Source organism: Rhodovibrio sodomensis (assembly GCF_016583645.1).
GTDB lineage: Bacteria > Pseudomonadota > Alphaproteobacteria > Kiloniellales > Rhodovibrionaceae > Rhodovibrio > Rhodovibrio sodomensis.
The window spans coordinates 1-107131 of the sequence record NZ_NRRL01000003.1 but is presented as its reverse complement, the minus strand read 5'-3'; the positions used below and the strand labels follow the sequence as shown (position 1 = coordinate 107131).

The following is a 107131-nucleotide window of genomic DNA, read 5'->3' as shown; positions in this document are numbered from 1 at the left end:
CCGCACCCAATCGCACGCGCACCGAGGCGCCCTACGCCTTCACCCCGCACTTCCTGTGGCGCAGCAAGCCCCGGGAGAAGCTCAGCAACGGCATGTACGACGACCGCATGCGCCAATGGGACGAGGCCGCCTGGCGGCGCGCCTGTGGCCGGGTGAGCACGCCGATCCGCCAGATGCGCCAGCGGGACGCGAGCGTCTTCCTGAGCGCGTACCTGGACCGCCCAGTGACCGCGACCGCGATCGCCGAGGGCTGCAACGTCTCGAACGGCTACCCCTACCTGATCTTTTTCTTCGACGAAGACGCTTCCTGAGCGGCCCGATCGGGCCCGACCAACGCCGCCGCGACGCCCTTCGCACCTCCCCACTCTCGCGCCAGACAAGGACACGCCCATGCAGCTCGTCACCGACGAGATCCGCGAGCAACTGCTCGCCAACGGCCGCAACCGCGACCAGGACCACACGCCTGTCGTCAAGTTCTTCAGCCCCGTCGGTGCCGCCACCTGGCTGATCACCGAGATGGACCCCGAGATGCCGGATCTGCTGTTCGGCCTGGCCGACCTCGGGTTCGGCTGCCCGGAACTCGGCGACGTTTCGCTCCGTGAACTGGAGAGTATCACCTTCCTGGGCGGCGCGCTCGGGATCGAGCGGGACCTGCACTGGACGGGCGAGCACCCGATCTCCGTCTATGCCGCGATCTCGGCGAAGCACGGCCGCCTGGTCGACCGACCCGATCCCGAGGAGGTGAAGGCGGTCATGGCGCAACGGCAAGCGGCCGGCTGAGCCAACGCCTTCCGATCCCCGGAGCCGGAAGCCGCCCGTCCTGGGCCTTCCGGCTCCAGCCTTCTGGAAAGAACGCCATGTCCGCGACCGTCACCACGCTCTACGAGCCGTTCACACCGGCCGGCTTCGACCTCGCCACCCTGCAGCTCTACGCCCAGGATATCTCCGAGCGCGCGAACCTGCCCGCCCCGGTCGACGGTTCGCGCCTGCTGCGTGCCCTCGGCGGACAGGAGCAGCGCGTTTTCGCGCCGATGACCGCGCACCCCGATGTCCGTGTCGAGGGGCTGGACAGCTTCACCGTCCGCATCCCGGACCACCACACCGGTCCGCGCGTGACGTTCGGCCGGCTGTATGGCCTCTCTCACTACCTGCTGCATTACGCTTGGCCGCGCGACCCGCGCTTCCGGCCCCAGAGCTGGGAAGACCCGGAGAAGCGGATGACCTGGGAAGCCTGCACCCTGGCGTTCGAGCTGCTGTGCCCGCTGCACCTGCTCCGCCAGGAGATCGCTGCGGCAAGATGGATCGACTATCGCCACCTGACGCGCGTCTTCGACATCTCGGAGGCGCATCTTCGAGGACGGATCGACGCCCTCACCCGCGTCGACGACACCGGCACTCCGTCGCACTGACGCGGCGCGCCCATCGCATCCGGAGGTCCGCAGCCGATGACCCTGACCGCCTGCCTGCCCTCGCACTGCATCGGCGTCGAACGGACCTCCGCCGACCTCCCGGCCCAAGAGCTGCTGTACCGCTACAGCCTCGGGCTCGCGCCGTTTCCGGCCGGCCGCCAGGGCTTCACCTGGTGCTTCTTCGACCCGCCGGCCGGCGCGTTCGTCGGCGACTTCCGGGTGCCACGGCGCCTGCGTAAGACGGTCCGGCGCCAGCCCTACCGCGTCACCGCCAATACCGCCTTCGAGGACACTGTCGCGCACTGCGCCGGCGCCGAGCGGCACGGCGGCTGGATCACCGACGGCATCATCGAGGCTGCTCTGCGCCTGCACAACGCCGGTCACGCGCACTCGATCGAGGTCTGGCAGGGGCGGGACCTGGTCGGCGGCCTCTACGGCGTCGCGGTCGGACAGGTCTTCGTCGGCGAGTCCATGTTCACACTCGCGGACAACGCGGGCGCGATCGCTGCCACGCACCTGCTGTCCCGCCTCTACCACGGCGGCTACAGCCTGCTGGATACGCAGGTCGTCAGCCTGCACATGCAGCGCTTCGGCATGCGCGCGCACGACAAGGCCGACTTCATGCCACGCCGCTGGGCGGCCGTCAGCGCGCCGGCTGGCGATTTCGGGCCGGACGGCGACGACGAACACGGCCCCGTGTCGGCCTTCCTCAACACGATCACGCACCCGTCCTCGGGCGCAGGAGCCTCACATGCGCAAATCTAAACCCACACCACCGCGCGGATGCCTGATCTGCACCAACGGCCTGATCCTGAAAAAGCTCGCGATCGGCTCTTCGCGCAAAATCTTCGACTGGTGTCCGAGCTGCCATCCCGATCGCGTCGGCCAGATGGCTGCGGCGATCCGGCGGGTCGAGGCGCGCCGACAGGCCGAAACGGGCTCTGCGCTCCCAGATCCCCAGACACCGGCCCGGTAAGCGAAACCGAGAGCGCGCGTTCGGTCGTCAAGGTGGTGGATTCGGTGATGCGCGACGGAAGCGCTCCGGACGAGGCCCTCGACCCCGGAGCTTTCCGGCCCGCAGCCAGCAGGAGCAGGCGGTTATGTGCGAGGCGTCCCGGCTACCCACTCCCGACTGGAAGACCCGGTTCGACGCGCTCGCGCGCCGCCACGGCCTTCCGGATCACGATCATGTCCGGCAGTCGCTTGCGATCCACGCCACGCCGGAGACCTGGCTCGAAGCCCTGCGCGACGCCGCCGCGATCCCGCAACCCAGCCCCGATCAGCCCAAGGCATGACCGCGCGGCTGCAGCCGCCCCACCCCGCTTCCACGTCCCCCGATCCGACCCTTTCATCAAGACAAGGGAGGTGCTCATGCACCGCTTCGCCACCCTCATGCTCACCGCCGGCCGGCTCGGCGTGAGCGATCCCTGCCATGCCAGCGAGGGCCTCGACACCGTTCTCGACGCCGAGCCCGGCGCCTGGGATGCGCTGGTCACGATCGAGAAGCGCGGCGGCTGGTGGGGCCAGCGCGTCAGCAGCCTGGTTCTGATCAAGGTCGGCGAGGACACGACGCTGCCGATCGAGCAGTACGTCGACAGCCTGCCGGTCGATGCCGGCCTGATGATGTTCTGCGACGCCGACCGGCTGCCGCAGCTGGGTCCGGATGCCTACGACGAGGTCATCTGCTGCCACGACAACCTTAACCGCGATCGCTTCCAGATCGACGACCGTGGCGTGGTCTCCGACACCGGCCTCGGTGATGGGATCTACAAGCTACGGGTCCGCCGCAACCAGGAAGGCAAGATCGTCGCGGCCAAGGTGAGCTTCCTCGACGACGAGGAGGACTCGGAAGAGGACATGGAGGAGATCGCGGCCTGAGGGCACCGGCGACCTCCAGAAGCTCCTGGGCCGGGGCGCTGGGGACAGCGCCCCGGCTTACATTTGTCCGGGCCGGACGACCCCTCCGGCCGGTCGGCTTTGCCGGCCGGAGACGCCACCGGCGCGCTGAGTTGGACCCCTTTGAGGAGGCGGACGCGATGATCATGAACGTCATTCGGAATGACTCGACGGGCACCGAGATGGAGATCCGGGATCACCTCCACGGCGACGCCCTCGCCTACACCGTCCGCGCCGACGCCCAGACGGACGCGCGTTGCCCGATCGAACTGATCGAGCACGACCAGAAGGGCGAGGTCGACCGTGTGTACCTGTCCCGCAAGGCCGCGCTGGCCGTCGCCGCCGCGCTCGGCCGCGGCATGCAGAGCCCGGTACTGATCGACAACTTCAAGCCCCAGGACCTGCAACTCGAACTGGTCGAGGCGAACACCCTGGTTGCGATCCATGACCTGGGCGACCAGGCGCACGTCGACCTCTACAACGACACCGACGAGCTGCGTGGTGTCGCCACCGCCCTCAAGCTGGCCGCCAGCGCCGTCAATCTCCCGGTGAAAGCAGCGTCCTGATCGGCGCGGACCCTCTTTACCATCGACACCCAGGGCCGCAGCACGCGGCCCTGGGTTTTCTTTTCGCCCCAGCTCGGCCGCGCGGCGCCCTTGGGGCGCACGCCGCGCGGCCAAGCAGCGGCGCACACGCATGCTCGTCATTCAGGCCGAGGAGGCTTCGCCATGCATGTCCTGTTCACCCCGCGATTCCCGCTCGATGTCGTCGCCAAACCGCGGTCCGACATCCCGGAGTATGCCTACTGCGCCTACCAGGCGGCCAAGGGGCGCTACATGCAGCATGTCCCGCTCGCCGCGTATCACAACCAGGCGGACATCGAGGACTGGCACGAGAACATCGCCTGGCTGCTGGCCGCCCACGACGCCGGTCTGGATGTCCATATCCTGGACCGCATCACGCCGCTGCCCGAGCGCGCCCAGGACATCAAGCCGCTCATCAGTCTGTCACGCCCCTTCGATCCGAACCGCCCCTTCGCCCTGTTCGGTCCGCAGCCCCTGCGTGCCCGCCTGACCACCAGCGCGATCGACGGCCAGTCGTGGCCAAGCCCGGCCGGCGCTGCCGCGGCGAACCGCTATGCGAGCAACCCGGCCTTCCAGCGTCACGCCGGTCGGCAGGTCCAGCTCTGCGACGTCGAAGGTACCGGCCTCAACGGGAAGGTCGTCCATTCCGGCCAGCCCAGCGAGATCACCCACGCCCTCGAGAACTGGGCCGCGGCGGGACCGGTCGACGCGCTGATCAAGAACGTCTTCCAGCCAAAGTACGGCCCGCTCTATCCGGTCGAGCTTCCGGCGGGCGCCCACCCGGTCGCCTGCAAACAGGCGGTGTACGACGCGCTCTCCTACGACCTGCTCGACCTCGAGGGGCGCACCCAGGCCCTGCTGCTGCAGGGCCGCATCGAGATGCGCGACGAGTACCGGATCTTCGTGATCGGCGGCCGGGTCGTCACCGGAGCCGGCTGCATCGAACGCCACACCCCCTGGGACCGCATCCCCGGTGAGACCTTCGACCCGCAGATGGAGAACCTGCGCGGGTCCGGTGGGATCCGGGTCGACCGGGCACGAGCCAAGCTGTACCGGCAGTTCGCCGAGCGGATCGTGCCCGAACTGATGGCGGAAGATCCGGAGTTGCGCGACTTCTCACTCGACCTCGCGGTCAACGCCGACGGCGCGCCGCTGATCATCGAGCTGAACCCGGTCGCCACGTCCGGTCTTTATGCCTGCCGGATCGAAAAGCTGGTCGGCGCGATCCGCGACCAGCACGCCTACAACCGGATCGCCGCCGCCTGAGATTGCCGGCCGTGACGGCGCTCCTCGTCCCGCGCCGTCACGGCCGCCCCCGAAATATCAGTTCACCCAAGAGACCCAGGGAGCCGTCGCCATGCCCACCGTCACGATCACCCTTCTCGTCGCCGTCATCCTGGTCGCTTCCGCCATCGCGAATGGCGTGGTACTCGGCTGGTTCTAGCCGGCCGCGCCGGCCACGATACAGGTCTGCAAACCCATGAACAGGACGTCAGGCCGCTACCTCACCAGCAGCCGTTATCCAACCGAGACACGAAACGTCTGGGAAATCGAGTGGAAATCCCGCCACGACGGCTATGCGGCCATCAGCATCGACGCGGAGACGAGTCGCTTTCTCGGCATCCAGCTGTGGGGCAACGGACAGCTCGCCCAGTCGCAGCTCAACCCGGACGCCGCTCAAGAACTGATCGATACCCTGCAGGCCGCGCTGAGACTGTATCGGGGCGAGAAGCAGGAGACTGATCAGATAGACGTCGACTCCCAGGGTAAACCGACAGACCCCAGCTAGCCCTCCCCGATCCCGCACACGCCGGGTTCGAACAGGAAGACTTCACGGCCCCGGTCCGAGGCGAAGCGATAACGCGCCTCGATCGCGACCGCGTCCCGCAAGAGCGACCGCCAGGCCTCATAGGCCTTCTTGTCGCCCTCACACAGCCGGCGGCGCAGCGCCCGTCCCTGCATCTGGGATCAGTCGTCGACCAGCGTCCGGCCAGGACCTGGATCGATCTTGTAGAAGTAGATCAGCCGGTTCTGCCCGGATTCCACGTGCCTGAGCATGCTGATCCGATCCAGCTGCTTGGGTAGGTCGAGGCGCTCGCGCACGCCCTCCGCCGCGACTTCCAGCTTCTCCTGCCGGTCCGGTTCATAGAGATACCGCTCGACGACCTCTCCCGCGGCCTCGCCAAACCCCTGTGCCAGGGCGAAGCCGACGAGACCGACGGCGAGACTCAGCACACCGCCGAGCACCCGCTTCAGTCGCCTCAAGGTGAGCCGTGTCCTCGCGTCCTTATCCGAGCGCCACCCACCGAAGGCGCCTAACACCCCGCGCTCTCCGCAGACCAGCCCGCGTGGCCAGGGCGCCGGCGCGTAGTGACGCCGCACCCCGATATTTGCCGGAGTTCCAGTATGCTCAGCATCCCGCAATGGATCCTGGCCGCCTGTGTGGCGTGCCTCACCTGCCTGTTTTCGATCCCGCTGCTCGCCGAGGGCCGCGACCCCGTCTGCGCCATAGACGACTTCGACTGTCGCGCCTTCACCGACCAGTTGCCCGGGTTCATGACCCCGATCGACCCGACGCCGGGCGGCCCGACCGCGCCCTACCAGATTGGCGACACGGTCCTGCAGCTCGACCCGTTCGGCCTGGAGCGCCAGCGCCGGTGCCTGGCGGCGGCCGTGTTCGGCGAGGCGCGCGGCGAGGTCGAGGCTGGCATGGAAGCAGTCGTCTGGGTGATCAAGAACCGGATCTCCGACCCCGATTACCCGGCCACGCCCTGCGCGGTCATCGGACAGCGCGCCCAGTTCGAGTTCCTCACGCAGGACCCGCGCTTCAGCGGTCTTCGGAAGGCAATCGAGAGCGGCTCCTTGCCGCCGCGCGTCGTGCCGCGCAACCGTATCGAGGCCTCGTCCCTGTTCATCGCCCGGGCCCTGGCCTTTCAGGCGATGGCCGGAAATCTCAGCAAGGATCCCACAGCTGGCGCCACCCACTTTCTCGCGCCGGAGATCATGAACCAGCGCGGCGGGCTGCCGGACTGGGCACAGATCTACCCGACGACCATGGAGATCGGCGCTCATCGTTTCTACCGCCGTCCCTGACCGGATCGCCCTCACCTGGCGCGCATCGCTCGGGGCCGGCAAGCCGGGCATCGATCCTTAGTCTAACGTGGCGTCGCCACGCCCCACTCACCCAGATACCCGTAGTCCAACAGGAGCACTGTCATGTTGCAGGTCGAGGTTCACTTTTCGCATCACCCCAATGATGGGATCTGCGCCTGGTGCGTCGTTCCGGCCGGCACCGGGGATCGCATCACGCCCAACCATGACGAGACCATGAACGACGAGGACCTGATCGAAGCCAGCAAGGCCGCCGGCATGCCGAACTGCGAGGACACCCAGTTCCACGCCATCTTCAATTGGTGCGTGGAGAACCAGGCCCAGATCACCGACGTGATCGACTATGCGTCGTTCTGATCGCCAGACACGCGCTGACAGGGTTGATGGAGCAGGGAAACCGGCTCCGCTGCCTCACGCGACCCCGAACCAGGATACCCAGGGGATAAGCGCGAGCCCAAGGGGCCAAACCGCGACCGTCCCCACGATCCAGACCAGCCAATTGTCCCCGCCGAACAGCAAGCCGATCGGGACCGAGACCGCAAGGACGCCAGCGACCCCGCAACCGAACAAAACGAGCGCCTGAAGGATCGACTGATCCACGGCGTATGCGATCAGAAACGCCCCGGCGAACAGCAGCGCCACAAAACCGGTCAGGTCGACGAACGTCCCGATCGCCTGGTTGGCGCCCTTCATCCCCATGCTTCGCGCCCGTATCCAGCGCTGGTTCTCGAACCGCGCCGCCCCGAAGGCGATGAACATGATCGCCAGCGTCGTCGGTGGCAGGTACTCCATCGCGATTTCCCCGTACGCTCGATTGGACCGGAGAGCTTCCCCCGCGCGCTTCGCGCCATGCTCGTCTATCGGACCCGGGCCACACCGGTCAATGCGAGCCGCCGCCGAACGTTTGCGCGTTCCGACGGAAGCGCTTCAGACGACCCCATCTTCAATTTAGCGAAAATGCCCGGCGGTGCGGGGCGGTTCCTGTAAGGCGATCCATCCCAACGCGGGGGCGCGCGGTCTTTTGACCGCCCCCGCGAGGGATCGGCTCAGAACGAAAAAAGTGAATGAAGGAGGCGGCGATGCTGCTCTCTACCCTGACGCGCGCGAGCGCGCTGGCGCTGCTCTGCGCGCTGGCCATTCCGGCTAGCACCGCGCACGCCGATGCGATCCGCGACCTTCCCCCATCGACGCTCGAGCAGGAACTCCGCTGCATGGCCCTCAACATCTACCATGAGGCACGCGGGGAAGGGTACGCCGGCATGTTCGCTGTGGCCCAGGTCGTCGTGAACCGGATGACCGATGATCGCTGGCCGGATACCGCCTGCGCCGTGATCAAGCAGGGCGGCGAGATCCGTCGCCACCGCTGCCAGTTCTCTTGGTACTGCGACGGCCGCAGCGACAACCCGACCGACGCCGACGCTTGGCGCGACGCCAAAACGATCGCCCGGACGGTCTACAACGGCCTTGCTCCGGACATTACCAAGGGCGCGCTCTGGTATCACGCGAGCCACGTCTCCCCCTCCTGGAGCACCCGCCTGGCGCGCGGTCCCGTCATCGGCGACCACATCTTCTACACCGACCCACGTCCGCAGCTGGCACGCCGCCAGCCGTAACCAGGAGTCCTCGCATGACCCGCATGTCCATCCAGGCGCTCGCCGAGGAGATTCTCACGCCTTCGCACCCGCGACACGACTTCGACTTCTCGCTGGCCGCGAACAAGATCGAGCACGTCGTCGCGGCGACCACGGCGCGGTTCATACTCCGGGGGTTGCCCGCAATCAGGCGCATCATCGACGCCTGGGACCTGCTGCCGATCGAGGCGATGTCCCGCGGGACCTTCGGAGCGAAGGGCGACGATCAGCCGATGGTGGTGGCGCAGAGCGATGATGGCTACCTGCTGTCGATAACGCAGTTCGTTAGCGCCGAGGTCGAGCAGTTCGACGCCTTCATGATCCTGCTCGAGGGTCAAACGCCGATCCCAGGCGGCAAGTTCGGCCTGCACGACATCGCCCGGCTGGGGCTGCGCCAGATCGTGCTGACCGACCCCGATCTGATCGACGATCGCGGTGATCTGGATTACGCCAGCGCGGTCCACGAGATGATGTTTCGGGGCGCGGACGAGCTGTTCAGGCTCTACGACAACCCCGAACTCACCTTCTTGCTCGATCTCTCCGAGACGCCAGACCGGATCGCGGCCTTGCCGCCCTCCCTGCGCGGCACCCAGGATGTGACCAGCTTCGCGGTCAGTCATGCCATCCAGGACCTCCGCCACGCCGAGGTAACGCCGACCCTGCTGCGCCAGCTGGGGCTGTTCCTTGCGTATGCCCCCGATGCTCTCGAGCGCGCCACCTCCACGACCACGCACGCCTGAAGGACCGACCGAGCGATGACCCAGATCACCTGCCGCCTTCTGGTGAACCGATACAGCCTGCGCAACAGCCACTCGGGCAAACCGGCCGTGCTGTCGATCGACGGGATCGCCGAGGACTACGGTCTCTGCCACGGGCCGTTCGGCACACCGAGCGAGATCGTCGTCTTCGGCAAGCAGGCCTACCTGCTGCGCGACGAGATCCAGACCGCCATCGAGGCGACCGGCGTCGAGCCGATCCAGCGCGGCGAACACGAGGACTGGCACGCCGCCGGCATCGTCATCGAGGCGACCGGTACGGCGAAGGAGAAGGATGGTCGGGGCATCACCCCGCACGTCTGGCTGCACGCCAAGACCGCCCGGATCGTCCCGAAGCCGGGGGCCGAGGTGCCGGACGAGCTCACCCAGTTCCGCACCTTCGTCATACGCGCCATCGAGATCGGCAAGCAGCTCTCAGACGGACTTTGCAAGTCCTCCGACGGCGACCTCCAGGTGGGCTATACCTGGCCGCCGGTCTGCCACGAGGATCAGCGCCCGAAAGCCTACGTGAGCCTGTACGCCTACGTCTTCGGCCCGCACCGCCAGTACGCCTGGTACGGGAACTCGATCGACGAGGTCGTTCGGATGGCCCGGAGCCAGATCATCGACTGGCTGACCGAGGACGGCTGCACGAACGCCCGCGCCGCGCTGGTCGACGGCGACCATCCCGTTCTAACCGACCCCGATGAGGAGGCCGAGGTGAGCGAGGCCGGTGCCGCGGCGTGAGCCGTTTGGTTCGGCCCGACACCACTTCCATCCTGCACCCCCACACCTTCGCCGGAGCTTCCGATGTCGCGCATCGTCGCTAGCTACATGTCCGACCAGCACCATGAGCACCGGACCCACTACCTAGAGCCTTCGGCCTATCGGAAGGATGGCGCGCAGCTCGCGATCCTCGCCGGTGACATCGACAAGCCGGAGGAAGCGATCCCCTACTGCGACGAGATCGGCCTGCCGGCCATCTATGTCATGGGCAACCATGAGCACTACGGCCGCGATTACCACCAGAACCGGGAAATGGCCCGCGCGCTCGCCGAGCAGACGGAAAACGTCCACCTGCTCGACCCTGGCGTGGTCCATCTCGAGATCGACGGGCAGCCCGTGCGGGTGATCGGCGCCACCCTCTGGACCGACTACTGCCTGAAGGGCAAAGCTGTACAGGACTTCGCAATGCAGGCCGCGCAGATGAGCATGAACGATCACCGATTGATCCGCTGCGGCGACGACCGGTTCACGCCAGGCGACGCGCACGCCGCCCATCGCGCAGAGCTTGCCTTCATCCGGGACGAACTGGCGAAGCCCTTCGACGGCCCGACAATCGTGGTCACGCACCACGCGCCCTCGATCCGCTGCCAGGACGCGAAGTACGCGACTTCCAGCGTGGCGCCGGCGTTCTGCTCCGATCTCGAGGACTTCGTCGCGGAGTCGGGCGCGGACCTGTGGGTCTGCGGCCACACCCACGGCGACTGCGACTTCATGCTCGGCAACACCCGGGTGGTCTCCAACCAGCACGGCTATCTGAACGAAAAGCGAGTCGCGATGAAGACCGTCGAGATCCCGGTGACGCGATGAAGCTCCCGCCGATCCACACGCCGACGGACCTGATCGCGCCCGACAACTTCAAGCCGCCAAAGCGCTACCAGGACCGCTACCTGCAGGGGATCTTCGAAGCCGGGCTACGCACGCCGCCGGTCAAGGAACGCAAAGGCGTCCATCGCCGGGACACCTCGAGCGGCTGGTATGAGGCGTTCTGGAACGGCTACGACGGTATCGACGTGCCGGCGGCCATGGGCGGCCCCGGCACGGTGCGCCGCGCGATCTTCATGGCCGGCCGCGAGCACCGGCGGCTGGAGCAATCAGGGCGCCTTCCGTCCCTTGCCGATCTCGCGTCCTGAGGCCCTTCGCACAGGAGATGCCCATGCCGTCCCTTTACGCGTCCAAGACGAACGAAGAGGTCCGGCCGACGGAGCCTCCCAGCGCGCATATCGCCGCGGCCGGCCTCGCCGCCTGCCTCGCCAGGGAACTGGCTCCCGCCGACCTTCCCGAAGATGCCGTCCTGGGCGCTCCCGTATCCTGCGATCGCCACGCCGCCTACACGGTCATGGCGGATCCGGACCTGACCGCCCCGCGCAACCGACAGGAACGCCGGCGGCTGCGCAAGACCGGCCAAGCGCGGCGAGCCTGAGCGAGCGAGCGCTGGCTGGTCGGGATCTTCCCGATCGGGAACAAACGTCCGGAACGCGCGCTCATCGCCACCCATTCTTCCCGCTCGGGAACCGTCAGGGAGCGACCGACATGGCACGCGCCAGCCGATATCGCGGTCTGGAGATCGAGCGCACGGGGGGATGGCTTCGCCCGCGTGACCGCACCCACCTATGCGTGGCTGCGGATCGGCCACTTCGTCGACGCGGCCGATCGCTCCGGCCCGGCCATCGACGCCGACACGAACCCGGGCCGAAGGCTGCAGACGATACTCCTGCACCACAGCGAGATCACCGAGGTGCGCAAGCTGACACGCCACCTGCCGCAGGATCGCCGCTTCCGCCGCTAAAGCAGGCTCGTCACCTCATGCGTTAGCGCGGTAATAACACTTCCGAGTATCCTATACGCTGCCACTCACGACCAGCTCCCGATCAGCCAACAAGGACCTCACGTCGACATGGACGCTCATATCCGGATCTTTCAGCTCTTCCTCGCCGCCGCGGGTATTGTCGGCGTGATGTGGATCGCCAAGAACGGCTACACCGACAGCGTAGTAGCTGGTCTCCTTGGTTTCACGGCGCTCGTTTTGATCGTGAGGATTTACCGCGCGATCAAGTCCCGGTTCAGCTGACCCGACCGAGTACGGCTCCCGGACCGCGCGTGACACGACTGCCTCGCCTGACCAAAACGCAGCCTCTCCCCAGTAAGTCACAAGCAGCCCTGCGCCCGCCCGAAGGCGGCGCAGGGCTTTTTCGTGGGCTCCGGGTCGCCCGGGCGGCGCCCTTGCGGGTGCGCGCCGCCCGGCGCACCGGACCCCCGTCTTGGACTCAAGAGGAGCTGGCTCATGACCTACGCACAGCTGGACGCCCAGCACCAGGGCATCGCCCAGGAGCTTTTCGAACAGGCCGAGGGCCTGCTGGAGCAGTTGGTCGCGGGCCAGATCGTCGGCTTCCGCCTGGACGACCACCGGGGCAACCCCAGCGGCACGGCCTGCGGTCACCACCTGACCAGCTTCGGCACCCGGATCCGCTTCCAGGACGGCCTGGGCGCGAGCGGTATCTACCTCGACCCGACGCGCCCGGATCAGGTGACACGCACCCAGATCCAGCTGCAGCTTGAGCGCCGGATCGCGAGCCTGCTGGCGATCCGCCAGGACCACGATCGGGGCGCCAACAGCTGGCCAACCCTGGCAGCCTACACCCTGGCGGATGTCGGGTTCGCCGCCGCCAGCCAGGCGCCACACGCCGGCCTGCCGGCGTGATCTCCCGCTAACGCGGGCGACCGTATTCTCGTCCGCGGCGCGCCACCATCTCCAGCAGGCACGCAAAGTGATCGACAGCCGAGAGCGACAGGTCATGGAGCTGACCCTGGCGCTCCGGGGGATCGAGCAGCTGATCGCGCACCCCGAGCGGATGGCCGCGGATCTGGTCGGCGACCCGGACCGTCAGGCCAAACTGATGCTCCGCATTGGCGAACGCGCCCGCGCCGCCCTGGCGCGAACGACCGAGCCGACCAACCGGATCGCCGCCTGATGCCAACCCGAAAGACGGAGGATCCCATGCACCGGCCCTACAGGCGCGAGTCCAACCGGCTGGTCCTGCTCGCCGGCGCGGCCTTTCTGATCGGCATGCTGCTCGACAGCTTCGCGCTCGCCGCCACGACCGTGGCGCGGGATCTGCAGATGACGAGCTGGGACATGCTGATGGAAATCGGCCCGCTGCCGCTGCTGTCGATGATCGTCGTGACGGCCCTCGTCATCGGCGCCTGCATCCGTGCCCTCATCGATCGTCGCTGGCGAGCGTGCTGGCGAGTGCGCGATGTCGCCGTCTTCGGCGCACTGGTTCTGGTCGCCATGGCCTCGTCGACGGCCCCACTTTGGCTCGGCCTGACCTGACCCGCGAGCCGCACGGCGCCCCCATTTCCACACCTCCCGCACTTCACCACGGAGTACCCGATGACCAAAACCCTCACCGCCCTCACGGCGGCCGCCCTGCTGCTCACCGGCTGCGGCGCGTCCACGAGCGGGAACCTGACGATCGATCCGCAAGATATCCAGTACGTTCAGGATTCCCGCACCGGCCTCTGCTTCGCTTTCGTCGGCTCCGGGAAGAAGCTGGACCCGGACACCAGCGGCGTGGCGATGTCCAACGTCCCGTGCAGCGACAAGGTCATGGCCCTGATCGAGGGCTGACCCCCTACCCGTGCCCAGCCGCCCATTCCCCAACAGGCCGAAGGCGACTTCCGCATGTCCAACCTTCTGATCGGCTATGGCCCACTGTGCCATCACATCGCTGAAAAGCACGGCCAGGCCGTGCTTGGCGGCGCGCCCACGAGCGCTGCCGCCGGCGCGGATCGATGCGCCGCCGCGGACTGGGCGCTCGGCGAAGCCCGCGAGGGCCTCGAGTCCCTGCTCCGTGACCTGCGCCTGTTGTCAGGCGAGCTGACCCACGCCAGCCACCTCGTCGGCAGGCTGATCGAGGTACGCCGGTCGAACCCCCGCTATCGTAGCCTGTGGGCGTCCTTGACCGGCTCCGACGCCTCTGCGCGCGGTACATCCGACCTCCTGGACCAAGCCATGAGCGACTGTGGCGAGGCCTCCCTCATCGCAGTCACAGCGCTCAACAACCTAGCCCTGCTCCACACCCAGACGAAAACGCTGGCATCCCAGCAAACGTCTCTGGAGCGCGCGATCCTGGGGCTGGCAAGCGCCCTCACGTCCGAGACCTCCGATCCCCGGTCCGGCACCACCAAGCTGCAGCAGGCGCTGCGGCAGGCGCTGGATCTCTGGGCGAAGGTCGATCGCTTCCAGCAGCTGGCCGAGGTCGTTCAGGCCGAAACCAGGATCGTGCTGACAACAGTCCAGGACGAGATCCTGCCCGCCTGCGGCGCCAACTCCGCCCACCCGACGGCGCAGCTGGCGCTCGGCCGACACGCCATCCTGCGACCCTGGACCCGCATCGAGGTCGAGCCAATGGCTGACGCCCTGCGCGGGGTCCAGACCAGGCTCCGCGAAGCTCGTGAGCGCCCCGACAAGATCGCATCCTGGGGCAAGGCCATCGGGCCCGCCGTCGACGCGGTTACCGCCGCGGACCACCAGTTTCGCCTCGCTGTTCAAGGCGTCCTGGGGAATGCCGCTATCAGCCTGGACACACCCCTCCGCCCCCGGGTCGAGACCCGCGGACGGCAGGACGCCAGCATGACCGCGGGCCGCCGACATTTGTCGCGCCGGACCCGTCACCACGCACGCGCAAACGCCGGCGATGGCGGTGACACCGCTACACTCGCGACGGCCGCTGTCATTGGTGTGGCCGCGTCAGGCAGCGGCCTGTCTGCCAGCGACGGAGACGGTGGTGGCAGCAGCAGCGGCGGCGGCGACTAGCCCGGAAACGGGCACGACACAGGAGCGCCGAGGGGGCGTCGTGCTTAACGCACGCCCCTCGGCGCTCCTTTTCTCATGCCTGGAGATCAAGATGCAGTTCTTACGCGCGACCCACCACGCTCACGACGGCTCGTACAAGACCTTCAGTCGCGAGGCGGAGGCTATATGGAACGACACGGAGGCCGGCCTGGTCGGGCACATGATGCTCGATGGCTGGATGTCGTTCGACGCCATCGTCCAGGCCGTTCGGGCGTACGAGGCCGACAACCCGACCGACGGGCCCGTCCCGCTGGAGCCGGCCACGATGGAGCGGATGCTGATCGGTCTCGCCAACCTGATCGAATTCGGGATGGCGGCCGTGCGCGAAGACATCGGCTCCGGCATCGAGGTGGTTCACTTCATCCCGACCTCGGCCGACCGGCCTGGCACCGACGTGCACCCGGTCGCCGCCAGCGTTCAGAACGCGATCCTCGCCGCCCACCAGAAGGGCGGGAGCCTGAGTCTCGACAACATCGAGCGGACGCTGAACGCCGGCCGCCCGGATCACGCGCGCGTTGACGCCGTCGAGCTCCTGAACGCGCTCGCCACGCTGCACACCCACGGCTGGCTCATGTTCGCTGAACACGCTTCGGCCACGCCCCAGGCGGCCTGAGACGAAACCTAATCCCGCACGCACACCGGGTCCGGCGCTTTCCAGGCGCGCGCCGGCCCCGGCGCCTGCGCCGACACACGCAAGACCGAGAGATAAGCCATGCCCCATGAAGCCCTGATCGACGGCGAACCGGTTCCGCGCACCATCGAGCCGCGACGCGCCAGCGCCTGGCTGGTTCGCGCCGATGGCGCTCTGTCCGTCACGATCGGCAGCCTCGATCTTTCGGCCGACGTGGTCGCCGACCTCGCTGCGCACCAGACAAATGCCCGCGAGGTCTCAGTCCAGCCGATCAGCGCCGGCATGTTCACGCTGGACAGCGCGCCGGGCCAGTCCGAGTTCATGGTCTTCAACGACATCCGGGTGAACGAGCGCGGCAACTACGTGGCGGTCAGCTCTGACAAGCGCGATGTCTTCGACTCGGGTGCCGACGCGCCGACCCACGCCGGCGGCGCGATCCACAACAGCGGTCGTCCGATCGACGGCCCCGTGAGCGCCTGGCGCATCCAGTGGCCCGATGGCCGCGCCTGGCTGATGATCTATCCCACCGCTGAGATCGACAGCGAGACCGTCCGGTCGTTCCTGATCTCGCAGCACGACCAGCCCTTCGTGCTCGGCCGGATCGACACCGGCACCCTGCAGATCGACCCTGCCAGCCCAGCGCCCGCCGGCTACAAAGTCCTCCTTGCAGAGACCGAAGCCGCCGCCGGCGTGCCGGCCATGAACTGACCGGCACCGCCAGGGTCCTCAATCCACCCACAGCGCGAGAGATCGCATCCGATGACGCCGCTTTCCAAGCTGCTCTCCAACCTGGACGCCAAGCGCGCCCTGGGCTCAGCCAGCTTCTTCCTGATGCTGCTCGTCGCCTCGCACGCCCTCGCTTTTCTCCTCTCCGGCGGCATCGCTTCGATCGACGTCTCGACCGCGCGTGTCCTGGTCGCCCTGCTGATGTTGCTGCTGGTCTAGATCTCCCACGCGGTGGCGGCGCCCGTGATCCCGGACGGCCCGGCGCGCGAGGCTCAACTCGTACTGCGCGACCTGTTCCTCGGAACCTTCATCTTGATGATCGTGGGTCAAGGCCTCCTCGATCTGGTCGCTTGACCGCCCGGCCCTGTCATCAGGACCCTCGAGTCATGACACAGCGCCCTGCCCGCCACGCCAATATCCTGGTCATTCAGCGGATATGCAGGCAGCACCGCGGCGCCTTCGGCTTCGTCCAGCGCCCAGTGCTTGCCGATGCCGTCGACCGTCAGAATCCGGACAACCCAGAAGCAGACCACCGGCATCTCCTGATCGTCGAAACGGACCGCGCGGATGACGTGATCGGTTTCCTGCGTCTCTATCATCACCCCGACGGCGCGACCACGCTACACGAGATCGGCGTCGAGCGCGCCCACGTCGGCCAGGGCATCGGATCCGCGCTGATGCAGCGGGCGATCGCGGAGACCCGGTCGCATGGTCAGCAGGCCCTGCAGCTCTTCGTGCCGATCGAGCGTGAAACCAACGCCTGGTATCCGCGCTTCGGCTTCGTCCATAACGGTACGCGCGCCGGACGCGTCCGCGACCTCAATCGCTACCGGCTCGAGCTCGCCTAGAAGCCGAACTGAAGCTTCGGAAACCGCACCCGCCGGCGTACCGCGGCGAACGGCACCTCTGGCGGCGACAGCCGGTCCCCGATCTTGCCGCCCACGACCAGCGCCCGCCCGGTCATCGGCAAGCGCATGCCGTCGAGCTCGAAGAGATCCAACCGGAAAGGATCGTCCCCGGCCGCCGGATCGTAGAGCAGCCGGACCGGGAGTTCCGGCGGCACGATCTCGCCGACAGAGACACCCTCGATCACCGCCTTGACATTCGCCGCATGGTCGAGCTCGACGACCCCAACCGTCTCATGCTCCGGGTCGATCAGAAACGCCTGCACGGCGACCGCCTCCTCTCCTGTTTCCGCTCGAACGGTCGCCGTATGAAAGGCTCGCGACCGTACTTCGCACGCGATGTTCCGCGGGAGACGCCTATTTAGCGGCCCGCCACCACCCTGTCACCCCATCTTCCGCTAAACAGCCTTGGGTCATCCCGTAACGAGGAGGCGTTCATGGCCACCACGCCCTGCACCCAACAGCGCGGCTGCCTGGTCGCGATCGGAGGCGCCGAAGACAAGACCTCCGGCCTGGAGGTGCTCAGCCGTGTCGTCGACCTCGCCGATCGCCAGGCCCCCGTCGTCAGCGTGATCGCGAGCGCATCTCGGATCCCCGACGCGGTGCTGCCTGACTACGTCGCAGCCTTTACCCGGCTCGGAGCCGCCCAGGTCCACGCGCTCCGGGTCGCCGATCGCGCAGAGGCGATGTCTGCCGAAGCCGTCGCTGCCGTGATGGAAAGCCACATCATCTTCCTGACCGGGGGCGATCAGAGCCGGCTGGTGGCGATCCTCGGCGGGTCTGCCCTGATGCGGGCGATCCTCGCCCGGCACGACGAGGGCGCCGTCATCGCCGGCACCAGCGCCGGCGCGGCCGCCATGTCGACCGCCATGATCACGGGCGGCGGCTCGGCCGATGCGCTCTACCGGGATACCGTCAGCATGAGCAGCGGGCTCGGGCTGGTGCGGGAGCTGGTGATCGACACCCACTTCCTCGAGCGCGGACGGTTCACCCGGCTGATGTCGGTGACGGCCGCCAACCCCGGCATGCGCGGTATCGGCCTTGGCGAAGACGCAGCCCTGATCATGCGCGCCGATGGTCTCCTCGAAGCGATCGGTCCAGGTCATGCCGTCGTCGTCGACGGACGCGCCATCGATCACACCAATGCCGCGGAGGTCGAGTCCGGCGCGCCGATCGCCGTGGCGAACATCGTTCTTCACGCCTTCAGCGCCGGGTACGGCTACGACACCATATCCGGAACCGCACTCACGCCAGAGCGCCTGCGCTCGCGTATGGCCGCCCAGCGAACACCGGCGCTCGCCTGGGCCTAGCTGCCACGGGCGCCGCCAACAGCCGCTTGCCCGCCCCACGACCGCGAGACGCGAATCGAAAGCCGTGCAAGCAGCGCACCCGGGCGCGGTGCGTGTCTGGCGACACCGCGCCCGGGCGCGCCGCCCGGAAAACCCGTGAAAAAGGAGAAGACGCGCATGACCGGACTAGCCCGCCAGCTCGCGAGCGCCAACGGCGTCGCCGCGATCGCCTGCTACGCCGTCCTGGCCGTGGCGCTGATCTTCACGGCCGGGCCGGCCGCCGCGTTCGGCGTGATCCTCGCGATTCTGGTCGCCGACCTCACCTTCTGCACCCTGCGCCGCCCGCGCACCCGCACCATCGCCGACGACTGGGAGTAAGCACCATGCAGAACTTGCTGCTGAGTGCGGCTGCTTTGGCCCTGCTGACCGCCTGCGCCGACGATCGGCGCCCGGTGATCGATCCCCACGACCAGGTGCCCTTCCCAGGCTCCAACCCGGTGTCACATCCGAACTCGGCGGTCAGCGACTGGCCGCTCGCTCAGGGCGATATCGCCAAGCCGGTGGCACGGGTGACCTCCCCAGAGATCGACCCGCGCTGCGAGCTACTCGACGCTGGCAGCCTCAAGCCTGCATACCTCTGCGAGGTTGCTGGTAACACTTACGTCCTACAGTAGACCGGCGGCGCATTAAGCCACGGGAGGCCCAAGATGTCCGAGATGACCCAGCTGATCTTCTGGCTCTTCCCAACTGGCCTGCTCGTGGCGGTGATCGCCGAACTGCCCGACCTGCGCGCCGCCTGGTCCGGCCGGGACACGGGCTACGTCATCTCGACATTCTCGTACTGGCTCGGCCTCCTGTTCTCAATTGGCTTCGTCGTCCTCGCGCTGAAAGGCGACCTCCCGCCGATCAACGGCTGGGCCGCAGGGACCGCTGCCCTGATCATCAGCGCTTTCCTGGCTACCTGGCACCTGCGCCCGGCCGTTCGCGCTCGTCGCTGAACGCACGCACGCCAACCGACACCCACGCGACGCGGATCGACGCTGCATCCAACCTCAAGGAGTACAGCATGGCTGGCAACACCGAGATCCGTGTCACCTTCGCCTACCTCCAGGACAGCATGCCCGAGAACTCGGTCTGCGCGGTCCAGGACGTGTGGTTCTGCGACTACCTGGTCTGGCGGATGCGTGGGTGGGTTAAGCCGATGCCGGCCGCGATGGCGATGGGCGAGTTCGCGCCCGGCTTTCAGCTGACCGCCAAGGGCTGGAAGGCGACCGCTCGCCCAAGACACGCACCCTTCGTGGCGCCTACAGGCTCCTAGTCGGGCCCCACCCCATCCGCTCGGGCACCGATCCGCGACACTGGTCCTGGAGCATCAAAACGGGAGGCCGAAGATGGCCAGCTACCGCCTATTTCATCTCGACGGCGCCGCACTGAAGGAGTCCGACCGCGACGAGGACCTGTTCCAGGCGACCTTCGGCGACGGCAGCGATAGCCAGGTCGTCGAGCTCGCCGAGGCCGGCTTCTACCGGGAAGCTGCCCTGATCGAGGCCGCTGACAACGAGGATCTCGAACACACCCTCCGCCGGATCTGGGTCGCCACGCAGAACATCGAGGCGAGCTGGGCGGATGCGCCGCTTCCCGAGGTCGCCCCGAGCAAGCCACGTCAGCGCTCCACCTCCGTGGGTGACCTCGTGGTCTCTGCGGACGGGCGCCTGCACGTCTGCGCCCGGATCGGCTGGCGCGAGATCGGCGCAGCCCCCGCGGTCCTGCGGCACGCGGCCGCCTGAAGCGTTTCACCGCCTGCCAACCCGACCAAACGGCGGACGACGGCACCCCCCACAGCCGCCACCCAAGACCCAAGGATGGGCTCCATGACCGTGGACCTGCAGACCCAAAACCCCTTCCTCCTATTCATCGGCGTCCTGCTGGCCGTCGCCCTGTTCGCCCTGGTTTTTCACGCCGCGCTCGACGGGCTGCGGGACGTGGCGCGCACCCACAACCTCAAGCGCGCCGCCCGGCGCTCGGCGCGCAAGACGGTCGACTACCTGGCCGAGCCCGCTCATCCAAGCCGCGCGCGCAGCGACTGTCCGAACTGCGATACACCCACCAGCAAGATGATCCAGGGACCGCGCGCGCCCGGAGCCCAGAACCTCTGCTGCGCCGGCTGCGGCGCCGTCTACGAGGCCGATCTCAACACCACCCGTGTCAGCGCGGATCGGTGCATCGGTTATGCGCTGGTCGATGCTGATCGACGCGTCACGCCGCGGCGCACGCCGACCCGCACTCACCCCCGCTGGCACGACGCCCCGGCCGCCGGCTGAGCTCAATAGGACCCGACGCCGCATGTCCGCTGCCTGGCTGATCCTCGGCGACCCGCATGGCGACTTCTCCGGCCTGCGCGACGCGCTGACCGGCGCCCCCGCGCCCGGAGCGGTGATCGTGCTCGGCGACTGCGACCTGACCCGACCGCTAGAGACCGAGCTGGCCGACGCCGGATTGGATTCCGCGCGCTCGCCGGTCTGGTGGATCGCCGGCAACCACGAGGGCGATTCCGAGCACTGGTACGACAACCTGTTCGCCTCGGCGCTCGCCGACCGGAACCTGTCTGGGCGCGTGGTCGAAATCAACGCCCTTCGGGTCGCCGGACTCGGCGGGGTCTTTCGCGGCAAGATCTGGTCCGGCGGCGCCGAACGGCGGCACACCAGCCGGGACGCCTTTGTCCAGCAGGTGCCCAAGAGCCAGCGCTGGCGCGGCGGGCTGCCGCTGCGCCACCACGGCACCCTGTGGCCCGAAGACTACGACGCCCTCTGGGGCCAGGCCGCGGACGTACTGGTGGTCCACGAGGCGCCGTCGTGCTTTCCCACCGGCAAGCCGGCCCTGGACGCACTCGCGGGCGCGATGGGCGTGCGCGCCATCCTGCATGGCCATCATCACGCCCGCTATACGGCCTGCCTGCTCGACGGCACGCGCGTGCACAGCCTGGGCGAGGCCGAGGCACGCTGGCTCGACCCGCAGGGCGAGCTGTTCGCCTGACGCGTTCCTAGATCGCGCCTGATCAGCGCCCACGCGACTCCCCCGACTTTCCACCTGTGCTCGCGCACCGGCGTGATCAGCGCCCCCACTGCAGCTGGGGGACGCCGGTCACGCCGGCGGCTCCCCGTTCATGTCAATGAGCAGAGGGACAGTGCCATGCAGTACCAGGGTGATGGCCGGGAAGACGCGTTCGCTCAGGCCGAGACGCGGTTCGAGCGTTTGATGCGGATGCTCGAAACCAGGATGCCGGAGAAGCTGACCGAGAAATACGTCGCGCAGGTCGTCGAAAACGTCCGGACCGATCTGGCAGCGCTGACGACCGCACTCTGCCCGATGCTGCGCGACAGCCTGCTGCTGCAGGTCGAGTACGCTTGCCGGTCAAACGACGCGACGAGTAACGCAGTCGCGGGCGCGATCCACACCGCGCTGACCACCGGCCTTTCGTGCGACGGCCTGGTTCCGAGCGAGTACGCGGACTGGGAGGTACATGACGATCGCGCCGCCGGTGTCATCGACTCCTACGTGAAAGCCGGTCTGGTGGCCTGACGCACCGGATTTCGATGGGAGCGCGGTCGCCTGGGCGGCGCGCTCCCATCTCCCCGATACACCACGTGCCTTCCGGGGACGCGCGCCGGGGCACGCTCCCTCCAGCAAGGAGATTCGGATGACGACCACTCGATCCCGTCGCAGCTTCCTGAAGACGTCCCTGGGGGGCGCGGTCGCGGTCGCCGGCGGGGCGATCGCCGCCGGCCCGGCCCTCGCGCAGAAGGCGCCCAAGGCCAGCGTCGCCTATCAGGAGACCCCGAAAAACGGCCAGGACTGCGAAGGCTGCATGTTCTACGTCGCCGGCACCGAGGGTGAGCCGGGCGCCTGCCAGATCGTCCAGGGTGAGATCGCGCCCCAAGCCTGGTGCAACCTCTGGGGCGCCAAGTAGTCAGCCCAGTCCTGGACTGACAGGCCCTGAAAGACGAGCGGCGGCAGGCTGCGGCCTGCCGCCGTTTTTCGTGTCTTCAGGTCACCGGCCGCTGCCGGGCGCGCGCGGACGGATGTCCGCGCCCGGCAGCCGCCAGATCCCCCTCGAGGAATGAGGTGCAAGATGACCGCTTCGACCGCGACCGCCCGCAAGACGCTACGCCGCCACTACGGCAACAAGGTCGTACGCGACCTCGCCGGGCGCCCGCTGTGCCTGGTGAGCGCGAAACTGCGCGACGGCGAGGAATTCCTGCTCGACGCCGTCCGTCCCGGCGGGCGCCTGCGCCTCTTCCGCTTCGACAGCACGCCCCCGCGCGAGGTCGGCCCCGACGTGGTCGAGCGCGTCTTCGTCCCAGCGGAATTGCGTCAGACAGTCGCTAGCTTAAATCACCGCTTCTCGCCCACCCTGGACTGAGGTCGCCCATAATACCGCACCAGACCGCACTCGACCTCTTCAGCCTGCCGCCGAAGACCGTCTACGCCTTCGAGGCCGTGGCGCATGCCCGGTCTCAGATTCTCCGGGCGCGCAACACCGATCAGAGCAACCCCGCACGGGCCGTCGAGGAGAGTATCCGCGAAGGCCTGCTGGGCGAGACCATGCTGTCGCCGGACCCAGCCTACTCCGAGCATATCTACCGGCGCGGGCGCGAGCTTGCCGGCCCGCCGCCCCTCCCGACCAAGGGCGAGACCATGATGGTCGACCCGGACGAGAACGGCCTCGAACCGGAGACCGACGAGGATATCCAAGGTAGCGAATAGCGACTTCCGCCGCGCCCATGTCAACCCGATAGCAAGGACGCTCGCATGACCTACGAGTGCAACCGCAAGATCGCTGATTCGATCCTGGAACTCCCGCCGCTCCCCGCGCACATGAGCGACCATGGGGCGCCCACCGTCGTCAGTCGCCGTCTCGCCGAGGTCACCGGGCTCGTCACGCTCAAGCTGATCCTGCGCGCCGTGCCGCGGATCCGGACGATCCTGTTCGGCTGGGGCCGCTTGGTCCAGGAAAGCGCTCTGACCTCGGGCGCGTTACTCTGCGACGACGCCACCAAAGCGCTCGTCGTCGACCGTTCGCCGTCCGGTGCCCTCGTCGGGCTTGGCTTCTTCGACGCGAGCTCGCCGGGACGCGACGGCCTGCTGTTGCTGCTCCGGGCCAAGGGGCGCGTGCGGCCCGATGACCTCCGCGAGGAGCAGCTACGCACGATCGCGCTGCGCCGCATCCCGAGACCAGACCCGTGGATCACCAGCGCTGATCGCGAGGGTGCCCCACTGGCTTTTCCAGCCCGCCGGCTCGCTTCGATCATGAATAAGCCAAAGGACCGGCTGTTCAGCTTCACCGACGCGGACATGCTGTTCCAGGTCGACCTCCACGGCGTCGAGGCCGAGATCGCCGCGCGTCCGTTCCTGACCCCCAGCGACGCGCGCGAATGCGCCCTGTCCAGCGCGGTCCAGGAGTTCGCACAGGTCCAAATCTCCCCGCGCGACCTCGAGGAATTCGCAGATGCTCTCGCGTGGGCGCCGCGACAGACCGACCTCGTGCTCTCGCGCATGCAGGCCGCCTGACCGCCACGGCGACAGGCGTGAAATCCAGAACCAGAGGGCGGCGGCGGACCCGGGTCCGCCGCCGCTTTCGTGTGTGGCTGCCGGGTGTCGCCGGCCGTCTGTTCCGGGGGAACAGCCGGCGACACCCTGCCACCACCCCTCGGGAGATCCCATGTTCATCCTGGATGACGGTATCGAGGCGCCGTTCGACGGTCACTACGACATGCTCGCCACCTACTGGCTGATGGCCCGCGAGCGCGGTGACGAGCATATTTGCCGCGAGATCGACGCCGAGGTCCGCGCGACCTACACCCCACTGGGCTACGAGAGCTTTCTGACGGAGATCCGCGAGCGCCAGGTCGCCGGCGAAGGCGCGGCGCCTGCGCCTCCGTTTCCGCCTGAGAAGGACCCCGCAAATGGACATTCTCCGCTCTGACTGGATCCCGGCGCCGCGCACGATCCCGCGCGATCGCATGATCGCCGCCATCGGCGACGCGCACGGCATGGCCGACCACCTCGCGGCCCTTATCATGGCCGTCCGCGGTACCCTCGAGGACCACGGTGGCCCGGCCGCCCTGGTCCATCTCGGAGACTACATCGACCGCGGCCCGGACCCGCTGCGCTGCCTGGATCTCGCCGCCGCCGGCAGCGGCGTTCCGGACGTTGATGAGGTCGCGCTTCTCGGAAACCACGACAGCTGGCTGCTGGACCTAATCAACGGCAACCTCTACGACCCGGACGCCGGGCACTGGATGGCCAACGGTGGCCTCAAGACGCTCGCCGGCATCGGCGTCTCGCCGGCTATCCTTGCCGACGGTGTTCCGGCCCTCGCGGAGGAGGTGCGCGCAGCCCTCGGCGAGCAGCGCATCGGGTTCCTACAGTCCCTCCAGTTGAGCGAGCGGTTCGGCCCGTACCTCTTCGTTCACGCCGGCATCAATCCGGCGCGGCCGCTATCCCAGCAAACCCGCGACCACCTGCTTTGGATCCGCGAGCCGTTCCTGTCCCAGCCCTCCCTGCATGATCCCGACATCACGGTGGTGCACGGCCACACGCCGAAGACGGCGAGCGTGTCCGATCACCGCATCGGCGTCGACACCGGCTGCTTCAAGACCGGCGTGCTGAGCGCCGTGATCCTGAGCGGCGGCAGCCTGCGCTACATCTGCGCGGTCGGTGAAACCGCCAAGCGCGCCTGGTCGCGAGAGGCCCTGCCGGCCGCGTTCCAGGTCACGGCCTGATCTCCAGGGCCGGCTGCCGATGGCAGTCGGTCCGTTCCCTTCCGCCGCCAGATGGAGGTGTCATGTCTGAGCTCGACAGCCTGCTCGAGGTCATGCGGGAGCCCGGCGGCGGCCGGACGGCTGCAATCCTCGTCGACGAGACACTCGACGGCTTACCCCAGGCGCGCCTCGACGACGATCCGCGCTTCGAGCATCTCCGCCTGTTCCGCCTGCCGCTCACGCCCGCCCGCGAGACGGCGGAGGTGACCAAGTCGGCCGAGCGGCTCAGTCTGCTGAACCGCGGGTGCACGCCCCGACGTGACGGGAACACGCTCGCCCTCCTGGTGCCGCAGGGGTGCGCCCTCGCGCTCCCCGTCGCACTTGCCCGGGACCTTTGGTTCGAAGCGTCGATGAGCGAGTGCAGCCTGCTGCGCGCGACCGGCGATCACCTCCTGGTCGCACATCTCAGCTTCTCTCTGCTGCACCAAGCTGACGCGGCCCGCCAGCTGGCCAGCGACCTCGGCTGCACGGATGGACAGCTCGTGCACCCGGATGCGGCCGCAGCGTCGACCGACGCCGTCACCGGCCCGCGAATCACCGCCCGCGACGCGGCACGCTTCGGGTGGGCGTCCACGCCCTTCAGCGCGCGCTACGACGGCCGAGGCGCCTGGCGCGGCCTCGCCCACCCGATCCTCGCGGGCGACCATTTGTTCCTGCTGCGAGGCGACATCAGCTCGCCGCTCGCCGGCTGGACCCCCACCGACCTCGTCGCCGTCTCCTGATCGCGCCGAACCCAGGGAGTGATCGACCTTGATCAAGACACGAACAACGGGCGGGTGGCCGTGTGCCACCCGCCCGTTGTTCGTGTCTGGCCAAAGGCGCAGCTATTCGCCTGCCTGAGCCGCACCTGCACTGTGGTCGCGATCCGGGATTACCGCCACCGCAGCGATGAAGACCAGGTTCGCGCACCGGATCGCCCAATCAAGGCCAGCCGGCCCGGGCACGGCCCGGCGTGTACGCGCAGGTGCGCGCCTGCGGACTGTCTGTTCTGTCGAACAGCCCGCAGGCGCGACCCCGACGAAAATGAGAGACGGAAGGGACGGATCGATGCGCACGATTTCCGACGAGGACTTCTCCAGCTTCTCCGACCTGTTCAAGGACGTGCATGGCTTCCGGCCGCGCGGGCTGACGCCGACCGACCCGGAAGAGTTCGATCGGCAGTACGTCGACCTGCTCGTCCAGCTGCAGCGCCAGCTGGACGAGCAGGAAGCCGAGGCCCGCGCGGCCGGCTTTGCCAGCCATCGCGTATACCATGACCATCAGATGCAGCAGCTCGAGCTCCTGATGGACATCGACCTCCTCGAGGAGGACGCCCCCTACTGCCGCGTCCCGGAGGATCCGGCCGCGCGTGCCGAGATGCTCGCCCCCAAGGTCGCCCCGACCTCGACCTGCGAGCACGGCCGATGCGCCGAGGAGCGTTGGTACGCCGGCACGCTCTGAGCGCCGGCGGCTCGCCACCCATCCGTCTTCGTTTTCGAGGAGACCCGCGATGCGCAAGCACATCGCCCCGGCCGTGGCGCTCCTCGCCTTGGCCGCGCTCACGCTCGCCAGCCTGCACACCTGGGCCAGCGCGCCCCAGCGCTGGATTTTGGTGGACGCTGGCAACGGGATGATCGGCGAGTACGCCAGCCAGCCCGGCTGCTGGAACGGCGGCGTCCGACATTTCGGCAGCGCGGCTGGGTTCGCGTGCCGTCGCAAATAGCCCACCTGTCAGCCCTGACACCTCCAATCGTAGGACTTTCCTCGCGAGGGGATTGTATTCGGTACCGGTTTTTCGGTAAGTCACCATATCGGGAATATCACACGGACGCGCTTGAACGCGCACACGCCAGGAGAGAAAATGGCCCTCGTTCGCATCCTGTGTGCCCTGGCGCTTGTCGTCGGCATGTTCTATTTCGCCGGCACATACTCCTTCAAGGGGCTCAGCTTTATCCCCATTGCGCTGTTTCTCTATCTCATCGGCATTCAGATCTACCGTGCTGTACGGGGCCCTCAGAGATAAGCAGATGGTTCTGGCGGAAGGACAAGAGACCAGCGCGCCAAGGCGACGCGCGAAACACCACCTTCCGGATGTGAGCGGTGAAAGCCCGCGGGACGCGCGCCATCCCCGGTGGGTCGCCCGATGGGGCGCACGACCCACCGGCGCTGGCTCCGCCAGCCCACTGAGAAGGATCAGGCTGATGCAGCGAGTGATGGTGGTTCCCGATCAGGGCAGGCCGTTCGAGGCGACCGACCTGCGTAGCGCCGCTCTGATCGCGGTTCAGGACTCAGCCGTCCTCCAAACCCGCGTGGTTGTCTATCACGCAGGCCAGCCATGGTGCAGTTGGGTCAACGGCGCCATAGAGTGCCCCGACCTCACCCACCTTGAGGCCGAGCCCGCCCTGGCCTGATCACGCCGGCAGCCGCCGCCCCGAATTCAAGGCGCACATCGCGCACGATCCGACCCTGTGTTCAGGCTTGAACAGGCCGGTCGGCCCGATCGGGGCCTTCGGTTTCCTAACACAGCGCCCTGTGGCCCGGCGTCCGTGCGCCGGTGCCTCAGCTGGCAAGCGCAGGTGGGTGTGGCCAGTCCCGAGAACCCGCGGGAGCGGGAGCGAGGAAGGCCTGCGCGCAGGACGCTGTGGATGCACCTGGACCCTGGCACCCGGGAACACACGGACCCGGAGTTGAGCCGGGAACCGCGGACGGGACTTCCCCGGCCCCGAGATGGCTCCGTTCTGCCGCCTGTCACCGGCGTCACCGGCCAGGCGGGCGGAGCCACGAAAAAGATCCGCGGGCCTCGGTCCTCGTGCATCCCTCTTCGGTACTCAAGCCCCGCCGGACGGTCGCCCGGCGCTCCGACAGCACAGAAGCCAGCCGACCGGGAGGTCGGTACGCACGGAAGGCGGCTGCGCGCCGCGCACCGTGCGGGCCTGTGTCCGATGACGAACAGGCCCGCAGGAGCGCGGGCACCACCCCACGGAATTGGGAAAGGATCCCAGCATGACCGATCAGACCCGCGACAAGCGCTACAACCTCACTGGCGTCATCGCCGGCCTCAAGACCGGCACCACCACCGACGGCAAGCCCTGGGCTCGCTTCAAGCTGCAGCGCAATGGCAAGAAGCAGGTCTCCTGCGCCGCCTTCGAGGACAAGGCCGCCGCGCTCACCGACGCCTTCTCCGAGGGCGCTACCGTGAAGCTTTTCGGCTTCTATCGGTCGGTGACCTTCAATGCGCCGGACACCGGCCGCGACGTCACCTACCGCGAGTTCGCGGTGATGTGGTCGGGCGTTCCGGGCCGCCGCGAGGACGCGGACCAGGCCGAGAACGGCACCGACACGGCCGCGCAGGCGACGCCGGCCGCGGCCGAGCCGGCCCCGGCCGATGCGACCACGGCCAGCGGCGAGACCGACGTCGAGATCAGCGCGATCGAGGAGCGCCGCCAGGAGCTGGACGGCTCCATGACCAAGGCGAAGCTGATGGTCTACGCCGAGGAGAACTTCTCCTACGAGCTGAACAGCAAGCTCAACAAGCCCGAGATGATCGACCTGATCATCAAGCTGGAGACGGGCCAGACGATCGAAGCGGCCTAATCGCGACCGCTCGATCCTGAAGACGCGGGGGCGGCCGCTGCCGCCTCCGCCCTCCTCACACCCACGACGACCGCAGCAGGTCCGGCCGGCCGGCGCCGCAGGAGCGACGCCGGAACGGGGCAGGACGGCCTGCCGACCCCCGCCGGGCTGTCTGTTCTATCGAACAGCCCGCCGGGGGACGGCGGACGACCCACTGAGAGAAGGGAACACGCGCTGATGAGCACCCAGACCACGAACGCCGCGACGACCAGCAACGCCCAGGGCCAGGGCAACGGCAAGTCCGTCTACTACAAGCGCTACAACCTGCAGGGCGTGATCGCCGAGCTGGTTGTCCGCCAGACCGCCGACAACCGCGACGTCGCGAACTTCGTGCTGAAGCGCGAGGGCAAGAAGGACTCCAAGTGCGTCGCCTTCGCCGAGAAGGCCGAGGCCCTGCTGTCCAGCTACAACGAGGGCGACAGCGTCCGCTTGTTTGGCTTCTTCAAGCCGGAGAGCTTCACCCCCGAGGGTGAGAGCAAGCCGGTCACCTTCCAGAAGTACCACGTTCTGTGGTCCGGCGCGCCGAAGACACAGGCCGACGCCGAGCAGGCCGACAAGCAGGACGAGAAGGCCGCGTAAGCCTCTCCGATGCCGATCCCCGGAGCGCGCCAACACGCTCCGGGCACCTCCCCGCCAGAAATTTCCCGATCGAGCCGCAGGAGCGGCCGGACGGCGCAGCAAGAACCGGCCGCGCCTCGTTGGGGCTGTTTGCTGTGTGCACAGCCCCACCGAAGCGGGCCCAACCCAAGAAAAGAGAGAGACAGCATGAGCGACAACCAGAACACCCAGGCCGCCGGCTCCAACAGCAAGTACTACAAGCGCTATAACCTGCAGGGCGTGATCGCCAACCTGGTGGTCAGCCAGACCAACGCCGGCGAGGACTTCGCGCGCTTCACGATCACCCGCGAGGGCAAGAAGCCGACGAAGTGCAAGGCGTTCGGCCCGAAGGCCGAGCAGCTGCTGAGCCAGTTCAACGAGGGCGACACCGTGCGCCTGTTCGGCTTCTACAAGCCGGAGAGCTTCACCCCCGAGGGTGAGAGCAAGGCGATCAACTTCCAGACCTACAACGTCCTGTGGTCCGGCGAGCCGAAGGTCGCCGAGGCCGCCTCGCAGGAAGAGCAGGGCGAGAAGGTCGAGGCCTAACACGGCCCGACGGCCAGGCGGGGACGCTCACGCGTTCCCGCCGCGGCCGGCCGGCGGGACCCCTATCCACCCGCGCGGCCATTCAAATCCGTCCCACATAGTGGCCCCGACAGCCACACCATAGCGGATCCGGACGGTATCCGACGCAGCTGACGGCCGCCAAGGCCACGCCAAGACCTGGCGCGACAATCGTGCCAAGCCCGACCGAAAAACCGGGCGCATCGACCGAATAGGGCGCAGCTCATCGCATGGCCGGCACCACACGCCGCACGCCAGGCGATCGGGCTGCGCCCTTTTTCGATTCCTCCCGTCATCCCGCCGCGGCGCCGCGGCGCGGACCTCCGGATGCCCCGTCTGGACGGGGGACATCCGGATCTCCGCGTCCCCAGCTTCAAAACACAAGGGCAGGAGCAGGCAATGGTTCAGGACCACGACACCCGCACCACCGTGGGCGTCACTCATCCGCTGTTGACGCTGATGGATGGATGGCTGCGCGGCCTCCTTCCCACAGATCAGCAGATCCGTGATGCCGTCCATGACCTATGGGCCAGCGATCGCGCCCGAGCACGAAGCGTGCGTGACGCCTATATTCGGCGCTTCGGTTTCACCGTCCCGCTGCCGCGGGCGGTTCGCAGTATCGCTGATCTCGGGCCGATCGTCGAAGTCGGCGCTGGCACCGGCCACCTCTCCAAGCTGATCTCTCACGAAGGCAGCCTCGCCTTCGCCACCGATGGCGGAGACGGTCGCCAATACAGCCTGAACATCGGCGCCTGGGAGCAGGTCCACCCGATGGACGCCGCATTCGCCGCGGCAAGCCTGCCGGAGCGAACCGTGCTGCTGTCCTGGCCGCATGGCAGCGAGTGGCCAGTGCGCCTTCTGAGCGCAATGTCGTCCGGCCAGACCCTCGTGCATAGCGGCGAGGGAGAGGGCGGCTGCTGCGCCGGGCCACTCTTCTTCAAGACGCTCCACCGAGATTTTGAACCGGTCACCGCCCTGCCCTCACTCAGCTTTCCCGGAATCCACGACAGCTTCAGCGTCTGGCAGAAGCGATAGCCCAGAGAGCCAGCCCCGGCGCGCCCGTCGCGCCGGGGCCACCCAAACTTCTCGACCTGGAAAGGTCCAGCCATGCCGCTCTACCGTATCGAACGCCGTCGCCCCGTGACCGTCTTCGAGACCCACTTCGTCAACGCCGATACGCCCGAACAGGCCCAAGCCTACGTCGACGCAGGCCGTGCCCGCGCTCCGAGCGAGGCCCAGGAAGTCGCGTCCCCCTACGCACCCAGCAAGTGCGACGGCCCGGCCGACGTCGAGGATCTGATGGGACTGGGTCACATCATCCATAACGCCCGGACGGGCGAGACCCAGAGCACCTGACCCACACCTTCTGTCCCTGTCCGGAGCCCATCCAATGCGTGACGCCCTCGGCGACCGGATGAAGAGCTACGAAGCCCGTGAGACCGATCGCCGTTTCCTGCCCGGCGTGCCGGTCGTTTCGCGGATCGACGGGCGCGCCTTCTCGCGCTTCACCAAGCCCATGCAGCGTCCCTACGACCCCGACTTCATGGCGGTGATGCACGAGGTGACGCGCGCGCTCGTCCAGGAAAGCCACGCGCTGATCGGCTACACCCAGAGCGACGAGATCTCGCTCGTCTATCTCGCCGACCAGCCGGACGCGCAGATCTTCTTCGACGCCAAGCCGCAGAAGATGTGCTCGGTGCTCGCCGCCTACGCCACCGCGCAGTTCCTGCCCCGCGCGCTCGCGCGCTGGCCGGAGCGCGCCGCCAGCATGGCGCCGCACTTCGACGCGCGGGTCTTTCAGGTGCCGAGCCGCGAGGAAGCAGCCAACTGCCTGCTGTGGCGTGAACTAGACGCGACCAAGAACGCCATCTCGATGGCGGCCCGCGCCCACTTCTCGCATAAGCGCCTGCACGGCAAGAGCGGCGCGGAGATGCAGGAGATGCTCTGGCAGGAAGCCGGTATCAACTTCAACGACTACGAGCCGGCGTTCAAACGCGGCACCTTCTTCCAGCGGCGCAAACGGCTCCGCCACCTCTCCGAGGAGGAGATGGCGCACATCCCCGAACCGCATCGCCCGACCGGGCCGGTCGAGCGCACCGAGATCGCGCGGCTCGAGATGCCGCGCTTCTCCCAGGTCGCGAACCGCGCCGCCGTCATCTTCGACGGCGCTGAGCCCGAGGTGCGCAGCGCCCCGGACTGATCCGCCAGGCCCCGCATCCTTCACGGATGCGATGCGGGGCCCGGCGCCCCTCGTTAACTGAAGGGACGTAGCTCAGTGGTAGAGCAGCGGTCTCCAAAACCGCGCGCCGGGGGTTCGATTCCCTCCGTCCCTGCCAATCCCGACCCACGAGAGGTCTTTGCCATGCGCACTCTGTCAGTGATCTTGCCCGCGGCCGCACTCGCGCTCGCCCTTCTCGCCGGCGCGTCCAGCGCCTGGAGCGACGAGCGCGATCGCGGTGTCGCCCACCTCGGCAATCAGGGGGATATCTTCCTCGTCTACATGCCCCAGATCGAGACGTGCATGATCATCTACGACGGCTTCAAGGCCGGCGGCGCGACCGAGGTTGACTGCACATACGACTTCCGGGCGCTCGCCAAGACCGTGCGCGTCCCCGAACCTTCGGAGTGATAACCATGCCCGTGCTGCTGCGCATCGCCTTCATCCTGACGGCCGTGATGGTGGCCCTCATTATCGTCGGGGGTGCCGGGCTGCTGCTTGACCTGGCACCTTTTGAACAGATGGTGTGGGTCTTTATGGCCGCGCTCGCGATCGCCACGCTTGATTTCATCGTGATCGTCCTCGGTGTCGCTGCCGCCCTGCCCAGAAGGCCCTGATCCGGGGCACGGAACCGGATCATAAGGCCCGGAACGCCGGACGGACTGTCCTTCGGACGAACAGTCCGCCCGGCGCACCCGGCGCCGACGACGAAAAAGGGAGACGCCGATGTTCGAGTTCGAGAACCTACTGAGCGAGACCGCGAAGCAGCAACTCGTCAACGAAGAATCCGAGATCCGGGTGCTCTTCGCGCTGCCGGATCATCTCCTCGCGGTCGAGCTCCTGCGCATGGCGCGCGTCTGCCGCCAGCGCTACCCCGAGCGCCTCTCGAACCCGCACGAGTGCGTCTACGAGCCCTCGTTCGTCTGGCAGTTCATCCCCGAACTCGCCAAGCGACTCGGCGCCACTGACCTCCAGCCCGACGAGGCGACCCGCTATGCGGACGCCACCGACGCCGAGCTACGCTTCCTCGCCGGCGTCTACCTGCGTAACATCAACGACTACAACCTCGGCACCCGGCACGAGATCGAGACCGCCGAGCCCGACATCGGCGAGCTGCTCGCCCGCGATCCAGGACGCGGCAACCCGGTTGCCTTCGCGATCGACCGGATCTGCCCGCCCGCGCAGCGCGACCGCAGCCGGGATGACTACCTGGTCGACCGCAGCCAGGGCGACGCCGAGACCTGGTACCCCGAAGCGTCCTGAGGCCGTCAAAGCCGCCTGAAGGCGGCAACAAGGGAAAACCGGGCCACAACCCCCGGCCGCCTCTCTCTGCTTTTGCAGAGGCGGCCGGGGCCAAGCGGCCCCACGCTGAAGTGCGCCAGACCGAGCGGGGCGTCACCAAATTCCGCAGCGACCAAACCCTAGCTGAACGGGGCGAGGACGTCGGCTCCCAAATCAAGGAATGTTCAGCGGCGCGACGGTGAGGGCCGCGTAATCCGTCCGCCAGGATCGCCTACAAGCCATCAAAGGCGGCCCCTCTCCCCCGATCCTCTCGCAAAAGGACCATGCACATGACCGCCGAGCAAATCCGTCAGGGCGTCTGGATGATCGTGATTGCTGTCGGGCTCTTCCTGGTCCTGGGATATCTCCTCGGCACGGATTTCGGGGCGGCGCCAAGCCACAAGACGTGGCTCGTCTGGATGATTGCCTTCATGGGCTTCGCCTTTCCAGGCGTCTTCCTGGCTCACGAGCACGAGGAGCTCCAGCGCCGCCAAAACCGACGATAGCGTCGATAGCAGGGGAAGCAACGCGGGGCGCCAGCAGGCGCCCCGCTGTTTTTATCGCTGGAAACCGGCGGAAGCCGCTACCGGTGCCGCCGCTCTCGTCGCGGCCGGTTCTTACGAACCGCGACGAGACCACCGGCTTCCGCTCAGGAGGGAGATCGACATGGATCAGAACGACCGCGTCCGCGTCCGCCAGGCCAACCTCGCGCCGCGTGAGCTGGCCCTCTCGATCTCCGAGCAGGCCGAGACCCAACTGAAGGGCCGCATCCTCGAAAATGCTGCGGAGACCGCCAAGCACCTCGGCTGCGAGCTCGCCGATGTCACCTACATGGTCGTTCCCAACCCGACCTTCGTGGAGGACGGCCGCGTCCTTGGCGGGATGATCGTGGACCTCGAGTTTAGCGTGAACGGCGAAGACGTCGGCGGTGAGTCCGTCGATGGACAGTTCAGCGGCACGCTCGCCGCCGACGGCACGCTCACGCTGACCAGCGTCGTCGCGTACACCCACGGCCTGCACTGACGCCAGCGCGGCACCACCTCTCGACTCTGGCACCAGGGGACACCATGACGAACCGTACACCCCGCTACGGCTACGCTCGCATCCTCGGCCTACTCGAACAGCACGCCGATTACCGCCTGGTCCCGTCCGAGAACAGCGCCGGCATGCTGCTGCTCGACGCCGATGGCCGCATTGTGGCGCAGCCTCGCGACCAGCGCGTAGGCGAATGCCTCGATCGCAGCCCGGATCTGGTGAGCCGTCTCGAGCGGGTGGCGCCCGACCATCACGGCGTCTGGCACGCGGCGCGCCATCGCCGGCACCCTATATCCGCCCTCGCCCAAACCTGACGCCTGGCCGGCCCGGCTGCGCCGAACCCGCGAGTCCAGGCAGCGGGCAAACGTACAAGATCGCCACTGATCGTGTCGCGGTCGGTTCTGACGAACCGCGAAACGATCACCGGCTTGAGCCAAGAGGAGGCACCGATGGCGAAGAAGAAGTCGAAGGCGAAGGCGAAGGCCGTCCTCGAGGTCGAGTCGCCGGTCGTCCGCAACCACGCGGCCTCCAGCCTGGCCGACGCGCGCTTCCGCAAGCAGGTAGTCGCCGACAAGAAGAAGTACCGGCCTGCGAACCGCAAGGCCGACAAGGCGAAGCTGAAGCAGCTCGCCGCGGCGGCCTAGGCGCCTCCACCTGCACCTCCGTCCTGGGAGACCCCGATGGCCACTGTCGCCTCGACCCCGCCCTTCACGCGCTCGGAGATCGCCAACCTGAAGATCACCGCCGCAGTGTTCCTGGCGCCCCGTCTCCGCGCACTCGCGGAGACGACGAAGTCCTACCCGGCCGACACGACCTTCGAGGCCTGGCAGAGCGAGCTGAACCAGATGGCCCGGGCACTCGAGCTCGTTATTTCCCACCCCGAGACGCCCGACGAGGTCGCCGAGCACAACGCCGGCCTCGAGCTCCTCGGCCGCCGCTTCCAGCACCTCTGGTCCTGAGTGGCAACCAGACATGAACGTTATTCGGCTCGGGCTGCTCGCGCTCACGTGGATCGCCGGCACCGCCCAAGTCCTGGTCTTGGCCAGCGGTTCTGGCCCGGTCCTGAAGGCACTAACCCTCCTGACCGTCCTGATGGGCGCATTCCTGGGTCTCTTCGCGGCCTACCGCCGCGTCAGCACGGAATCGCGCGCCTGACACCCTGACCACCATCTGCGCGAGGATCCGCCATGACACAAATGCCCGCCACTGGGCCCGGTTTCGCCATCGAACGCCATGAGGTCGTGTTCAATCGCGCCGACGGCAACATGCTTTGCTACCGTGGCGCACCTGTTGGCCTCCTCCTCGACGCTAGCTGCGGCTTCGTCTCGGACGGTAAGGTCGAGGACCTGCAGAACAAGCGGCTCCTTATGATCGCCGGCGCCCGCCAGCTGGCGCCGAAGAACGCCGATCGGATGGCCCGCGATCTGGTGATTCTCGAAGTCGAGCCGACACAAGAAAGCGTGGACCGCGCCAACAAGGCCCTCCACAACCAGCATGCTGCAAAGGCACTGGCGGAAGCCCTACGCGAAGGGCGCTCGCTCGAAGTCGAGGCCGCGCCCGCCTGCTAGGCTGCTACCGCTCGGCATCATCGACCTACCCCCAAGGTGTTCATCGCTACGGGGACGTTGGATCTCACTTACGCAACGCGGGCCTGCAGGCACCCACTCGGCTTTCCCCGGCCCCAGCAAGGAACCCGAGCGTGTTTCTCCTCTACCAGACCCCCATCACGCGCCTGAAGAAGGCCCGCGACCTCTACGGTCGGCGCGCCTACGAGGCGCTTCGCAGCTGCTTCCTCGCGTCGGTCCATGCCGAACTCGTTGATGGGACGAAGGTGAAGGTTGAGCAGATTTGTCCGGAGGGCCAACTGCTCTACGCCTGCCAGACCGGCGGCGAGATGAAGCCGCTTTCGCCCGATACACTTCAGCGCATTTCCTACTAGCCAGCGATCCGGCCTCGTACATCCTCTTGCCACCGGAGCGGCCCACGCCGCTCCGGTTTTTCTCTTACTTGCGCGCTGCTGAAACCGAATATCCATGGCTTTCGTCGATAACGACTTCGGTCGCCGCCGACACCGCCTCGTGTGAGTGGTCGGGTCGACCACACGAGGCGGCGCCGCCGCCGACCCTTCACCGCCTGGAGGTACTGATGTCGAAGATCACGGTGTGCCAATTGATCCACGCGCTGAGCGGTGTGGCTGACCCCAACGAGGCCGTTACCCGTCTCGATATCGGCCCCCACGGCCGCATCCGACTGAACGGCCGGGACATCATGGCGGCTGACGAAGCGGGCGACCTGGAAGATCCGCTTGGCCGCGACACGCTGGCGGTCGATCTCTCCGATGGGATCGAACTCTGGACCGACGGCGCGTGCTCCGGCAACCCCGGCCCGGGCGGCTGGGCTTACTGCCTGGTCAAGGACGGCCAGAAGGTCGGTGAGGATGCCGGCTACGCACCCGAGACGACGAACAACCGCATGGAGATGCAGGGCGTCATCGCCGGCCTCGATCGCCTGCACGCCGGCGCGACCGTCACCGTGCGCACCGACAGCCAGCTGATCGTCGACACCATTCAGAAGGGGTGGAAGCGCAAGAAGAACTGCGATCTCTGGACGCAGCTCGACGCGGCGATCGCCCGACACGACCAGGTGACCTTCGAACACGTTCGAGGTCACAAGGGCGTGCACTGGAACGAGCACGTCGACCAGCTCGCCGTCGCTCAGTACCAGCAGCGCCAATAAGGAGGCGCCATGCCCTCGCTCGGTATGAAGATCCGTCAGGTCAAGAAGACCGGCTTTGGCTGTCCGACGGAATGGCGCGGGCTCGCGGTCGTAAGCGGCCGCGAGCCGATCCCTTTCAAGGCACGCTACCGTGGCTGGTCCCTGTCGATAGGCATCGACGGGGCCACCCTCCAAGCCGACAGCGAGCGGCTCACCGCGCGCTCGGATGGCATCGCCAGCTGGGATGAAGTCGCGGACGCCGCCATGCAGGCTCTCGAAGACCACCTCCTGGCGCACACCGATTGAACGCCTTCCCCGCCGAGCGGGGCGGATACCTCCGACTCTCCGATCAGTCTATCGACACCACGGCCGACGACCCGTGCTGTCGTCACGGCCCCACCCACGACACCTGTTCCGCAGGGGCGACGGTCTCCAGCCCCCCAGGTGCGGACCGCTCCAAGGAGGCGGCACGCGATGATCACCTACACCTCCGGCGATCTTCTGCAATCCGACGCTCAGGTGCTCGTCAATCCCGTCAACTGCGTCGGCGTCATGGGGAAGGGGTTGGCGAAGGCGTTCGCCGAGCACTTCCCTGGCATCCTGGCCCCCTACAAGCGCGCCTGCGCCGAAGGGCGCCTGCGGCCGGGCCAGGTTCAGTTTCTGACCCTGCCTGACGGCCGCGCGATCGCAAACCTTCCGACCAAGGACCACTGGCGCAACCCCTCGCGTATCGACTGGGTCGCCTCAGGCCTCGCCGCGCTCCGCTCGAAGATGGCTGCGCGCGGCCTGACCACGGTTGCCGTGCCGCCGCTCGGTGCCGGCTTGGGCGGTCTGCCCTGGCCCGACGTTGCTTCCGCGATCGAGGCCGAGTTCTCCGCCGACCCCGCAATCACCGCCCTGGTCTTCCAACCCCGCTGACACCGCCAGGACCCGTCCTGGTACCCGGCTTCCAACCAGTCGATCTGGCGACGCGGTTGCCCGCGGCGGAAAGCGCACAGCCAGTGGGCCGCCTTGCCTTCCTGATCGGAAGGCGGCCCACCGGCTGCTCGATAGACAAGAGGAGATCAGGCGCATGTCGACCCAAATGCAGATCCTTGCCATCGGTCCGCACACCCCGGCGCTCGCTGAGCATTACGAGTACCCCGCCGACCACTACGCACACATCGCGCCCGGCAAGCAGATCGCCACCACGATCGGCGAGGAGATCGTCACCCTGCAATCGGCGACGGAGATCGCCGACCTGCTCGGCGCTGACCTCGGCGACCCGGGCACCTGGATCATCTCGTCCGACGCGGAACTTCCCGATGAGAACCCGACGGTTCTGCCGGACCGCGCCTACAACGCGCTTCGCGCGCCCTACACGTCGATGCGCGACGCCGGGTTCCGCTTCCTCCTGCTCGTCGATCGCTGATCCGGGCCAGCACGCCCCCGACCTCGCCAGCACAAACCGCGTGCGACGACACGCTGCCGCCTCGTTCTTGCGAAGGCGGCAGCGCGCCGCCGACCCGGCTTCAAAAAGGAATGTTCCCGATGAAGAGGTTATTCGCTCTTCTCGCGCTGGTCACGCTGATCGCCTCTCCGGCAAGCGCCGAGGGCCTCGATCGCCTGCTCAGCAAGCAAAACATCGGCACTGTCCTGGGCGCGCTGGGCGGCGGCGCCGCCGGCGCTCAGATCGGCAAGGGCAACGGTAAGCTGGTCGCGACCGGCGCTGGTGCCGTCATCGGCGCCCTGATCGGCAACCAGGTCGGCCTCTCGCTCGATCGCGTCGACGAGATGCACGCCCAGCGTTCGACGCAGCACGCGCTGGAGCGCAACCGCGCGGGTCACGCCACGATGTGGCGGAACCCCGACAGCGGCGCACAGGGCTCCGTGCGCCCGGTGCGTACCTATCAGCGCGCCAGCGGTCAGTACTGCCGCGAGTTCCAGCACACCGTCCAGATCGACGGCAAGGTTGCCCAGGCCTACGGCACGGCCTGCCGTCAGCCGGACGGCCGCTGGCGCATCCAGCAGCAGTAGCAGCCGACGCCTAGGCCGGGGTCCCGCAATGGGTGAACCCCGGAGCCTCTCCAGGACACACGACCACGGAGCTGCCGAATGATCCGGTTCCTTGCCGCCCTTTGCCTAACCCTTGCGGTGATCGCCGCGCCGGCTCTGGCCTCCGAGCGGCACGGCTTCGCACCGCCGCTCGCCCACGCGTTCATCTCCGATATCCAGAAGAAGCTCGCCGAACGCGGGTTCTACAACGGCGAGATCACCGGCGACATGGACTCCGCGACCCGGAAGGCCATCGTCGCCTACCAGCGGGCCGCTGATCTCGCAGTCGATGGTCGCGCTGACCCGGAGCTGTCGAATCACCTCAACTTCGGCCTCGTCATCACCGCGACGACCGTCAGCCCCGACCCGGCCGCGTCCGCTCCGGCCGCCCCCGAGGAAAACGCGGCAAAGCCGGCGCCGCGCCCCGATCCCTTCCTGCGCACCGCGCAGAAGAAGCTCCGCGAGCTGGATCTCTATACCGGCGAGATCGACGGCCTGAACGGCCCGCAAACCCGCGCCGCCATCCGCGCTTTCGGCGCGTTGACCAGCATGGGTCCGCTAACCGACCTGACGCCCGAGGTCTATGAGGCGATCATGGCGTACCAGCAGCCGTCTTCCACGCCGGCCGGCGATCCCTCGGCCAACTCGGAGACTGCGGATGAGACGCCCGCTCCAGAGAGCGCGCCCGCGGGTGACAGTAAAGCCGATGCGCCGGTTCAGCCTGAGGCGCCGGACGCGGCGCCAACATCGGATCGGCTGGAGCCTGGCCAGATCGTCTAACGCCCCGATCGTTTCAGACTACAGCCGGCGCACCCGAGGACGGGTGCGCCGGTTTCTTCGTGCCCAATCGCTTCATCCCAACGCTCTCGATGAGCGGGACGCCGGAGCGCCCCTTTGCCCTACGGAGAGCGAGAGCGACGACCTCGGCGCCGGCGAGCCAGGCCCCGTGCCGGGCCGCCTCATTCTGGCGAAGGCGGCCCGGCACGGGGCGCCGGACTGAGATGAAGGGAAAGGGAAGAAAGATGGACGATCTGCTGTTACTCGCCGCCCTCGACGACACGATGATGAGCAACGTCCCGGACGATCTCCTGGACATCCCGCAGGGCATCCTCGACAGCGCGGCGGAAGAGCATCGCAACGCGCCGCGTAACGCTTTCTTCGGCCTTTTCGAGGCAGTCTGAACCGCTCGGACGAGATGACAGGATCGGGCCCAAACAGGGGTCCGATCCCATCTCCCGAGAACCCCCAATCACACCGAACTCGTGCCCGGAGGTTCTGAGAGATGGAAATCGCTGGATCCATCTTGACCGCACTTCTCGCGCTTGCCGCAGCGGGCTTCGTGCTCGGTCTTGCCTTTCGGCTTCTGCGGTTCGGCATCCGGGGCATCCTTGCCCTGATCAGCGCGATCTTCGGCTTCTTGTTCCGCGGTCTGTGGACAGGGGCCTACGCGCTCACCTCACCGTTCTCCGCTCACCGTCAGCGGACCATGATGAGCGGCCTCGACCTCGGCTTCGACGACGAGGACGACGTCGAAGAGCCACAGCGGGTCTCCGCGGCCGATGATCTCCAAACCGATTTCATTCGACGATAATGCCACCGCACACTGCCGGCGGGGCGCCTTGCCTTCCTGTCGGAAGGCGCCCCGCCGGCAGCGCGCGCCCGCTCCCCCACGGAGGCTTCTGAAAGTAAGGCGCAGCGGTCAGGCCGCCGCGCCGACCAACCGCCTGGAGAGCTCCGCCCACTCCTCCGCGCTCCATGGCTGAGCCCGGAACTCCGCACCCACGACGCCCGCGAACCGCGCGTTGAGATGTTTGGCGATCTGCGCAGGTTCGGTCATTCCATCGACGCTTGCGCCCGGCTCTAGCACGAGATGCAGAACCGGTACCGGAGCGAACCCGCGCTGCTCGGCCCAGGTCGTGAAGATCTGCTGCGATCGGTCGCGCAGACTGACCGCCAGCTGGCCGGCCCGCAGCACGACGCGATCATCGAACGGCGCGTCGCTTTCGTCTCTCTCCGCAGCCCACTCCCCCTTCGGCACGATGCAGAACATCACGCCGACGAGCGTTGGCTGACGCCCGTCCGGCGTCATGGTTCCGCGCGTGTCGCCGATCAGGAGATCCGCGACATCGATCGCGTCATCGATCTCTTCTCCCGGGCGGCCAGCGTTGGTTTGCGTGCTCCGGAACGACTTCACGCCGTCAGCCTGCGGGCGCTCCCGGTACTGGCGCACGATCGGTGAGATCACGCGCCATGCGTCGCGATAGCGGTACTCGATGAACTTGCTGCCATTCGCCGCCTCGCCGCCCATCAGCGCGCTGGTATCAGCCTGCTCGCCGCCGCGCATCAGGGATTGCAGAACGACGTCCGCCCGTCCCCCGAGCCACTTCGCGTGCTCGCTTCCGGCCTTCTTCTCGAGGATCTCGTCGACCGTCTGCTGGCCGACCTCCTCGCGTAGCGTGACGATGGATGTGGCGAGCTTCAGGAGGAACTCCCGGCGCTGCTCTTCGGTCTCGAACTCCCTCGGCGGCGTCTCGCCGAACTGCTGCCAGGCAAAGGCCTTGCTTTGGTAGTCAACGATGCGCTCCAGCTGCGCCCAGAGCGTGGGAAGGATGTTGCTGGGGTTGGTCAGCCCCTGCAGGCCGATGGCTTGCAGCTGGCGATCCAGCCCCCTTCGCGTGTTGCGCCCCTCACCGACGACCGCGTGAAGCCAGTTCGTACCCATGCTGGCTATCGTCTCGTCGACTTCGTCCTCGGAGTAATGCGTGGAGGCAGTTCCCTCATCACCGGCGATGATGTCGTCATCGGTCGCCATTCCCTGGATCACGGCGTCGTCCTCCGGGATCGCCTCCTCGCCAGCCTGTCGCTGGGGCTCGTCGCGGTCCCACATGAATGCGCTGACCGCGGCTTCTTCGTCCTTCGCTTCGTAGGCGGAGACGTCGTCCTCGTCCTCGTCAGCGCGATAGGTCTCGCTTCCCGCACCTCCCTCGAGATCGTTCTCGATGGTTACGGCGTCGGGGGCGTGATCTTCCCAGCCTGCGTCCTCGCTATCTTCGTCCCAGCTATGGCTCGCGTTATCTCGCTCCGCGCCATCCGCTTCGCTGTCATCCGAGTAGGTCTCATGGCGGTCGCCATAGGTCGGCTCTTGCCCTCCCTCCTCGTCCCCGAAGTCACCCATGATATCCGCGCCGTCGGCGCTGTCCTCTTCGCTCCCTTGGGTCATCCAGGGCATTTCATCCTCCTCGCTGCTGGGCGCCTGCGCGGAGGGGGTGAAGCTGTCGCCAGACTCGTAGGTTCCGGCAGTTGCGTATTCTCCGGCTAGGTCGTCCTCGACCTCCTGGAGGCCGGCTTCGAGCTGGAGGTGTGGTGGCAGCGATTCGCTCTCTTTCACGTCGTCTTCGTCGAACGTGCTTTCGGCGTCCTGACCTGCGTTCGTAAGCCAGGGATCCTTCTCGACCTCGGTGCCGTCGTCTCCCGCCAGCGCGGGATCGACCAGTTCGTCGGCGGTGGGTTTTTCCATGGCCTGGGCGGGCTCGATACCGAGCTCTCCGGTTTCTCCAAAACCTTTCCCGGCGGCAATGGCGCGAAGGGTATCGATGGCGTTGACACCGCGGTATCCGAAGCGGTGCATGACCTCTCCGACCATACGCTCGTCGATCTGACGGTTTAGCTTTTCCGCTTCCTGCTTCATGCGCTCTGTGCGCTTGTCCGCAGGCGTCTGAGTCCAGACGGTGTAGAATTCGAGGATGCGGTCCGGCAGGCCAGGGTTATCGGCATCGAAGGACGGCTGCTGGCGGCCTTTCGGCTGCTCGTCGATGGAGCCCTCGAGCAGGATGTCTGTTGGCTTCGCCTCCTTTCGTCGCACGAGGCGCGAGAAGATCCCGCCGCTGCTGCGGCTGGCCTTGCTCTCCCTCTTTTCCTCGTTTTCCCCTGGTTCGACGACCTCAATTTCGTCGTCGTTGTAGCTGCTGGTGAAGGCGTGCTTGATGACGTAGGTCAGCTCTGCGATCCGCCCCTGCCGCTGCCGCGGCGTTGCCGGGGTTTCGTTGTCCTCTTTGGCTGCCTCTCGCAGCCCTTTGATGCGCTCTATGAGCGTCTTGATCCCCGCGACGATGGCCGCGGCGATGGCTCCCAGCTTGCGGCCGATCTGGCCGTTCTTTTTCGTATTTCCGTGCGGCTCCGCGAACTCCGCCTCCTCGCCCTGGAGAAGCTCACGCTTCCGGCTTTTGCCGTTTTTCCGCCAAGTTTTCTTCCTGCTTTTTCCGACCGCATCCGCCGCCGCTTCGGCCATGGCCGACGCACTCTCTTCCGACACTTCCGGCTGGTCCGTTGGTGCCGTTTTCCCGGTGGTCCTTTTATGGGCGCGCTTGGCTTCCCGCGCCGCCTTGCGCTCCTGGGCCTTCTCCGCTTTCCTGGCTCTTTTCTCGGCGCTCCCGCTCCATGCGCTTTGTACCGCTGCGATCAGCTCCTCGGCTCCGCGTTTCACGATGGTGAGAAGGATAAGAAGGGCCGTAATCACGGCTACCGCGGTGGCTGTTGCGAAGGCGGACGCCCCCATGAGGAAGAGTGGCCTGAACCCCAGGGGGTCCTGAGCGATCTCGGGCAGTACGATCCGCCAATCGGCGACCGACCAAGGCGAGAAGGGGAAGCTGTTCTGAAGGAAAACAGTGGCCCCCAGGGAGATCAGGGTCGCGACCATCAGGGTTGCCAGTTTGCGCATCAGTTTGCTCCGCTCTTCCGCCTTGCGTCAGTGTGGTTATTCCGGGGTCGCCGGCTTACTCGATGCCGGCGTTCCCGAGCCCGCTTTCGGGGCTCTCCCGGTGTCCGGTGAAGGCGTGTCCGGGGGTGGTCGTGGTGCTCTTGTTGTCGGGCTTGGCGCCGCCGTCTTCGTCGTCGGTCTCGTCGCTTTCGACGTCGCCGACCTGCTCGTTGACCCAGGCTTGCAGGGTCTCCTCGATCCGCTTGATCATCTCGTTCTTCTCGAACCGAACATCGTCGAGAAGGTCGATGCTGTTGAGCAGTACGCTGTTGGCTGCTTCCTCGCTCGCAGCCGCGATCTTGCGCACCATCGGTGCGATCAGCTGGGCCTCCGCTTCCTGGGCTCGCCGCAGCTCTTCCTCGAGCTTGCGCTGCTTCTCCTTGATGGCGTTCCGCCGCTCTTTGAGTGACCTCGACATGTCTCGTCTCCTTGGCTAGGTTCCCGCAATCCGGCTTCGGATCGCCTCTTCATCGATCAGCTCGTCCTCGGGGAAAGGCTCCTCCCCCTCGATCCCTTCGCTTCGTGCCGTTGGCCCGTAGGTGTTTGCGGGCGCACTCGCGCCCCTCTCCTTCTCCTTGAGCCGCTCGATCAGCGCCTCATCAATGGCCTGAGCTTTCAGCTCCTCGAAGACATCGATTCCTTTCGCCAGCAGGCGGTGGGCTATCGCCGTGGCGTTTCGCCTCAAACGGTCGCTTTCGCACCGCTGTGCAATCTCGATCTCCGCATCGATCAGTTCGTTCATCCGGTCGAAGTCGCGCATGCGCTCCTCGAACCGGTCGCGTAGCAACTTCCGACGTCTTTCGACCTCGGCCCGCTTCGCCTCGAGTTCCTCGAGCCGCCGCATCGGGGCTTTTCGCCCCCAGGGGTATTCATGCTTGAAGCCGGCTTCGCCTCGCATCGTCTCCAAATCTCTCTCTTCGTGCCGCACCGGGCGCACCACGCCCGCGCGACACGCACTGAAGGAGTTATGGCCGGACGGGCCGTCCCACCATCTTTCGGGCAATTTTTACGGTCACCACCGCCTCCTCGCGGGGCGCCGAGACCGTTTTCGCGGTCGGACCTGCTGGTCCTGAGACCGTTGTTTTGGGGAAGAAGGCGCAATAACGGGTTTTGTTAGCAGCAGCGTTGCGCCATTCCCCGCCGACCGCAATATCCCGATCCGACCAGAGTCACCGCGAACCGCGCCAAACACGGCGCTGCCGGAGGATGCCGAGATGCTGCAGGAGCAGCTCGACCGACTGGGCCAGCTTCAGCGTGAAGTCGATCAGGCAGTTCAGAGAACCGCCGAGCGCCGGTCGGCCAGCCGCGGCCTGCGCCAAGCCCTTCTGGCACGCGGGCGTTACGCGCGCCGGCCCACCTACGCCGCCCCCGCGATCCAGAGCAGCCGGCCAACCTCCGATCGCGGCCAAACCTTCCACTTCGCGCACACCTTTATCTCGAAACGCAACTCACAGGCGGTCGGCTACCGCGATCAGACCAGCGCGGCTGCGCACCAGTCCTACATGGAACGCCCGGGTGTGGCTGAGCTGGCGGAGAGCGAGGTCGGCGAACGCCACGTGGTCAGCTTCGGGAACCTTGGCGAGACGAAGAACGAGCGCGCCGAGTTCTGGCGCAAGGTCGAGCAGTCCGAGGGCCGGAAGGCGCGCGTTCAGTGCCGGCTGATCCTGGAACTGCCGCACGAGCTGGACACGGCGGGGCGGGAGCGCATCATCCGCGATTTCTGCCAGGAGTTCGAGGATCGCAGCTTTCCCTATTGGGCGGTTGTCCACGCGCCGTCCAAACACAATGATCGCCGGAACTATCACTGCCATATCGCCTACTTCGACCGGCCCGCCCGGCGGATGGAGGATAACCGCTGGGACTTCGAGATCACTGAGGAAAAGCGCTGGGCCAACCGCAAGGTGGCGACGGTTCGGCCGCACAAGCAGCCGAAGCTGCCCGACGCCTCTGGGCCCAAATGGATCCGGGCCCTGCGGGCGTCCTTCGCCCAGGCGGCGAACCGTGAGTTCGAGCGCGCTGGTGTGACCCGACGCTATGACCCGCGGTCCTATCGCGAGAGCGGGATCAGCAAGCAGCCGACCCGCCACCTCGGCAACAAGATCGCCTATGCCGAGTCCCTCGGGATCGACACCAAGCTGGGCCGCGTGAACGCCGAGCGCGAGATGGACTATCAGCTGTCCGCCGGCACGCTGCGATACGTTGAAGATGCCGCGCGCATGGAGAGGATCCTCGATACGCGCGGCACCGGCGACGCGCCCGAGGATGCGTTCTCGGACGACCTCGTTCAGCTTTGCCAGCGCTACCGGGATCTGTCGGCGCAAGCCGCGAAGTTCGAGAAGCGTCGAGCGGTCCACGCGCTGGCGTCGGACGCGGTCGGACGACGTCTCGACGTCCGCCTCAACTTTCTGAGCGACGAAGCCGATCGGTTGATCACGAACCCGCCGCGCGGCGACGATGCAGCGGCCCTCGACATCGCCTCGGCGCTGTTCGAGGAGAAGCTCCTGGTCATGTCCGCCCACAGTGACGTTGCCCCTTTCCGCGAGCGTTGCACCGAGATCTCGCATACAGCAGCCGACCGCGTGCGGGCTCTCGGCGAAGGCCGGCGCCAGACGCTTCTTCAGATTTCCGGGATCGCCCCCTGGATCGCGACCGAGATCGGACCCGTTCAAGCCGATACCGCTGTGCAGAAGGACGCAGATCCACAGCCGATCGGTATCATCGATCTAGGCGATGATATCCTGGACGACGCGGCCGTCGATCAGGCGATCGCGTCTCGCCGCGGGCAAACCAACGCAGAGGAGCTACCGACCGCGGCACCCGATCTCGGCCACACCGAAGCGCTCGAGGAACTCTTCGCCGAGCTTGAGGACGGGGCGGGTTCCGATCCGGTCACCGAACCGAGGCCGCACGCACCCGACCGCGCCGCCCACCACTCAGGCACGATCCCCGCGGACGACCGCATCGCGGACTCCGGTAATCGCACCGACGAACCCGCCGCTACGCGCGAGGAGTGGATCGAAGACCCGGCGCCCTCGTCCGATCGCCACGCGGACCCCTTTCCAGGGGCCCTGTCGCTCAGGACGCCGGCCTCCACGGAGGAGATCGCCGAGCTCGAGGGTCGCCTCTCCGGGTACACGAACGCTGAGCTGCGTTACGCCGCCTTCGCCACTCGCGATGCCAGCGAACTGCACGAAGACGGCCGCGCGGCCGCTCGCCACGGCGCCGCATTGCGCGTCGTTGTGGACCTCGCCGATCGGCGCGGCCTCGATCTCGAAACCGGCCGTCATGACCCGGCGATCGCTCGCGATCCGGCACTCGCCAGGCAGCACACGGATCAGGCCGGAGACGACGTCGTGGCCCGACTGCGGCAGATGCAGCAACGCCGTCATCGAGCGCGATGAAAAAAATTCTTGATTTCCGAAAATCCGGACCAAAACTCAGGGCTGGATGAGTTGGACACCGGCGTGCCCGGTTTCGCCTCTTTCCTTCCCAACATGCCTGCCCCGGACCGCCAACGGCCCGGGGCTTTTTTTTCGGTCGTCCGCCGAATCAGTACGCTCGATCCCATCTTGGAATCGTGTGCGAGCGCATGGCGACCATACAGCGTTGCGACCCGGGCTTGCCGCCTTATCGTCAGGAGGCGGCGCACACACCCGGCGATCGCGAAAACAAAGATGCGGGGCGCGACCCCGCGCGAGGGAAGGAATGCCGAAGAAGACCGATCCACGCTCCAGGATTCATCTGCCCGCGGACGAGCTGTCCGCGATGGTCGTTGCGCTCGATGATCGTGCGCTGGCCATCGCCATGCGTCTGATCAGCGCGCAGGTCGAGAGCAACGATCGCGGCATTCCCGACGACGATGCCACGCGTCGGCGCATGGGTGTGCGTCGCCAGGATCACTGGGACCGGATCCGGGACCAGCTGATGATGTTCTTCGACGTCACCGCAGGCACCTGGCGGCATCCTGCGATCACGGACCTGTTTCGCCGCGCTGCGCGTCGCAGCCAAAATCATCGTGAGGCCCAGATTGCCTGTCAGGAGGCCGCGACCGGGCAGCCGGAAGGCACGAGCTCAACACCGGTCACACCGCCCCGGAATGATAGCGCCGGCAGCCGTACCCGGGCTCAGCCCGCCCCCGTCGGCGCCGCAACGGCGTCGCCTTCGCCGTCAAAGGACAAGGTGGCGAACCAGCACCAGGCACCCCAGTCCCAGACACCCGCGCCGCGCCCACCAGTACCCCGTGTTCCGCGCCAGGGCCAGGGCGATCTGCTCGCCTCGCTGCCGCATCAGGCAAACCCATCGCCCAGCACACTTCCGGCGACCGGCCCCGCGCGCCCAGCCAGCCCGTCTTCAGCCTACGTCGGCGACGCGCCGTCGCTGGCGAAGCTGGCAATCGACCGGGGGATCGCGCTCCTGATGCGCGCGGGCATGAGCGAGCCACAAGCCCGCAAGAACATGGGCATGCTCTGCAGGGATTACGACACCGGATTCGTCCTGCAGGCGATCGACCAGACCGAGCGCTACAATGCCGCCGATCCGAACGCCTACATCCGCGGCGTGCTGAAGAAATACCCGCGCAAGACAGACGATCCGTCGACCGGGCAAACCCCGCGTAAACCCGGCACGGCGAACACTGCGGCGCAGCCGCCCAAGCCCTTCCGTCCGATCGCCGATCAGAGCTCCCTCGGGATCAGCGACGGGCTCGCGAGCTCGATCAGGCGCCGCAACAAGCAGCTCGGCGCGAGCTTCGACTTTGTCGATCCGGCCGCGAGCACAAGCAAGGAGAACGCAGAATGACCACGCGCGAACGGCAGGTCGTCCAGATGGGCGATCATCGCCAGCGAGCGCCCCGGCTCGTCGACCTCGACCTGGAGGCGCAGGTCATCGGCGCCGTGCTCGCCGATTCGAAGATCTACCGGGAGTGCACCGAGCTCGATCAGAGCCATTTCTCCGACCCGGTTCACGCTGATCTCTGGCAGTCCATGCTCGACATGATCGAGGCAGGCAAGACCGTGACCGCTTCGACGCTCGCCGTCGATCTGGGCCCCGAGCGGCTCGATGCACTCGGCGGGCGAAACGTCCTGAGCTCGATGGCGACGAACGGCGCGGGCTTGGTGCACGAGATCGGCGCGGCCGCCGCACGACTGCGCGAGTACGCGCTGTGGCGCCGGATCGTTGCGCTCTCCCAGGACATCGGTCAGTGGGCACAGAACGGAACGATGCGCGCGGAAGAGGCCCTCTCCGCGATCCTGCGTGAGACCGAGATGGCGATCCTCTCCGGCCAGAACACCAGCCTGACAAAGCGTGACGTCGCGCGCGCCGCGCTCAAGGTGGCGACGGAGCCTCGTCAGCCGATCTCGACCGGCATCGAGCCGCTCGATTTCCTGCTCCATGGTGGCCTGATACCACGACGCATGGTGGGTATTGGCGGCCAGTACGGTCGTGGCAAAACGATCCTGCTTGGCACGATCTCCGACAACATCGCCCACCAGGGCGAGAAGCACCTCGTCATCCTGCTCGAAACTCCCCCTGAGGACGTCGAGATCCGCAACTGCGCCCGTCACCTCGGGATGAACGCCGCACAGCTGTTCGATCAGGACGACCCTGACTATCCGAAGTTCGCGGCGAACGCCGAGCGTTACGCCGACCAGGTCCCCGAGGCCGCGATCTACGAGTACATGCCCGGCGCCAGCATGGACGCCATCCGCCGCATGATCATCAGAGCCTCGCATCGCCACGGCATCAAGGGCTTCATCATCGACTATTGGCAGCTGATCCGGGGCCGGGAGAAGGGACAGAGCGAGGAGGCCCACTTCCGCGAGGCGGCCAACGATCTTGCCGCACTGTGCCGGCAGGAGAACCTGTGGGGAATCGTGGCCGCCCAGACAGACCAGTGGGGCAAACTGATCGTCAGCGAAGGGCTCAAGCACGCGGCCTCGCTCTACCTCCGTCTGGTGCGCGAGGAGAACGGCGACACCGCCTACTTCGAGACCGAGAAATCAAACTACACCCGTTACGCCGACGGCGGAAGCGCCGCGGCCCCGAGCGTGCGTTTCAACTATGCCGGACCGCACTTCGCTACGATGGACGGCGTCGGCCTTTGTGAGACCGCACATGACGCCGGCGGGGACCCCGACCTGAGCCTGGACTGACGGCCGTGGGTAACCAGGGCTGTCTTGATCCCGCAAAGTTCGGTTCTTCGCTAAGCTGACACGCTTGTGGGGGACGCGTGCAGAACTAACTTCGGTGATAAGGCCTACGAATACGGTGGCGGGCGCTCACCCCGACCGTGGCCGCACTCACCACACGGAGTTGTCCGATGCTGACCCTGCGCTCGAGCGTCTCGCTCACCCTCTTCGCCGTCTTCGCCGCCGCGATGGCGGTTCTCCCCACGGATGTCATGGCCCAGGCCGTCTTCGCCCCGCCGACCAGCCAGCTGGAAACCACCTTCATGCAGAAGGTGATGGCGGTCTACCGCACCCTGCGGAACATCATCTACGTCGTCGGCGCGATCGGCCTCATCGTCATGGCCGTGTTCGCCTTCTTCGGCAAGTTTCAGTGGAAGTACTTCTTCGCGCTGGCGGGCGGCATGTTCCTGGTCGCCGTGACGGGCCTGCTGATCGACTTCCTGGGTGGCGACGTCACCAACATCCAGCCGTAAGTCGCACGGACGCAGCCTGACGGATACCCGCCAGGCCCATCGGGGCCGGCCGCACGCCGGCCGGCCCCTTTCCATGAGAGCGGGAGCACATGCGCACCTTCAAGAGCCCGGTCCTCACGGCGATCGCCTATCCGGCCACGCTCGCGTTCGTGCCGGTCCAGCTGGTCGGCATGAACATCTCGATCAACGTCGCGCTGATGATGATCTCGATCGTCGTGCTGAACCTGACCCCGGTGATCTGGCTTGTCTCGGCGATCGTCGGGCACCTCGCACTGATGACGTGGTCCTTCCGCGAGCCGCACCTGGTCAGCCTTGGCCAAGCGTTCGGCCGCACGCCGGGCCGCTCCAAGAACATCGTGCCGTCCAGTGGGGTCAAGTATGTTCCCTGATCTGTCGTTCGCCTCCAACAGCCACATGATCACGACTGCGGCGGGAGCCCTCTTCGCGCTCGGCGCGGTCGGCGCGGCGGCAGCCGTGTTCGTTCCGAAGCTCTCGCGGATCATCGTCCCCCAGGCCAAGGAGACGCGCCTGCCGGACTTCCTGCCGTTCGACAGCATCCAGGCGGACGGTCGCACGGTGGTCTGCAAAGACGGCAGCTTCTGTCGCTTCATCGCGGTCACCGGATTCGACCAGTCGTTCCTGACCCAGGAGGACGCCCGCGTGCTCCTCGAAGCCCGCAAGCGGTGCTTCGACCAGCTGGCCGAGAGCAGTGTGATCATGCGCATCTTCACCATGCGCGACCCCATGCCCGTGGGTAAGGAGGCCGGATTTCCCAACGAGATCGCCGAAAAGATCGCGGAGACCTGGAACGCAAACTTCAAGCGGGCCTTCGCGACGCGCAGCGTCATCGCGCTTCACATCAAGGGGTCCACTAAGCGCGATCGCGAGATGCTTGAGGAGGCTGAGAACGTCATCACCTCGACCCTCTCCAAGTACAACCCGGTCCCGCTCAGCCAGAACCCGGAGACGTCGCCGAGCTCCGACCTCACGATCGGTTCATTCCTCGGGCGGATCGCCTCCCCGGTTTCTCGCCCCCGCCCGGCCGCATTCGGCAGCTACCTCTCGGAAGCCGTCGCAGCGGACGAGGTCGAATTCCTGAAAAGCGGTCGGATCGTTTTCCGCTCTGGCGACCAGGTGAAATACGGCTCCGTGATCGGTATCCGCCGACTCGGGGACGAAACAACTACCGTCCTCTCCGGCCAGCTGAGCGCGCTCACCTGCGAGTCGACCATCCTGCAGACGGTCGAGGTGATCTCCAAGACCAAGGCGATGATGCAGCTCCAGCATCAGAAGCAGATGATGGGGACGACGTCATTCTCCCCGCAGCTTCTCGCCCAGTTCGATGATGCGATTTCACTCGTCGAGGGCATGGACGAGGACAAGGCTTCGCTGTGCGCGTTCTCGGAGACGATCTTCCTCTATGCCGAGACGGAGGCGGAGCTCGCCGAGGCTGAGAAGGCCGTACGCCAGATCTTCACGTCCAACGGCCTGACGTCGGTGATCGAGAAGGGTGTCGCGCAGACCTCCTGGTTCATGCAGTTCCCGAGCTTCGACACCCGCCCGCGCGTCTACAAGCTGATGAGCACCAACTGCGCCCAGCTCGCCACCTTCGACCGCCCACCGTCCGGTCTGCCGAAGAGCGACTGGGGTCCGGGCCCGATCGCGCGTTTCTACACCGGATCAAGCTCCGTCTACGAGCACCAGTTCCACATCTCCACCCAGGACGCCGCGCTCGGCCACGGCGTCGTGATCGCGCCGACGGGTGCGGGTAAGACCGTGCTCCTGGAGTTCCTGAGCATGATGGCCTCGCGCCACAAGCGTCTGAAGCAGTTCATGTTCGACCGCTTCCACGGTCAGTACGTCTACACGACAGCGATGGGCGGTCAGTACCTCTCGTTCAACGGCGAGGCGATGCCGATGGGTGTCGACTGCGGCATGAACCCGCTGATGTGCGAGCCCACGAACGACAACCTTGAGTTTCTCAAGACTTGGCTGGTTGCGATCAGCGGCTGCGACGACCCGGACTCGATGGATCAGATCTCGCTCGCGCTCGATGTCGCATTCAACACCGTACCGGCCGAGGAGCGGTCCCTGGCGACCATCTACGACCTCGCGTTCACGCCGGGAAGCGAGCTGCACACGCAGTTGCGCAAGTGGGTCGATCCCGCGCAGTACGGCCGGATGTTCAACGCGGAGCGGGACGCCATCAACCTCGACGGGTCGTGGCTGACGACGTTCGACATGACCCAGCTGCTCGACGACCCCGTCCTTGGCGGCGCAACCGTGAGCTACATGATGCACCGGATCCGCGAGGCCATGCGCCGCAACAACGCCCCCGGCCTCGTCGTAATCGACGAGACCGAGCCGCTGCTGCGCAACCCCCACTTCAGAACCATCTTCATGGTCATGCAGCAGGAGCTGCGAAAGCTCTCGGGCGTTGTCCTGTCCGTCTTCCAGCGGCCAGAGGCGCTCAACGCGCAGGGTGTCTCGGAGGTCGTCCGCCAACAGTGCGGCACCTTCTACCTGTTCCAGAACCCCAGCGCCACGGCGCACGACTACCGGGAGTTCGAGCTGACGGACCGTGAGCTCGGCTTCGTTCTCGGTAAGACCGAGCCCGCCCGGCGGATGGAGCGCGCGGTCCTGATCAAGCGTCCGATGACGCGCGAGAGCGTGATCGTCGACGTCGACCTGTCGCCCCTTGGGAGGCACCTCAAGGTGTTCTCCTCGACCAACCGTGACGTTGAGCTGGCCTGCCAGTTGCAGCGTCAATTCGATGCCGACTGGGTCAGCCGCTACCTGCACCCGGAGGCGCCCTGAGAACACGCACTAGGGACGAGGACGCCATGAAGACCCGCCTGCTCACCGCTGCCGCCACCGGAGCCCTGCTGCTCGCGAGCCCGCTCGCGCATGCCGGCGTGCCGACCTTCGATGCCACCTCGGCCGCCCGGGCCGCGCAGATCATGGCCAACACCGCCCAGCAGGTGAACCGGCTGACAGGGATCCTGGGTGCCACGGAGGACCTGTCCTCGGCGATCGGCGGTGCCGGCCAGGGTGGCGGCTTCCTGTTGCAGCCGGACTGGCAGTCCTTCTCAGCCGGCGGTGACTTCCTCGCCAACCTGCAGCAGACGCTGCCGGTCAACCTCTGCCAGATCCGCGGCTGCGAGACCGAGGCCGAGGCGAAGATCCCCATCGACAGCATGACCACCGGCGTCGTGTTCGCGAACAAGTCCTTCTACGCCAACCGCCCGGTGTCCGGCGCCGACCGGCGGCAGTTCCAGCAGGCGCGCGAAAACGCCTGGCGGGAAGCGGCCATCTCTGGCTACGCGCTCGCCATCTCCTCGCGCGATCACCTGGCCGGGGCCCCGGGCCGCGCGCAGAACCTCGAAGGCGTCATCAACAACGCCACCACCCTGCGGGAAGACGTGCAGGCAAACTCGGCCGCGCTTCTCGCACTCCACCAGCAGCTCGTGGTGAGTCAGGCCCTCATGGCCTCGATGGTCCAGATCGAGGCGATGAACGTGATCAACGGCGACAGTGCCATGCTGAAAATCGGCGGCGCGCCGATGCCGCCCGCCGCGCGGAGCGACGCCGATTACCTCGCTGGCACCGATACGCGTGTACGCGTAAGCGACACCGAGCGCATGACCACGGGCGGCGCGAGCGCGGCGCCCGAGAGCGGCGCCCTCGGCGCGATCGCGAGTGCTGTGCCGGGCGGGGGATCGAGCAACGTTCAGACCGCTTTGCAGAGCACCAAGTCCTCCGGTTTGCCTTTCCGCGATCTCGCAAACCTCGCAAGCAAGGTCGCCACGCTGAGCGGCGACCGCGAGGTGGCCCGCGCCGCATCTGCGATGAACAGCGCGGTCAACGGCGGCGGCGGTGTCTTCGGTCTGTTCGCGGAGGGCGTCGAACAGATGGCCCGCTCCAAGGGAAACCAGGAGATGGTCCGCCTGGCCTATCTCGCGAAGCGAAGCACACAGGGCCCGACCAGCGTCGAGCGCCTGATCGGCGAGGCGGAACTGATCGCACAGGGTCGCGGCGATTACGAGACCGCTCAGCAGATCAGCACCGTCCGTCAGGCCTTCAGGGCCGGCCAGCTGACCGGCCCCCAGGCCAGCTCTCAGGCCCTGGCAGCCGCCGGGCGCGCGACTGGCTCCCCGGAGGTCGACAAGCTCGTGTCGGTGATGAACCAGAGCGGCATGACCCAGGCCCAGCAGCAGTACGAGATCGGCGCTCAGGTACTGAGCCAGATCAACAGCAAGTCCGGCAACCAGGACGTCGAGCAGGTCCTCGGCGCTGCCCGGTCGGCGGAAATCGACTGGCAGCAGGTCGACACTACCGACGGTCTGCCCTGGCAGGAGGGTACGGGCTCCTCCTCTACCGGTAGCCAGACGGTCGATACCAGCGAGGATCTGCCGTGGAAGTCCGGTGGACAGACCACCCAGAACCAGCCTGCCGATTCCGGCGACACGTCAGACGTCGCGGGCGATGACGCAGGCGCCTGCACCACCGCGGACGGCGAACCCATCGCCTGCATCGACTAGCCCCACGCTCGCACGGAGCACCCACATGCCGATCGGCACGATGATGCGCATCAGCCTCACGGCGGCCGCCCTTGCGGTCGCTGGAGTACTCGCGGTGAGCTTGACGCCGCGCGACGCGCTGGCCTGCCCACCTGGGTGCCCCAGCCCGATCCATCCCTGCTGCTGCCCCTCACCGTGTCCGGTCCAGGACGGTCAGAAGAACGGCATCCTCTCGTCGATCCAGCAGCATTACCAGGAAGTGCTGACGCAGTACGGCATCTCGCTGCCAAGCCTCGATGCGCTGGCAAACCCGATGGCCTGTCTTACCGGATCCGCGCCCAGCCTGGACCTGTCCGCGGCGGCCGGCGAGATGCCGGACTTCGGGTCGATCGGGATGTTCCCGGGCGACAGCGGCTTCACGGAACTGCCCGGATTCGACTTCAGCCAGGTCACCGACGGCATGGCCAATGACCTCGGCGCGCTCGGCGACAGCCTGGGCGTCAATGACATCGATCTCGGTCTTGACGGGCTGGACCTCGGTGTCGGCGCCCGGCCGAACTTTGGCGCGCCGGGCAGCCTGATGCCGGACATCGGCGATCTCGGGAACATCGCCGACCACCTCCCCAGGTCGGACCCCGAGTTCGGCAAGCTGTTCAATCCCGACTTCAGCCAGTTCGGCACGCCGGACTTCGGTCAGTTGACCGAGGGCTTCAATCAAGACCTGTCGGCGCTGGGCAGCGATCTGGGAGACCTCTCGGGCCTTTCAAACCTGCCCGGCCTGGAGGACCTCGGGGTCTCGCCGGCTTTGGGGCAGCTCGGGTCGATCGAGGGCGTGAACGATATCGCAGACCTGAAGCGCCTGGCAAACCTGGCCCAGTTCAAGGATCTTGACGCCCTGCGAAGCCTCGACATCCCGGCCATGGATCTCGCGCGCCTGAGCGAAATCCCCGGCATCGAGGACGCCGGCGACATCGCCGAGCTCCAGCGGCTGGCCGACCAGCTTAACCTCGACGGCATCACCTCGGCTGCCGACCTCGGTCAGTTGATCGATCACCCCGGCTTCGACGACCTCGACGACCTGATGGCCCTTGGCGAGCTTCGAGAGATCCCGGGCCTTGACTCGCTGGAGGACGCGATCGGCTTGGGCAAACTGGGCGACCTCCCGGGTATCCCGGGGCTGGAAGGCCTGCCGGGCATGGACTTCGGTCAGATCATGCAGGGCCTGCCTGACATCGGCGCGCTGGGAGACCTGATGAACTTCCAGAACGACCCGATGGCCGCGGTGTCGGCCGTCGCGAACTGCGCCGCGAATTTCACCCCGGTCAACAGCGGGATGATCGAGGGGGCCGCCATCCTCGGATCGCTTCAGCAGATCCGGAACGCCTTCGCCGGCCCCGGCGCCGAGAACACGATCACCGCCCGCGTGCCGGACGCCGACCTTCAGGTACCGGAGATCATGCTGCCCGCAGAGCAGCGCGGCCATGTCGCCGCCAGCATGAAGGCCGGCACAGAGTCCCTGGCAAGCGCGCGGATGCGCACCCACAGGGAGATGTACATCCCCTCGCGCAGTGTCGCGAAGGATCAGGACGTCCGGGCCAAGCGCAAGGACAACCTGCGCAAGGTGGCAACTGCCGCGTACGCACGCGCCATCGCCAAGAAAGAGCACCTCGGCGACCCGGACACCGCCAGCCTGTCGGATCTCGAGCAGCGCATCATGGATGCCGCGAACGCCGCGGAAGACATGCGCATCAACGCCGAGATCCGCAGCCATGTCGCGGCCGCCTTCGAGGAATACAACGAGCTGCTCGCCACCTATCTCGAGTTGAAGGCGGCGACGCAAATCGCGACCGACCCCGACATCATGCACTCCCCGCCGAGCAACACGATGGCGACCGCCGCGGCCGCGCTGACCGAGGCCGAGCGCGCGGAGATCAACGCAGGCCGCCAGCTCCAGGCCAGGGTCCGCGCCTACGATCGCCTCCTGACCGAAGCGATTCGCGAGCACAACGCCCTTGAGAGTCTGCAGAACGTGCAGGCGCAGCGCCCCGCCCTCCTGACCACCGTCAAGGAGCACGAAGCGCGCAAGGACCACATGCTCTCGCTCGAGCGCGAGATCGTCCAGCACCTCTCCACGCTCTATATCGACCCGCGCGGCGCCTGGGAGATCCTCAAAAGCGACCTGCGCGGGCCCGACACCACCGGCTATGCCGACGGTAATCGCTACGCCGTGGCCTCCGCGTCGGCCGGCAGGGTCATTCCCGAGCTCCTGGCGCAGGCCCCAACGACCCGCTACGGCGCGCGGATTCCGAACAACTGCACCCCGATGCGCAAGGATCCAGGCGCATGCGTTCCGTTCCGGACCGGCTCCTTCCTGGCGGCTCAGGGGCGCTCCAAGGTCAACAGCTACTACGCCGGTTCGTGGGACCGCTACAAGCCGGACGTCCCGAGGCCGACCGGCGAGGATCGCACTGTTCCCCACTACACCAACCTTTACCTGGCGATGCAGTACTGGCTGGAGGCCCATAAGCGGAAAACGTTCTGGGACGACCTGCGACGCGGCGACCCCAAGCTCGCCGGAACGCTGATGACCGGCGACCTCTACGACGAGCTGCGTCAGAACGCGACCTCCTGCTTTATGGGGCCGCTGCCGGCGACCCAGGGCAACCTCAACGCCCGCCCCGACTTGTTCGATGTCGCCCCGGATTGCGAGCACCACACCTGGAGTTCGGGCCCGTTCGAGGGCGCCCAGATCAACCACCTGCAGCTCGGCGGAGCCGATCAGTCGCTGTGGATGATCCGGAACGCCGAACTCGAGCATCAGCTTCGCTTCGGTGGCCGTGAGCGCATCCAGCAGCTGATGGACGAGATGAAGGCGATCGAGGACTCGGGTCTTGCTGGCGATCTCGACGCCGCCGGCCGCGGCGATCTCGCTTCGTGGTTCGAGACGATGGTGTCGAAGCGCGCGGAGATCGCGGCCGACCCGGAGGCGACGAAGCGGATCGCTCGCGTCGAGCGCTGACCGTACTCGACGTCCCTTGGACCGTCGTGGCCCGAGTTTTCGACGGTCCCTGCCCTTTTTCTTCGGTCGGCGAGCATTATTTTCGATTGTAGCGGACTGCCCCTGGGCTGGCCGCCCCCTTGTTCGTGATCGCCGGAGCTGACCATGCCCACCAAGCGCTTCCTAGTGACGAGCCTCGTCGCTCTGTCCGTCACCGCCTTCTCGGCCGGGTGCAGCACGAGCAAGGAACCGATGCCGGTGGGGCCCGGGTCTGAGCCTCATGAGCTCAAGACCAGCCCCTGTGCGTGCAACGAGATCGAGATGAAGATCCCGGCCGGCTTCTCGGGCCGGGCGGTGGGCTGATCATGAGTCGAAGCAAGTCGCCCGGCATCAAGGGCAACGATCTGGCGAACTACGAGATGCCGAACCTGCCCCAGCGCAACATGCTGTGGGTGACCCGCCTCATGGCGCTCCTGCTGACCGCCAGTCTGCTCGCCAACTTCGCGCTGTCGGCCGCCCTCTTCGCGATCACGCCGCTCAAGGAAGTCCGGCCATTTATCGTCGAGTTCCAGCGCGGCTCAGACGTCGTGGCGACCGTGCGTCCGGTCAGCAAGGAAGTCGAGGGCTTCCAGTACCTGACGGAATCCCTGGTCCGCAAGTATGTCACCCAGCGCGAGACCATCCCGCGGACGTACGAGGACGCGCAGGACGCGTTGGAGAAGCTGTGGGGCCCGAACAGCTTCCTGTCGCAGGCGACCGCGCCGAATGCCTGGCGCCGCTTCGCTCAGTCCATGCGTGACATCATCACCGAGGCCCGCCGGCGCGACATCGCTCGTGCCATCGAGATCGACTCGGTGACCGCGCTGACCCCGTATCAGCTGTACCAGGTCGACTTCACGGCCACCGTCTACGGGCCAGACCGAGACGTGCTGCAGCAGCAGTCCTACACGGCAACGCTCTCCATCACCTTCGCCCCACGTCAGAACGTGACGCCCCAGCAGGCCCTCGCCAATCCGGTGGGCTTCATCGTCACGAGCTACAACCGAGTCGAGGACAAGTAAGATGCTGAAGTCCCTCGCTGGCGGCGCGGTCCTCGCTCTGCTCGCCTCCACCGCCCTCGCCCAGACTGTCGCGCCGCCCAACGCCGGCCCCGGTGGCAACGCATACCAGAGCCAGCCCTACTACGACCCGATCTATCAGACCGGATCCCAGCAGACATCCGGTCAGGGGCGGCAAGGCATGGCCCCTCAGCAACAGCCCTACGTGAGCCCACAGCAGGTCGAACGCGCCCGGCGTCAGTCCGAAGGTGACTACAAGCCGATCGACCGCAGCCTGACCGTGCCGCTCGGGCTCACTCAGGACGCCTGGGCCAACCCGATCGACAACATGTCCAACGGTCAGGTCGCCCCGGGCGTCGTGCGCTTCCGCTGGTCGCCCGAGCTGGTTATGCCGGTGCGCCTCAGGGAGTCGATGGTCACCATGGTGACCCTTCCGGAGTGGGAGACGGTAGCCGACGTCATCCTGGGCGAGAACTACTACTTCGAGGCGATGATCGTCCGGGAGAACACGATCGCATTGCGTGCCGCCGCCTCCGGCGTGGACACCTCGGCCACCATCATCGGCGGCAGCGGCAACGCCTACAACCTGTACCTGCGCGCCGAGTCCACGGCGACCAAGCAACTGACCGACGTCTCGGTCTTCATCGACGCCGCGCCGGCGTCGCCCCGGCATGGCTGGTTCCGGTCTCAGGGCGGCCTGAACGGCGCGCTTCCGCGCGCGATGGACGGCGGACAGAACACCCCGACCGATGGTGCGCCCCGCCTGCCCGGTCCGCCGAAGGGCTCAGCCGAGGGTCAGGGCGAGATCGCCGCGCCCGACACGTCCCCGGCACCCGAGGGCACCAAACCGGCGTCCCCGCTCGGCGCCGATATCGCGGGCAGCAAGTTCTACATCCCGAAGCACGAGATGCGGTTCGTGCACAAGATGTTCGAGGTCAGTGACGGCGACCGAGCGATCGCCCCAGAGCTCGTCTACACCAACGGACGCTTCACCTTCCTGCATTACGGCGACAAAGCCGCCACCATCGACCTGCCGGTTGTCTACCGCGTCGTCGACGGGGTCGAGACCCTCGTAAACACACGGATCATCGGCGATCAGAACGAAGTCCTGGTCGTCGAGGCGCTCGGCGACTTCGTCCTGCGATCCGGTCGGCGCATCGTCTGCGTCCTGCGCGTCCAGGACCGCGACCGCCAGAAGCCTCCGCAGATGCAGGACGAGCAGTCGGTGAGGGATGCCGTCGAGCAAGCTGAGGGCAACTGACCGGGTTTTGCCCCCGGCATTAAGGAGGCGATATGCGCAAGCGCGCCCTGTTGGCGGCCGTCACGGCATCGGTACTGATCCTCGCCGGCTGCGACGACCAGCCCTCAGTTCCACAGAAGGACCCCGCGGCGACGGTCACCACCGACCCGGAGGCCCACGAGGACGCCACGCGCGCGCTGCTCGAGGCGATCCGCACGCCGCCGACCGAGGGCGGCGAGCTCGAGGCCGCGCCCGAGACCCTGACCATCAAGATCTTCGAGGGCGGCCAGGGATCGGCCCGGACGCGCGTCAGCAACATCGGCGACGAGACGGTCACGCTGGTGAGTGTCGAGACCCTCTCCAGCACGAATGACATGGTCTACCGCGCCGACAACTGCGCCAACGGCACCGTTCTCGAGCCCGGCCAGTCCTGCCGGTTCTATCTCGGCTACCGCGACAACCGCGGGTCCGACCTCGAGACCGCGCTTGTGATCCTGTCGGACGCGCGCAAAACCCCGCGCCTCAAAATCCCGATCGTGATCGACGTCGAGCCGCGGCCAGAGCCCGCCCCGAAGCCGGAGCCCGAGCCGGAGCCCAAGCCAGCGCCCGCACCGCAACCCGAGCCCCGTCCGGCCCCGCAGCAGCCCCCGGTCGCGCAACAGCCGGCATTCCCGGTTCACCAGCTCGCGACCGCACATGCGGCGCGCAACGGTTCGGGATTCGGCCGGGCCTATGCCCGCGCCGACCGCGCAACGGTCGACTCCGATCCCCGCTACCCCAAGGACGACTTCCCTTGGACGACGAGCACGCTTCCCGTCGACCGCTCCCGCATCCTGACCTCCGACAGGATCATCAAGGCGGTGATCGAGCGCCCCTTCTCCAACATCGCCTGCGACCGGGTCACCGCTCAGGTCGAGACGGATGTCTACTCACCGGACAGCGCCAACATCCTGATCCCGCGTGGTACGCGCTTCATCGGCACGTGCGGCGACTTCAACGACCGGCGCGCGACCGTCACCTGGACCCGCTTCATCACGCCCAACGGGGTGTCGGCCAAGATCCAGTCTAGCAGCGCGGACGAGAGCGGCCGTCACGGCATTCCGGGACACCTCGACCGCCGGGTCATGGACCGCTTCGTCTACCCGCTCGCCTTCAGCGCCCTCAAGGCGGCCACGACCTGGTTCCTGGCGGACGACGACGAGACGACGACGAACGGCGAAACCGGGGAGCGCACCACGACCGAGACCAACGAGAGCAAGGCGGTCGAGCAGTTCCAGAACGATGCCGAGCGGACCGCCGGCGAGTTCATCAAGGACTTCACGAACACCAAGCAGGTGCTCTCGATCCCGCGCGGTACGCGGATCGACATCCTTCTGTCGGAGGACGTCTACTTCAAGTCGCCGCGTGAGGTCGTGCGGCTCGACGATGTCGAGTACGAGATCAAGCGCGACGAGGAACGCCGTGTGGTGACGCCCGCCAATGACCCCAGGGCCTTCCGTGGCGCCCACCCCTACGAGGAGCCGGGCCGCTACATCGAGATCAACGGCAAGCGCTATCGCCTGGTCGAGGAGGGTGATCAGGGCGGCTCCCGGCGCGGCGGCCAGTCCGGATCCGGTGGCGGCCAGGTCGGTGCCGGCGATGTTTACCGCGGCCCACCGGCCGCTGAGCAGCTGATGACACGCTAAGCCATGCTGCAAGCCACCGACGGCGGGAACAGCCTAGCACTCAAGGTTCTGGAGCCCCTCGCTGCGTACTACGCGCATGACGATGTCGAAGAGGTCGTCATGAACCGCCCGGAGGAGATCTGGGTCAAGAAACGGCGGTCGCCGTGGGTCCGGCTGGACGCCCCGGAGCTGACCTACGACTATGTCGCCAAACGGGTCTGCCGCGTGCTCGCCAACATCAACCGCGCCCGGTTCGATCCGCACACCATGCCAGTGGTCTCCTGCGAGCTGCCAGGCCTGCCCTTCCGTTTCCAGGCCGTGGTCGGCAGCTCGGTCAGCTACGAGCTCCAGGATCGACAGGGACTGGCCCTCGCCATCCGGTCCCTGATCGCCGACACGTCGATCTCGATGGACACCTTCGTGCCCCGCGGCGTCGACCTACCGGGTCTGCAGCGCCTGTTCGACGCGATCCCGGCATCGATGGAGCATGTCGAGAAGATCAAGCGCGCGATCGACCGGGGCATGTCGATCCTTGTGAGCGGCGCGACGTCGACCGGCAAGACGACCTTCCTCAATCAGGTGATCCGGATGATCGAGGACGATAGCCGGATCATTACGGTCGAGGACGCCCGCGAGCTCACCGTCCCGCAACCGAATCGCGTTCACTTCAAGGTCGCGCGCAACGCAGGCACCACCAGCTTCGACTACAACGCCTGTCTCGACGCGATCGTGCGCCTCACGCCCGACTACGTGATCTGCGGCGAGGTCTCGGTGAAGAACGCGGCCTCGATCTACTCAGTCTCCGGCAAGGGACACCCCGTCCTCTCGACCGTCCACGCGTCGACGCCGGACGAGGCACTGCGGGCTTTCGTCAACAACATGGCGGCGGCCGGCTCGACCCTTGAGCCGACCTCCACCCTCGAGACCCTGCGCCAGCAGATCGGCTGCATCATCCAGCTCGACCGCCACGGGCCGGAAAAGCGCCGTCAGGTCGTCGACATCACTTTTCCGGCTCTCGCCTACCAGCAGCGCGTCGCTCAGGAGGCCGGATCCGAGCAGGAGGACGCCGGGCAGTGAAGATCAAGTTCGACGAAAGCCTGAAGGACAGCGGCGCCTACACCGAGCACAAGAAGTGGAAGAAATGGAACGACAGGGCGATCCTGATCGCCGTGGTGCTTGTCTTCGTTCTGATGCCACTTCTCTGGCCCGCCGACATGCTCATGGCGATCGAGGGCAGCCGCTTCCCCTTCGATGAGCGTCTTGAGTACGCCAAGGCCTACTTCCGGGATCTCTACGGCATCTTCACAGGCGGACGCTTCTCGCCCAAGGAGTTCGTCAACGCCTACTACATCGCCTGGATCGCCTCCGTCATCCAGGGCCAGAACACCCTGCCGATGAGCTGGGTGATCTACTTCCTCCTGCCCCTCTTCACCTGGTTCACGATCCAGCAGGTCAATCCGCATCGCAAGACGCCGAACATCTTCGGCGACACCCGCTACGCGCGGGACAAGGACATTGAGGCGATGCAGAAGGACAACAAGATCGGCCTCGCCGCCAAAAAAGCGCGCAAGGGCTTTCGCGGTGTCCTGGATCGGCTGTTCGCGAAGAAGGAGAAGGGGCCGGCGCCGCGCCTGTTCGTCGTGGGCAAGTGGAAGGACCGCTTGCTCAAGATGGGCGAAACGCTGTCCGTGCTGATTCTGGCGCCGCCCGGCACCGGTAAGTCGGTGGGCTTCGTCGTGCCGTCCATCGTGACCATGGACAAAACCTGCCTGCTGGTCCACGACCAGAAGCCCGAGCTCCACCTGATGACGTCGAACTACCGGGCGAAGATTGGTCCGGTCTACCAGTTGGCCTGGGCTGCCACAGACGCCCCCGAGGGAAAGTACATCAGCTCCGAGGAGGAGAAGTACATCTCCCCCGACGTTCTCGAGCGAAATGCCAGCGGCGAGATCGTGCGGCATCCGGGAACCGGCGAGGCCAAGACGGTGCCGCTGTTCTACCCGTCCTGGAACCCGCTGTCGCCCAAGTCGATGCCGACCTTCGGCCCACGGCGCGACATGTACATCGACCGTCTCGTCAACGTGCTGGCGCCGGACCCGAAGGGCGGCGACGTCTTCTGGACGCGCAAGGCGCGCGCCGCCCTGATCGGCTTCATCCACTACATCTGCGCCAAGGTCGAGCTCGCAAACGATCCCGAGCTCGACATCGACTGGGACCCGATCCCCGAGAACTGGCACCACATGGAGGCATCATTCCCCATGCTGGTCGACTGGCTCGGGTACAGCCAGTCCGACCTGGGTGATGGGGATTCCGACGATCCCCAGCGCGACATGTTCATGAAGATCGTGCAGGACGCCAAGGCGATCGACCAGTATCTCGACCAGACGCGCGGCATCCGTCCGATGAACCGGGCGATCCTCGAGATCACCTCCCTCGCGCAATCGCCAGACAAGACCCGCGGCTCGATCATCACCACGCTGGACGAGGCCCTCAACCCGTTCCGGAACGAGGCCGTGCGCCAGCGGACCATGTCCTCGGACCTGCCGTTCTCCGAGCTGCGCGGCCGCCCGATCCCAGATGCCGAGGCCCGGGAGCAGAAGAAGGTCGAGGACGCCTGCGCCCGGGGCGACGAGTACAAGCCGCGCTACGCGCCCGAGGAGTTCGAGCCCGTCTCGATCTACATCTGCGTAAACCTCGAGGACGCGAAGGCCCTGTCGGTGATCACCGGCATCTTCGTCGACGCCGCCAACAGCTACCTAGTGGCCAACGGCCCGAGCACGATCGACGACCAGGGAAACCAGCTCGGCCCGTACGACTTCTGCTTCATGCTCGACGAGTGTCCGCAGCTCCCGAAGCTCGAGAACACCGTCATGAACGGTCCCGCGGTCGGCCGGTCCAAAAAGATCTCCTACATCCTGATCGGCCAGGACTACGGCCAGTTCATGCAGAAGTACAGCAAGGAGGAGGTTGAGACCCTAAAGTCGACGACCGCGATCAAGATCATCCTCAGTCAGAACAACGAGAGCACGGCCGAGGCGATCTCGAAGGCGGCAGGCAAGATGACCTTCATGAAACAGGGCTTCAACGACGGCGGTAAAAAGAAGCCGTTCGACATGAAGGGCATCCTGGGCGAGATGTTCGAGACCAAGAAGACCACCAGCTCGGAGAGCTTCGAAAGCACGGAGTTCCTGAAGTCCGCCGACCTGATGAGCCTGCCGCCCAACAAGCACGTCGTGCTCGTTCAGAACTTCATGAACCGGCCGATCATGGCCGACACACCGAAGTTCTTCCTCGACAAGGATCTGGCCTCGCGCGTCTTCAACCTGATGAATTTCACCGGCCCCGCGCCCTGCCCGCCCATGCCCCGGCGCGACAGCGATGCCGCCTTGAAGCGCCACAACGAGATCCGGCAGCGCAAGGCCGGCGGCGCCACCGGCGGCACCGCCGGCGCAACGATGCAGCAGGCCTACGATCCACGGCACGTCATCATCGCCACGCCCAGGGACATCCAGGCCCTGTCCCGCGATCCCTTCGGCAACAAGGGCGACCTGGGTGATCTCTTCGCCGCGGCGGCCGTGGAGATCGAGGAACGGGCACGCTACACCCACTTGCCAAGCGACCCGGGCGAGATCCTGGTCACCAATGACCCCGCCGAGATCGCCCAGCTTGTCGGCTCCTCCAAAATCATCCTGTTCAACCAGACGAACCTGGAGGAGGAGCTCAACGCACCCCTCTCGGCGCGCGGCGCGCAACCGATCGACCCGGCTCAGCTCGTCTCCATCTCCGAGTTTGCCGCCGATCTCGGTGAAAGCGCGGGCGAGGACATCTTCCGCCTCGGCTTCGACGGCGGCGCGAGCCTGGATCCGCCCGATGCGCCCGAGAAGGTCACGCCGGAGTTCACGCTCAGCTGGGTCAGCGAGATCGTCACCTTCCTGCTGGGCTGTCGCGAGCACAAGCGGATGTTCGCCGAGGCCGACTAGCCGTCACCGCGAGGCCGTCGACACAGATCAAGGGCCGCCCCACCTCTCGGGCGGCCCTTTCTGTCCCTAGCCCCAAGGCACCTCAATCATGACCGACGCGCGGCCAGCGACACTCGACGACATGATCGCCGACGAACTGGGTGTCTGGCTGTGGTGCAACAACTGTCATTACCATCGGTCGATGGACCCAAGCCCGCTCGCCGACAAGCTGGGTGGCGACTTTCCCGTCCCTGACGTCGGTCGACGCGCCCGTTGCGGGTCCTGCGGCAGCCGGAACGTGGAGAGCCGGCCCGATTGGACCTCACGCTCGATCGGCGTGGTCACCCGGCACACCCTCGACGAGGACGGCTGAAGGACGCCCCGCAGCAGCGATCCAGGAAGCTGCCGCCCAAAATCGAAAACGCACCCATGTACCATTTGGCACAGGCCGCTTCTCTCAGGGAAGCGAGCAAGCTCTCTCGGACCACATGGACATGGCGATGTTCTCAGCACTTCTACCGCTTCTCCGATCGACCGACGTCACCCTCCACCTGAGCCTGCAGCACGACGGCCAGATCCGCGTTACGGGCTTGCCGAAGCGCACCGACACACGTCTCGACGCGAGCCTCTTCCACCCCTTCACGCTGACCGGCATGGCGCCCGACCTGGATCAGCAGTTCTCCAGCCTGATCGCCGGCTACACGGCCACACGCGACGACCTTGCCCAGCAAATGGCCAAGGTCCAGGCGGAGATGACGCGCAAGGCCGAAGCCAGTAAGGCTAGCAAGACCAAGAGCGCCTCCACCGGTGGTGCGAGCAAAACCCAAGCCTCCACGCAAAAGACCGGCGGAGCGTCTTCGTCGAAGGGCACTGCCAAGCCAGGCAGCACGGCCGCCCAGACCGGCCCAACCGCGACCAAGTCAGCATCCGGTAGCCCTGCGGCCTCGAAACGTTCGAGCGCGTCCAGCACCGCCGGCGGCGCGCGCCAGACGAAGACAGGCAAGACCGACGATTCCACCGGAGCCACCGAGACCAGAGTCGCCAAGGCGACCGGCGGCAAATCGGCCCAGCAGGCCGACACCTCGAAGGCGCCGACCCAAGCGGCCTCGGATCAGCGCACCGCTTCCAGCAGCAACAGCCAGACCGCAGCGCACTATGACGAGGCCTATTTCAAGGGCTTCGGGATCGTCGAACTCAGGACCATCGCAAAGCAGGTGCTCCCCGCAAGCGAGCAGACGAAGCTTCCCAAGAGCAACCGCAAGACCCTCGCCGGCAAGCTGTCGAAGGCGGTCCGCGAGCGCGCGAACCCGGATGGCACGCTGCCCAACGATATCCTGTCGATCCTCACCGCGTGGTCGGTGATGGCCGACGCGACGAGCTAGGGAGACCGGTCAGATGACCAAGCCGACGAACGACCAAGACACCGGCGCCGCACAGCAGCCGCGCATCGAGGAGCTCAAGCGCGTCTTCCACTGGCAGGGATGCGTTCTGCCGGACCCGGATCCGAGCGCCAGCCCTGAGGCGGTGCGCGACATCTTCTCCGGGACCTATCCAGAGCTGGCGACGGCCACGACGAAGGGGCCCGAGTTCAGGGACGGCGAGATGATCTACACCTTCCAGCCAAACGCCGGCGTCAAGGGATGACGGTCGAGAGCTGTCCGGGATCGCAGGCAAGCGCGCAGGAGATCGATCGATGCCGGTTCTGGCTACGACGTCTTCGCAGGACCAAGCAGACCGACTGCTGCTCCCTGGACTCCTCACAGGCCCCGAAGGAACTGCAGGCACAGATGACGAGTCTGGCGAACGCGATCCGGCTGCGCGGCACCACCCGGTCCGCCAGTCTCCCGTCGGAGCTCCTGCCGCCGCTTCCCTGAGCTTACCGGCTCTGCCGCGCGAGATCCCGAACCGCATCGAGCTGTGCGATCGCCAGGATCTCGACTTCACGATCGCGGAGGGGTTGGTGCATGCCGGCTGGCTGAACAGCAACACCCTCGCCATCTCCGAGAGCGTTGAGCAGGCTATCCAGCGCGCACTCGTCGACGGCCTGACCGGCGGCTTCGAGCCCGCGCTCCATGACCTGATCCTGACGATCGACAACGACGTCCAGCCGGACGCCTACGGCTTCGCGCACCCGGAAGCCGGCGACCACCTCAATCTGATCCTCAGCCTTGGCGAAGTTCACTGCCCGCCGATCGGCCGCAAGCTGATGCAGATGTGCCGGGGCGACACCCGCCCCGCGCGCGCGGTCCTGCTTTGCCTCGAGGTGGCTGGCAACAAGGGCGTCCCGCTGTTCACCCCGGAGATCGCCCGCTATCAGCTGGAGATGCTCCACTGGCATGGATGCCAGAGCCAACGCGAGGCCCGTGCCGAGCTTATGAGCATGGGAGAGCATCCATCCGAGTTCGACCTGATCTCGGACCAGGAGGCGTTCGGTTACATGCCGCGCTGGACGACCGACACCTCTCCCGCACTGCGCGGATCCGGCTGGAACCCGTTCCAGGACAGCCTGGAACGCGCCGTCGACGTCATCCTCGGCCCCTGGATCAAGCGGCTGCCGACCGAACTCATCGAACTCTGCAGCAGCACCCTCGAGACTGCCCATAAGCAGAAATGGCCACTGTGGATGGACCCAGACACCAATTTCGCGCTGGTCGACTTCGAGGACTGCGATCAATGCTTCTGCACCGTCGTTCGCTGGTCGCCGGATGACGCCATGCTCCGCCTGTTCGATGACTGGGCCGAGTACACACAGCAGCACGGGAGCGTCGGCAACGTCACGCGGCGCACGGTGCCGGCGGCCGAACCCGGACGCGCGGCAACCGTCCTGAACGACTTCAAGGCCACTTTCGACATCCTCCGTGCCACGGACCAACTCCTCCAGCTCCTCGTCGAGGAGGACCAATGACGATCCAGACCCGAACGGCCATCCGTAACGGATCCGGCTTCGAGCTGACAGAAGCGCTTCTGATCTACAGCGATGGGTGGGCCGCCGTGGCGACGCGGCATCAGATCCGCGCCACCGACAGCACACCCTCCCTGAAACCCGGCGAGCTGATCGGCAGCCGCGCGCTGACCGCGCTCGCGCGCGATCTTGTCTCTGGCGCCACGACCTCATGCGAGTACCTGCCCGAGAACATCCTCGCCAACGGCCTCGACCGAACCGTCTGGTGGATCCCCGCAGGTCGGCGCGAGATGTACTTCGCCAGGCCCGCAATCGACAAGATCGACAAAGCCAACAACGGCCGCAAGGCCGCCCAGCCGGCCCTCGTCCTAGTCGCCAGTGGCCGCCACCTGCGGGTTTTTGCCCTGCGCGACAACAAGCGACCCACCCCGGGCACGCCACTGATGAACGCCCCCTACTTGAACCTCTACGACGACGGCACCGTCTGCCTCGGCAGTTCGCGCGTCCCCGATCGCCATGGCCCGGATCAGATCGAGGCCTGGACCCAAGGCTGGCACGACAGCGCCTTCTCGCACGCGAACCCGATGGGCACTCAGAAACGCCTCAATCACCGCCTGGGCGTGCTCGGCCTGTGGCAGCGCCTGATCGAGCAGCAGACAGAGCACTTCCCCACTGATGCCCTGGTGGACAGCGGCTACACACTCAATGCCGTGATCGCGAGCGGGAGTGCAAAGCGATGATCGACCACATCCCGCTGCCAAGCAGCTTCTACGCTCGCCCGGTGAAGGTCTGCCTCGCCGGCTGCGGTGGGTCGGGCAGCCAGGTCCTCTCCGGGCTCGCCCGCCTGCACACATGCCTACTGGCCGTGGGTCATCCCGGTCTCGAGGTCGTTGCCGTCGACCCGGATCGGGTCAGCCAGGCGAACGTCGGTCGCCAACTGTTCGCACCCGCCGACCTCGGTCAGTTCAAGACGGACGTCCTGATCAATCGGCTCAACCTCTGGTACGGCGTCGGCTGGGAAGCGCGTGTGGAGCGGCTTACGCTCGAAACCGCCACGGCGACGATCCGGCACTGTGATCTCCTGATCGGCTGCGTGGACACCGTGACCGCCCGACTGGAGATCGGCGCCGCCGCCGAACGGGTGAACGCGGCGCTGTGGCTCGACCTCGGCAACGAAACGACCTGGGGTCAGGTCGTTCTCGGCCATCCCGTGCCCGACCGGCCGGAGACACCGCGTCTGCCCACCGTTCTGGAGCTGTTCCCCCACCTGACCGACAGTGCGGGCGCTGAAGATGACGGCCCGTCCTGCAGTCTCGCGGAGAGCCTCACCCGTCAGAGTGCGTTCATCAACCAGATGATGGCGACCGTGGCCCTTGACGCCCTGTGGCGGATCTTCCGCTCGGGGCGCATTGATCGCTTCGCCTGGTTCGTGAACCTCGCCGATGGCCGGATGACGTCCCTGGCGGCGACCGCAGCCGTCCTGGGTCACTACGCCCGCCGCGGCCAAGCCGCATGAGCGAACTCACCTTCCGCGTCGGCATCAGCGACTTCAACGATGGCCCGCTGCTCCGCGCAGCCCGCGAGATGGGCGCGCCCCTGCTCGTGTCCGCGAACCGGCTTGCCCGCAAGTCGAACGCCGACCGCCTATCGAGTGACCAGCGCCGGCGGCTGCGCAACGCCTTCGCGCGAAGCCACCCGAACCTGCGAGGCGCCCGCCTGGATCGGGAGTTCGACCTCTACGCTGGCCGCATGCTGGCCACCTTTCGCGCGTGGCGAGATCTCCCCGCGCCGCTGGCATCCCACGATGTTGCCCTGGACAGCGCGGGCTTCGTAGCACATCGCCTCTACGGAGACTACCTCTGGGGACTTTCGTCCTACCTGCGGATGGCCGAGCGCGGCCGCTTCACCTGGGCAGCCGTCCTGGACTTCGCCTGCGAGCCGGAGATCGCCGGAAGCGAGAACGAGGTTCTGCGCCGAGTCGCGCTAACCGCCCGCGCGTATCACGAGGCCGTCCGTTACACAGAGGACCATGGGCTGCGCGTGCCGCTGCTTCCCGTCCTCCAGGGCTGGCGACCGGAGCACTACGTCCGCTGCTACGACCTGCTCGGCCGCGCACCGGAGTTCGTCGGGCTGGGCAGTATGTGTCGACGCAGCATGCACGGGCCGAACGGCGCCCTGGCGATCATCTCCCGCCTGGACGCGGATCTGAAGCCGCCTGTGCGATTCCATCTCTTCGGGGTCAAGAGTCAGGCCCTGGCGCAGCTGGTCCGCCGCTACCCCGACCGCATCGCGAGCGCGGACAGTGCGGCCTGGGACTTCCGGGCCAGCAGGCAGCTCTACCAGCAGGGCCAACCGAAAACGCAGGCTGCGCGTGCGCAGTTCCTGCGTGACTGGTACCAGCGCAACCGCCGGGTCCTTGCCCAGGCTTTGCGCGAGCCGGCGACCGATGCGCCGTCCAACCATCCGGTCATGGATTGCCAGGCGCCCGCCTCTGAGCGCGCGTGTTCAGCCGACGCGCTCGAGCGCGAGATGTCCAGGGTCGCCCATGAGACGATCGAGCAGGTCGCTGGCGGCGAGATCGACGATCTGTGCCCGCGGCTCGTTTACGAGCGCGCCTGTGAACACATCGCGGAAGCATCGGCGGATCGCAGGTAGTGCCCGGAGCGCCGGGAAAACCGATCGCCAGCGCCCGTGGCTGCTCTACTCGCGCTCGTCGCGCGCAGCGGCCGGGTCCAGCTCATCCTCGCCGACGTCACGATCGCCGTCCGCCTCGTCGCGCCGCTCGACCTCCCGGCGCGCCTGCTCGCGCATCAGCATGTCCACCGTGCGCAGCGTGGTCCGCTCGGCTTCCCATGTGCGGCGCGCCTCAGGCGTCAGGTACTGGAATAGGCCGTTCAGATTCGCCTTCGGGGTCGCGTAGAACATGCGAACCCGCCGATCCCACTTGAGACCCGGGGTCTCACGCACCTTCGGCGCGTCATGCAGGGGCACGTACAGATAGACCCGCTGGTCCTCGCCGCGGCCGCTCGAGAGCGCACGGAACAGCTCGTCGAGGTTCGGTGGTGCCTTCTCGTGCGGCCGGCGCTCCCAGACATCGCCGAGCACGCGCGTCATCAGCTCGATACACCAGCGGTAGCGGGACGCCGTCGTGCGCCAGCGATCGAACGCGACCTCGGGCACATCGACCGGAAGCGGACGCGGCTTGGCCAGCCGCGCGTCACCCGGCACCTGAACCGCGCCCAGGGCGAGCGCCTCCTCGACCTCCGAGGCCGGCACGTACAGGAATTCGCGAACACCCGAGGCCATCGCGTTAACTCAACTCGCCCAGTGCGCCGATGAAGTCGCCGCCGGCCTTTTTCGTCAGGGTCGACGTGGCGATACTCGCCTTCACCGACACCCGGCCGGACTCCTTCGCGACGTTGCCGGTCGCGCGGGCCAGGGCCTTCCAGCGGCCCTCCTTGTCGCCGCGCTGCAGCGCGCCGTCGTAATCGCGGGTCATCCACTTGGGAAGACGCTTGCCGATGTCGCTGTGCAGCGGCTGCATCGTCGGCGCGGCCTCCTTCTCGGTGATCCAGCCTTCCCGCGCCATCTTCTCCACGAGCGCACGGCGACCGAGCTCCAGACGATCATGCTGAACGAACATCGCCTGCTTGTCGGTCTCGCCGCCTTCCTTCCAGCCCTTCCCCTCCCGGATGCGCTTCTGCAGCGCGACGTTGTTCTGGAACAGCCGCGTTACGGTCGGCCGATCGAGTTTGTCCAGTTCCTTGTCCACCGCGCCCGCGCCAAACGGCGCCTTCGGCGTCGATTTGGGGCTCGCCGCCCCGCGGGTCATCGGGAGCGCGAGGATCGCGTCATCCTCGCTCACGCGCCCCATCACCTCCTTGAGATCCCGGCGACGCTCGGCGTAGCCGCGCGCCACAGCCCGGTTGATGCCCTTGCGCTCCCGCTCGATCTCGCGCGCCAGGTCGCCGGACGCGTTCTCGTCCGCTTGGCCCGCCTTCTCCGCCTGTACCTGCTCTCGCTTGTCGCCGGCGCCGACGCCTTCATCGCGCGCTGCCTCGCGCTGATCGGAATCGCCCTGACGCGCCATCTCCTCGCGCCGGCTGTCCATGCGCTGGCGCGACATGAAAGCATCGGCGGTCCATTTCTCCTTGAGGTCGGGATGACGCTTTGAGAGCTCGCCCACCGCGGCGTAGCTCTTGCCGATCTCGAACGCCATCTCCTCGCTGAACCGCGCCATGTGCTTGATGTCGGCACCGCCCTTGCCGGTGACCTCGGCCCAGCTCAGGCGCTTGTTCACCGCGGCGTACAGCGCCACCACGTTGTGCTTGGCATTCTGGTTCTCAGCGAGGAAGCGCTCCTTGAACGCGCCGTAATCCTGCTCGTCCTCGCGCAACTCGCCCATCACCTTTTGGGCCAGAAACCGCTGCCCCTTCTGCCCGGCCATCTGCCCCGCGACGACGAAGCTCTCGGGCGCCTGGCGCATCGCGCGCACATGCGCCTCACGCTGGTCGCGCAGCAGCGCGTACTCGCCGCCGTTTCCGCGCGCCTCGGCCCGCACGGCCGCGTCGAGCCGCAGGTACTCGGCCGCCATCGTCCGCGCCCGTGCCCACTGCGCCGGCGAGACCTGACCAAGCCCCTCCCGCTCCCCCATCAGGGATTCGGCCGCCTTCGGATCGTTGGCGCCGATCCGCATCATCAGGCTCGGGTTCTTGACGATCATCTCGGCGCTGCGCGCGCGCAGAACACCCAGCTGATGCACGATGGCCGGGTCCTCCCCGGCAATCGCGGCGGCACGCATCCGGCCGCGCGCATGAACGTACATCTTCACGGGATCGCGCAGCAGGCCCGAAACCTGCTGGTGGATCTCGCGCGCCTGTTCCGGATCCGTCTGGTCGGTAATCGGCTTTGCCAGCAGGCCGGCGAGGTCGTTGGCGCCGGGCGCGAGCGACGGGTCGCCCTCAGCCGAGCGCACGTCGACATCGAGCTGACGCAGCAGCTCCGGCCGGTCGGTCGCCAGCTTCATCATCTCGTCTGGGCGCTCGCGGATCTGCAGTGCGAGCTCCGTGCGCGCCTCCAGAATCTTCTGTTCGTTCCGGACGTCGCCGCGCATCGCGGCGAGTGCATAGAAGTCGTGCAGGCCAACGTAGCGCTGCGCGGTCACACCGTCGTCGGCCGGCTCCGGACCGCTCTCATCCGCGTGCGTATCCAGCCGTGCGGCGGGCTCCGTCTTCGCCGGCGCCGGCTCGGAGGCGCCCTCGCTCAGCAGCTCGCGCAGTTTGGCTTCCTCGAACCGCGCATCACCCTTCATGACCGCCGCCCCTTGTCTCAGCGCGTCTCATTTCCGCGCGTCTTCGTTGCGCCCCGAGCCTTCGGGTTCTTCGCCAGGAAAGCGCTGGTGTCCCCGGGCGCTGTCGCCGGCGCGTCATCGCCCTGCTCGCTCTGTGCCGACTTCTCAGCCGGGGTCGTCGCCCGTTCGCTCGGCTTGGACTTGCCGGCGGCGGCCTTCACGCCCCCGCGGCCCTGCTGATCGTAGTAACTTCCGGGACGCGCCTTGCCGGTGTCATTCCGGGCATCCACCGGCGCGCCGCCGTGATAGTTCTCTCCAGCCTTGGCGCGCTCATCCAGGACCTCTCGCGCCCGCGCGATCGCGCGGGACAGGGTGCCGATCCGCTTGATCTGCCAGAACTGGAGGCGCTTCCCGTCCGCCTTCAGCTTGCGCTCCTCGGTGAAGATCTCCTCGCGCGCCTCGGTCGTGATCTCGACGAGCTTCTTCAGCCGGGCGGTGCCGATCCGGCCGATCGCCGCATGGGCGCGCTTGTAAAGCTCCGGATCCTTCTCCGGATCGGCCAGGGTCAGCGGTACCATATTGATCCGCTTGTCACTGGTCAGGGTCGCGGCCGCCGACTTGGTCGCAGTCTTCTCCTCGGAGTAGCGCCGGAAGCTCTCCGCCCGGTCGCGCTTGGCCTCCTCGGTGCGGAACGCCTCCAGCTCGGGGTGCGGCTTCTCGATGGTGTAGCGCAGCCCCCAGTGCGGCGAGTTCCGGTCGCGATCGATCAGCAGCTTGACACCCAGCTCCTGGGCCTTGGTGTCCAGAAGCTTGTAGTGGTAGGGACTCTCGGCCTCACGCGCGGTGTAGTAGTAATACCGCTCCGCCTCGGGATCGCCGGCGTTTTCCGGCAGCGGACGTGCGGGCGTGAGGCCATGCGCCTCGACCTCCGCGTTGGCCGCGCGGGCGAGCATCAGTCGGTCCGCCCGGCCCGCCCGCTCGACCGCCTCCTTCGCCTCGACCACGGCCGCCTCCATGCGCCGCTTCGCGGCCTTGGTCGAGAAACGGCGCTGCACCCGGCGTGCGGCATCGCTGTCGGCACCATCGGGAAGGCGCCAATGATCGGTGCCCTCGACCGGGCTCGCTCCACCCGCCCGCGCAATCGTCTCGTCGCGCTCGTCCTCCGGGAGCTTCCGCTGCTCGGGGTGACTTGCCGGAATCACATACAGCGGCTGGTACGTCACCGCCGCCTTGGTGTCCTCGATCTGGATGTCGTCGCTCATACCGGTCTCCCTCGCAACGGGCGCGCAAACTGTGCGCTGACAGGCGCCCGGATCGACCGGCGCCCACACCATCGAATTTGGCGGCCGGAGGCCTCCGCGCAACGCTCCCAGCGACAAAACGGCCGTTTTGACCGCATCGAACCTATATCCGGTATATGTTTTACCGTAACCCGGGATGTCACGTCGGATGCCCACGCTTTACCTGACCGAGAAGCCCGACCAGGGGCGCAAGATCGCCGGCGCGATCGGCGTGGCCAGCAAGGCCGACGGGCACATCGTCTGCAAGGACGGCAGCCTGGTGACCTGGTGCTTCGGTCACCTGCTCGAAACCGCGATGCCCGAGGAGTACGACGAGGCGCTGAAGCCCTGGCGGTGGGAGACTCTGCCCTTCATCCCGGCGCCCTTCCGCTTCCGGCCGAAGAACGGCGGCGCCGCCAAGCAGATCAAGGTGATCGCGAGCCTGCTCAAGAAAGCCACCGACGTCGTCGTCGCGACCGACGCCGACCGGGAGGGAGAGATGATCGCCTGGGAGGTGCTCGTACACCTCAAGTATCAGGGCAACCCGCGACGCCTCTGGATCGCCGATCTGACGCCCGAGGGCATCCGCAAGGGGCTCGCTGCGCTGCGCGACGGCGCGGAGACCAAGCCGCTCTACTTCGCCGCGCTCGCCCGCTGCTGCGCCGACTTCATGGTCGGCATCAACATGACGCGCGGCGTTACGATCAAGTTGCGCGCCCCGGAAAAGGGGGCACGGCCGTTCAGCATCGGGCGGGTCCAGACGCCGACCCTCGCGCTGGTCGTCCGGCTAGAACGCAAGATCCGGAACTTCAAGCCGGAGGCTTACTACGAGCTGCTCGCGCACGTCGACACCGCCACGGGCAAGCAGGTCAAGATGCGCTTCGCGCCGCCGCCCGAGAAGCGGATCATGGACGCGGATCGGATCGAGCGCGGCCGGGCCCAGGCCGAGGGGCAGTCCGGTCCGATCCAGCGACAGACCACGCCGAAAAAGACGGCGCCGCCGGAACTCTACAGCCTCACCAAGCTGCAAGGCGACTGCAACAGCCGCTACGGTTTCTCGGCCGACAAGACCCTGAAGCTGGCCCAGGAGCTCTACGAGAAGGCCGTCCTCACCTATCCACGTACCGACGGAACGGTGCTGTTCGAGGAGCACCAGGAGCGCATCCCACAGATCCTGTCCAACCTGCTCGCCCTGCCGGACCTGAAGCCACTCTCCGGCGAACTCGCCAAGCCGATCGTGCGCAAACGTCACTACGACGACGCCAAGGCCGGCAAGGCGTCCCACCACGCGATCGTACCGACGCTCAAACCCTGCGATCTCGCCGACCTCACCGACGAGCAGGCCAAGGTCTACCTGCTGGTCGCGCGCAGCTACCTCGCGGCCCACATGGCCGATTACGAGTACCTCGCGACCAGCATGATCCTGAAGGCCGGCGGCGTGCCGTTCCGGGTAGGCGGTTCCGTCCCTACGGCCCTGGGCTGGAAGATGGCTTTCAAGGGTGTTCCCGAGGAAACGCAGGAGAGCTCTGAAGAGGACGAGAGCGACCAGGGCGAGTTGCCGGACATCAAGGACGGCGAGATCGGGACGGCGACCAAGGTCGAGACGGTCAAGAAGATGACCAAGGAGCCGACCCGGTTCACCGAAAAAACGCTGCTGGCTGCGATGGAGAACGTGGCCAAGTACGTCGAGGACGAGGCAGCGCGCAAGCGCCTCAAGGAAACGTCCGGGCTGGGCACGGTGGCCACCCGCGCCGCGATCCTGGAAACCCTGAAGCAGCGCAAGTTCATCGAGACCAAGAAGAAGAAACTGGTCCCCACAGATAGTGGCATGGGACTGATCGCGGCCCTTGAGACCGCCTTGCCGAGCTACGCCGACCCTGTGCAGACCGCGCTCTGGGAGGACTACCTGGAGCAGATCGCGGCCGGCAAGGCCTCGACGAAGGACTTCATCGGCCACATCGCCGGTCAGATCAAACGAGACGTCGCTCACCTCAAGGGGGCGAACGACCTGCCCATGTTCTCCGCCTCCGGCCAGCAGGTTGATCGTAAGGCCGCGATGGCCGCGCGCCCGAAGGGCAACGGTAGCGACTGGGCCAAACGTCGCGAGGAGACGATCGCGAAGGGGCGACCGCTCAAGGTCCCTTACGAGAAGCGCGAGGAGGCCAAAAGCCTTGGCGCGATCTGGAACCCGGACAAGAAAGCCTGGATGATCCATCCCGACACCGACCCAGCCCCGTTCGTCGAGCGCGGATGGCTCGGCGCGGACCAGGAAAGCTGAACCGTGGCCTACTACACCGTCGTCGCCACCACCGCGACCCGCACCTTCGCCGCGTGCGCCCTGGTCGACGCGATCTCGGACCAGGACGCGACCCGGCGAGCCCGCGAACTGCGCGAGAGCGGGCAGCTCGACTTTCTCCCGATCGAGGCGAAGCTCGGCATCCGTCGGGCCTCGCGGGTCGAGATCCAGTCGTATCAGAGCTTCATGGCGCTCAAGCCGGGCAAGGCCCCTGCAGCCTACGATACCGGACTGAGTGCCCGCAACGACCGTCTCCGACGGGCTTTTTTCGAAAAGCTCTGGCGCCGCGAGATCACGCCTCAAGCCTGATGAGCGACCGAGCGTGACCTGATACACTCCAAGGAGTCAGCGACCACCTGGAGCCCACTCAGATGGCCGACATCAAGACCCGCGCGAGTACGCGCAACACGCGCCGCCTCGATCCCCGAACCGCTCCGGATCCGGCCTACGACCGGCATATCCTGGACTTCGTAAAGTCGGAAGGACTGGCAGGACGCAGCGTCGACGGCGACCTCGTCGAACTGCCCCCGGAAGAAGGCGCGATCGCGTTTTCGCTGGAGTGGGACGGAGCCACTCTGGACCTGAACGTGAGCTGGGAGCAGATCAACGACATGATCCGCTCGGTCCAGCCGGTGATCGACGCGAACAGGAAAAGCGGCGACGACGGCCGGGCGTTCGCGCGCGAGGCCATCCTGCAGTGCGTCGCCGCCAACCAGCACCTCCGCCCGGAGGGCGCAAGCGCCGTCGTCTCGCTGGCGGCGTGGCTGGCGTTCACCGGACCGCAGGGCCCTCGCCTGCGCCAGCTCGACATCAAGCACTTCGGCTACATCATCTCCGGCCCGGACGGCAACCGGAACTTCCGCCGGATCGCTGGTCGTTAAGGCATCGACTAGCCGCGCCGCACGATCGCACCCGCTCCCGGCAACGTCGCATCATCCTTCGGCGTGACCTGGAACACCACGCGCTCGACCCGCTTCTGCCCTGCGGCGCGGAAGGACTCGTAGCGGACGGTGAACGGCGCGTGCTTGTTGACCTCGGCCAGCGCCGGCTCGATCACCTGTGAGCGCAGCTTCCCCCAGTCGGCGAACTTCCCCTCCACGCCGAGGAACTCCCGAAGATCGGCAATCGGGACGTTCCACAAGCGCTTCTGGGTGTTCACCCAGCCTGCGAGCATCTCGTAGAGGATGCCGGCGTACCGGCTGCGCAGCCGGCTCGCGACCCGCAGGTGGATCCACGCCCACTTGCCGGGTTCCGCCAGGTGGGGGCGCAGCACGGGCTCGAAGTTCCACTGCACCAGCCCGGACCGCCCCCGCGGCACCGACTGCATCGACAGCAGTCCGCAGACGACCTCGTTCTCATTGCCATCCACCAGCATCGGGAAGCGCACGTCGGTGTGCCGCAATCGGTGCATCGATCCCCGCAGCTGACTGTTGCCGCGCTGGGTCGTCTGGCCCATGGCGGATCGTATGTCAGCGGCCGGCGCCTCGAACGGCCCCGGGAAGCGCGGGTCGGCCAGCCGGTCCCACGAGATCGCGAGCAGAACCAGGTAGAGCTTCCGGTCATCGGCATGCAGCTCGCCCTGGTCGATGATCTCGATCAGCCCCCGCGGCTTCGGCAGATCCGCCGTGCCCTCCATCAGATCACCCCTGACCCGGGGCCGGGTCAGGTTGCTCTTGCGGTTTCCAGTCGCGGCACCCCGCTCGGTCTCGCCCGGTAGTTCGAACTGTAGCTGCATCTCGGCGTCCTGCCATTCGGGTACAGGATCGGAAGGTGGGATCGTGTGTGGCACGGTGGCATCCTCAGAAATCTTCGACATATCGGCCAGCTCTTCCGTGCCGAGCGCCCATGAGGCGGCCGACCAAACCGGACCGACGCGCAGAGCCTCGCGCCGATCCTCCCGCGATCGGATGAAGAACCGGCGAAGGTACCCGAACCCGGCCCCTTCAGGCCCCTTTTAAGGGCGCAATAGGGGAGCAATTGCTCCCCTCCGATTCAACGTTTTCAGTGAGTTAATCCCACTTATAGAGCACATTTTTGTGCCCTCACAGAGCACGCAATCGTGCATTCGCCGCCGAAGTCGAAGATCTCTGAGGATCATGTCGAACATTTCTGAGGATGATGTCAAAAATCTCTGAGGATCATGTCGAAGATCTCTGAGGATTATGTCGAACATCTCTGAGGATCACCCGCCAAAACCCCAGCGATTCCGCGGGACTCCGAGGGCCCTGAAGTAAGGGAAGTAAGAGAAGTAAGGGGAAGGAAGAGGAAGATACGCCCTTCGGGCGGGGCGCGGGCGCCCCGATTGCATGACCAGGGGGACCGGAGCCGGGTCGCGATCCCATCTCCGTCGTGATCAGCACGAACCGAGGGATGCCCCCCATGACCCTGGCCCGCGCCATCGGCCTTGCGGCCCTGCTCACCACCACCCTCCCGGGCCTCGCCCACGCCTCCGGCTACAGCACGCTCGAGCCAGCCGAGGCGGACCCAGACGTCGTGATCACCGCGATTATCGGGAACCAGGTCCTGCTCCGTGCCGATGGCAGGCTTTTGACCCTCTGGCAGGGGGACTATGTCAGGTACCGGGGTCAGTTGTACCGGCTTCGGACCGAAGGCGACAAGATGGTCCTGATTCCGCTCGAGGGCCAGCCGCTGAAGATCCTTACTGTCGACCAGGAGGGCTGAGCCCGTGGGCAAGACCCGAACTCGCTCGGAGTATCACTGCAGCAACTGCGGCGCCGTCGAGCCCAAGTGGGCGGGACAGTGCCCCTCCTGCGGCGAGTGGAACACCTTCGAAGAGCGCGCCCAGGCCCAGCGTGGCCGCACCCAGGCCGCAGCCGCGCCGGCCGGCGTGGTCCGCCTCGATGGCCCCTCGCGCCCCGTCGTGCGGCTGGTGACGGGCGTGAACGAGTTCGACCGAGTCGCCGGCGGCGGCCTCGTGCCTGGCTCCGTCATGCTGCTCGGTGGAGACCCTGGCGTCGGCAAGTCGACCGTCCTGCTGCAGGTTCTCGCCGCCCTGGACGCTGACGGGATCGGCGGGCTCTACGTCTCGGGCGAGGAGTCCATCGAGCAGGTCCGACTGCGTGCCCAGCGGCTCGGCCTCGGCGCCTCGGGATTCTCGTTGACCGCCAGCACGGACGCCTCGACCGTGGCCGCCACCCTGGAGAGCACCGGCGCCAAGGTCGCCGTCGTCGACTCGATCCAAACGATGACGGTCTCCCATCTGGACACCGCGGCCGGCACCGGCACCCAGCTTCGCGCCGCAACCCAGGAACTGATCCGTGCCGCCAAGGACCTTGGCGTCGCGATGATCCTGGTCGGTCACGTCATCAAGGAGAGCGCGATCGCCGGACCGCAGATGCTCTCCCACATGGTCGACGCGGTGCTGCAGATCGAGCGCGAGACCGGCCAGCACTTCAGGATCCTCAGGGCGCACAAGAACCGCTTTGGCGCCACCGACGAGATCGGCGTCTTCGAGATGGCCGATTCCGGCCTGCGCTCGGTGGACAACCCCAGCGAGCTGTTTCTCATGGACCGTCGCGGCGATGTGGCGGGCTCGGTGGTCTACGCCGGCATGGAGGGCCAGCGGCCCATCCTTGTCGAGGTCCAGGCGCTCGTCGCGCCCTCCGCCTACGCCACACCCAAGCGTACCGTGGTCGGCTGGGATGCCGGCCGCCTTGCCATGGTCATCGCTGTTCTCGAGGCCCGTTGCGGCGTCCTAATGGGACAGAACGACGTCTACCTGAACGTCAGTGGCGGCTTCCGGATCACCGAGCCGGCCGCCGACCTCGCCGTCGCGGCCGCGCTGCTGTCAGCCCTGACCGACGAGCCGCTGCCGCGCGACACCGTCCTGTTCGGCGAAGTCGGCCTGGGCGGGGAGCTGCGCCCGGTCGTGAGCGCGGACAAGCGCCTCAAGGAGGCGCGCAAACTCGGCTTCGCGGCGGCGATCACACCATTGCCGCGCAAGGCCGATGAACGCCGGGCATCCGGCCCGAAATCGACGCGTCCGCTGCGCAACCTGATCGAACTCGTCGGCGACTTCACCTCCCGCGGCGCCGCCCCGGATGGCGGCCCCGCCAAGAGCGCCGCCTGACCACCGCCGGAGAACGTTCGTCCGGGAAATACGGGGCATACGCGACCGAATACGGTTCTTGATCGATTTTTTGACCGTATTTGTATCTTCGAACCCACCTCCTGCTCAGACAGAGCGGAGGACCCTGACATGGCGACCCTGATCGACGACGAGAACGCCTACGGTGGCGCCCGGACGCCCGCCGAGCGCCGGGCCTACCTGAACGGCCTCCGCGCCCGCGCCGCCCTGGCGCGCGAGACCCATTCGGGCTCAGTGAGCTACCGGGAGCTCGAACTGGGGATCGCAGCGGAGGTCTGCCCGTTCGCGGCAATCGCGCTCAGTCAGCGCGAGTTGGTCGCCGCGCGCAAGCGCCCTGTGGCCGATCGCGCCCGTGCGATCCAGCGGGTCGAGGCCGAGGTCATCCGCGCCCTGAAGATGCTGAACGCGCGCATGGACCGGTCGGCCGGGGACGACAGCACCAGCGTCCTCGCGACCGAACTCCGCGAAGCCGTAGCGCACGCGCACGCGCTCCTGGCCGAGATCGCCATCGATGAACGGCGCAGCCACGCGCTCGCCCTGCATCACCTCAACGCCTCGATCAAATCCGGGGGCTGTGCCCTGACGCACTACCTCGTTGCCCGACTGGCCATGGGCGGGTCCATCGGCGGCGTGACGCCCGGCAACATCCTGGCCCACCTGCGTGAGGCGGATCCGGCCACCCTGCGCGGGCATCTTCCGCCCGAGCGTCATCGGGCCCTTACAGAGGCGAGCGCCCGGCTTGAAGCGGCCGCGCGGACCGGCAGTCCGGAGACGCTCGAAGCCGAATGCGCTCACGTGATCTGCAGCAGCGGTCTGGCGGCGTAACGGACTGTGAGGCCTCGCCGATGCGGCTCACAGGCCCCGGTATACCTACTCCAGAAAAGCGGTTGCTTCGATCACGAGCCCGCGCTCCCGTGCCATGGCCAGCAGCCTGCCGAAAGGCGCGCCGCGTGATACCCGGCCTTCCAGGTAAGGCACATCGGCCAGCACGATCAGATGCGTCCGTGCGCGGGAGAGGCCGACGTTAAGCAGTCGCGCCCCGACGTCGCGGTGCGGTTCGCCATGCCAGCCGAAAAACCGGCCGAGCGGCAGGCCGGTCGCCTCCACCGTGTCGAACATCACCAGGTCACGCCCCTCGCCCTGCAGGCTATGGACCGTTCCTGCGGCTCCCTTCCAGCGCGACGCCTGCAGCGCGCGGCCAACGCGCCGCGCCTGTCCCCTGTAAGGCGTCACGACACCCAGGGACGCTTCCGGCGGCAGCAGTGCCTCCAGGGGCGTGAGCAGCTTGCTGATGAGCTCGGCGTGAACATCGTTGCGTCGGGACCCGCCGGCACACGCACGGCCTCGGGATCCAACCGAGAAGTGCCCACCACCGCGAGCGTCGGCAAGACAGCCGAAAGAGGATCCCGGACGCCGGCCGGACTCCGGAGCGCGCCGGCATAGAACAGGACGCTGACGAGCTCGGCGATCCGCGCATCCATCCGATACTGCTCGACAAGCGCGGCCGTCCGACGCCCGAGAAAGACCGGGCAGCGGCAACCAAGAGCACCACTGGCTTGGAAGGGATCGAGGCTGTATCGGCTGCCCCAAGCCCCATGCGGACCCCTCCCGTCTGGCGGCCCTGCGGCAACCCGGTCGCCGCGCCACCACATCCGGGGAGTTGGTAGTCGCGAGCAGAGAGGCCGGCAGAATAGTGAACCGAACGATCCCTGGAGAAGCCTTCCAGGTCTTCGTCGTGCACCACCCGGATCCGCGGGGGCCGAATGGCGCCGCCACCGGAGCCGCGCTGGTAATCGGCTACAGCGGCCCCCTGCACCGGGTCGAACAGATCCACCCGTGCTTGGTCGCCGGCGCGGCCGGGCGGCACCGCACCTTCCTGATGGCCGTCCTGACGGATCTCCTGTCGCGGCTACCGGACGATGCCGAGGTCGCCGTCTACGTCGAGCCCGTCGACGTCGTCGACGCGCTGGACACCCTCGACTCCGACGAGAAAGCGCTGCCCATACCCTGGGCTCTACGGGAGGCGCTGCGAGCCGAGGTTGCTCGCCTCGACGTCGCTGTCGACGCGCCGGACAGCGCCCTGTGCCCGCGATTCAAGGAGTTGCACGGTTTCGACGCCAGGGCCGGCGCCGACCGCCGTCTTTCCGATGGCGTCCGTGTCGATCTCGGCAAGTTCGAGCGCCTCTCCCGCCCCCGCTCGGCCCTGTCGGACTAGCCTGCCCCGTCGGCCAGGCTGCCGAACCGGCCCCATTTACCTCACGATAACCCGCAGGCGCTTGAGTTGGCCTGCCGGATCGGCGTAACGATCCTTGGAGCCTGTGATGGCAATCCAATGGAGCCTCTGGGTCTGGCCAAGCCAGCGCCAGCCGGACAGCCTCGACCACGAGCGCGCCCGCGCTGCGGGGCTTTCGATTGAGGACTGGCGCGCGCGTCAGCGGTCTGTCGAGGCGCGATCGAGTTCGGATTGGGCCGAAGTGCTCGACGCGGGCGGCGAATCAGAGGACGACCGCAGGACGCGTTACGATCGCCAGCGCCAGGCCTACGGCTTCGCCTTCGACCCGATGCGCGCGCTGCGGGCCGACCAGCTCACCGCCGGCTCGTCGGGAACCGGCCAGCAGCGCCGGACCGTCGTGCATGCGGTCGCGGCCGACACGGTCCTCAGAGGGCGGCTTAAACGACGGCCGGGCGAAGCCCTGTGCAAGCCAGATCTCGTGCCCCATGACTGGGGCCAGGCGGCCCCGGACGCGCGAATCACCTGCAAGGCGTGCCGGCGCCTGCTCGACCCGCATGCGCGCGACTGAGGGGCCCAGGGTCAGGCGCGCACCTAATCAGATGAGCGCTTGAATAGACCAGGTCCGGCGGCCCGGAGCATCTCACCGACGAACGGCGACGGCGCGGCCTCCTGACGGCCGCGGCTCAACGCGTAGGAGACCCCAACAAAGCTCCGCGCCCGGGTGATCGCGACGAAGGCGAGCCGCCGCTCCTCCTCGATGTCGTCGTTCTTGGCGTGCGGCAGCACACCTTCCTCGCAGGCGGCGAGGAACACGGCCGACCACTCGAGCCCCTTGGCCGCGTGGATCGTGCCCAGACTAACACCCTTCTGATCGCCCCGCTGACCGACGGCGCCGCGCGCCTTCACGAAGTCCCCGAACGCCTTCGGCGAGCCGAGCACCTTGATCTCTTCGGCCAGTACGTTCATGGCGGCCTGCCACGCTTCGCGCCGCTGTCCGGTGATCACCTTGCTCGGGCTGCGCGCCACGGCATGGCACACCGACCGGGCGTCCTTGACGAAGTTCCCGCTCGGCTCGCCGATCTTCTCCATCAGCCAGCGCGGCGTCGGTTCACTGTCGGGGGCGACCTGCGTGCCGGTCACTTCCTGGATCGCACGCAGCGCGCGCTTCACCTCCGTGAGCGTCCAGAAGTTGGTGACCCCCAGCAGCTCGAACGGAATGCCGCGCCGCGACAGCGCCTGCTCGATCCAGGTACCGTGGTGCGCCACCCGCACCAGCACTGCCATCTCTTCGTAGGGCACGCCTTCCCCGGCCAGGCGCTCGATCTCGTCGGCGACCCATTCGGCCTCGTGCATGGAATCCCGGGCCTCGTGCAGCCGCAGCGCCGCCGCATCGGACCGGTACGCGCGCAGCTCCTTGGCGCCGAAGCGCAGCCGGTTGTTCGAGATCAGTCCCGTCGCCACGTCCAGGATGCCCTGACACGACCGGTAGTTCTGCACGAGCTCGATCCGCCGGCGCCCGGGGAACAAGCGATCGAAGTTCAAGATGTAGCGGATGTCAGATCCGCGAAACCCATATATCGACTGATCCGGGTCGCCGATCGCCCAGACGTTGCCCCCTTTCCCGGCCAGGAGCTGAACCAGGCGGTACTGCGCCTTGTTGATGTCCTGGAACTCGTCGATCATCACGTGGGTATAGCGCTCCCGCAGGGTGGCCAGCAGACGCTTGTCCTGCGCCATCGCGCGCACGACCGCCATCACGATGTCCCCGAAGTCGATCGCGTTCCGCTGCGCGAGCTCTTTCTGGTAGCGGGCGTACACCCGCGCGCGCACCTCCGCGCCGTGACGCGCGACACCCTGCGCCTTGCGGGCGTCCGCGATCGCCTGCTCGGGGGTGATCAGCTGATCCTTGTACCGCTCGATCGCATCCGCCAGGCCGTCACTGGGGACATCCAGCTCGCCTGCCAGCTTGAGCACGATCAGCTCCGGCTCGCTGTCCCCCAGGATACGTCGGCTCGGCAGCTCGCCGAAGGCCTGCGGCCAGTTCTTGATCACGAACAGGGCGATCGAGTGGAAGGTGCCGATCGCGGTGCGCTTGGCCTCGACCCCGACCTCGCGGGTGATCCGGGCCAACATGTGCTGGGCGGCCTTTCGGGTGAAGGTGATCGCCAAGATCCGCTCGGGCTCAACCCCGCGGCGCAGCAGCTCGCGATAGCGGGCCGCAAGAGCGGTCGTCTTGCCCGTACCGGGCCCGGAGACGACCAGCATCGGACCATCGAGGTGCGCGGCCGCGCGCGACTGCTCCGGATTCAGCTGATCGATGTCCATCCCCGCCTCCGGACGCGCGGCTCACCGCGCCATGATTGCCGCCACGCCGTCGATGCCATGGCGCTCCAGCTCGGCGCGCAGCTGCGCGAGCGCCCTCAGTTCGATCTGCCGCACACGCTCGCGCGAGATCCGGAACTCCTTCGACAGCGCCTCCAGGGTCACCTGCGGGTCGATCCGGTGCCGGGCATCGAGAATGCGCTGTTCGCGCTCGCCCATCGCCAAGATCGTCCGGTCGATGATCTCCCGGACCCGCGCCTGCCCGAGGCGCTCGAGCGCACCCTCCTCCGGGCTGAGCCCCTCGTCGATCAGCTCCACCGGCCTGGTGGTTTCGTCGCCGTTGATGCCCGCACCGGCATCCAGCGGCACCGGCGAAGTCACGGCCATCTCGAAACGCTCGAGCTGCCCGCGGTCGATCCCCAGTTCCTGGCAGATCTGATCCCGACCTTCCTCGTCCAAGATGGCGCCCGTCTCGGCCTCGATCTCGCGACGGCGCCGGTTGAACCGGCTCATCAGCGCCTTGGTCGGCGCGGTGTTGAAGATCCGCACCGGCGCGCTGTGCTCCAGCGAATAGATCTGAAGCCGGCTGATGATGTGGTACCGGCAGAAGGTGGAGAAGCCGAACTTGAGATCCGGGTTGAAGCGGTCGAGCGCCTGCAGCAGACCCATGTTGGCCTCCTGCAGAAGGTCCTCGTAGGACAGCCCGGAGCGGGCGTTCTTCGCCGCGTAGGACTGCGCCATCGGCTGGTAGGCCGCGATGATCTTCGCGCGCGCCTCATAGTCCTGATCGTCGAGCCAAGCCCGGGCCAGCGCCCATTCCTCGTCACGAGACAGGAACGCCGTGGGCCCGTTCGTCTCCTGGGGGGCGCTTTTCGCCATGGCTCGCCTATCCTTGTCGGTTCAACGTGGGCCGTACGGCCATTGCGCGTGACCGTACTCACATCTATGAGGATAGGTCCGGGTACGGTACCCGCAATCGCGGGGACCGTACTTATCCCTCCAGGTTCCTCGGGTTCATCATCGACTTGAGCTTGCTCATGCCCGCCTTGCCGCCAACCATGCCGCCGGCGGCAACCGGCGCGACCATCGCCACCGTCGCGCCCATGATCGCCTTGGTGCCCACACTCTTCGCGAAGTTCTGGGCGGCGATACCCATGTTCTGGTCGGCGCCGTGCGTGCTGAAGATCCCCGAGATCAGCGTCGCCGACTTACGCATCAGGAACAGCGAGAACAGGCCGGCCATCAGCATGTACCAGTAGGCCGTCGACTCGAACGAGAGGTTAACGATCATCTTCGCGTTCGACAGCGCAACCAGGACCTCGGTGAAGGTCTTGAAGGTGCCGCCGGCCGGGTTCTCGATCATCAGCGGGACGTAGCTCATCATGGTCGCCGTGAGCGCGTAGATCATGGCTGTCACGATGATGGTCACGACGCCGGCGAACAACGCTTTCGCGGCCGCGACCGAGAACTGCTGGCTGGGCTTGAACAGAGCCATTAGGATGAAGATCGGTGCGAAGGCCGCGATGAAGAAGATCCGCACCAGGATATCGATGAAGAAAAACGGGTAGGCGACCAGCGCGATGATGAACACGATCAACAGGATCAACCCGGCCAGGACCGCCGCGATGCTGGAGAAGATTCCCGAAAAATCGAGTGTCACCGCCTTCGCGGCAAAGCTCGCACTGTCGCCACCCATCTCGGCCAGAATGTACGTGCCGGCCAGCCGGCCTACGTTGTTGACGCGCTGCATGTGCGCGATCTGGCAGGTCATCACTTGGATCGTCTCCTGCGGCAGGAAGCTCCGGCCCTCATCACCCCCAAGACCGGCCAGCGAGCCCTTCGAGGCGTCGTTCGCATCGTCCCGGAGCGTGTCGTACTGGCCACAGGTGCTATTCTCCCCCGGATCTGCGAACGACGGGTTGCCCCCACCTCCGTCATAGATCGCCTGATTCGCGCCGAACTTTCCGCTGCCGACGATAATCTCGTTGCTGACGTCCGCCGCGGCGTCGATCAGGGCGTAAGGGCCCCAGTCGAAGAACATCTGGCGCCCCTCGATGATCCCCGATGCCCGACCGCCGTAGGTCTGGGGGCCGGTGAGCAGGAAGGCGACGATCAGAAAGAGCAAGCCACGCGTCACCAGGGTCCGGAGCACGTTCGACGGGCGATCCGTGTGCTCCGGGAAAAACAGTTTGGTGGCCTGCAGCAGCAGCCAGATTGCGAACACGAGACTGACGATCGGCCCCAGCCAGATCGAGATCTGAAGGTAGACCTCCCGGGAGAACGCGTCCGCCATTTCGGCGAAGCGGCCGACGAAGGTGCAGGACCAGCAATCCATATTCAGTTTGGCATTGATCTGGTCAGCGTCCACCTCTTGGGCGCCATAGATCGCCCACCGCCCGGCATTTCCCACACCTGTCACAAGAGCGTCGCCAGCACCGATTACCCCGTCGACAGCCGTCCGCGCGCCCTCAGCGACCCAGGAATTGTCGACGAACGTAATCGCGTCACTTGCAACACCGCTGACGCCATCCCAAACGCGCCCGACCCCGTTCGTCACGGTGCCAGACATGTCGCTGAGGGTGTCCGCGAAGACGTCCTGCGCGCCCCCGGCGAAATCGCCAATGCTGAAGGCGTGCGCTTCACGGGGCCCGGTGGCGATGAATACAAGCGCGAGTGCCAGTACGGCGAGCAGGTGTCGGATCATTTCAGCCTCCCCCGGCGGATCAACCACCACGCGGGAAGTCCGACCACCGCCGCTCCCCACAGACAAACGCTCAGCCATCCGCCGAACACGAAGAGGTCCAGGACGGCGGGAACGAGCGCGAACCCCACCAGCATGGACGGGTTGTTCAGAAGCTGCCTGCGGAGCTGCAGCCAGACGTTCTCGTCCATCACGGCCGCGCCTTCCGGCAGCCGGTGCTCCGCCGGCTGCTCCTCGATAACGACCTCCGACTGCTTCTGCTCGGCCATCACCCTTAACCGTAATTCGCGTGGACGTATCGCCTAAGCGCGCCCTGATCCAAAACGAGCTGTCCGCCGCCGTTGGGCAGCTGGTAGATCATGCACAGGAACGAGTAGATCAGCGGATCGTTGAGTCCCATCTCAAACAGTGCGCGCCGGCACAGCTGGGTCAGCTTCGGGTTCTTGGGCACGTCGCCGATGATCGAGAACACGATGTCGTCGGTATCGTCCCTCTGGCCGACGATCAGGTACTTACCCGGCGGGCAGATACGGGTCTTGCGTGAGAACATCGGTCGTCGTTCCGTGGCAGGGGTGAGAGCGACCGTAAAGCGGCCTCTATTACCGAGATATGGGCGGGATGGCCCCGCGCAATACGGTCGCACCTTCCCGAATCGACCCCGGCCAGCCCAAAAGCGCAGTTTTTCGGGCCTGACGCGCAGACCGACCCCATTTACCTGATTAGGATCGCCGCCCGCGTGCCCGAACATACCGCGAAGGCCTCATGCGTCAGACCGAACTGGAAGTCTCAGCGCCTCAGATCCCCGGGCTCGACCCCAAGTCGAGTGATGCCACGCACGTCGCTGGCGAGATCATGAAGGTGCGCTTCACTGACATCGACACAGGATTTTCGATCCTGCGCGTGCGCCGGGACGGTGGTGACGTCGTCACCGTTCAAGGCCGCGGCGACGCAGTGGTCGTCGGCGGCCGGATCTCCGCCGAAGGCAAATGGGTGGTCGACCCGAAGTGGGGGCGGCAGTTCAAGGCCAAGTTCATCCAGGCCGAGATCCCGGAGACGCCCGACGGGATCGTCCGCTACCTCGCCAACGCCGTGGACGGGATTGGGCGCAAGACCGCCGAGCGGATCGTCGCGAAGTACGGCACGCAGACGGCCCAGGTGCTGGAATCGCCGACCATGATCGCCGCCGCCGACGTGCCGGACCAGAAGGCCAAGGCGATCGCCGACCACTGGAAGCTGCGCACCCGCTACGGGCGCCTGCTCTCCATGCTGTACGCCCACGATATCGGCCCCGGTTTCGCCCGGCGGATCATCGACGTCTACGGCGACGGCACCATGCAGGTGATCCAGACGAACCCGTACAAGCTGATCGAGGACGTCCGGGGCATCGGCTTCAAGACGGCCGACCAGATCGCGCTGTCTCAGAGCATGCCCCGCGAGGCGCCCGAGCGCGCGCGGGCGGGCCTGCTGAGCCAGGTCCAGCAGTACCAGCGCAGCGGTCACTGCGCCACGCCCGCGAACACGCTGATCGCGGAGACCTCCGATCTGCTGATGGTCAAGGAGCGCCTGCTGCGCGCCGAGCTGGACCGGCTGATCCACGAGGGCCGGCTGGTCGAGGACACGATCGCCGGCCAGCCGGTGCTGTTCGACAAGCGGATGCGCGACTGCGAGATCGAGGTCGCCGAGCGCATCGTCACACTCGCCCGCCCCGCCACGCTAGATCCGGGCGCGGACATCGACGGCGCGATCGGCCGAGCCGCCGCGGCCCTGGGCCTTGCGCTGCACGAGGACCAGCACCGCGCGGTCGCGCTGGCCATCCGGAACCAGACCGCCGTGATCACCGGCGGACCCGGCATGGGCAAGACGAGCGTGCTCCGCACCTTCCTGAACGCCCTCGACGAGCTGGCCGGCCAGTCGGTCCCCGCCGCCACGTCCAAGGCGATCGAGAAGGCGCTGGCAGCCCCGACGGGGCGCGCGGCCAAGCGCATGGCTGAGGCGACGGGACTTGGCGCGCGCACCCTGCACCGCCTGCTCGAGTTCTCTAACGCGCCCGGCCATCGCGGTTTCACCCGCAACGCCGACAACCCGCTGCAGGTCGGCTGCGTGGTCATCGACGAGGGGTCCATGATGGACCTCTTCCTGATCCGGGACGTCCTGCGCGCCCTGCCCGAGGGTTGCCGTCTGGTGATCGTCGGCGACGCCGACCAGCTGCCGAGTGTCGGCGCCGGCAACGTGCTCGCCGACCTGATCGCCTCCGGTGTGGTCCCCACCGGGCGCCTCACCAAGACCTTCCGGCAGAAGGAGGGCTCGGCGATCGCCACGGCGGCGCGGATGATCAACCAGGCGACCGTCCCCGAGATGACCGCGCCCAGCCGTTCCTCCGACCTCTGGGGTGTGTTCGAGGAGGATCCGAAGGAGGTCGTGCGCAAGACCGTCAAGCTCGTCACCGAGCTTCTGCCCAAGGTGGGGTGGGAGCCGATGCGCGACGTGCAGGTGCTCACCCCTGGCAACAACAACGACTGCGGCACGCACAATCTCAACCTGCTCCTGCAGCAGGCGCTCAACCCGCGCCGGGACGGCGAACGCTGGATCGAGCACCGGAACCGGGAGTTCCGGGTCCGCGATCGCATCATCCAGATGAGCAACAACTACGACGACGACGTCTTCAACGGCGACCTGGGCGTGATCGTCGACATCGATATGGTCGACGGTCACGAGACGGTCCTGATCGACTTCGACGGCAACCGGGTGACTTACCAGCGCAGCGAACTGGATCAGATCTCGCACGCCTACGCCATGTCGATCCACCGCAGCCAGGGCGGCGAGTACCCGGTCGTGATCGTGGTGATGACCACCCAGCACTACATCATGCTGCGGCGAAACCTGATCTACACGGGTGTCACCCGGGCCCGCAGCCTGTGCTGCATCATCGGACAGGCCCGCGCCGTTCAGATCGCGGTCAAGACCGATGGCAGCAAGCGCCTCACCGGACTCGCCGAGCGGATCGCCGGACTCGGCCTTTCGGCCCCATATCTCCAGTCGGTACCCACAGCCAGCTCCGCCACAGATGACGACGGAGGGCTCCCGACGGAGGTTTTCTGATGACTGCAGCAGGGCGAACCGCGGTCGGCGGGCATCCCGACCGGATCAACGATCTCGAGGCCGCCTTCCGTCGCCTGGTGCAGGTCTACGACAGTGGCCGATGGGTGGCCCAGCACGGCCAGTCCCTCCGGGTTATGTCGGGAGATCGCGCGTCCGGCCAGCTGACCGGCGCCAAGGCCGAGGCGGTCAAGGAACTTCTGGTCGGCTCGCGCAAGGCCTGGGCGAAGGATCAGCTCGAAGCCGTGCTCGCCTTCCGGATCGAGGACCACCAGGCCGCTGAGGTTGCCGTCCTTCATCTCCAGGAGCGCCGCGTGATCGCCCGTGCGGAGAAGATCCGTCTGACCGAAACGGGGGCCTTCGAGCGCCTCCAGGCGCTGCTCGCACCGGCAACCGGCCTCGTCCTACGGAGCCAGAAATTCTACTCGCGCGCCGCCGTCGGCCGGATGCTCGGCGCTGCCCGCGTGACCACCCGGCCACTCGAGGTCACCGAGGTCGATCTCAAGGGACAGACTGACTACAAGGACGTGCTCGCTGGCTCCGCTTGGCTGGACATGAACATCCAGCCGGGGCGCGACGATCTCTTCGCGACAGCCCTCATGACCGCCCTGCAGGTGCGCTCACTCCGGCGCGGATGCCTGGAGACCCACAAGGTGTCCTACTACGCGGTCAGCGCCGTCAAATGGCTCGCCCAGGCCGGCCACAGCGTCGAGCAGATCGCCGAGGAAGCCTCGGTCCCGATCCACCTCGCCGCCCGCTGGTCCGGCTTGAAACCTTCTGAGCCCCAGGCGGCGGCGGACGCACCTGCCGCCGCTGTGCCGGAAGGTTTGCCGGCCACCGAGAGTCAGGTTGCCACCGTTCTCCGGCTATTGGAGGAACTGCCCCCGCTGCATCGGGCACTCCCCAAGGACTGGAAGTCCAACCGAAAGGCGACGTCCGCCTTCATCGCGCGGGCAATCGAGATCCTGGAGGCCGTGCGCGGCCGCCTTCGCGCCGTCCGCTCGGAGCGCGAGGCCCGCCTGATGCTTGGCGCCGGCCGGTCGCTCTCCCAGGCCGCGAATGCGTGCGATCTCGATGTCGACGAGCTCTCCCGCCTGCTCGCCAGCGATTTCACGAGCCGGCTCGACGATCTTGCCGCCGATCTCGGTCGCATGCTGGGGGCGAAGCTGACCTCCGCCGATTTGCTCGAGGCCAGCTGAAAACTGGGGCGACAGCCAGCGATCTCAGCTGTCGACCGTCCAGTCGCTCCCGTTCAACCAGGCCCGCTCCTCGCCACCGAGCTGCTCGCGCATCTCGCGGGCGAGCTTCCCGGCGCGGTCGTTGCGGGTGCGCGCGACCTGATCGATCGCCTCGACGATCCGCCGTGTGGGCTTCAGCCGGCCCAGCTGCTTGAGTGCGTTGCGGACCATCGGGGTGTCGCACGAGACGTCGCAAACGAGGTCCGTCAGGAACGGCTCCCGACGGTTCTCCGGCAGGCACTTCACGGCCCCCCACATGGCCGCCCCACGTGCCCCGGCATCGATCTCCGGGTCGCGGGCGATGCGCGCGACCTGTTCCGCGCGCTCGGGATCGCCCGCGGCCATGTCCGCGGCGGTTTCGGCAAGGCCAGCGCGCATCGAATGGGCCTGGTCCTGCACCGGCTGGCCGAGCAGGGCGAGGCAGACCTCCCAGCTCGGATCGTCGCCGAACTTCCGCAGGACCGGCAGCAGATTCCGCTCAAACGCCGGGTTCGGCCAGGTTTCCGCGATCTCCTTGACCTCCCGCCAAACGGGTTCCTGTGGCGAGCGATCGAAAAAGCCGAGCGCGCGCAGCGCATGCGACATGGCGAGCGCATGCATGTGGCGGGTCTTGAGTGCGGCGAGCCGGCCCTGGAAGGCCCGGGTGCGCTGGTGATCGCTGACCGCCGGTTCGCGGGCCAGGATACGAAGCTCGTAGGGCTCAACGGGCTGGCCAGCAGCCGCGCGATCGGCCAGGATCGCGACATAGCTCTCGACCTCGTCCTGATCGAAGAGATCGCTTGCGGCCAGCCGGATCTCCTCCGCCGGGTCGAAGGCTAGCGGCACCAGTCGCTCCCGGTACTGATCGAGCGTCGAGCTGTTCTTGATCAACTCCAGCGCCCGCGCACGGATGTCGCGATCCGGATCGGTCACGAACGACACCAGTCGGCCGGCAGCGTCCGTTCTGGACACGAAGGGCGCGAACGCCTCGAGAGCGGACAGCCTGATCTCCCGATCCTCGTCGTCCCTGAGGCCGTGAACGGCGTCGGCCACGTCCCGGAACCCGATGAAGCCGCCCGCGACCTTCACGGCCGCCCGGCGGACGCGGGCGTCGGGATCCAGCATCGCGAGACTCAGCACGCGGCGTCCCGGGCGCCCGTCGTAAGTCTGGAGCACGGCAACGAGAGCCTTGGCAAGACGCCCGGACGGGTCGCCGAGCGGCTGATGGCTGAACGCGAGCGGGTGGTGCAGCGCCACCTCCTCGCCGGGCTCGGACATGCGCTCCCAGATCAGGCGGTAGATCACCTGACAGGCGCGGGGGAAGTCGCGCACCTGCCCGTCCGCCGGGAAGAGATCGCGCGGTGCGGCGTCGTGGAAAACCTGGCTGAGCGCGGTATCCAGCCGCTCGATCCCGTTATTACCCTGCGCCAGCAGCTCCAGCGGGGTTTGCCCGTCGACCCGCGGACGTTCGCCCCGGGTGCCCACAAGCGCCTCGTCATCGTACAGCAGATACATCATGTCGAAGATCCGGCGCATCCGCTGCGGCTGAGTGCGCACGGCCGTCTCGACTGTCGCGACGTCTTCGTCGCAAAGACCGAGTGCCAGCGCGAAAGCCTCTGTGAGTTCGCTGCTGTCGAGAAAGCGCATCTTGGGCTCCCGGATGGCCTGTCTATCGGGTCGTGTTCGTGCAGCACATGGCCTGCACTTTTAGCATAGGTCCGCCCGACACGCACGGAACCTGCGATTGTGCCATCCGGCACAGCCTCTACTTCCCACGACTTGGTCCAGCCCTTACCTAAACGACCGTATCCACGACGCCCACTACGGTCCCGCGACTCCATATTCCGGTTGCCCTTTGAAGTCAACCGAAAGAGCCACCTGTGACCACCGTCACGCAGAAGCCCCAACAAACCGTGGTCGTGGGTATCGACGAGGTCGGCCGGGGATGCCTTACGGGTCCGTGTCTCGTGTGCGCGGCGGTGCTGCCCGGGAGCGTCCCGGACGATGTCCGGTCGGCGCTAACGGACTCCAAGAAGCTCTCCCCGAAGCGTCGCGAGGTGCTGTCGGCAGCTCTGCGGGAGCACGCGATCTTCGCATTCGCCGAGGCGAGCGTGGCCGAGATCGAACGCCTCAACATCCGCCGCGCAACCCTAGCCGCGATGAGCGCGGCCGGTGCCGCGATCGTCGAGCGCCTGGGCGCCCTGGACGTTCGGTTCCTCGTCGACGGCCGCGATCTGCCCGAACTGCCCGGCAAGGCTGAGGCAATCATCGGGGGCGACGGCTCGATCCCAGAGATCTCGGCGGCGTCGATCCTCGCCAAGGTCACGCGCGATGCGGCGATGCACGCCGCCGCGCAGAAGTATCCCGGCTACGGCTGGGCGCGCAACGCCGGCTACGGTACGCCCGAGCACGTTGCTGCCATCCGCGCGCTCGGAAAGACTCCGCTGCACCGTCCGTCGTTCCTTCGGCGCCTGCTCGCCGAGTCAAAAAGTCGGTAGCGACGACCGTATTTTCGTAGGCTCTGGATTGCGGGCGACCGTATCCGACTTAAACTTACGGTATAGAGCCCGACGCGTCTCGCCGGACGGTCGCGCGCCGACAGGCAACCACGACGGAACCTAGGCTTGTGCTCATGAACACGATGTCCCGCAAAGGCGCGCTGCTGGCCGGCGTGCTGGCTCTCGCCGTCCCGGCTGCGCAGCCGGCCTCGGCCGGCTTCGAGCGCCTTACCCGCCTCGGCGAGATGGCGCCGATGCACGCCTACGACCCGCAGCCCGTCTACGGCCTGCAGGACGCCATCCAGATGGCGGGCCTGCCCGGCAACGTCCGGTTCGACGAGGACGGCAACCCGATCCTGACCGAGGACGGCTACGTCAAGCCCGAGCCGAAGCCGGTGCATGACGGATCTGACGGTGACGCGGGCGTCGACCCCGTCGGCGAGACGGCCGGCGCTAAGGGTGCGGACGACGCAACGGGACACGCGGCCGGGGGCGGAACCGACCCGATGGCCGATGAGCCGATGGCCGAGCAGACCGTCGACGAGTTGCCGGTCGAGGGTGCGATACCGCCGGAGATCTGGCAGGCGGACGCTGGTCAGACGGTACAGGCGACCCTGGAAACCTGGGCGGGCATGGCCGGCTGGACGGTCGTCTGGAACTCCGAGCACCAGTATGTGCTTCAGGCAGGTGCGACCTTCGAGGGCGGCTTCGAGGACGCGTCGTCGGACCTGATCGCCGCCTTCGCGCGGGCGAACCCGCCGATCGCCGGCAAGCTCTACGGCGGCAACAAGGTGCTCGTCATCCAAACCCCCAGCGCCTACGCGCACCAGTGATCCGGAGTAGCACCATGCGCCGCACGACCCTGCTGTACGCCTGCCTGCTTGGCACCACAATGGTCCTCGCCGGCTGCAAGGCCCACGTCAAGGAAGCCGCCCCGTTCAACGACACCGTCGAGAAGCGGGCGGCGGAAGCGATCGACCAGATGCGCGCCGTCGACATCCGGACCGGTCCGGCGAACGTGCAGCGCAGCGACGACATCTACCTGGGATCGGTGGGCGTGCGCTTGCGCAACGGTCAGCCGTTGCCGACCGCCTTCGAGCGTCAGGACGGGTTCGACTTCTTCTCGCCTCGCGAGATGACCCTGAGCGATGTCGCTCGCGAGATCACGCTGTACACCGGCATCCCGGTCTCCGGCGTAAGCTCTCTCAGCGAGGACCGAGGCGTCCGTCCGAACCGCCCGTTCCACGCCAACTACCGCGGGCCCCTCAGTGGCTTTCTCAACCAGGTCGCAGCGTACTATGACCTCTCCTGGGAGCACCGGGACGGTACGATCCGCTTCTACGGCGTGGAGACCCGTAACTTCACGCTGATGGCTCCGCCAACGTCCATGGAGAGCGAAGCCACTATCCAGACGGCCTCGAGCGCCGGCGGCGGTGCCGGCGCGGATAACGAGGCCAACATCGAGAACACCTTCAAAACCTCGCTTAGCGTATGGGAGCGCGTCGACGAGGCCCTTGATGGGATGATTAGCGACGACAGCGCTAGCTACAGCCTGTCTCCGGAGACCGGTACTATCACGGTTACAGCGCGCGGTCCGGTGCTGAGCCGGGTCGAGGACTACATCCGGCGCGAGAACCAGCAGCTCTCGAAGCAGGTCTCGATCACCGTCCACGTCCTCAAGATCGACGAGACGGATTCTCAGAACAACCAGATCAACATCGACGCACTGCTGGTAAACGCCGGCAACACCCTGACTGGCGCGACGCTCGGCAACATCTTCGGCGGCTTCGCCGGCGCGGCCACCACGGCCGCCGACTTCGCCCAGGGCACTCAGGACGGCCAGCTGCAGCTTGGCACGATCGCCCAGAGCCTGAACGGTGACGGCACGCTCAAGAAGGCCGGCGGTGCGGCGATCGCCGCGGAGTTGGCCCGCGTCGACGAGCGAATCAGCCTGGTCGATAGCGCCAGCGTCGCCACGATGAACAACCACCTGGCTCCGCTGCAGGTCGGCACCCGCCAGAGCTATGTGGCCGAGTCCAAGCTCGAGCCCAACGGCGACGGCCAGTCGACCCTGGAACTCACCCCGGGATCCTTCACCACAGGATTCAGTATGAGCGTTCTGCCGCGCGTTCTGGATGGCGGCCGCATCGCCCTGCAATACGGCATCTCCATGTCCGAGTTGCTGTCGCTCGACACCTTCGGCAACAGCCAGAGTGAGATCCAGCTGCCGCAGATCTCCACCCGCGACTTCATGCAGACGGTGGTCGCCCGCAGCGGCGACACGGTGGTCGTCGGCGCCTTCCGCAAGGAGGGCGCGACCGAAAGCGAGCGCGAGAGCGGCATTCTCAGCTTTGCCAACAAGAGCGACATGACGCGGGAACTGATCGTCGTGCTGATGACCCCGGAGATCCAGGGTCAGCCCGAGGGTCTGAGCCTGGTCCGCCGCTGATCCGCCGATCGTCCGGGAGCACCGTCATGGCGCGCAAGCAGCGCACCCGCACCAAGCAGAAAGCCGAGACCGCATCGCTCGGGAGCCCCCGCGCACTTCGCCTCGGCCGCGCCAAGTTTGCCGTCGGTCTGTTCTGGCAGGTGGCTGCGAGCCACGCGACGATCGCCCGCGAGGCGAAGGAACTCGCCGCCAACCCGAAGGTCCAGGCCGACCTTTTCGTGGCCTGCCGCGCGCCCAGCGCGAGCTTCGCCCTTGCCCGTGAGGATGACGGCACCAAGCCCGGTATGATCGCCGCCGCGGCAGCCCTGATCCCCGCGGTCGACGCGGCGAACTGGCTGCTGGCCGCCGAACTCGGTGGGGGCTACTGGGTCGTCGCGATCCGGGATCGCGCGGTGGTACCGGGTACCGACCTCTACTTCACCGACGCCGAGGCGGCCCAGGCCACCTTTGCCGACCTGCTCGACCAAGGCGGCTGGAACCGGGTGATTGCGCCCGAGGACTGGGCAAGTGACGCTTCCAGCCTGGACGTGGTCGCGGCCCTCAAGTCCGCGAAGGGCCCGAAGCTGGATCGGACCAGCTCCGCCCGCAAGCTGCTGACCTTCGGCCTGGTCGTGGTCGGCGGGGCAGCCTTGATGATGACCGGCATGTGGGCCTGGAACAGCTATCAGCAGGCCCAGCAGCGCGCTGAATACGAGCGCATCATGGAGCAGCGCGCGAAGCTGAAGCGCAAGGAGGTCAGGCCGATCCCGGCCCCGACACCCTGGGTCAAGCAGCCTCACGCCGGCGCCACGATCCGCGCCTGTCTCGATGGCATGCAGGTCCTTCCCGCCGAGGCGCCGGGTTACGCCCTGGTCAGCATCACCTGTGAGGACGGCGAGGTCACCCATCGCTGGCAGCGCACGAACGGAACCGTCAGCTGGTTCCAGCACTGGCTCCAGAGCTACGGCCCCTACACCAGCCGCTTCTCCGTGGACGCCTCCAGTGTGCGTGTCGAGATCGACATCCGCGACCTCGCCCCGCGGGGTAAGCAGAAGCTGGCGGACGCGCAGGCGGTCCGGTTCGAGCTCGCCGACTGGGCGCAGAGCCTCCAGGGCGAGAGCGTCCAGGGCGCCCAGGTCTCGGCCAGCAACGATCTCGACCGTTTCCGTCCGCCGACCGGCGAGGACGCCCCGAAGTACCTGCCCGCGAACTGGGCCTCGATGGACTTCGAGATGGTCGTCGGCACCCCATCGATCTGGGCGAGCGCCCTGCAGTCCATCCCCGGCACGGTAATCGACACCGTCGAGTTCAACGCGGCCGACAGCCAGTTTCTTGTGAATGGAGAGATCTATGTCCGCGATTAAGGTGAAGCTGCTGGCGGCCACCGCCGCACTCGCGCTGCTCCCGGCCTCGGCTTCCGCCGAGGCGACACTGCCGCCCGAGCTTCAACAAATCAGCCAGTCGGAGACCGCCAGCACAAAGGACGCGGCTCAGGCCAAGGCGAAGGCGGAACCCCCTGTCGGCATCGAGATCGATCCGACCTCGGTAAAGCAGCTGCGGGACATGGCCGAGCGCCAGACTCGCATCAAGATGCTCCGGCTCGAGCTTACCGAGAAGGAACTGCAGGCCGAGATCGACGCGCTCGCCGCGGAGAAAGAGGACGCGAACGCCGAGCCGGCCGAACCGCCGGTCCGCGATCCCAGGAACTACCCGCAGTACTGGCAGCAGCAGCCGCAGCAGCCGGGCGCCATGGGTCCAAGGAGCCAGATGCCTCCCGGCTTCAACCCGCGCCCCAGCGACGACCTCTCGAAACTTCCGAACCTCGTCTCGATCGGCGGGGCCGGCGGTGACCTCGTCGCCCGCGCGAACCTGAACGGCGGTCTGGTCCTGCTGCGCGAGGGCGACCGCCTGCCGGGCGGGTTCGTCGTGCATGAGGTCAGCCGCAACGCGGTCACCGTGAAGTCCGACGTCACCGAGGACACCTACCTGCTAACCGCCAACGGGGCCGAGCGCACAGACGGCGCGGATCCGCAGAGCCGCGGCGCGATGTTCCGGCCGATGGGTCAATAAGACCCGGCGCCGATCCCGGACAGCCCTCCCGACAGCTTGGACACCACGATGACCGAAGCGCTGCAGCAGACCGCACCCAATCCGTCCGATGCGCCGATCGATGCCCGACTGCCGATCCTGGACGCGATGACCGGTCAGTCGCACAACATCACCGGCGAGGTCATCACCGCGCCCAACGGATCCTTCGAGCAGAGCCGCCAGCTGCGCGATATGTGCGCGCTGACCAGCGACGGCCAGTTCCTGGTCTCGGTATCCCACGCCCACGATCCGGCCGTGCTCGCACTCGCCGAGCGCGCCCGCCTGCTGGGTCACAAGGTCGATACCCCGTTCATCCGCGTCGAGATGGGCACGCTGCGCGCGCTCTATGAGAGGGCGGACGCGGAGACCGGTCGCTCGACTGACACCAACGAGAGCCAGCGCCGTGTGATCCGGCTAATCACCGAGGCGGTCGAGGCGGGCTCCTCCGACATCCACGTGGTCGCCGAGCCGACCCACGCGCACGTCGAGTTCCGCATCGATGGCCTCAAGCACAAGCACGTCGAGATGCGCCCTGAGGAGGCGATGCAGCTCTGCGGTACGGTTCACGCGATGTCGGACGATTCCGACACCGCCCACACCGAGCTCGAGCGGCAGCAGGCGCGTATCGACTCCACCAAGTACGACCTGCCGCGCACGGTCGGCCAGATCCGCGTCCAGTGGAACCCGCTCGGCTTCGGGGGCCGGTTCATGGTCATGCGGCTCAACGACCGTGACGAGAGCAACGCCAGCACCGACATCTCCGCACTCGGCTACGAGCCGGAGGAGCTCGCCCAACTCAATATGATGCGCGCCCAGCCCTCCGGCCTGTTCGTGATCGCCGGGCCGATGAACAGCGGCAAGAGCCGCACCCTGTCGCGCGTCCTCCGTCACATCATTAAGGAGCGTCGCGGCACTTGGTCGGTCCAAACGGTCGAGGATCCGATCGAGAACATCATTCCTGGCGCGCAGCAGATGCCGGTGGTCGCCTCCAATGATCCCGCGGAGCGCGCCCGCAAGTACTCGGATGCGATCCGCGGCGCCCTGAGGTCCGACTTCAACGCTCTGATGATCGGTGAGATCCGCGATGCCGAGGCGGCCCAGCTCGCAACCGAAGGCGCGATGATCGGGCGTCAGGTCTGGACCAGCTTGCATGCCAACGACGCGATCTCGATCATCTTCCGACTGAAGGACCTGGGCGTCGAGGCCTTCAAGCTCTACGACCCGACCATCCTGCGCGGCCTGATCGCCCAGCGGCTGCTCCCGCGGCTCTGCCCCCACTGCAAGGTTGACGCCGAGGCCTCTGCGCATGATGGCTTCAGCGATCCGACCAAGGTTGCGCGCGCCGCAGCCCTGCTGGCCGACGTCGGCCACAAGGACACGCCGATCTACGGGGCGGGCCCCGGCTGCCAGCATTGCCGCGACACCGGCTACTCCGGCCGCGTCGCCGTCGCCGAGACGGTGCAGCCTGACGACCGGCTGATGGATCTCGTGCGCGAGGACCACAAGTCGGAGGCCCGCCGGCACTGGCTTGAGAACCTCGGCGGCAAGACGATGCTCACCAACGCCGTGCTCAAGTTGACAGAGGGCGTGGTTGGGCCCGAGGAGGTCGAACAGAACGTCGGCGTCCTGCTGGCGGATCCCTCGATGCAGAGCTTCTTCGCGAGGCGCCAGGGTGAGCAAAAATGAGTATCGCAACCCAGGCCGCGAATCTCGGGGTTCCGGTCGAGGAGATCATCGATCTCCTCGCGCGCAAGTCCTGTGACCGGAAGCGGCGGCTGAAGCTCTACCGTCAGCTGCACACCTACCTGATAAACGAGGTGCCGATCCACAAGGCCCTCGACATCCTTCACGACATCGCCTCGGACAACGGTGAGCGCCCCTATACGATCGACGCCTGGATCATCGATGTCTGGCGCGAGGGCTACCAGCGCGCCGCAAGCTTCTCCGACGCGATCCGGGACTGGGCGCCCAGCAGCGAGCACCAGCTGATCATGGCCGGCGAGAAGTCGGGCCAGCTGGAGCAGGCCCTCGCCGACGTCATCAGCCTCGCGGAGACCGCGTCCAAACAGACCGGCGCGGTGATCGGCGGACTGATCTACCCGAGCCTGCTCACCGTGTTCCTGATCGGCATCATGCTGATGTTCAGCTACGAAGTTCTGCCGCAGTGGGCAAAGCTGCTGCCGCCCGAACGCTGGACCGGCACGCCCGCCCTGGTCTGGGACATCTCGGTGTTTGTGCGCAGCTATCTGATCTTCGTGCTGGCCGGCCTTGCCGGCCTGCTGGCGGCGAGCCTTTGGTCCCTGCCGAGGCTGACCGGACCGCTGCGCCAGCGGCTTGAGAAGCTACCGCCCTGGAACCTCTATCGGCGCATGCAAGGCGGCGCATTCCTGCTCTCGATGTCAGCGATGATGCGCGCCGACGTGCACCAGCGCGACGCCCTGCTGCAGCTGCGCGAGACCGCTTCTCCCTACCTCCGCGAGCGCGTCGATGCCGCGCTGCGATGGGTCCTCGAGGGCTACAACATCGGCGATGCCCTCTACCGTAGTGGCTACGAATTCCCCGACCGCCAAATCATCACCGACCTGCGCGGCCTTGCAAAGCTGAAGGGTGTCGAGAGCGCCCTAGAGCGCATCGCCCGGCAGTGGGTCCAGGACGGCGTGGACAAGGTCCGCGCGATCATGGGGCTGGTGAAAGTGGTCATGATCGTCGCCGTGGGCATCACCCTGATCATCTTCTGGACCGGCCTGTACGGCATCTACGAGCAAGGCCTGACACAGATCGGGATGTGACGACCGTTGTTAAGGCGTGAAATACGGTTGTGGGTTGGACCCCCTGCCCTATTTCCATAAGGAACCCAACGCCCCCGGCCCGACGCCGCGCGGCCATCCGATGGAGAGATCGTTGATCAAGACACTGACCCTTACCGAGATGCAGCGGCGTCTGCGCCGTCGTCGCGGCTTCGCCATGACCGAGGTCCTGATGGCCCTGGTCCTGATCCTAGTGGCCGGCCTGCTGGGCTACAACATGTTCGCCACGGGCACCAGCACCAACAAGCTCACCCGTGCCAACACCGAGCTGCAGGCGATCGCCACCAAGGTCTACCAGGGGCACTCGGCCTCCGCCAGCTACACCGACCTGGACACCGAGGGCGCCATCACCGCCGGCTGGATCCCGCCGCAGATGGTGATCAGCGACGCCGAGGCGGTGAACCCCTGGAAGGGCAGCGTCGAGGTCGAAGAAGGCAGCGTCGCGACGCAGTTCGACATAACCTACAGCAACATCCCGCTGGCGTCGTGCGTCGACCTTGTCACCCGCAGCGCCGCGGCGATGTCGAGCTCCCTGGTCGAGATCTCCAGCGGCAGCGACAGCATCTCGTTCGACGATGCCGAGGTGCGTCGCTCGGGCATCTCCCCGTCCGACGCGATCGGCCTGTGCGACCAGAACACCTCGACCGTCGAGGTCACCTGGACCGTGCAGTAAGCGCCATCCCGATCGGGCATGACGTTCACGGGCGAGCCCGGCCGGCGTAACCAGCGCTAGCCGGGCTTGTTCGTTTGGGACCAATGGCACAAGCCAACAGGAAGCCGCATGTACACCTTCGTCTTTCTGGCCCTGGCCGCCCTGATCTTCTCGCTCGGCATGCTCGCCGACGGGCCGGTCAATGACGGCCGAACGATGGCCGACGCCCGCGCCTCCGCGTACGCCCAGTCTCTGTCGCAGTTCCATCAGGCTGCGACGCGCTTCGCCCGTTCGAACGCGGCATCCGTCTCCTTCACACCGGGCAGCACTCTGAGGGCCGACGACACGCTGCCGTCCGGATTTCCGGAGGACGGCCTACTCTCGATCCAGAACTGGGTCTCTCAGCGCGGCCCGGGCGGCGACGTGATCACCTACTGGTCGCCGGCCAGCCCCGGCCACGACCAGGTGATCGCGCGCAGCGTTCTCGAGCACCTGCAGGACCAGGGCTACCGGCGTGCCGCTGGCTTGGTGAGCGCGAGCGGTACACTGGTCATGCCAGGGAGCCGCAAGGACGCGCACGATCTCCCCGTTCCCCTCCCCAAGGGCACGCTGGCGATCGTCTCGGACCTTGGACAGTGAGGTTGCTGACTTGGACCCAACCCTCTGCGCCGATACCTCCAAGATGAACCTTATCGCGAAGTGAGCCGCTTATGACCGCCCAGCCCCGCCGCCTCCGTCGCTCGCTGATCAGCCGTCTGCGCCGCCGGCGCGGCTTTGCAATGCTCGAGGTCACCATGGCGCTGCTGCTGTTCGCGGCCGCGGGCACGGCCGGTGCGTACTGGATCAACGAGCAGCAGCAGACCATGCGCGCGAAGATCGTCGGCGAGCAGCTGGCGACCGCCGGCGAGGCCGCTGAGCGCTACCTGCGGGACAACTGGCTCGACCTGCTGCAGGCCGGCGGCCCGCTCGCGGGATCCGACTTTGCCACCATCGACATGCTCGATCTGATCAACGAGGGCTATCTGCCGGCCGGCTTCGGGACGAACGCCTACAACCAGACCCTGCAGCTCGCGGTCCGCAAGATCCCGTACTGCGAGGACGGCTCGACGCCACCGGCCTGCAGCAGCCCGACCGTGCGCCGCGAACGCGTGGACGGCGTGGTGATCGCCCGCGACGGCCAGGATCCGACGCTCGACCGCAAGGGTGCGGCGATGATCGCGGCCGGCGGCATGGCCGGCCTGGTCGACACGGACGACACTCCGACGATCCTGAGCGGCGCTTTCGGTGGCTGGCAGGCCGACCTGACCGACTACGGCCTGGACGCGGACTCGAACGTGCGTCTTGGTTACGCCCTGTCGGCCGCCGAGGACACGGTGATCGACGACTTCCTGTACCGCGCGGAAGTGCCCGGCCGCCCGGAGGCCAACGAGATGCGCGCGGACATCACCTTCAAGCAGCGCCCCGACGGAACGACCACCGGCCTGGCCTTCGACGACCCGACAGCATCGGACAGCGCGCATTTCCGGGTCACGCGCGACGGCACGGACGACCAGCTGACCTTCGAGAGCGACAGCGGCCAGGGGCGCTTCCTGTTCGACGGCTTCGAAACCGAGGTCGAGATCCGCGGTGACACCCGCCTGGCGGACGGCCCAGGCGACGTCGGCGGCAATCTGGCAGTCGAGGGAGAGACCACGCTGGGCGAGGACGGCGCGGACACCCTGATCGCAAACGCCACCGCCACGTTCACCTCCGACCTCACGGTCGGAGACGACGCGGCGGACCGCCTCAATGTTCAGTCGATCGCCGACTTCGACAACGTCGCGAGCCTCAACGAGGACGTGAACATCGGCACCGATGGCGGCGACCAGTTGACCGTCGAATCGACCAGCACGTTCAACGGCGAAACCACGATCAACAACGCCCTCACGGTCGATGCGGGCCCCTCCGACGTGAGCGTGGATGCCAACCTCATCAGCCTGACTGGTCAGACCCAGATCGACGGCAACACCGACGTCGTGGTCGACTGCGTTAACGAGAACCTCAACGTCGGCCTCGGCCCCAACATCGCCGGCGCGCGCACCGACGCCTGCCTGCGCGTGGGCGGCTCGGCGGATGTCGAGGGCGAAATCTACGGGACCGGCTTCTTCTACGATTCCGACCGCCGACTGAAGTACGATATCGCGGACGTCGAGAACGCTTTGGAGCGCATCGATGCCCTGCGCGCGGTGAGCTACAAGTGGCGTCGCAACGGCAGCCAGGACCTGGGACTGATCGCCCAGGAGGTCCGGGAAGTCTTCCCTGAGCTGGTCGCTGCGGACCAGAACGGCATGCTCTCGGTCAAGTACGGAAACCTGGTAGCCCCGCTGATCGCAGCCGTCCAGCAGCTCAAGCAACAGAACGAGGAGTTGCGGGCGCACGTCGATGCAGCGACACGCCAGCACGCCGCGTTTCCACCGACGCTTCCCGTACAAACCCGCCGATAAGGACGGCTCGTACATCCCGAGCAACCGTATTGACGATCCTGATTCGCTCACGTTCGACATAAAAAGCCGTAAACCGCCTCCTGATATGGTAGAGATTACGGTCTATGACCCCAAATCCATGCGTGCGGGTGCCAGGGCGGCACACGCCCCACGATGATGGGAAACCACATACATGGAGAGTGAAGTGTCAGCCCTCTTCTTCCAAGTGCGCCGCCGTCGCGGCGCGAGTAAGATCGGCTACGCGATCCTTCTGGGCGTCATTTCGCTCGGGACGGTCGGTGCGATCGCCGCCACCGGCGACAGCATCCGCCACCTGTTCAACACAGTGGAGAACCAGGCGGTCGGCCCGGCGGGCGAGGTCGCCGAGAGCGGCAAGGCCCAGGTCCGGATCGCCGGCGCCACGGCCAGTGAGGACGCCG

134 protein-coding genes and 1 tRNA gene (1 of these 135 cut by a window edge) are annotated in these 107131 nt (G+C 67.0%); 117 read left to right on the top strand and 18 right to left on the bottom strand.

Features of this window, described 5'->3' with window-relative positions; genetic code table 11:
• From CKO28_RS03155 to CKO28_RS03110, 10 genes are all read left to right on the top strand, one after another.
• A protein-coding gene (locus CKO28_RS03155; protein ID WP_200339084.1) for a hypothetical protein crosses the window boundary here: on the top strand, nucleotides 1–311 show its 3' portion. The gene continues 127 nt to the left of window position 1, outside the view; only the last 311 of its 438 coding nucleotides appear in the window; its start codon lies off the left edge, out of view; its stop codon occupies nucleotides 309–311.
• 79 nt (nucleotides 312–390) lie between these two features.
• Nucleotides 391–780, top strand: coding sequence for a DUF2958 domain-containing protein (locus CKO28_RS03150; RefSeq protein ID WP_200339083.1), 390 nt, complete (start codon nucleotides 391–393; stop codon nucleotides 778–780).
• Nucleotides 781–857: 77 nt separating this feature from the next.
• Nucleotides 858–1409, top strand: coding sequence for a M78 family metallopeptidase domain-containing protein (locus CKO28_RS03145; RefSeq protein ID WP_200339082.1), 552 nt, complete (start codon nucleotides 858–860; stop codon nucleotides 1407–1409).
• A 36-nt stretch (nucleotides 1410–1445) separates the two neighbouring features.
• The gene (gene aat, locus CKO28_RS03140) at nucleotides 1446–2174 is read left to right on the top strand and encodes a leucyl/phenylalanyl-tRNA--protein transferase (protein WP_200339081.1); all 729 of its coding nucleotides are present in this window, start codon (nucleotides 1446–1448) and stop codon (nucleotides 2172–2174) included.
• Nucleotides 2161–2385: a hypothetical protein gene (locus CKO28_RS03135; RefSeq protein ID WP_200339080.1), complete on the top strand. Its 225-nt coding sequence runs from the start codon at nucleotides 2161–2163 to the stop codon at nucleotides 2383–2385. The genes aat and CKO28_RS03135 overlap by 14 nt, the downstream gene beginning before the upstream one ends.
• A gap of 124 nt (nucleotides 2386–2509) precedes the next feature.
• Nucleotides 2510–2704, top strand: a complete 195-nt coding sequence (locus CKO28_RS03130; protein WP_200339079.1) for a hypothetical protein — start codon at nucleotides 2510–2512, stop codon at nucleotides 2702–2704.
• A 76-nt stretch (nucleotides 2705–2780) separates the two neighbouring features.
• A complete protein-coding gene (locus CKO28_RS03125; RefSeq protein ID WP_200339078.1) occupies nucleotides 2781–3287 on the top strand; it encodes a hypothetical protein in 507 nt (168 codons plus the stop codon).
• 158 nt (nucleotides 3288–3445) lie between these two features.
• Entirely contained in the window at nucleotides 3446–3871 is a 426-nt protein-coding gene (locus CKO28_RS03120) for a hypothetical protein (RefSeq protein ID WP_200339077.1), read from the top strand.
• A 162-nt stretch (nucleotides 3872–4033) separates the two neighbouring features.
• Nucleotides 4034–5155 (top strand): ATP-grasp domain-containing protein, encoded by a 1122-nt coding sequence (locus tag CKO28_RS03115; protein ID WP_200339076.1) that lies wholly within the window; start codon nucleotides 4034–4036, stop codon nucleotides 5153–5155.
• Between the two features lie 214 nt (nucleotides 5156–5369).
• Nucleotides 5370–5678 carry a hypothetical protein gene (locus CKO28_RS03110; RefSeq protein WP_200339075.1) on the top strand — a complete coding sequence of 103 codons (309 nt, stop codon included), beginning with the start codon at nucleotides 5370–5372 and terminating at the stop codon, nucleotides 5676–5678.
• On the opposite strand, the gene CKO28_RS03105 is transcribed toward CKO28_RS03110, so the two are convergent.
• Together CKO28_RS03105 and CKO28_RS03100 are read right to left on the bottom strand one after the other, a co-directional pair.
• A complete protein-coding gene (locus CKO28_RS03105) occupies nucleotides 5675–5851 on the bottom strand; it encodes a hypothetical protein (RefSeq protein ID WP_200339074.1) in 177 nt (58 codons plus the stop codon). The two genes, CKO28_RS03110 and CKO28_RS03105, sit on opposite strands and share 4 nt — an antisense overlap.
• A 6-nt stretch (nucleotides 5852–5857) precedes the next feature.
• Complete coding sequence (locus CKO28_RS03100) at nucleotides 5858–6154, bottom strand: hypothetical protein (protein ID WP_200339073.1); 297 nt, start codon at nucleotides 6152–6154, stop codon at nucleotides 5858–5860.
• Between the two features lie 141 nt (nucleotides 6155–6295).
• Between CKO28_RS03100 and CKO28_RS03095 the strand changes: the two genes are divergently transcribed.
• Nucleotides 6296–6982, top strand: coding sequence for a cell wall hydrolase (locus tag CKO28_RS03095; protein WP_200339072.1), 687 nt, complete (start codon nucleotides 6296–6298; stop codon nucleotides 6980–6982).
• Nucleotides 6983–7105: 123 nt separating this feature from the next.
• The gene (locus CKO28_RS03090; RefSeq protein WP_200339071.1) at nucleotides 7106–7357 is read left to right on the top strand and encodes a hypothetical protein; all 252 of its coding nucleotides are present in this window, start codon (nucleotides 7106–7108) and stop codon (nucleotides 7355–7357) included.
• Nucleotides 7358–7411: 54 nt separating this feature from the next.
• Here the strand turns inward: CKO28_RS03090 and CKO28_RS03085 are convergent, their stop codons facing one another.
• Nucleotides 7412–7792: a hypothetical protein gene (locus CKO28_RS03085; RefSeq protein ID WP_200339070.1), complete on the bottom strand. Its 381-nt coding sequence runs from the start codon at nucleotides 7790–7792 to the stop codon at nucleotides 7412–7414.
• Nucleotides 7793–8064: 272 nt separating this feature from the next.
• Here CKO28_RS03085 and CKO28_RS03080 point away from each other — a divergent pair, with 272 nt between their 5' ends.
• From CKO28_RS03080 to CKO28_RS03000, 17 genes are all read left to right on the top strand, one after another.
• Complete coding sequence (locus CKO28_RS03080; RefSeq protein ID WP_200339069.1) at nucleotides 8065–8613, top strand: cell wall hydrolase; 549 nt, start codon at nucleotides 8065–8067, stop codon at nucleotides 8611–8613.
• A gap of 14 nt (nucleotides 8614–8627) precedes the next feature.
• Nucleotides 8628–9371 carry a hypothetical protein gene (locus CKO28_RS03075; RefSeq protein WP_200339068.1) on the top strand — a complete coding sequence of 248 codons (744 nt, stop codon included), beginning with the start codon at nucleotides 8628–8630 and terminating at the stop codon, nucleotides 9369–9371.
• Between the two features lie 15 nt (nucleotides 9372–9386).
• Entirely contained in the window at nucleotides 9387–10133 is a 747-nt protein-coding gene (locus CKO28_RS03070; protein ID WP_200339067.1) for a hypothetical protein, read from the top strand.
• Nucleotides 10134–10196: 63 nt separating this feature from the next.
• The gene (locus CKO28_RS03065; protein ID WP_200339066.1) at nucleotides 10197–10979 is read left to right on the top strand and encodes a metallophosphoesterase; all 783 of its coding nucleotides are present in this window, start codon (nucleotides 10197–10199) and stop codon (nucleotides 10977–10979) included.
• Complete coding sequence (locus tag CKO28_RS03060) at nucleotides 10976–11302, top strand: hypothetical protein (RefSeq protein WP_200339065.1); 327 nt, start codon at nucleotides 10976–10978, stop codon at nucleotides 11300–11302. Before CKO28_RS03065 ends, CKO28_RS03060 begins: the two co-directional genes overlap by 4 nt.
• Before the next feature lie 23 nt (nucleotides 11303–11325).
• Nucleotides 11326–11592, top strand: coding sequence for a hypothetical protein (locus CKO28_RS03055; protein WP_200339064.1), 267 nt, complete (start codon nucleotides 11326–11328; stop codon nucleotides 11590–11592).
• Nucleotides 11593–11766: 174 nt separating this feature from the next.
• The gene (locus tag CKO28_RS03050) at nucleotides 11767–11958 is read left to right on the top strand and encodes a hypothetical protein (protein WP_200339063.1); all 192 of its coding nucleotides are present in this window, start codon (nucleotides 11767–11769) and stop codon (nucleotides 11956–11958) included.
• Nucleotides 11959–12066: 108 nt separating this feature from the next.
• Entirely contained in the window at nucleotides 12067–12240 is a 174-nt protein-coding gene (locus tag CKO28_RS03045; protein WP_200339062.1) for a hypothetical protein, read from the top strand.
• A 213-nt stretch (nucleotides 12241–12453) separates the two neighbouring features.
• On the top strand, nucleotides 12454–12870 hold the full coding sequence (locus CKO28_RS03040; RefSeq protein WP_200339061.1) for a hypothetical protein: 417 nt from the start codon (nucleotides 12454–12456) through the stop codon (nucleotides 12868–12870).
• 67 nt (nucleotides 12871–12937) lie between these two features.
• The gene (locus CKO28_RS03035; RefSeq protein ID WP_200339060.1) at nucleotides 12938–13141 is read left to right on the top strand and encodes a hypothetical protein; all 204 of its coding nucleotides are present in this window, start codon (nucleotides 12938–12940) and stop codon (nucleotides 13139–13141) included.
• Nucleotides 13142–13167: 26 nt separating this feature from the next.
• Nucleotides 13168–13503 carry a sterol desaturase family protein gene (locus CKO28_RS03030; protein ID WP_200339059.1) on the top strand — a complete coding sequence of 112 codons (336 nt, stop codon included), beginning with the start codon at nucleotides 13168–13170 and terminating at the stop codon, nucleotides 13501–13503.
• A 60-nt stretch (nucleotides 13504–13563) separates the two neighbouring features.
• Complete coding sequence (locus tag CKO28_RS03025) at nucleotides 13564–13800, top strand: hypothetical protein (protein WP_200339058.1); 237 nt, start codon at nucleotides 13564–13566, stop codon at nucleotides 13798–13800.
• 54 nt (nucleotides 13801–13854) lie between these two features.
• Nucleotides 13855–14988 carry a hypothetical protein gene (locus CKO28_RS03020; RefSeq protein ID WP_200339057.1) on the top strand — a complete coding sequence of 378 codons (1134 nt, stop codon included), beginning with the start codon at nucleotides 13855–13857 and terminating at the stop codon, nucleotides 14986–14988.
• A 91-nt stretch (nucleotides 14989–15079) separates the two neighbouring features.
• On the top strand, nucleotides 15080–15640 hold the full coding sequence (locus CKO28_RS03015) for a hypothetical protein (protein ID WP_200339056.1): 561 nt from the start codon (nucleotides 15080–15082) through the stop codon (nucleotides 15638–15640).
• Between the two features lie 99 nt (nucleotides 15641–15739).
• The gene (locus CKO28_RS03010) at nucleotides 15740–16366 is read left to right on the top strand and encodes a hypothetical protein (RefSeq protein WP_200339055.1); all 627 of its coding nucleotides are present in this window, start codon (nucleotides 15740–15742) and stop codon (nucleotides 16364–16366) included.
• A 51-nt stretch (nucleotides 16367–16417) separates the two neighbouring features.
• On the top strand, nucleotides 16418–16603 hold the full coding sequence (locus CKO28_RS03005) for a hypothetical protein (protein ID WP_200339054.1): 186 nt from the start codon (nucleotides 16418–16420) through the stop codon (nucleotides 16601–16603).
• Nucleotides 16604–16734: 131 nt separating this feature from the next.
• On the top strand, nucleotides 16735–17232 hold the full coding sequence (locus tag CKO28_RS03000) for a GNAT family N-acetyltransferase (RefSeq protein ID WP_200339053.1): 498 nt from the start codon (nucleotides 16735–16737) through the stop codon (nucleotides 17230–17232).
• Here the strand turns inward: CKO28_RS03000 and CKO28_RS02995 are convergent.
• Nucleotides 17229–17555: a hypothetical protein gene (locus tag CKO28_RS02995; protein ID WP_200339052.1), complete on the bottom strand. Its 327-nt coding sequence runs from the start codon at nucleotides 17553–17555 to the stop codon at nucleotides 17229–17231. The genes CKO28_RS03000 and CKO28_RS02995 overlap by 4 nt on opposite strands.
• Before the next feature lie 171 nt (nucleotides 17556–17726).
• Between CKO28_RS02995 and CKO28_RS02990 the strand changes: the two genes are divergently transcribed.
• From CKO28_RS02990 to CKO28_RS02765, 46 genes are all read left to right on the top strand, one after another.
• Nucleotides 17727–18599, top strand: coding sequence for a cyanophycinase (locus CKO28_RS02990; RefSeq protein ID WP_200339051.1), 873 nt, complete (start codon nucleotides 17727–17729; stop codon nucleotides 18597–18599).
• A gap of 156 nt (nucleotides 18600–18755) precedes the next feature.
• Nucleotides 18756–18956 (top strand): hypothetical protein, encoded by a 201-nt coding sequence (locus tag CKO28_RS02985; RefSeq protein ID WP_200339050.1) that lies wholly within the window; start codon nucleotides 18756–18758, stop codon nucleotides 18954–18956.
• Between the two features lie 5 nt (nucleotides 18957–18961).
• Complete coding sequence (locus CKO28_RS02980; RefSeq protein WP_200339049.1) at nucleotides 18962–19252, top strand: hypothetical protein; 291 nt, start codon at nucleotides 18962–18964, stop codon at nucleotides 19250–19252.
• Between the two features lie 33 nt (nucleotides 19253–19285).
• A complete protein-coding gene (locus CKO28_RS02975) occupies nucleotides 19286–19576 on the top strand; it encodes a hypothetical protein (RefSeq protein WP_200339048.1) in 291 nt (96 codons plus the stop codon).
• Between the two features lie 68 nt (nucleotides 19577–19644).
• Nucleotides 19645–19896, top strand: coding sequence for a hypothetical protein (locus CKO28_RS02970; protein ID WP_200339047.1), 252 nt, complete (start codon nucleotides 19645–19647; stop codon nucleotides 19894–19896).
• Nucleotides 19897–19969: 73 nt separating this feature from the next.
• Nucleotides 19970–20365, top strand: a complete 396-nt coding sequence (locus CKO28_RS02965; protein ID WP_200339046.1) for a hypothetical protein — start codon at nucleotides 19970–19972, stop codon at nucleotides 20363–20365.
• An 84-nt stretch (nucleotides 20366–20449) separates the two neighbouring features.
• A complete protein-coding gene (locus CKO28_RS02960) occupies nucleotides 20450–20899 on the top strand; it encodes a hypothetical protein (protein ID WP_200339045.1) in 450 nt (149 codons plus the stop codon).
• Between the two features lie 22 nt (nucleotides 20900–20921).
• The gene (locus tag CKO28_RS02955) at nucleotides 20922–21611 is read left to right on the top strand and encodes a metallophosphoesterase family protein (protein WP_200339044.1); all 690 of its coding nucleotides are present in this window, start codon (nucleotides 20922–20924) and stop codon (nucleotides 21609–21611) included.
• A 156-nt stretch (nucleotides 21612–21767) separates the two neighbouring features.
• Nucleotides 21768–22157 carry a hypothetical protein gene (locus CKO28_RS02950; protein ID WP_200339043.1) on the top strand — a complete coding sequence of 130 codons (390 nt, stop codon included), beginning with the start codon at nucleotides 21768–21770 and terminating at the stop codon, nucleotides 22155–22157.
• Nucleotides 22158–22275: 118 nt separating this feature from the next.
• Nucleotides 22276–22545 (top strand): high-potential iron-sulfur protein, encoded by a 270-nt coding sequence (locus tag CKO28_RS02945; RefSeq protein ID WP_200339135.1) that lies wholly within the window; start codon nucleotides 22276–22278, stop codon nucleotides 22543–22545.
• A 162-nt stretch (nucleotides 22546–22707) separates the two neighbouring features.
• Nucleotides 22708–22998: a hypothetical protein gene (locus CKO28_RS02940; protein ID WP_200339042.1), complete on the top strand. Its 291-nt coding sequence runs from the start codon at nucleotides 22708–22710 to the stop codon at nucleotides 22996–22998.
• A 77-nt stretch (nucleotides 22999–23075) separates the two neighbouring features.
• Nucleotides 23076–23342: a hypothetical protein gene (locus CKO28_RS02935; protein ID WP_200339041.1), complete on the top strand. Its 267-nt coding sequence runs from the start codon at nucleotides 23076–23078 to the stop codon at nucleotides 23340–23342.
• A gap of 45 nt (nucleotides 23343–23387) precedes the next feature.
• A complete protein-coding gene (locus tag CKO28_RS02930; RefSeq protein WP_200339040.1) occupies nucleotides 23388–24146 on the top strand; it encodes a hypothetical protein in 759 nt (252 codons plus the stop codon).
• Nucleotides 24147–24297: 151 nt separating this feature from the next.
• Complete coding sequence (locus CKO28_RS02925; RefSeq protein ID WP_200339039.1) at nucleotides 24298–24561, top strand: hypothetical protein; 264 nt, start codon at nucleotides 24298–24300, stop codon at nucleotides 24559–24561.
• Entirely contained in the window at nucleotides 24542–25360 is an 819-nt protein-coding gene (locus tag CKO28_RS02920) for a metallophosphoesterase (RefSeq protein WP_200339038.1), read from the top strand. Before CKO28_RS02925 ends, CKO28_RS02920 begins: the two co-directional genes overlap by 20 nt.
• A 62-nt stretch (nucleotides 25361–25422) precedes the next feature.
• Complete coding sequence (locus tag CKO28_RS02915; protein ID WP_200339037.1) at nucleotides 25423–26121, top strand: hypothetical protein; 699 nt, start codon at nucleotides 25423–25425, stop codon at nucleotides 26119–26121.
• Nucleotides 26122–26446: 325 nt separating this feature from the next.
• Nucleotides 26447–26839, top strand: coding sequence for a hypothetical protein (locus CKO28_RS02910; RefSeq protein ID WP_200339036.1), 393 nt, complete (start codon nucleotides 26447–26449; stop codon nucleotides 26837–26839).
• A 49-nt stretch (nucleotides 26840–26888) separates the two neighbouring features.
• Complete coding sequence (locus tag CKO28_RS02905; RefSeq protein ID WP_200339035.1) at nucleotides 26889–27101, top strand: hypothetical protein; 213 nt, start codon at nucleotides 26889–26891, stop codon at nucleotides 27099–27101.
• 138 nt (nucleotides 27102–27239) lie between these two features.
• Nucleotides 27240–27401, top strand: a complete 162-nt coding sequence (locus tag CKO28_RS02900; protein ID WP_200339034.1) for a hypothetical protein — start codon at nucleotides 27240–27242, stop codon at nucleotides 27399–27401.
• Between the two features lie 178 nt (nucleotides 27402–27579).
• On the top strand, nucleotides 27580–27789 hold the full coding sequence (locus CKO28_RS02895; protein ID WP_200339033.1) for a hypothetical protein: 210 nt from the start codon (nucleotides 27580–27582) through the stop codon (nucleotides 27787–27789).
• 592 nt (nucleotides 27790–28381) lie between these two features.
• Nucleotides 28382–28972 carry a hypothetical protein gene (locus CKO28_RS02890; protein ID WP_200339032.1) on the top strand — a complete coding sequence of 197 codons (591 nt, stop codon included), beginning with the start codon at nucleotides 28382–28384 and terminating at the stop codon, nucleotides 28970–28972.
• Nucleotides 28973–29188: 216 nt separating this feature from the next.
• Nucleotides 29189–29590 (top strand): single stranded DNA-binding domain-containing protein, encoded by a 402-nt coding sequence (locus tag CKO28_RS02885; RefSeq protein ID WP_200339031.1) that lies wholly within the window; start codon nucleotides 29189–29191, stop codon nucleotides 29588–29590.
• Nucleotides 29591–29776: 186 nt separating this feature from the next.
• Entirely contained in the window at nucleotides 29777–30154 is a 378-nt protein-coding gene (locus CKO28_RS02880) for a hypothetical protein (protein WP_200339030.1), read from the top strand.
• Between the two features lie 417 nt (nucleotides 30155–30571).
• Entirely contained in the window at nucleotides 30572–31207 is a 636-nt protein-coding gene (locus CKO28_RS02875; protein WP_200339029.1) for a hypothetical protein, read from the top strand.
• A 72-nt stretch (nucleotides 31208–31279) separates the two neighbouring features.
• Complete coding sequence (locus CKO28_RS02870) at nucleotides 31280–31528, top strand: hypothetical protein (RefSeq protein WP_200339028.1); 249 nt, start codon at nucleotides 31280–31282, stop codon at nucleotides 31526–31528.
• 34 nt (nucleotides 31529–31562) lie between these two features.
• A complete protein-coding gene (locus CKO28_RS02865; RefSeq protein WP_200339027.1) occupies nucleotides 31563–32372 on the top strand; it encodes a tRNA(His) guanylyltransferase Thg1 family protein in 810 nt (269 codons plus the stop codon).
• A gap of 61 nt (nucleotides 32373–32433) precedes the next feature.
• Nucleotides 32434–32508: transfer RNA gene (locus tag CKO28_RS02860), tRNA-Trp, on the top strand.
• A gap of 26 nt (nucleotides 32509–32534) precedes the next feature.
• Entirely contained in the window at nucleotides 32535–32801 is a 267-nt protein-coding gene (locus CKO28_RS02855; RefSeq protein ID WP_200339026.1) for a hypothetical protein, read from the top strand.
• 5 nt (nucleotides 32802–32806) lie between these two features.
• Nucleotides 32807–33007: a hypothetical protein gene (locus tag CKO28_RS02850; RefSeq protein WP_200339025.1), complete on the top strand. Its 201-nt coding sequence runs from the start codon at nucleotides 32807–32809 to the stop codon at nucleotides 33005–33007.
• Between the two features lie 109 nt (nucleotides 33008–33116).
• Entirely contained in the window at nucleotides 33117–33653 is a 537-nt protein-coding gene (locus CKO28_RS02845) for a hypothetical protein (RefSeq protein ID WP_200339024.1), read from the top strand.
• A 308-nt stretch (nucleotides 33654–33961) separates the two neighbouring features.
• Nucleotides 33962–34177: a hypothetical protein gene (locus CKO28_RS02840; protein ID WP_200339023.1), complete on the top strand. Its 216-nt coding sequence runs from the start codon at nucleotides 33962–33964 to the stop codon at nucleotides 34175–34177.
• Nucleotides 34178–34337: 160 nt separating this feature from the next.
• Nucleotides 34338–34694: a hypothetical protein gene (locus tag CKO28_RS02835; RefSeq protein ID WP_200339022.1), complete on the top strand. Its 357-nt coding sequence runs from the start codon at nucleotides 34338–34340 to the stop codon at nucleotides 34692–34694.
• Nucleotides 34695–34738: 44 nt separating this feature from the next.
• Nucleotides 34739–35020, top strand: coding sequence for a hypothetical protein (locus tag CKO28_RS28035; RefSeq protein WP_207168728.1), 282 nt, complete (start codon nucleotides 34739–34741; stop codon nucleotides 35018–35020).
• Between the two features lie 135 nt (nucleotides 35021–35155).
• Nucleotides 35156–35350: a hypothetical protein gene (locus CKO28_RS02825; protein ID WP_200339020.1), complete on the top strand. Its 195-nt coding sequence runs from the start codon at nucleotides 35156–35158 to the stop codon at nucleotides 35348–35350.
• A 36-nt stretch (nucleotides 35351–35386) separates the two neighbouring features.
• Nucleotides 35387–35665, top strand: a complete 279-nt coding sequence (locus CKO28_RS02820) for a hypothetical protein (RefSeq protein ID WP_200339019.1) — start codon at nucleotides 35387–35389, stop codon at nucleotides 35663–35665.
• A 13-nt stretch (nucleotides 35666–35678) separates the two neighbouring features.
• On the top strand, nucleotides 35679–35861 hold the full coding sequence (locus CKO28_RS02815) for a hypothetical protein (protein WP_200339018.1): 183 nt from the start codon (nucleotides 35679–35681) through the stop codon (nucleotides 35859–35861).
• 32 nt (nucleotides 35862–35893) lie between these two features.
• The gene (locus CKO28_RS02810; RefSeq protein WP_200339017.1) at nucleotides 35894–36274 is read left to right on the top strand and encodes a hypothetical protein; all 381 of its coding nucleotides are present in this window, start codon (nucleotides 35894–35896) and stop codon (nucleotides 36272–36274) included.
• Between the two features lie 131 nt (nucleotides 36275–36405).
• Complete coding sequence (locus tag CKO28_RS02805) at nucleotides 36406–36645, top strand: hypothetical protein (RefSeq protein ID WP_200339016.1); 240 nt, start codon at nucleotides 36406–36408, stop codon at nucleotides 36643–36645.
• Nucleotides 36646–36851: 206 nt separating this feature from the next.
• The gene (locus CKO28_RS02800; protein WP_242480312.1) at nucleotides 36852–37442 is read left to right on the top strand and encodes a ribonuclease H family protein; all 591 of its coding nucleotides are present in this window, start codon (nucleotides 36852–36854) and stop codon (nucleotides 37440–37442) included.
• Nucleotides 37443–37451: 9 nt separating this feature from the next.
• Nucleotides 37452–37727, top strand: coding sequence for a hypothetical protein (locus CKO28_RS02795; RefSeq protein WP_200339015.1), 276 nt, complete (start codon nucleotides 37452–37454; stop codon nucleotides 37725–37727).
• A gap of 168 nt (nucleotides 37728–37895) precedes the next feature.
• Nucleotides 37896–38339 (top strand): macro domain-containing protein, encoded by a 444-nt coding sequence (locus tag CKO28_RS02790; protein ID WP_200339014.1) that lies wholly within the window; start codon nucleotides 37896–37898, stop codon nucleotides 38337–38339.
• 154 nt (nucleotides 38340–38493) lie between these two features.
• The gene (locus tag CKO28_RS02785) at nucleotides 38494–38832 is read left to right on the top strand and encodes a hypothetical protein (RefSeq protein ID WP_200339013.1); all 339 of its coding nucleotides are present in this window, start codon (nucleotides 38494–38496) and stop codon (nucleotides 38830–38832) included.
• Between the two features lie 119 nt (nucleotides 38833–38951).
• Complete coding sequence (locus CKO28_RS02780; protein WP_200339012.1) at nucleotides 38952–39437, top strand: RT0821/Lpp0805 family surface protein; 486 nt, start codon at nucleotides 38952–38954, stop codon at nucleotides 39435–39437.
• Between the two features lie 78 nt (nucleotides 39438–39515).
• Nucleotides 39516–40235 carry a peptidoglycan-binding domain-containing protein gene (locus tag CKO28_RS02775; protein ID WP_200339011.1) on the top strand — a complete coding sequence of 240 codons (720 nt, stop codon included), beginning with the start codon at nucleotides 39516–39518 and terminating at the stop codon, nucleotides 40233–40235.
• 242 nt (nucleotides 40236–40477) lie between these two features.
• Nucleotides 40478–40636, top strand: coding sequence for a hypothetical protein (locus tag CKO28_RS02770; protein WP_200339010.1), 159 nt, complete (start codon nucleotides 40478–40480; stop codon nucleotides 40634–40636).
• Nucleotides 40637–40758: 122 nt separating this feature from the next.
• Entirely contained in the window at nucleotides 40759–41046 is a 288-nt protein-coding gene (locus tag CKO28_RS02765) for a hypothetical protein (protein ID WP_200339009.1), read from the top strand.
• A 108-nt stretch (nucleotides 41047–41154) separates the two neighbouring features.
• Here the strand turns inward: CKO28_RS02765 and CKO28_RS02760 are convergent, their stop codons facing one another.
• Genes CKO28_RS02760 through CKO28_RS02750 form a run of 3 tightly spaced genes read right to left on the bottom strand, consistent with a single transcriptional unit; the run spans nucleotide 41155 to nucleotide 45118 of the window.
• Nucleotides 41155–44172 carry a putative sodium/potassium/calcium exchanger gene (locus CKO28_RS02760; RefSeq protein ID WP_200339008.1) on the bottom strand — a complete coding sequence of 1006 codons (3018 nt, stop codon included), beginning with the start codon at nucleotides 44170–44172 and terminating at the stop codon, nucleotides 41155–41157.
• Nucleotides 44173–44227: 55 nt separating this feature from the next.
• Entirely contained in the window at nucleotides 44228–44629 is a 402-nt protein-coding gene (locus CKO28_RS02755; protein ID WP_200339007.1) for a hypothetical protein, read from the bottom strand.
• Nucleotides 44630–44644: 15 nt separating this feature from the next.
• Nucleotides 44645–45118: a hypothetical protein gene (locus CKO28_RS02750; protein WP_207168727.1), complete on the bottom strand. Its 474-nt coding sequence runs from the start codon at nucleotides 45116–45118 to the stop codon at nucleotides 44645–44647.
• 307 nt (nucleotides 45119–45425) lie between these two features.
• Here CKO28_RS02750 and CKO28_RS02745 point away from each other — a divergent pair, with 307 nt between their 5' ends.
• From CKO28_RS02745 to CKO28_RS02645, 21 genes are all read left to right on the top strand, one after another.
• A complete protein-coding gene (locus CKO28_RS02745; RefSeq protein WP_200339005.1) occupies nucleotides 45426–47612 on the top strand; it encodes a MobA/MobL family protein in 2187 nt (728 codons plus the stop codon).
• 304 nt (nucleotides 47613–47916) lie between these two features.
• Nucleotides 47917–49008, top strand: a complete 1092-nt coding sequence (locus tag CKO28_RS02740; protein WP_200339004.1) for a hypothetical protein — start codon at nucleotides 47917–47919, stop codon at nucleotides 49006–49008.
• Entirely contained in the window at nucleotides 49005–50363 is a 1359-nt protein-coding gene (locus tag CKO28_RS02735; protein ID WP_200339003.1) for an ATPase domain-containing protein, read from the top strand. Before CKO28_RS02740 ends, CKO28_RS02735 begins: the two co-directional genes overlap by 4 nt.
• A 167-nt stretch (nucleotides 50364–50530) precedes the next feature.
• Nucleotides 50531–50872 (top strand): TrbC/VirB2 family protein, encoded by a 342-nt coding sequence (locus CKO28_RS02730; RefSeq protein WP_200339002.1) that lies wholly within the window; start codon nucleotides 50531–50533, stop codon nucleotides 50870–50872.
• Between the two features lie 89 nt (nucleotides 50873–50961).
• Nucleotides 50962–51261: a hypothetical protein gene (locus tag CKO28_RS02725; RefSeq protein ID WP_200339001.1), complete on the top strand. Its 300-nt coding sequence runs from the start codon at nucleotides 50962–50964 to the stop codon at nucleotides 51259–51261.
• Complete coding sequence (locus CKO28_RS02720; protein ID WP_200339000.1) at nucleotides 51251–53689, top strand: VirB4 family type IV secretion/conjugal transfer ATPase; 2439 nt, start codon at nucleotides 51251–51253, stop codon at nucleotides 53687–53689. The genes CKO28_RS02725 and CKO28_RS02720 overlap by 11 nt, the downstream gene beginning before the upstream one ends.
• 26 nt (nucleotides 53690–53715) lie before the next feature.
• Nucleotides 53716–55413, top strand: coding sequence for a hypothetical protein (locus tag CKO28_RS02715; protein ID WP_200338999.1), 1698 nt, complete (start codon nucleotides 53716–53718; stop codon nucleotides 55411–55413).
• A gap of 25 nt (nucleotides 55414–55438) precedes the next feature.
• Nucleotides 55439–58411 carry a leucine-rich repeat domain-containing protein gene (locus tag CKO28_RS02710; protein ID WP_200338998.1) on the top strand — a complete coding sequence of 991 codons (2973 nt, stop codon included), beginning with the start codon at nucleotides 55439–55441 and terminating at the stop codon, nucleotides 58409–58411.
• Nucleotides 58412–58555: 144 nt separating this feature from the next.
• Nucleotides 58556–58753 carry a hypothetical protein gene (locus CKO28_RS02705; protein WP_200338997.1) on the top strand — a complete coding sequence of 66 codons (198 nt, stop codon included), beginning with the start codon at nucleotides 58556–58558 and terminating at the stop codon, nucleotides 58751–58753.
• A 2-nt stretch (nucleotides 58754–58755) separates the two neighbouring features.
• Complete coding sequence (locus CKO28_RS02700; protein ID WP_200338996.1) at nucleotides 58756–59451, top strand: VirB8 family type IV secretion system protein; 696 nt, start codon at nucleotides 58756–58758, stop codon at nucleotides 59449–59451.
• 1 nt (nucleotide 59452) lies between these two features.
• Nucleotides 59453–60709 (top strand): TrbG/VirB9 family P-type conjugative transfer protein, encoded by a 1257-nt coding sequence (locus tag CKO28_RS02695; RefSeq protein ID WP_200338995.1) that lies wholly within the window; start codon nucleotides 59453–59455, stop codon nucleotides 60707–60709.
• A gap of 32 nt (nucleotides 60710–60741) precedes the next feature.
• A complete protein-coding gene (locus CKO28_RS02690) occupies nucleotides 60742–62373 on the top strand; it encodes a TraB/TrbI/VirB10 family type IV secretion system protein (RefSeq protein WP_200338994.1) in 1632 nt (543 codons plus the stop codon).
• 3 nt (nucleotides 62374–62376) lie between these two features.
• On the top strand, nucleotides 62377–63429 hold the full coding sequence (locus CKO28_RS02685) for an ATPase, T2SS/T4P/T4SS family (RefSeq protein ID WP_200338993.1): 1053 nt from the start codon (nucleotides 62377–62379) through the stop codon (nucleotides 63427–63429).
• A complete protein-coding gene (locus tag CKO28_RS02680; protein ID WP_200338992.1) occupies nucleotides 63426–66332 on the top strand; it encodes a type IV secretory system conjugative DNA transfer family protein in 2907 nt (968 codons plus the stop codon). The genes CKO28_RS02685 and CKO28_RS02680 overlap by 4 nt, the downstream gene beginning before the upstream one ends.
• Nucleotides 66333–66420: 88 nt before the next feature.
• Nucleotides 66421–66684 (top strand): hypothetical protein, encoded by a 264-nt coding sequence (locus CKO28_RS02675; RefSeq protein ID WP_200338991.1) that lies wholly within the window; start codon nucleotides 66421–66423, stop codon nucleotides 66682–66684.
• Between the two features lie 121 nt (nucleotides 66685–66805).
• Nucleotides 66806–67693: a PRTRC system protein E gene (locus CKO28_RS02670; protein WP_207168726.1), complete on the top strand. Its 888-nt coding sequence runs from the start codon at nucleotides 66806–66808 to the stop codon at nucleotides 67691–67693.
• Between the two features lie 13 nt (nucleotides 67694–67706).
• Nucleotides 67707–67955, top strand: a complete 249-nt coding sequence (locus CKO28_RS02665) for a PRTRC system protein C (RefSeq protein ID WP_200338989.1) — start codon at nucleotides 67707–67709, stop codon at nucleotides 67953–67955.
• 49 nt (nucleotides 67956–68004) lie between these two features.
• On the top strand, nucleotides 68005–69216 hold the full coding sequence (locus CKO28_RS02660) for a PRTRC system protein F (RefSeq protein ID WP_200338988.1): 1212 nt from the start codon (nucleotides 68005–68007) through the stop codon (nucleotides 69214–69216).
• On the top strand, nucleotides 69213–69953 hold the full coding sequence (locus CKO28_RS02655) for a PRTRC system protein B (protein WP_200338987.1): 741 nt from the start codon (nucleotides 69213–69215) through the stop codon (nucleotides 69951–69953). Before CKO28_RS02660 ends, CKO28_RS02655 begins: the two co-directional genes overlap by 4 nt.
• Nucleotides 69950–70729 carry a PRTRC system ThiF family protein gene (locus CKO28_RS02650; RefSeq protein ID WP_200338986.1) on the top strand — a complete coding sequence of 260 codons (780 nt, stop codon included), beginning with the start codon at nucleotides 69950–69952 and terminating at the stop codon, nucleotides 70727–70729. Before CKO28_RS02655 ends, CKO28_RS02650 begins: the two co-directional genes overlap by 4 nt.
• Complete coding sequence (locus tag CKO28_RS02645; RefSeq protein ID WP_200338985.1) at nucleotides 70726–71868, top strand: deazapurine DNA modification protein DpdA family protein; 1143 nt, start codon at nucleotides 70726–70728, stop codon at nucleotides 71866–71868. The genes CKO28_RS02650 and CKO28_RS02645 overlap by 4 nt, the downstream gene beginning before the upstream one ends.
• Before the next feature lie 45 nt (nucleotides 71869–71913).
• Here the strand turns inward: CKO28_RS02645 and CKO28_RS02640 are convergent, their stop codons facing one another.
• Genes CKO28_RS02640 through CKO28_RS02630 form a run of 3 tightly spaced genes read right to left on the bottom strand, consistent with a single transcriptional unit; the run spans nucleotide 71914 to nucleotide 75765 of the window.
• Nucleotides 71914–72519, bottom strand: coding sequence for a hypothetical protein (locus CKO28_RS02640; RefSeq protein ID WP_200338984.1), 606 nt, complete (start codon nucleotides 72517–72519; stop codon nucleotides 71914–71916).
• Nucleotides 72520–72523: 4 nt separating this feature from the next.
• Entirely contained in the window at nucleotides 72524–74524 is a 2001-nt protein-coding gene (locus CKO28_RS02635; RefSeq protein ID WP_200338983.1) for a hypothetical protein, read from the bottom strand.
• 17 nt (nucleotides 74525–74541) lie between these two features.
• Nucleotides 74542–75765: a hypothetical protein gene (locus CKO28_RS02630; RefSeq protein WP_200338982.1), complete on the bottom strand. Its 1224-nt coding sequence runs from the start codon at nucleotides 75763–75765 to the stop codon at nucleotides 74542–74544.
• 187 nt (nucleotides 75766–75952) lie between these two features.
• On the opposite strand from CKO28_RS02630, the gene CKO28_RS02625 reads away from it, so the two are divergent.
• From CKO28_RS02625 to CKO28_RS02615, 3 genes are all read left to right on the top strand, one after another.
• A complete protein-coding gene (locus tag CKO28_RS02625) occupies nucleotides 75953–78061 on the top strand; it encodes a DNA topoisomerase 3 (RefSeq protein ID WP_200338981.1) in 2109 nt (702 codons plus the stop codon).
• Nucleotides 78062–78064: 3 nt separating this feature from the next.
• Nucleotides 78065–78388 carry a hypothetical protein gene (locus tag CKO28_RS02620; protein ID WP_200338980.1) on the top strand — a complete coding sequence of 108 codons (324 nt, stop codon included), beginning with the start codon at nucleotides 78065–78067 and terminating at the stop codon, nucleotides 78386–78388.
• Nucleotides 78389–78450: 62 nt separating this feature from the next.
• Entirely contained in the window at nucleotides 78451–78960 is a 510-nt protein-coding gene (locus tag CKO28_RS02615; protein ID WP_200338979.1) for a hypothetical protein, read from the top strand.
• An 8-nt stretch (nucleotides 78961–78968) separates the two neighbouring features.
• On the opposite strand, the gene CKO28_RS02610 is transcribed toward CKO28_RS02615, so the two are convergent.
• Nucleotides 78969–79895: a replication initiation protein gene (locus CKO28_RS02610; RefSeq protein ID WP_200338978.1), complete on the bottom strand. Its 927-nt coding sequence runs from the start codon at nucleotides 79893–79895 to the stop codon at nucleotides 78969–78971.
• Nucleotides 79896–80458: 563 nt separating this feature from the next.
• On the opposite strand from CKO28_RS02610, the gene CKO28_RS02605 reads away from it, so the two are divergent.
• From CKO28_RS02605 to CKO28_RS02595, 3 genes are all read left to right on the top strand, one after another.
• Nucleotides 80459–80761, top strand: a complete 303-nt coding sequence (locus tag CKO28_RS02605; protein ID WP_200338977.1) for a hypothetical protein — start codon at nucleotides 80459–80461, stop codon at nucleotides 80759–80761.
• 4 nt (nucleotides 80762–80765) lie between these two features.
• Nucleotides 80766–82169 carry a DNA repair protein RadA gene (gene radA, locus CKO28_RS02600; RefSeq protein ID WP_200338976.1) on the top strand — a complete coding sequence of 468 codons (1404 nt, stop codon included), beginning with the start codon at nucleotides 80766–80768 and terminating at the stop codon, nucleotides 82167–82169.
• A 129-nt stretch (nucleotides 82170–82298) separates the two neighbouring features.
• A complete protein-coding gene (locus CKO28_RS02595; protein ID WP_200338975.1) occupies nucleotides 82299–83012 on the top strand; it encodes a hypothetical protein in 714 nt (237 codons plus the stop codon).
• Nucleotides 83013–83057: 45 nt separating this feature from the next.
• Here the strand turns inward: CKO28_RS02595 and CKO28_RS02590 are convergent, their stop codons facing one another.
• Entirely contained in the window at nucleotides 83058–83834 is a 777-nt protein-coding gene (locus tag CKO28_RS02590; protein WP_338050044.1) for an AAA domain-containing protein, read from the bottom strand.
• 46 nt (nucleotides 83835–83880) lie between these two features.
• Between CKO28_RS02590 and CKO28_RS02585 the strand changes: the two genes are divergently transcribed.
• Both CKO28_RS02585 and CKO28_RS02580 read left to right on the top strand, forming a co-directional pair.
• Nucleotides 83881–84402: a hypothetical protein gene (locus CKO28_RS02585; protein ID WP_200338973.1), complete on the top strand. Its 522-nt coding sequence runs from the start codon at nucleotides 83881–83883 to the stop codon at nucleotides 84400–84402.
• A 106-nt stretch (nucleotides 84403–84508) separates the two neighbouring features.
• A complete protein-coding gene (locus CKO28_RS02580; protein WP_200338972.1) occupies nucleotides 84509–84988 on the top strand; it encodes a hypothetical protein in 480 nt (159 codons plus the stop codon).
• A 23-nt stretch (nucleotides 84989–85011) separates the two neighbouring features.
• Here CKO28_RS02580 and CKO28_RS02575 read toward each other — a convergent pair whose 3' ends face one another.
• From CKO28_RS02575 to CKO28_RS02555, 5 genes are all read right to left on the bottom strand, one after another.
• Nucleotides 85012–86745, bottom strand: coding sequence for an ATP-dependent helicase (locus CKO28_RS02575; RefSeq protein ID WP_200338971.1), 1734 nt, complete (start codon nucleotides 86743–86745; stop codon nucleotides 85012–85014).
• A gap of 21 nt (nucleotides 86746–86766) precedes the next feature.
• Nucleotides 86767–87621, bottom strand: a complete 855-nt coding sequence (locus CKO28_RS02570; RefSeq protein WP_200338970.1) for a sigma-70 family RNA polymerase sigma factor — start codon at nucleotides 87619–87621, stop codon at nucleotides 86767–86769.
• Nucleotides 87622–87733: 112 nt separating this feature from the next.
• Nucleotides 87734–89446 (bottom strand): TrbL/VirB6 family protein, encoded by a 1713-nt coding sequence (locus CKO28_RS02565; protein WP_200338969.1) that lies wholly within the window; start codon nucleotides 89444–89446, stop codon nucleotides 87734–87736.
• Nucleotides 89443–89712 carry a hypothetical protein gene (locus CKO28_RS02560; RefSeq protein WP_200338968.1) on the bottom strand — a complete coding sequence of 90 codons (270 nt, stop codon included), beginning with the start codon at nucleotides 89710–89712 and terminating at the stop codon, nucleotides 89443–89445. The genes CKO28_RS02565 and CKO28_RS02560 overlap by 4 nt, the downstream gene beginning before the upstream one ends.
• A 5-nt stretch (nucleotides 89713–89717) precedes the next feature.
• Nucleotides 89718–89993, bottom strand: coding sequence for a hypothetical protein (locus tag CKO28_RS02555; protein ID WP_200338967.1), 276 nt, complete (start codon nucleotides 89991–89993; stop codon nucleotides 89718–89720).
• 212 nt (nucleotides 89994–90205) lie between these two features.
• Between CKO28_RS02555 and recD2 the strand changes: the two genes are divergently transcribed.
• Together recD2 and CKO28_RS02545 are read left to right on the top strand one after the other, a co-directional pair.
• Nucleotides 90206–92542, top strand: a complete 2337-nt coding sequence (gene recD2 / locus CKO28_RS02550; RefSeq protein WP_200338966.1) for an SF1B family DNA helicase RecD2 — start codon at nucleotides 90206–90208, stop codon at nucleotides 92540–92542.
• A 104-nt stretch (nucleotides 92543–92646) separates the two neighbouring features.
• Nucleotides 92647–93738 (top strand): hypothetical protein, encoded by a 1092-nt coding sequence (locus CKO28_RS02545; RefSeq protein WP_200338965.1) that lies wholly within the window; start codon nucleotides 92647–92649, stop codon nucleotides 93736–93738.
• Nucleotides 93739–93762: 24 nt separating this feature from the next.
• Here CKO28_RS02545 and CKO28_RS02540 read toward each other — a convergent pair whose 3' ends face one another.
• Nucleotides 93763–95403 carry a HEAT repeat domain-containing protein gene (locus CKO28_RS02540; protein ID WP_200338964.1) on the bottom strand — a complete coding sequence of 547 codons (1641 nt, stop codon included), beginning with the start codon at nucleotides 95401–95403 and terminating at the stop codon, nucleotides 93763–93765.
• 233 nt (nucleotides 95404–95636) lie between these two features.
• Here CKO28_RS02540 and rnhB point away from each other — a divergent pair, with 233 nt between their 5' ends.
• From rnhB to CKO28_RS02485, 11 genes are all read left to right on the top strand, one after another.
• On the top strand, nucleotides 95637–96254 hold the full coding sequence (rnhB, locus tag CKO28_RS02535; RefSeq protein ID WP_200338963.1) for a ribonuclease HII: 618 nt from the start codon (nucleotides 95637–95639) through the stop codon (nucleotides 96252–96254).
• A 134-nt stretch (nucleotides 96255–96388) separates the two neighbouring features.
• Nucleotides 96389–97087: a toxin co-regulated pilus biosynthesis Q family protein gene (locus CKO28_RS02530; RefSeq protein WP_200338962.1), complete on the top strand. Its 699-nt coding sequence runs from the start codon at nucleotides 96389–96391 to the stop codon at nucleotides 97085–97087.
• Between the two features lie 14 nt (nucleotides 97088–97101).
• The gene (locus CKO28_RS02525) at nucleotides 97102–98703 is read left to right on the top strand and encodes a type II secretion system protein GspD (RefSeq protein ID WP_200338961.1); all 1602 of its coding nucleotides are present in this window, start codon (nucleotides 97102–97104) and stop codon (nucleotides 98701–98703) included.
• A 26-nt stretch (nucleotides 98704–98729) separates the two neighbouring features.
• Nucleotides 98730–100046 carry a type 4b pilus protein PilO2 gene (pilO2, locus tag CKO28_RS02520; protein WP_200338960.1) on the top strand — a complete coding sequence of 439 codons (1317 nt, stop codon included), beginning with the start codon at nucleotides 98730–98732 and terminating at the stop codon, nucleotides 100044–100046.
• Nucleotides 100033–100752, top strand: coding sequence for a type IV pilus biogenesis protein PilP (pilP, locus tag CKO28_RS02515; RefSeq protein WP_200338959.1), 720 nt, complete (start codon nucleotides 100033–100035; stop codon nucleotides 100750–100752). Before pilO2 ends, pilP begins: the two co-directional genes overlap by 14 nt.
• Before the next feature lie 48 nt (nucleotides 100753–100800).
• Nucleotides 100801–102456: a GspE/PulE family protein gene (locus CKO28_RS02510; protein WP_200338958.1), complete on the top strand. Its 1656-nt coding sequence runs from the start codon at nucleotides 100801–100803 to the stop codon at nucleotides 102454–102456.
• On the top strand, nucleotides 102453–103559 hold the full coding sequence (locus CKO28_RS02505; protein WP_200338957.1) for a type II secretion system F family protein: 1107 nt from the start codon (nucleotides 102453–102455) through the stop codon (nucleotides 103557–103559). Before CKO28_RS02510 ends, CKO28_RS02505 begins: the two co-directional genes overlap by 4 nt.
• A 112-nt stretch (nucleotides 103560–103671) precedes the next feature.
• Entirely contained in the window at nucleotides 103672–104250 is a 579-nt protein-coding gene (locus CKO28_RS02500; protein WP_200338956.1) for a type 4 pilus major pilin, read from the top strand.
• A gap of 108 nt (nucleotides 104251–104358) precedes the next feature.
• Complete coding sequence (pilM, locus tag CKO28_RS02495) at nucleotides 104359–104868, top strand: type IV pilus biogenesis protein PilM (protein ID WP_200338955.1); 510 nt, start codon at nucleotides 104359–104361, stop codon at nucleotides 104866–104868.
• A gap of 71 nt (nucleotides 104869–104939) precedes the next feature.
• Nucleotides 104940–106712 carry a tail fiber domain-containing protein gene (locus CKO28_RS02490; protein ID WP_200338954.1) on the top strand — a complete coding sequence of 591 codons (1773 nt, stop codon included), beginning with the start codon at nucleotides 104940–104942 and terminating at the stop codon, nucleotides 106710–106712.
• 184 nt (nucleotides 106713–106896) lie between these two features.
• The coding region (locus CKO28_RS02485; RefSeq protein ID WP_200338953.1) for a Flp family type IVb pilin at nucleotides 106897–107131 on the top strand (235 nt) is incomplete at its 3' end.

What these genes read in the sequence shown, in the direction of transcription:
- CKO28_RS03150 (WP_200339083.1), top strand. Translation starts at nt 391, where the DNA reads ATGCAGCTCGTCACCGACGAGATCCGCGAGCAACTGCTCGCCAACGGC.
- CKO28_RS03145 (WP_200339082.1), top strand. Translation starts at nt 858, where the DNA reads ATGTCCGCGACCGTCACCACGCTCTACGAGCCGTTCACACCGGCCGGC.
- aat (WP_200339081.1), top strand. Translation starts at nt 1,446, where the DNA reads ATGACCCTGACCGCCTGCCTGCCCTCGCACTGCATCGGCGTCGAACGG.
- CKO28_RS03135 (WP_200339080.1), top strand. Translation starts at nt 2,161, where the DNA reads ATGCGCAAATCTAAACCCACACCACCGCGCGGATGCCTGATCTGCACC.
- CKO28_RS03130 (WP_200339079.1), top strand. Translation starts at nt 2,510, where the DNA reads ATGTGCGAGGCGTCCCGGCTACCCACTCCCGACTGGAAGACCCGGTTC.
- CKO28_RS03125 (WP_200339078.1), top strand. Translation starts at nt 2,781, where the DNA reads ATGCACCGCTTCGCCACCCTCATGCTCACCGCCGGCCGGCTCGGCGTG.
- CKO28_RS03120 (WP_200339077.1), top strand. Translation starts at nt 3,446, where the DNA reads ATGATCATGAACGTCATTCGGAATGACTCGACGGGCACCGAGATGGAG.
- CKO28_RS03115 (WP_200339076.1), top strand. Translation starts at nt 4,034, where the DNA reads ATGCATGTCCTGTTCACCCCGCGATTCCCGCTCGATGTCGTCGCCAAA.
- CKO28_RS03110 (WP_200339075.1), top strand. Translation starts at nt 5,370, where the DNA reads ATGAACAGGACGTCAGGCCGCTACCTCACCAGCAGCCGTTATCCAACC.
- CKO28_RS03105 (WP_200339074.1), bottom strand. Translation starts at nt 5,851, where the DNA reads ATGCAGGGACGGGCGCTGCGCCGCCGGCTGTGTGAGGGCGACAAGAAG.
- CKO28_RS03095 (WP_200339072.1), top strand. Translation starts at nt 6,296, where the DNA reads ATGCTCAGCATCCCGCAATGGATCCTGGCCGCCTGTGTGGCGTGCCTC.
- CKO28_RS03090 (WP_200339071.1), top strand. Translation starts at nt 7,106, where the DNA reads ATGTTGCAGGTCGAGGTTCACTTTTCGCATCACCCCAATGATGGGATC.
- CKO28_RS03085 (WP_200339070.1), bottom strand. Translation starts at nt 7,792, where the DNA reads ATGGAGTACCTGCCACCGACGACGCTGGCGATCATGTTCATCGCCTTC.
- CKO28_RS03080 (WP_200339069.1), top strand. Translation starts at nt 8,065, where the DNA reads ATGAAGGAGGCGGCGATGCTGCTCTCTACCCTGACGCGCGCGAGCGCG.
- CKO28_RS03075 (WP_200339068.1), top strand. Translation starts at nt 8,628, where the DNA reads ATGACCCGCATGTCCATCCAGGCGCTCGCCGAGGAGATTCTCACGCCT.
- CKO28_RS03070 (WP_200339067.1), top strand. Translation starts at nt 9,387, where the DNA reads ATGACCCAGATCACCTGCCGCCTTCTGGTGAACCGATACAGCCTGCGC.
- CKO28_RS03065 (WP_200339066.1), top strand. Translation starts at nt 10,197, where the DNA reads ATGTCGCGCATCGTCGCTAGCTACATGTCCGACCAGCACCATGAGCAC.
- CKO28_RS03060 (WP_200339065.1), top strand. Translation starts at nt 10,976, where the DNA reads ATGAAGCTCCCGCCGATCCACACGCCGACGGACCTGATCGCGCCCGAC.
- CKO28_RS03055 (WP_200339064.1), top strand. Translation starts at nt 11,326, where the DNA reads ATGCCGTCCCTTTACGCGTCCAAGACGAACGAAGAGGTCCGGCCGACG.
- CKO28_RS03045 (WP_200339062.1), top strand. Translation starts at nt 12,067, where the DNA reads ATGGACGCTCATATCCGGATCTTTCAGCTCTTCCTCGCCGCCGCGGGT.
- CKO28_RS03040 (WP_200339061.1), top strand. Translation starts at nt 12,454, where the DNA reads ATGACCTACGCACAGCTGGACGCCCAGCACCAGGGCATCGCCCAGGAG.
- CKO28_RS03030 (WP_200339059.1), top strand. Translation starts at nt 13,168, where the DNA reads ATGCACCGGCCCTACAGGCGCGAGTCCAACCGGCTGGTCCTGCTCGCC.
- CKO28_RS03025 (WP_200339058.1), top strand. Translation starts at nt 13,564, where the DNA reads ATGACCAAAACCCTCACCGCCCTCACGGCGGCCGCCCTGCTGCTCACC.
- CKO28_RS03020 (WP_200339057.1), top strand. Translation starts at nt 13,855, where the DNA reads ATGTCCAACCTTCTGATCGGCTATGGCCCACTGTGCCATCACATCGCT.
- CKO28_RS03015 (WP_200339056.1), top strand. Translation starts at nt 15,080, where the DNA reads ATGCAGTTCTTACGCGCGACCCACCACGCTCACGACGGCTCGTACAAG.
- CKO28_RS03010 (WP_200339055.1), top strand. Translation starts at nt 15,740, where the DNA reads ATGCCCCATGAAGCCCTGATCGACGGCGAACCGGTTCCGCGCACCATC.
- CKO28_RS03005 (WP_200339054.1), top strand. Translation starts at nt 16,418, where the DNA reads ATGACGCCGCTTTCCAAGCTGCTCTCCAACCTGGACGCCAAGCGCGCC.
- CKO28_RS02990 (WP_200339051.1), top strand. Translation starts at nt 17,727, where the DNA reads ATGGCCACCACGCCCTGCACCCAACAGCGCGGCTGCCTGGTCGCGATC.
- CKO28_RS02985 (WP_200339050.1), top strand. Translation starts at nt 18,756, where the DNA reads ATGACCGGACTAGCCCGCCAGCTCGCGAGCGCCAACGGCGTCGCCGCG.
- CKO28_RS02980 (WP_200339049.1), top strand. Translation starts at nt 18,962, where the DNA reads ATGCAGAACTTGCTGCTGAGTGCGGCTGCTTTGGCCCTGCTGACCGCC.
- CKO28_RS02975 (WP_200339048.1), top strand. Translation starts at nt 19,286, where the DNA reads ATGTCCGAGATGACCCAGCTGATCTTCTGGCTCTTCCCAACTGGCCTG.
- CKO28_RS02970 (WP_200339047.1), top strand. Translation starts at nt 19,645, where the DNA reads ATGGCTGGCAACACCGAGATCCGTGTCACCTTCGCCTACCTCCAGGAC.
- CKO28_RS02965 (WP_200339046.1), top strand. Translation starts at nt 19,970, where the DNA reads ATGGCCAGCTACCGCCTATTTCATCTCGACGGCGCCGCACTGAAGGAG.
- CKO28_RS02960 (WP_200339045.1), top strand. Translation starts at nt 20,450, where the DNA reads ATGACCGTGGACCTGCAGACCCAAAACCCCTTCCTCCTATTCATCGGC.
- CKO28_RS02955 (WP_200339044.1), top strand. Translation starts at nt 20,922, where the DNA reads ATGTCCGCTGCCTGGCTGATCCTCGGCGACCCGCATGGCGACTTCTCC.
- CKO28_RS02950 (WP_200339043.1), top strand. Translation starts at nt 21,768, where the DNA reads ATGCAGTACCAGGGTGATGGCCGGGAAGACGCGTTCGCTCAGGCCGAG.
- CKO28_RS02945 (WP_200339135.1), top strand. Translation starts at nt 22,276, where the DNA reads ATGACGACCACTCGATCCCGTCGCAGCTTCCTGAAGACGTCCCTGGGG.
- CKO28_RS02940 (WP_200339042.1), top strand. Translation starts at nt 22,708, where the DNA reads ATGACCGCTTCGACCGCGACCGCCCGCAAGACGCTACGCCGCCACTAC.
- CKO28_RS02930 (WP_200339040.1), top strand. Translation starts at nt 23,388, where the DNA reads ATGACCTACGAGTGCAACCGCAAGATCGCTGATTCGATCCTGGAACTC.
- CKO28_RS02925 (WP_200339039.1), top strand. Translation starts at nt 24,298, where the DNA reads ATGTTCATCCTGGATGACGGTATCGAGGCGCCGTTCGACGGTCACTAC.
- CKO28_RS02920 (WP_200339038.1), top strand. Translation starts at nt 24,542, where the DNA reads ATGGACATTCTCCGCTCTGACTGGATCCCGGCGCCGCGCACGATCCCG.
- CKO28_RS02915 (WP_200339037.1), top strand. Translation starts at nt 25,423, where the DNA reads ATGTCTGAGCTCGACAGCCTGCTCGAGGTCATGCGGGAGCCCGGCGGC.
- CKO28_RS02910 (WP_200339036.1), top strand. Translation starts at nt 26,447, where the DNA reads ATGCGCACGATTTCCGACGAGGACTTCTCCAGCTTCTCCGACCTGTTC.
- CKO28_RS02905 (WP_200339035.1), top strand. Translation starts at nt 26,889, where the DNA reads ATGCGCAAGCACATCGCCCCGGCCGTGGCGCTCCTCGCCTTGGCCGCG.
- CKO28_RS02900 (WP_200339034.1), top strand. Translation starts at nt 27,240, where the DNA reads ATGGCCCTCGTTCGCATCCTGTGTGCCCTGGCGCTTGTCGTCGGCATG.
- CKO28_RS02895 (WP_200339033.1), top strand. Translation starts at nt 27,580, where the DNA reads ATGCAGCGAGTGATGGTGGTTCCCGATCAGGGCAGGCCGTTCGAGGCG.
- CKO28_RS02890 (WP_200339032.1), top strand. Translation starts at nt 28,382, where the DNA reads ATGACCGATCAGACCCGCGACAAGCGCTACAACCTCACTGGCGTCATC.
- CKO28_RS02885 (WP_200339031.1), top strand. Translation starts at nt 29,189, where the DNA reads ATGAGCACCCAGACCACGAACGCCGCGACGACCAGCAACGCCCAGGGC.
- CKO28_RS02880 (WP_200339030.1), top strand. Translation starts at nt 29,777, where the DNA reads ATGAGCGACAACCAGAACACCCAGGCCGCCGGCTCCAACAGCAAGTAC.
- CKO28_RS02875 (WP_200339029.1), top strand. Translation starts at nt 30,572, where the DNA reads ATGGTTCAGGACCACGACACCCGCACCACCGTGGGCGTCACTCATCCG.
- CKO28_RS02870 (WP_200339028.1), top strand. Translation starts at nt 31,280, where the DNA reads ATGCCGCTCTACCGTATCGAACGCCGTCGCCCCGTGACCGTCTTCGAG.
- CKO28_RS02865 (WP_200339027.1), top strand. Translation starts at nt 31,563, where the DNA reads ATGCGTGACGCCCTCGGCGACCGGATGAAGAGCTACGAAGCCCGTGAG.
- CKO28_RS02855 (WP_200339026.1), top strand. Translation starts at nt 32,535, where the DNA reads ATGCGCACTCTGTCAGTGATCTTGCCCGCGGCCGCACTCGCGCTCGCC.
- CKO28_RS02850 (WP_200339025.1), top strand. Translation starts at nt 32,807, where the DNA reads ATGCCCGTGCTGCTGCGCATCGCCTTCATCCTGACGGCCGTGATGGTG.
- CKO28_RS02845 (WP_200339024.1), top strand. Translation starts at nt 33,117, where the DNA reads ATGTTCGAGTTCGAGAACCTACTGAGCGAGACCGCGAAGCAGCAACTC.
- CKO28_RS02840 (WP_200339023.1), top strand. Translation starts at nt 33,962, where the DNA reads ATGACCGCCGAGCAAATCCGTCAGGGCGTCTGGATGATCGTGATTGCT.
- CKO28_RS02835 (WP_200339022.1), top strand. Translation starts at nt 34,338, where the DNA reads ATGGATCAGAACGACCGCGTCCGCGTCCGCCAGGCCAACCTCGCGCCG.
- CKO28_RS28035 (WP_207168728.1), top strand. Translation starts at nt 34,739, where the DNA reads ATGACGAACCGTACACCCCGCTACGGCTACGCTCGCATCCTCGGCCTA.
- CKO28_RS02825 (WP_200339020.1), top strand. Translation starts at nt 35,156, where the DNA reads ATGGCGAAGAAGAAGTCGAAGGCGAAGGCGAAGGCCGTCCTCGAGGTC.
- CKO28_RS02820 (WP_200339019.1), top strand. Translation starts at nt 35,387, where the DNA reads ATGGCCACTGTCGCCTCGACCCCGCCCTTCACGCGCTCGGAGATCGCC.
- CKO28_RS02815 (WP_200339018.1), top strand. Translation starts at nt 35,679, where the DNA reads ATGAACGTTATTCGGCTCGGGCTGCTCGCGCTCACGTGGATCGCCGGC.
- CKO28_RS02810 (WP_200339017.1), top strand. Translation starts at nt 35,894, where the DNA reads ATGACACAAATGCCCGCCACTGGGCCCGGTTTCGCCATCGAACGCCAT.
- CKO28_RS02800 (WP_242480312.1), top strand. Translation starts at nt 36,852, where the DNA reads ATGTCGAAGATCACGGTGTGCCAATTGATCCACGCGCTGAGCGGTGTG.
- CKO28_RS02795 (WP_200339015.1), top strand. Translation starts at nt 37,452, where the DNA reads ATGCCCTCGCTCGGTATGAAGATCCGTCAGGTCAAGAAGACCGGCTTT.
- CKO28_RS02790 (WP_200339014.1), top strand. Translation starts at nt 37,896, where the DNA reads ATGATCACCTACACCTCCGGCGATCTTCTGCAATCCGACGCTCAGGTG.
- CKO28_RS02785 (WP_200339013.1), top strand. Translation starts at nt 38,494, where the DNA reads ATGTCGACCCAAATGCAGATCCTTGCCATCGGTCCGCACACCCCGGCG.
- CKO28_RS02780 (WP_200339012.1), top strand. Translation starts at nt 38,952, where the DNA reads ATGAAGAGGTTATTCGCTCTTCTCGCGCTGGTCACGCTGATCGCCTCT.
- CKO28_RS02775 (WP_200339011.1), top strand. Translation starts at nt 39,516, where the DNA reads ATGATCCGGTTCCTTGCCGCCCTTTGCCTAACCCTTGCGGTGATCGCC.
- CKO28_RS02770 (WP_200339010.1), top strand. Translation starts at nt 40,478, where the DNA reads ATGGACGATCTGCTGTTACTCGCCGCCCTCGACGACACGATGATGAGC.
- CKO28_RS02760 (WP_200339008.1), bottom strand. Translation starts at nt 44,172, where the DNA reads ATGCGCAAACTGGCAACCCTGATGGTCGCGACCCTGATCTCCCTGGGG.
- CKO28_RS02755 (WP_200339007.1), bottom strand. Translation starts at nt 44,629, where the DNA reads ATGTCGAGGTCACTCAAAGAGCGGCGGAACGCCATCAAGGAGAAGCAG.
- CKO28_RS02745 (WP_200339005.1), top strand. Translation starts at nt 45,426, where the DNA reads ATGCTGCAGGAGCAGCTCGACCGACTGGGCCAGCTTCAGCGTGAAGTC.
- CKO28_RS02740 (WP_200339004.1), top strand. Translation starts at nt 47,917, where the DNA reads ATGCCGAAGAAGACCGATCCACGCTCCAGGATTCATCTGCCCGCGGAC.
- CKO28_RS02735 (WP_200339003.1), top strand. Translation starts at nt 49,005, where the DNA reads ATGACCACGCGCGAACGGCAGGTCGTCCAGATGGGCGATCATCGCCAG.
- CKO28_RS02730 (WP_200339002.1), top strand. Translation starts at nt 50,531, where the DNA reads ATGCTGACCCTGCGCTCGAGCGTCTCGCTCACCCTCTTCGCCGTCTTC.
- CKO28_RS02725 (WP_200339001.1), top strand. Translation starts at nt 50,962, where the DNA reads ATGCGCACCTTCAAGAGCCCGGTCCTCACGGCGATCGCCTATCCGGCC.
- CKO28_RS02720 (WP_200339000.1), top strand. Translation starts at nt 51,251, where the DNA reads ATGTTCCCTGATCTGTCGTTCGCCTCCAACAGCCACATGATCACGACT.
- CKO28_RS02715 (WP_200338999.1), top strand. Translation starts at nt 53,716, where the DNA reads ATGAAGACCCGCCTGCTCACCGCTGCCGCCACCGGAGCCCTGCTGCTC.
- CKO28_RS02710 (WP_200338998.1), top strand. Translation starts at nt 55,439, where the DNA reads ATGCCGATCGGCACGATGATGCGCATCAGCCTCACGGCGGCCGCCCTT.
- CKO28_RS02705 (WP_200338997.1), top strand. Translation starts at nt 58,556, where the DNA reads ATGCCCACCAAGCGCTTCCTAGTGACGAGCCTCGTCGCTCTGTCCGTC.
- CKO28_RS02700 (WP_200338996.1), top strand. Translation starts at nt 58,756, where the DNA reads ATGAGTCGAAGCAAGTCGCCCGGCATCAAGGGCAACGATCTGGCGAAC.
- CKO28_RS02695 (WP_200338995.1), top strand. Translation starts at nt 59,453, where the DNA reads ATGCTGAAGTCCCTCGCTGGCGGCGCGGTCCTCGCTCTGCTCGCCTCC.
- CKO28_RS02690 (WP_200338994.1), top strand. Translation starts at nt 60,742, where the DNA reads ATGCGCAAGCGCGCCCTGTTGGCGGCCGTCACGGCATCGGTACTGATC.
- CKO28_RS02685 (WP_200338993.1), top strand. Translation starts at nt 62,377, where the DNA reads ATGCTGCAAGCCACCGACGGCGGGAACAGCCTAGCACTCAAGGTTCTG.
- CKO28_RS02675 (WP_200338991.1), top strand. Translation starts at nt 66,421, where the DNA reads ATGACCGACGCGCGGCCAGCGACACTCGACGACATGATCGCCGACGAA.
- CKO28_RS02670 (WP_207168726.1), top strand. Translation starts at nt 66,806, where the DNA reads ATGGCGATGTTCTCAGCACTTCTACCGCTTCTCCGATCGACCGACGTC.
- CKO28_RS02665 (WP_200338989.1), top strand. Translation starts at nt 67,707, where the DNA reads ATGACCAAGCCGACGAACGACCAAGACACCGGCGCCGCACAGCAGCCG.
- CKO28_RS02660 (WP_200338988.1), top strand. Translation starts at nt 68,005, where the DNA reads ATGCCGGTTCTGGCTACGACGTCTTCGCAGGACCAAGCAGACCGACTG.
- CKO28_RS02655 (WP_200338987.1), top strand. Translation starts at nt 69,213, where the DNA reads ATGACGATCCAGACCCGAACGGCCATCCGTAACGGATCCGGCTTCGAG.
- CKO28_RS02650 (WP_200338986.1), top strand. Translation starts at nt 69,950, where the DNA reads ATGATCGACCACATCCCGCTGCCAAGCAGCTTCTACGCTCGCCCGGTG.
- CKO28_RS02645 (WP_200338985.1), top strand. Translation starts at nt 70,726, where the DNA reads ATGAGCGAACTCACCTTCCGCGTCGGCATCAGCGACTTCAACGATGGC.
- CKO28_RS02640 (WP_200338984.1), bottom strand. Translation starts at nt 72,519, where the DNA reads ATGGCCTCGGGTGTTCGCGAATTCCTGTACGTGCCGGCCTCGGAGGTC.
- CKO28_RS02635 (WP_200338983.1), bottom strand. Translation starts at nt 74,524, where the DNA reads ATGAAGGGTGATGCGCGGTTCGAGGAAGCCAAACTGCGCGAGCTGCTG.
- CKO28_RS02630 (WP_200338982.1), bottom strand. Translation starts at nt 75,765, where the DNA reads ATGAGCGACGACATCCAGATCGAGGACACCAAGGCGGCGGTGACGTAC.
- CKO28_RS02625 (WP_200338981.1), top strand. Translation starts at nt 75,953, where the DNA reads ATGCCCACGCTTTACCTGACCGAGAAGCCCGACCAGGGGCGCAAGATC.
- CKO28_RS02615 (WP_200338979.1), top strand. Translation starts at nt 78,451, where the DNA reads ATGGCCGACATCAAGACCCGCGCGAGTACGCGCAACACGCGCCGCCTC.
- CKO28_RS02610 (WP_200338978.1), bottom strand. Translation starts at nt 79,895, where the DNA reads ATGTCGAAGATTTCTGAGGATGCCACCGTGCCACACACGATCCCACCT.
- CKO28_RS02605 (WP_200338977.1), top strand. Translation starts at nt 80,459, where the DNA reads ATGACCCTGGCCCGCGCCATCGGCCTTGCGGCCCTGCTCACCACCACC.
- CKO28_RS02595 (WP_200338975.1), top strand. Translation starts at nt 82,299, where the DNA reads ATGGCGACCCTGATCGACGACGAGAACGCCTACGGTGGCGCCCGGACG.
- CKO28_RS02580 (WP_200338972.1), top strand. Translation starts at nt 84,509, where the DNA reads ATGGCAATCCAATGGAGCCTCTGGGTCTGGCCAAGCCAGCGCCAGCCG.
- CKO28_RS02575 (WP_200338971.1), bottom strand. Translation starts at nt 86,745, where the DNA reads ATGGACATCGATCAGCTGAATCCGGAGCAGTCGCGCGCGGCCGCGCAC.
- CKO28_RS02570 (WP_200338970.1), bottom strand. Translation starts at nt 87,621, where the DNA reads ATGGCGAAAAGCGCCCCCCAGGAGACGAACGGGCCCACGGCGTTCCTG.
- CKO28_RS02565 (WP_200338969.1), bottom strand. Translation starts at nt 89,446, where the DNA reads ATGATCCGACACCTGCTCGCCGTACTGGCACTCGCGCTTGTATTCATC.
- CKO28_RS02560 (WP_200338968.1), bottom strand. Translation starts at nt 89,712, where the DNA reads ATGGCCGAGCAGAAGCAGTCGGAGGTCGTTATCGAGGAGCAGCCGGCG.
- CKO28_RS02555 (WP_200338967.1), bottom strand. Translation starts at nt 89,993, where the DNA reads ATGTTCTCACGCAAGACCCGTATCTGCCCGCCGGGTAAGTACCTGATC.
- recD2 (WP_200338966.1), top strand. Translation starts at nt 90,206, where the DNA reads ATGCGTCAGACCGAACTGGAAGTCTCAGCGCCTCAGATCCCCGGGCTC.
- CKO28_RS02540 (WP_200338964.1), bottom strand. Translation starts at nt 95,403, where the DNA reads ATGCGCTTTCTCGACAGCAGCGAACTCACAGAGGCTTTCGCGCTGGCA.
- CKO28_RS02530 (WP_200338962.1), top strand. Translation starts at nt 96,389, where the DNA reads ATGAACACGATGTCCCGCAAAGGCGCGCTGCTGGCCGGCGTGCTGGCT.
- CKO28_RS02525 (WP_200338961.1), top strand. Translation starts at nt 97,102, where the DNA reads ATGCGCCGCACGACCCTGCTGTACGCCTGCCTGCTTGGCACCACAATG.
- pilO2 (WP_200338960.1), top strand. Translation starts at nt 98,730, where the DNA reads ATGGCGCGCAAGCAGCGCACCCGCACCAAGCAGAAAGCCGAGACCGCA.
- pilP (WP_200338959.1), top strand. Translation starts at nt 100,033, where the DNA reads ATGTCCGCGATTAAGGTGAAGCTGCTGGCGGCCACCGCCGCACTCGCG.
- CKO28_RS02510 (WP_200338958.1), top strand. Translation starts at nt 100,801, where the DNA reads ATGACCGAAGCGCTGCAGCAGACCGCACCCAATCCGTCCGATGCGCCG.
- CKO28_RS02505 (WP_200338957.1), top strand. Translation starts at nt 102,453, where the DNA reads ATGAGTATCGCAACCCAGGCCGCGAATCTCGGGGTTCCGGTCGAGGAG.
- pilM (WP_200338955.1), top strand. Translation starts at nt 104,359, where the DNA reads ATGTACACCTTCGTCTTTCTGGCCCTGGCCGCCCTGATCTTCTCGCTC.
- CKO28_RS02490 (WP_200338954.1), top strand. Translation starts at nt 104,940, where the DNA reads ATGACCGCCCAGCCCCGCCGCCTCCGTCGCTCGCTGATCAGCCGTCTG.